Source organism: Deltaproteobacteria bacterium (assembly GCA_021737785.1).
Classification (GTDB): domain Bacteria; phylum Desulfobacterota; class DSM-4660; order Desulfatiglandales; family Desulfatiglandaceae; genus AUK324.
The window spans coordinates 1-111,004 of sequence record JAIPDI010000009.1 but is presented as its reverse complement, the minus strand read 5'-3'; the positions used below and the strand labels follow the sequence as shown (position 1 = coordinate 111,004).

At 52.8% G+C, this 111,004-nt stretch carries 99 protein-coding genes; 57 read left to right on the top strand and 42 right to left on the bottom strand.

What is annotated here, in order from left to right; translation table 11 throughout:
* Positions 1-335 precede the first annotated feature (335 nt).
* The 7 genes from K9N21_06900 (at position 336) to K9N21_06870 (ending at position 4,407) form a co-directional block, all read left to right on the top strand.
* Positions 336-692 carry a response regulator gene (locus K9N21_06900; GenBank protein MCF8143633.1) on the top strand — a complete coding sequence of 119 codons (357 nt, stop codon included), beginning with the start codon at positions 336-338 and terminating at the stop codon, positions 690-692.
* A 79-nt stretch (positions 693-771) separates the two neighbouring features.
* A complete protein-coding gene (locus tag K9N21_06895) occupies positions 772-1,200 on the top strand; it encodes a response regulator (GenBank protein MCF8143632.1) in 429 nt (142 codons plus the stop codon).
* Positions 1,201-1,202: 2 nt separating this feature from the next.
* Entirely contained in the window at positions 1,203-1,727 is a 525-nt protein-coding gene (locus tag K9N21_06890) for a response regulator (GenBank protein MCF8143631.1), read from the top strand.
* Positions 1,687-1,950, top strand: coding sequence for a hypothetical protein (locus K9N21_06885; protein ID MCF8143630.1), 264 nt, complete (start codon positions 1,687-1,689; stop codon positions 1,948-1,950). Before K9N21_06890 ends, K9N21_06885 begins: the two co-directional genes overlap by 41 nt.
* A 223-nt stretch (positions 1,951-2,173) precedes the next feature.
* Entirely contained in the window at positions 2,174-2,431 is a 258-nt protein-coding gene (locus K9N21_06880; protein MCF8143629.1) for a hypothetical protein, read from the top strand.
* Between the two features lie 92 nt (positions 2,432-2,523).
* Positions 2,524-2,946, top strand: a complete 423-nt coding sequence (locus tag K9N21_06875; protein ID MCF8143628.1) for a response regulator — start codon at positions 2,524-2,526, stop codon at positions 2,944-2,946.
* A gap of 378 nt (positions 2,947-3,324) precedes the next feature.
* Positions 3,325-4,407, top strand: a complete 1,083-nt coding sequence (locus K9N21_06870) for a response regulator (GenBank protein ID MCF8143627.1) — start codon at positions 3,325-3,327, stop codon at positions 4,405-4,407.
* A gap of 307 nt (positions 4,408-4,714) precedes the next feature.
* Here K9N21_06870 and K9N21_06865 read toward each other — a convergent pair whose 3' ends face one another.
* On the bottom strand, positions 4,715-5,374 hold the full coding sequence (locus tag K9N21_06865) for a response regulator transcription factor (GenBank protein MCF8143626.1): 660 nt from the start codon (positions 5,372-5,374) through the stop codon (positions 4,715-4,717).
* Positions 5,375-5,610: 236 nt separating this feature from the next.
* On the opposite strand from K9N21_06865, the gene K9N21_06860 reads away from it, so the two are divergent.
* Positions 5,611-5,985 (top strand): response regulator transcription factor, encoded by a 375-nt coding sequence (locus tag K9N21_06860; protein MCF8143625.1) that lies wholly within the window; start codon positions 5,611-5,613, stop codon positions 5,983-5,985.
* A gap of 107 nt (positions 5,986-6,092) precedes the next feature.
* Here K9N21_06860 and K9N21_06855 read toward each other — a convergent pair whose 3' ends face one another.
* The 4 genes from K9N21_06855 to K9N21_06840 form a co-directional block, all read right to left on the bottom strand.
* Positions 6,093-8,528: a glycoside hydrolase family 65 protein gene (locus tag K9N21_06855; GenBank protein MCF8143624.1), complete on the bottom strand. Its 2,436-nt coding sequence runs from the start codon at positions 8,526-8,528 to the stop codon at positions 6,093-6,095.
* Between the two features lie 273 nt (positions 8,529-8,801).
* On the bottom strand, positions 8,802-10,397 hold the full coding sequence (otsB, locus tag K9N21_06850) for a trehalose-phosphatase (protein ID MCF8143623.1): 1,596 nt from the start codon (positions 10,395-10,397) through the stop codon (positions 8,802-8,804).
* An 876-nt stretch (positions 10,398-11,273) separates the two neighbouring features.
* Positions 11,274-11,633 (bottom strand): MarR family transcriptional regulator, encoded by a 360-nt coding sequence (locus tag K9N21_06845; GenBank protein ID MCF8143622.1) that lies wholly within the window; start codon positions 11,631-11,633, stop codon positions 11,274-11,276.
* The gene (locus tag K9N21_06840) at positions 11,630-11,923 is read right to left on the bottom strand and encodes a DUF6516 family protein (protein MCF8143621.1); all 294 of its coding nucleotides are present in this window, start codon (positions 11,921-11,923) and stop codon (positions 11,630-11,632) included. The genes K9N21_06845 and K9N21_06840 overlap by 4 nt, the downstream gene beginning before the upstream one ends.
* A 240-nt stretch (positions 11,924-12,163) precedes the next feature.
* On the opposite strand from K9N21_06840, the gene K9N21_06835 reads away from it, so the two are divergent.
* From K9N21_06835 to K9N21_06825, 3 genes are all read left to right on the top strand, one after another.
* Positions 12,164-12,898, top strand: coding sequence for a DUF72 domain-containing protein (locus tag K9N21_06835; GenBank protein MCF8143620.1), 735 nt, complete (start codon positions 12,164-12,166; stop codon positions 12,896-12,898).
* Positions 12,899-12,974: 76 nt separating this feature from the next.
* Positions 12,975-15,026 (top strand): NAD-dependent DNA ligase LigA, encoded by a 2,052-nt coding sequence (gene ligA / locus K9N21_06830; GenBank protein MCF8143619.1) that lies wholly within the window; start codon positions 12,975-12,977, stop codon positions 15,024-15,026.
* 122 nt (positions 15,027-15,148) lie between these two features.
* Positions 15,149-15,427 carry a hypothetical protein gene (locus tag K9N21_06825; protein ID MCF8143618.1) on the top strand — a complete coding sequence of 93 codons (279 nt, stop codon included), beginning with the start codon at positions 15,149-15,151 and terminating at the stop codon, positions 15,425-15,427.
* Positions 15,428-15,587: 160 nt separating this feature from the next.
* Here K9N21_06825 and K9N21_06820 read toward each other — a convergent pair whose 3' ends face one another.
* Complete coding sequence (locus tag K9N21_06820) at positions 15,588-16,334, bottom strand: PRC-barrel domain-containing protein (protein ID MCF8143617.1); 747 nt, start codon at positions 16,332-16,334, stop codon at positions 15,588-15,590.
* 407 nt (positions 16,335-16,741) lie between these two features.
* Between K9N21_06820 and K9N21_06815 the strand changes: the two genes are divergently transcribed.
* Positions 16,742-16,996: a hypothetical protein gene (locus K9N21_06815; protein MCF8143616.1), complete on the top strand. Its 255-nt coding sequence runs from the start codon at positions 16,742-16,744 to the stop codon at positions 16,994-16,996.
* Between the two features lie 116 nt (positions 16,997-17,112).
* Complete coding sequence (gene polX, locus K9N21_06810) at positions 17,113-18,834, top strand: DNA polymerase/3'-5' exonuclease PolX (protein ID MCF8143615.1); 1,722 nt, start codon at positions 17,113-17,115, stop codon at positions 18,832-18,834.
* A 92-nt stretch (positions 18,835-18,926) separates the two neighbouring features.
* Here polX and K9N21_06805 read toward each other — a convergent pair whose 3' ends face one another.
* The 24 genes from K9N21_06805 to K9N21_06690 all read right to left on the bottom strand — a co-directional run bounded on the left by K9N21_06805 (position 18,927) and on the right by K9N21_06690 (position 51,524).
* The gene (locus K9N21_06805; GenBank protein ID MCF8143614.1) at positions 18,927-20,222 is read right to left on the bottom strand and encodes a cation diffusion facilitator family transporter; all 1,296 of its coding nucleotides are present in this window, start codon (positions 20,220-20,222) and stop codon (positions 18,927-18,929) included.
* On the bottom strand, positions 20,219-20,944 hold the full coding sequence (locus K9N21_06800; protein ID MCF8143613.1) for a ZIP family metal transporter: 726 nt from the start codon (positions 20,942-20,944) through the stop codon (positions 20,219-20,221). The genes K9N21_06805 and K9N21_06800 overlap by 4 nt, the downstream gene beginning before the upstream one ends.
* A gap of 212 nt (positions 20,945-21,156) precedes the next feature.
* Entirely contained in the window at positions 21,157-22,110 is a 954-nt protein-coding gene (locus K9N21_06795) for a universal stress protein (GenBank protein ID MCF8143612.1), read from the bottom strand.
* Between the two features lie 327 nt (positions 22,111-22,437).
* Positions 22,438-23,163, bottom strand: coding sequence for a HAMP domain-containing histidine kinase (locus K9N21_06790; GenBank protein ID MCF8143611.1), 726 nt, complete (start codon positions 23,161-23,163; stop codon positions 22,438-22,440).
* Between the two features lie 99 nt (positions 23,164-23,262).
* The gene (locus K9N21_06785; protein MCF8143610.1) at positions 23,263-23,550 is read right to left on the bottom strand and encodes a coiled coil domain-containing protein; all 288 of its coding nucleotides are present in this window, start codon (positions 23,548-23,550) and stop codon (positions 23,263-23,265) included.
* Positions 23,551-23,715: 165 nt separating this feature from the next.
* Entirely contained in the window at positions 23,716-24,846 is a 1,131-nt protein-coding gene (locus K9N21_06780) for a site-2 protease family protein (GenBank protein ID MCF8143609.1), read from the bottom strand.
* A gap of 494 nt (positions 24,847-25,340) precedes the next feature.
* Positions 25,341-27,587, bottom strand: coding sequence for an amino acid permease (locus K9N21_06775; GenBank protein MCF8143608.1), 2,247 nt, complete (start codon positions 27,585-27,587; stop codon positions 25,341-25,343).
* A gap of 218 nt (positions 27,588-27,805) precedes the next feature.
* Positions 27,806-28,474 carry a TrkA family potassium uptake protein gene (locus K9N21_06770; GenBank protein MCF8143607.1) on the bottom strand — a complete coding sequence of 223 codons (669 nt, stop codon included), beginning with the start codon at positions 28,472-28,474 and terminating at the stop codon, positions 27,806-27,808.
* Positions 28,475-28,477: 3 nt separating this feature from the next.
* Entirely contained in the window at positions 28,478-29,938 is a 1,461-nt protein-coding gene (locus tag K9N21_06765; GenBank protein ID MCF8143606.1) for a TrkH family potassium uptake protein, read from the bottom strand.
* Between the two features lie 339 nt (positions 29,939-30,277).
* Complete coding sequence (gene treZ, locus K9N21_06760) at positions 30,278-32,014, bottom strand: malto-oligosyltrehalose trehalohydrolase (GenBank protein MCF8143605.1); 1,737 nt, start codon at positions 32,012-32,014, stop codon at positions 30,278-30,280.
* Positions 32,015-32,201: 187 nt separating this feature from the next.
* Entirely contained in the window at positions 32,202-34,856 is a 2,655-nt protein-coding gene (gene treY / locus K9N21_06755) for a malto-oligosyltrehalose synthase (protein MCF8143604.1), read from the bottom strand.
* Positions 34,857-34,892: 36 nt separating this feature from the next.
* On the bottom strand, positions 34,893-37,067 hold the full coding sequence (gene glgX, locus K9N21_06750; protein ID MCF8143603.1) for a glycogen debranching protein GlgX: 2,175 nt from the start codon (positions 37,065-37,067) through the stop codon (positions 34,893-34,895).
* A gap of 50 nt (positions 37,068-37,117) precedes the next feature.
* Positions 37,118-37,570 carry a YbhB/YbcL family Raf kinase inhibitor-like protein gene (locus K9N21_06745; GenBank protein ID MCF8143602.1) on the bottom strand — a complete coding sequence of 151 codons (453 nt, stop codon included), beginning with the start codon at positions 37,568-37,570 and terminating at the stop codon, positions 37,118-37,120.
* Between the two features lie 581 nt (positions 37,571-38,151).
* Positions 38,152-38,736 carry an HPF/RaiA family ribosome-associated protein gene (locus K9N21_06740; protein ID MCF8143601.1) on the bottom strand — a complete coding sequence of 195 codons (585 nt, stop codon included), beginning with the start codon at positions 38,734-38,736 and terminating at the stop codon, positions 38,152-38,154.
* Between the two features lie 105 nt (positions 38,737-38,841).
* Complete coding sequence (locus K9N21_06735; GenBank protein MCF8143600.1) at positions 38,842-39,606, bottom strand: PRC-barrel domain containing protein; 765 nt, start codon at positions 39,604-39,606, stop codon at positions 38,842-38,844.
* 361 nt (positions 39,607-39,967) lie between these two features.
* Positions 39,968-40,396 (bottom strand): CBS domain-containing protein, encoded by a 429-nt coding sequence (locus K9N21_06730; protein ID MCF8143599.1) that lies wholly within the window; start codon positions 40,394-40,396, stop codon positions 39,968-39,970.
* Between the two features lie 268 nt (positions 40,397-40,664).
* Positions 40,665-41,309 (bottom strand): transglycosylase SLT domain-containing protein, encoded by a 645-nt coding sequence (locus K9N21_06725; protein ID MCF8143598.1) that lies wholly within the window; start codon positions 41,307-41,309, stop codon positions 40,665-40,667.
* Between the two features lie 277 nt (positions 41,310-41,586).
* Positions 41,587-41,889 (bottom strand): hypothetical protein, encoded by a 303-nt coding sequence (locus K9N21_06720; protein ID MCF8143597.1) that lies wholly within the window; start codon positions 41,887-41,889, stop codon positions 41,587-41,589.
* Between the two features lie 373 nt (positions 41,890-42,262).
* Entirely contained in the window at positions 42,263-43,240 is a 978-nt protein-coding gene (locus K9N21_06715) for a xanthine dehydrogenase family protein subunit M (GenBank protein MCF8143596.1), read from the bottom strand.
* 1 nt (position 43,241) lies between these two features.
* Positions 43,242-45,569 carry a xanthine dehydrogenase family protein molybdopterin-binding subunit gene (locus K9N21_06710; GenBank protein MCF8143595.1) on the bottom strand — a complete coding sequence of 776 codons (2,328 nt, stop codon included), beginning with the start codon at positions 45,567-45,569 and terminating at the stop codon, positions 43,242-43,244.
* On the bottom strand, positions 45,566-46,186 hold the full coding sequence (locus K9N21_06705; protein ID MCF8143594.1) for a (2Fe-2S)-binding protein: 621 nt from the start codon (positions 46,184-46,186) through the stop codon (positions 45,566-45,568). The genes K9N21_06710 and K9N21_06705 overlap by 4 nt, the downstream gene beginning before the upstream one ends.
* 830 nt (positions 46,187-47,016) lie before the next feature.
* Positions 47,017-48,177: a hypothetical protein gene (locus tag K9N21_06700; protein MCF8143593.1), complete on the bottom strand. Its 1,161-nt coding sequence runs from the start codon at positions 48,175-48,177 to the stop codon at positions 47,017-47,019.
* A gap of 436 nt (positions 48,178-48,613) precedes the next feature.
* Positions 48,614-49,825 (bottom strand): cation:proton antiporter, encoded by a 1,212-nt coding sequence (locus tag K9N21_06695; protein MCF8143592.1) that lies wholly within the window; start codon positions 49,823-49,825, stop codon positions 48,614-48,616.
* Positions 49,826-50,108: 283 nt separating this feature from the next.
* On the bottom strand, positions 50,109-51,524 hold the full coding sequence (locus K9N21_06690) for an NAD-binding protein (protein ID MCF8143591.1): 1,416 nt from the start codon (positions 51,522-51,524) through the stop codon (positions 50,109-50,111).
* A 244-nt stretch (positions 51,525-51,768) separates the two neighbouring features.
* Here K9N21_06690 and K9N21_06685 point away from each other — a divergent pair, with 244 nt between their 5' ends.
* From K9N21_06685 to K9N21_06655, 7 genes are all read left to right on the top strand, one after another.
* Positions 51,769-52,299: a MarR family transcriptional regulator gene (locus K9N21_06685; protein ID MCF8143590.1), complete on the top strand. Its 531-nt coding sequence runs from the start codon at positions 51,769-51,771 to the stop codon at positions 52,297-52,299.
* Between the two features lie 259 nt (positions 52,300-52,558).
* Positions 52,559-52,987, top strand: coding sequence for an NUDIX domain-containing protein (locus tag K9N21_06680; protein MCF8143589.1), 429 nt, complete (start codon positions 52,559-52,561; stop codon positions 52,985-52,987).
* Between the two features lie 776 nt (positions 52,988-53,763).
* Entirely contained in the window at positions 53,764-54,036 is a 273-nt protein-coding gene (locus K9N21_06675) for a hypothetical protein (GenBank protein MCF8143588.1), read from the top strand.
* 149 nt (positions 54,037-54,185) lie between these two features.
* The gene (locus tag K9N21_06670; protein MCF8143587.1) at positions 54,186-56,885 is read left to right on the top strand and encodes an AMP-binding protein; all 2,700 of its coding nucleotides are present in this window, start codon (positions 54,186-54,188) and stop codon (positions 56,883-56,885) included.
* A 445-nt stretch (positions 56,886-57,330) separates the two neighbouring features.
* Entirely contained in the window at positions 57,331-58,323 is a 993-nt protein-coding gene (gene gap, locus K9N21_06665) for a type I glyceraldehyde-3-phosphate dehydrogenase (GenBank protein MCF8143586.1), read from the top strand.
* 159 nt (positions 58,324-58,482) lie between these two features.
* Positions 58,483-58,686 carry a hypothetical protein gene (locus tag K9N21_06660; protein ID MCF8143585.1) on the top strand — a complete coding sequence of 68 codons (204 nt, stop codon included), beginning with the start codon at positions 58,483-58,485 and terminating at the stop codon, positions 58,684-58,686.
* Between the two features lie 205 nt (positions 58,687-58,891).
* Entirely contained in the window at positions 58,892-59,005 is a 114-nt protein-coding gene (locus tag K9N21_06655) for an Hsp20 family protein (GenBank protein ID MCF8143584.1), read from the top strand.
* A 126-nt stretch (positions 59,006-59,131) separates the two neighbouring features.
* Here K9N21_06655 and K9N21_06650 read toward each other — a convergent pair whose 3' ends face one another.
* Positions 59,132-59,950 carry a PRC-barrel domain-containing protein gene (locus K9N21_06650; protein ID MCF8143583.1) on the bottom strand — a complete coding sequence of 273 codons (819 nt, stop codon included), beginning with the start codon at positions 59,948-59,950 and terminating at the stop codon, positions 59,132-59,134.
* Positions 59,951-60,202: 252 nt separating this feature from the next.
* Here K9N21_06650 and K9N21_06645 point away from each other — a divergent pair, with 252 nt between their 5' ends.
* Both K9N21_06645 and K9N21_06640 read left to right on the top strand, forming a co-directional pair.
* The gene (locus tag K9N21_06645; GenBank protein MCF8143582.1) at positions 60,203-60,589 is read left to right on the top strand and encodes a hypothetical protein; all 387 of its coding nucleotides are present in this window, start codon (positions 60,203-60,205) and stop codon (positions 60,587-60,589) included.
* 47 nt (positions 60,590-60,636) lie between these two features.
* Positions 60,637-61,065 (top strand): hypothetical protein, encoded by a 429-nt coding sequence (locus K9N21_06640; protein MCF8143581.1) that lies wholly within the window; start codon positions 60,637-60,639, stop codon positions 61,063-61,065.
* A 30-nt stretch (positions 61,066-61,095) separates the two neighbouring features.
* Here the strand turns inward: K9N21_06640 and K9N21_06635 are convergent, their stop codons facing one another.
* A complete protein-coding gene (locus K9N21_06635; protein ID MCF8143580.1) occupies positions 61,096-61,734 on the bottom strand; it encodes a protein-L-isoaspartate(D-aspartate) O-methyltransferase in 639 nt (212 codons plus the stop codon).
* Positions 61,735-62,196: 462 nt separating this feature from the next.
* Between K9N21_06635 and K9N21_06630 the strand changes: the two genes are divergently transcribed.
* The 4 genes from K9N21_06630 to mutM all read left to right on the top strand — a co-directional run bounded on the left by K9N21_06630 (position 62,197) and on the right by mutM (position 67,213).
* A complete protein-coding gene (locus K9N21_06630) occupies positions 62,197-62,424 on the top strand; it encodes a hypothetical protein (GenBank protein ID MCF8143579.1) in 228 nt (75 codons plus the stop codon).
* A gap of 16 nt (positions 62,425-62,440) precedes the next feature.
* The gene (locus tag K9N21_06625; protein MCF8143578.1) at positions 62,441-64,696 is read left to right on the top strand and encodes a hypothetical protein; all 2,256 of its coding nucleotides are present in this window, start codon (positions 62,441-62,443) and stop codon (positions 64,694-64,696) included.
* Between the two features lie 80 nt (positions 64,697-64,776).
* The gene (locus K9N21_06620) at positions 64,777-66,066 is read left to right on the top strand and encodes a glycosyltransferase (GenBank protein ID MCF8143577.1); all 1,290 of its coding nucleotides are present in this window, start codon (positions 64,777-64,779) and stop codon (positions 66,064-66,066) included.
* 352 nt (positions 66,067-66,418) lie between these two features.
* The gene (mutM, locus tag K9N21_06615) at positions 66,419-67,213 is read left to right on the top strand and encodes a DNA-formamidopyrimidine glycosylase (GenBank protein MCF8143576.1); all 795 of its coding nucleotides are present in this window, start codon (positions 66,419-66,421) and stop codon (positions 67,211-67,213) included.
* Between the two features lie 19 nt (positions 67,214-67,232).
* Here mutM and K9N21_06610 read toward each other — a convergent pair whose 3' ends face one another.
* Positions 67,233-69,008, bottom strand: a complete 1,776-nt coding sequence (locus K9N21_06610; protein ID MCF8143575.1) for an adenosylcobalamin-dependent ribonucleoside-diphosphate reductase — start codon at positions 69,006-69,008, stop codon at positions 67,233-67,235.
* A 698-nt stretch (positions 69,009-69,706) separates the two neighbouring features.
* Between K9N21_06610 and K9N21_06605 the strand changes: the two genes are divergently transcribed.
* Positions 69,707-70,207, top strand: coding sequence for a uracil-DNA glycosylase (locus K9N21_06605; protein MCF8143574.1), 501 nt, complete (start codon positions 69,707-69,709; stop codon positions 70,205-70,207).
* 57 nt (positions 70,208-70,264) lie between these two features.
* On the opposite strand, the gene K9N21_06600 is transcribed toward K9N21_06605, so the two are convergent.
* Positions 70,265-70,969 (bottom strand): phosphoribosyltransferase, encoded by a 705-nt coding sequence (locus K9N21_06600; protein ID MCF8143573.1) that lies wholly within the window; start codon positions 70,967-70,969, stop codon positions 70,265-70,267.
* Between the two features lie 556 nt (positions 70,970-71,525).
* On the opposite strand from K9N21_06600, the gene K9N21_06595 reads away from it, so the two are divergent.
* Entirely contained in the window at positions 71,526-73,643 is a 2,118-nt protein-coding gene (locus K9N21_06595; GenBank protein MCF8143572.1) for a VTT domain-containing protein, read from the top strand.
* A 182-nt stretch (positions 73,644-73,825) separates the two neighbouring features.
* On the opposite strand, the gene K9N21_06590 is transcribed toward K9N21_06595, so the two are convergent.
* The gene (locus K9N21_06590) at positions 73,826-74,992 is read right to left on the bottom strand and encodes a PAS domain-containing protein (protein ID MCF8143571.1); all 1,167 of its coding nucleotides are present in this window, start codon (positions 74,990-74,992) and stop codon (positions 73,826-73,828) included.
* A gap of 307 nt (positions 74,993-75,299) precedes the next feature.
* On the opposite strand from K9N21_06590, the gene K9N21_06585 reads away from it, so the two are divergent.
* From K9N21_06585 to K9N21_06555, 7 genes are all read left to right on the top strand, one after another.
* Positions 75,300-75,725 (top strand): carboxypeptidase regulatory-like domain-containing protein, encoded by a 426-nt coding sequence (locus K9N21_06585; GenBank protein MCF8143570.1) that lies wholly within the window; start codon positions 75,300-75,302, stop codon positions 75,723-75,725.
* 121 nt (positions 75,726-75,846) lie between these two features.
* Positions 75,847-76,164, top strand: coding sequence for a hypothetical protein (locus K9N21_06580; protein ID MCF8143569.1), 318 nt, complete (start codon positions 75,847-75,849; stop codon positions 76,162-76,164).
* Between the two features lie 214 nt (positions 76,165-76,378).
* Positions 76,379-76,585, top strand: coding sequence for a hypothetical protein (locus tag K9N21_06575; GenBank protein MCF8143568.1), 207 nt, complete (start codon positions 76,379-76,381; stop codon positions 76,583-76,585).
* Between the two features lie 232 nt (positions 76,586-76,817).
* Positions 76,818-78,659: a transketolase gene (locus tag K9N21_06570; protein MCF8143567.1), complete on the top strand. Its 1,842-nt coding sequence runs from the start codon at positions 76,818-76,820 to the stop codon at positions 78,657-78,659.
* Entirely contained in the window at positions 78,644-79,339 is a 696-nt protein-coding gene (locus K9N21_06565) for an SDR family oxidoreductase (GenBank protein ID MCF8143566.1), read from the top strand. Before K9N21_06570 ends, K9N21_06565 begins: the two co-directional genes overlap by 16 nt.
* A 199-nt stretch (positions 79,340-79,538) precedes the next feature.
* Positions 79,539-80,486, top strand: a complete 948-nt coding sequence (locus K9N21_06560; GenBank protein ID MCF8143565.1) for an L-lactate dehydrogenase — start codon at positions 79,539-79,541, stop codon at positions 80,484-80,486.
* A gap of 127 nt (positions 80,487-80,613) precedes the next feature.
* Complete coding sequence (locus K9N21_06555; protein ID MCF8143564.1) at positions 80,614-80,829, top strand: hypothetical protein; 216 nt, start codon at positions 80,614-80,616, stop codon at positions 80,827-80,829.
* 35 nt (positions 80,830-80,864) lie between these two features.
* Here the strand turns inward: K9N21_06555 and K9N21_06550 are convergent, their stop codons facing one another.
* On the bottom strand, positions 80,865-82,505 hold the full coding sequence (locus K9N21_06550) for an FAD-dependent oxidoreductase (protein ID MCF8143563.1): 1,641 nt from the start codon (positions 82,503-82,505) through the stop codon (positions 80,865-80,867).
* A 317-nt stretch (positions 82,506-82,822) separates the two neighbouring features.
* Between K9N21_06550 and K9N21_06545 the strand changes: the two genes are divergently transcribed.
* The 10 genes from K9N21_06545 to K9N21_06500 all read left to right on the top strand — a co-directional run bounded on the left by K9N21_06545 (position 82,823) and on the right by K9N21_06500 (position 91,091).
* Positions 82,823-83,197 (top strand): hypothetical protein, encoded by a 375-nt coding sequence (locus tag K9N21_06545; GenBank protein MCF8143562.1) that lies wholly within the window; start codon positions 82,823-82,825, stop codon positions 83,195-83,197.
* A gap of 98 nt (positions 83,198-83,295) precedes the next feature.
* Positions 83,296-83,835: a hypothetical protein gene (locus tag K9N21_06540; GenBank protein MCF8143561.1), complete on the top strand. Its 540-nt coding sequence runs from the start codon at positions 83,296-83,298 to the stop codon at positions 83,833-83,835.
* Between the two features lie 205 nt (positions 83,836-84,040).
* Positions 84,041-84,487 carry an Hsp20/alpha crystallin family protein gene (locus K9N21_06535; GenBank protein MCF8143560.1) on the top strand — a complete coding sequence of 149 codons (447 nt, stop codon included), beginning with the start codon at positions 84,041-84,043 and terminating at the stop codon, positions 84,485-84,487.
* A gap of 17 nt (positions 84,488-84,504) precedes the next feature.
* Positions 84,505-84,900 carry a class II SORL domain-containing protein gene (locus K9N21_06530; protein MCF8143559.1) on the top strand — a complete coding sequence of 132 codons (396 nt, stop codon included), beginning with the start codon at positions 84,505-84,507 and terminating at the stop codon, positions 84,898-84,900.
* An 89-nt stretch (positions 84,901-84,989) separates the two neighbouring features.
* Complete coding sequence (locus tag K9N21_06525) at positions 84,990-85,853, top strand: transaldolase (protein ID MCF8143558.1); 864 nt, start codon at positions 84,990-84,992, stop codon at positions 85,851-85,853.
* A gap of 19 nt (positions 85,854-85,872) precedes the next feature.
* Positions 85,873-86,790 (top strand): NAD(P)/FAD-dependent oxidoreductase, encoded by a 918-nt coding sequence (locus K9N21_06520; protein MCF8143557.1) that lies wholly within the window; start codon positions 85,873-85,875, stop codon positions 86,788-86,790.
* 253 nt (positions 86,791-87,043) lie between these two features.
* Positions 87,044-87,331 (top strand): hypothetical protein, encoded by a 288-nt coding sequence (locus K9N21_06515; protein ID MCF8143556.1) that lies wholly within the window; start codon positions 87,044-87,046, stop codon positions 87,329-87,331.
* Between the two features lie 43 nt (positions 87,332-87,374).
* A complete protein-coding gene (gene cadA / locus K9N21_06510) occupies positions 87,375-89,501 on the top strand; it encodes a cadmium-translocating P-type ATPase (protein ID MCF8143555.1) in 2,127 nt (708 codons plus the stop codon).
* A 219-nt stretch (positions 89,502-89,720) separates the two neighbouring features.
* Positions 89,721-89,957: an SHOCT domain-containing protein gene (locus tag K9N21_06505; GenBank protein ID MCF8143554.1), complete on the top strand. Its 237-nt coding sequence runs from the start codon at positions 89,721-89,723 to the stop codon at positions 89,955-89,957.
* Positions 89,958-90,227: 270 nt separating this feature from the next.
* The gene (locus tag K9N21_06500; GenBank protein ID MCF8143553.1) at positions 90,228-91,091 is read left to right on the top strand and encodes a thioredoxin domain-containing protein; all 864 of its coding nucleotides are present in this window, start codon (positions 90,228-90,230) and stop codon (positions 91,089-91,091) included.
* 105 nt (positions 91,092-91,196) lie between these two features.
* Here K9N21_06500 and K9N21_06495 read toward each other — a convergent pair whose 3' ends face one another.
* Positions 91,197-91,646, bottom strand: a complete 450-nt coding sequence (locus tag K9N21_06495; GenBank protein MCF8143552.1) for a universal stress protein — start codon at positions 91,644-91,646, stop codon at positions 91,197-91,199.
* A gap of 798 nt (positions 91,647-92,444) precedes the next feature.
* Between K9N21_06495 and K9N21_06490 the strand changes: the two genes are divergently transcribed.
* The 6 genes from K9N21_06490 (at position 92,445) to K9N21_06465 (ending at position 97,985) form a co-directional block, all read left to right on the top strand.
* Positions 92,445-93,227, top strand: coding sequence for a periplasmic heavy metal sensor (locus K9N21_06490; GenBank protein ID MCF8143551.1), 783 nt, complete (start codon positions 92,445-92,447; stop codon positions 93,225-93,227).
* A gap of 150 nt (positions 93,228-93,377) precedes the next feature.
* Positions 93,378-93,869, top strand: coding sequence for a ferritin family protein (locus K9N21_06485; protein ID MCF8143550.1), 492 nt, complete (start codon positions 93,378-93,380; stop codon positions 93,867-93,869).
* A gap of 23 nt (positions 93,870-93,892) precedes the next feature.
* Positions 93,893-94,960, top strand: a complete 1,068-nt coding sequence (locus K9N21_06480; GenBank protein ID MCF8143549.1) for a 4Fe-4S dicluster domain-containing protein — start codon at positions 93,893-93,895, stop codon at positions 94,958-94,960.
* Positions 94,953-95,825 (top strand): FAD/NAD(P)-binding protein, encoded by an 873-nt coding sequence (locus K9N21_06475; protein ID MCF8143548.1) that lies wholly within the window; start codon positions 94,953-94,955, stop codon positions 95,823-95,825. Before K9N21_06480 ends, K9N21_06475 begins: the two co-directional genes overlap by 8 nt.
* 67 nt (positions 95,826-95,892) lie before the next feature.
* On the top strand, positions 95,893-96,702 hold the full coding sequence (locus K9N21_06470) for a hypothetical protein (GenBank protein ID MCF8143547.1): 810 nt from the start codon (positions 95,893-95,895) through the stop codon (positions 96,700-96,702).
* Positions 96,699-97,985 (top strand): Ni/Fe hydrogenase subunit alpha, encoded by a 1,287-nt coding sequence (locus tag K9N21_06465; protein MCF8143546.1) that lies wholly within the window; start codon positions 96,699-96,701, stop codon positions 97,983-97,985. Before K9N21_06470 ends, K9N21_06465 begins: the two co-directional genes overlap by 4 nt.
* A 143-nt stretch (positions 97,986-98,128) precedes the next feature.
* Here the strand turns inward: K9N21_06465 and K9N21_06460 are convergent, their stop codons facing one another.
* The 5 genes from K9N21_06460 to K9N21_06440 form a co-directional block, all read right to left on the bottom strand.
* Positions 98,129-100,450, bottom strand: a complete 2,322-nt coding sequence (locus K9N21_06460) for a hypothetical protein (protein ID MCF8143545.1) — start codon at positions 100,448-100,450, stop codon at positions 98,129-98,131.
* 15 nt (positions 100,451-100,465) lie between these two features.
* Positions 100,466-101,278 carry a CbbQ/NirQ/NorQ/GpvN family protein gene (locus K9N21_06455; protein ID MCF8143544.1) on the bottom strand — a complete coding sequence of 271 codons (813 nt, stop codon included), beginning with the start codon at positions 101,276-101,278 and terminating at the stop codon, positions 100,466-100,468.
* Between the two features lie 339 nt (positions 101,279-101,617).
* Positions 101,618-103,603, bottom strand: a complete 1,986-nt coding sequence (locus tag K9N21_06450) for a PAS domain-containing protein (protein ID MCF8143543.1) — start codon at positions 103,601-103,603, stop codon at positions 101,618-101,620.
* Positions 103,604-103,818: 215 nt separating this feature from the next.
* Positions 103,819-104,250, bottom strand: coding sequence for a response regulator (locus tag K9N21_06445; GenBank protein ID MCF8143542.1), 432 nt, complete (start codon positions 104,248-104,250; stop codon positions 103,819-103,821).
* A gap of 508 nt (positions 104,251-104,758) precedes the next feature.
* Positions 104,759-104,956: a ferredoxin gene (locus tag K9N21_06440; GenBank protein MCF8143541.1), complete on the bottom strand. Its 198-nt coding sequence runs from the start codon at positions 104,954-104,956 to the stop codon at positions 104,759-104,761.
* A gap of 647 nt (positions 104,957-105,603) precedes the next feature.
* Between K9N21_06440 and K9N21_06435 the strand changes: the two genes are divergently transcribed.
* The 6 genes from K9N21_06435 to K9N21_06410 all read left to right on the top strand — a co-directional run bounded on the left by K9N21_06435 (position 105,604) and on the right by K9N21_06410 (position 110,715).
* Positions 105,604-105,867 carry a hypothetical protein gene (locus K9N21_06435; protein ID MCF8143540.1) on the top strand — a complete coding sequence of 88 codons (264 nt, stop codon included), beginning with the start codon at positions 105,604-105,606 and terminating at the stop codon, positions 105,865-105,867.
* Positions 105,868-106,768: 901 nt separating this feature from the next.
* The gene (locus K9N21_06430) at positions 106,769-108,451 is read left to right on the top strand and encodes a 2-oxoacid:acceptor oxidoreductase subunit alpha (GenBank protein MCF8143539.1); all 1,683 of its coding nucleotides are present in this window, start codon (positions 106,769-106,771) and stop codon (positions 108,449-108,451) included.
* A complete protein-coding gene (locus K9N21_06425; protein ID MCF8143538.1) occupies positions 108,429-109,292 on the top strand; it encodes a 2-oxoacid ferredoxin oxidoreductase in 864 nt (287 codons plus the stop codon). The genes K9N21_06430 and K9N21_06425 overlap by 23 nt, the downstream gene beginning before the upstream one ends.
* 87 nt (positions 109,293-109,379) lie before the next feature.
* Positions 109,380-110,042, top strand: a complete 663-nt coding sequence (locus K9N21_06420) for a molybdopterin-dependent oxidoreductase (protein ID MCF8143537.1) — start codon at positions 109,380-109,382, stop codon at positions 110,040-110,042.
* A gap of 121 nt (positions 110,043-110,163) precedes the next feature.
* Complete coding sequence (locus K9N21_06415; protein MCF8143536.1) at positions 110,164-110,358, top strand: ferredoxin; 195 nt, start codon at positions 110,164-110,166, stop codon at positions 110,356-110,358.
* Between the two features lie 60 nt (positions 110,359-110,418).
* Positions 110,419-110,715 carry a hypothetical protein gene (locus K9N21_06410; protein ID MCF8143535.1) on the top strand — a complete coding sequence of 99 codons (297 nt, stop codon included), beginning with the start codon at positions 110,419-110,421 and terminating at the stop codon, positions 110,713-110,715.
* The last annotated feature ends 289 nt before the right edge of the window (positions 110,716-111,004 follow it).

Below are 111,004 nucleotides of genomic sequence, written 5' to 3'. Positions count from 1 at the left end.
CTCAATCAAGCACCATATGCCAATAGCCGAGGCTAAGAGCCCTTGGGTGTGACGACCTAACCGCTGGAATCGCCCAGTCAGAAAAATGAGCCCAGCGTCAGCACCAAATTAGGGCTCTAAGCCCGACAGGCTGCTAGAGAATTTTCAGAAATAGATTATATGAAATCAGCGTTCTCCCGATGGACAGGGCAGAACCAACCGTTTATGTTGCCATCATGGAGGAAGCGAGACGGGGTACTGAAATCTGTTTGGCAGAGTCCGTCACGCATTGACCCCGGATGCCGGGAATCGGATTTTAATACGAATCTTTTAATACAAATCAGAGGAGGAAGAACGTGGCTGACATTCTGATTATTGACGACCAGCCTTTTGTGGAGGAACTGCTCTCCGAGGAATTGGCGGCCGAGGGCCACCATATCAGGTATGTCGAGGATGCCGATTACGTCATGAGCTTTGTCGAAGAGTCAAGACCCGATATCATCCTCCTCGATCTGTACCTGCAAGGATTTGAAGGATGGGACCTGCTGAAGAAGATAAAGGCCCATGATGCGTCTCTGCCGGTCCTCATTGTGAGTGCCTATGACAATTTTATATCAGACCCCCGTCTTGCCGATGCGGACGGCTATGTCATCAAAGACCTGAACACCGACAAACTCAAAGAGAAAATTTACGAAAAATTGACAATATGCTGATCATGTGGAAACACCGGACAAGGTAAATGATGTCTTGCAGGCGTAAGCGGGGTCGAAAGCCGGGAAAAAGAGGTGAGCCATGATAAAGATTCTGGTCGCGGATCGGGAAGAAGCCTTCTGCTTAATGTATCAGGATGAACTGACCGAAGAAGGGTATGAGGTGGTGAGCGTAACCCGGCCCGAGGCCTTCCTGAAGGCGGTCGAAAAAGAAAACCCGGACCTGGTCTTGATGGACAGCGAAATGGACGATCCGGATGTGCAGCGCTTCCTCAAAGGGGTGATGACGTCCGGGTATCGAGTGCCCGGCATTCTGTGCACCACCTATTCCGACTCAAAGGAGTTTTGCCGGTCGTTTGCCGATGATATCGTCATGAAGAGTGCGAGTCTGGATGAGCTGAAAGGGAAGGTCAGGGGAATATTAGAGAATAGAGGGGAACTGATATCCCCGGACATTTCGCGTGTCCCGGTTTCGGACGAGGCGTTTCTTTCCGCTCGGAGGGGGGTGTAGAAGTGACCGGCCTGTCACCTGCCAGAGACCGCATACTGATCGTGGATGATGAACAATCGATACAATATGTGATCTCAGAATTGATTGCACACATGGGACACGAGGCTGTTGTGGCCGGCAACGGCAAGGAAGCCATGAAGACCTTTGGCCGGGGTGCGTTCGATCTTGTGATCACGGACCTGGACATGCCCGAGGCGAATGGTTTGGCCCTCGCCGCTTTCATCAAGGAGAGGTCTCCTCATACGCCTGTTGTGTTGATAACCGGCAGTGGATTGGAAGCCGTGGAGGAAGGCGCCGTAGATGTTGTCGTACGCAAGCCGTTCACCCGGGCCGAACTGGAAAATACGGTCCAAACGCTCTTGCACAGGGAAGACCGGCAATGGGTCCGGACCCATCCCAGGGTCGGTCAGCGCATCGATCCATTTGAGACAAGGCCGCGCAACCTCAACGGTCATGGAACCAGAGAGACGCAAAGGAGTACGGATCATGGCGTACAATTTCAGGATTCTCACTCACCAAAACAGTGAAAACGTTCATCTCAAGTTGATGGGTGATTTTGACGGCAGTTCAGCCTGCGAACTGCTCAATGCCTTAAAGACGTATTCAAACAGGGCCAACAGGGTCTTTATCCACACCGACGGACTCAAAGATGTGGACGTGTTCGGGAAATTGGTATTCCAGAGTGATTTCAGTGAAATATCTCAACAGCCGGGCGGGTTTGTCTTTACAGGGGAAAAACTGGCGCCATGAAAACGGCAAAAATGCACCAGGGTTTGCCACGCTGTCTGCCCGACGACGGACGAGACGACCGCCTGCTGATCGCCGGATATAGGGTCCCGGGGAGTAACTTCCACACAAGAAGGGACCATGGTTTGTTGAGGGAACGCAATTGATTCATTTGAGCTGGAGGTTGGTTTCGGCGTCAGAGGCGGCCGATTCGGCTGCGGCAGTTAGGCCGCCTTGGGGGTCATAAATGGAAGAAATTGTCGACCGTCTGTTCTATACGCTTTTCTGCAAGGGATATACCCCGGAGGAGACCCTCAGGCTCGTTGAAGATGTGGTGCACATTGTTGTTAAGGACCGCGGGGAATTTACAGCCGATAAGGTGAACCAAAAATTAGAACGGCTGGGCTGGCACAAGGCAAACGTTGACCCATTTACCTTTGAACTCATCATCTCACTCCTGAAAAATGATGGCGGGCAGGACATCGTGAACCCTACCATCCACTGACCAACAAACACCCGGTTCACAATGATGGTGGACCGGGCAGTTAAGAAAGGGGTGAACGTCCGATGGAACTTTGCGAAAACAGCCCGGTGTTAATGGTTGATGACGATCCCGACGATTTTTTTCTTGCCAGGCATGCCTTTAAACAGAGCGGTTTGCAAAAGGATTTTCAAATGGTGCCGGATGGCCAGGAATTGATGGACTATCTTTACCGCCGCGGAAAATTCGCAAATCTCGAAAAAACCCCCTGGCCGTGTCTTATCCTCCTGGACCTCAATATGCCCCGAAAGGATGGACGAGAGGTGCTCAGGGAGATGAAGGAAGATCCTGATTTCCGTCGAATTCCGGTCGTGGTATTCACCACGTCCTGCGACGAGAGCGATATCGCTTCCTGCTATGAACTCGGCGCAAACTCGTATATTACCAAACCTGCTGAATTCGACAGTCTGGTTGAGGTGATGACGAGCTTGGAGCAATACTGGTTAAAGGTTGTGCGGCTCTCCGATCGTCAGAGTTAGATAACACCGACCCGCGGATGTCATAAGAAGATGTTTTTCCCGGCGTGCTGCCTCGAAAACCTCTCCTGCCGGCATTTTTTGCCTTACGTGTCTGTAAAAGCGACCCTCCGGTTCGCCTCGGCGACATATTGATCTTGTCGTATCACCAAAAATCTGTTAACTAGTGTCTGAACAAAAACCTGGAAATCCAAAAAGGGTGGAATCGAAAGCTTGGTTTTATTAATTTCAACTCTATTCCATCAATTCGGAATTCGCAATTCCTCAATTCGTAATTGTGTCTGAATCACGCCAAGGCGTGATTTTCGTTCAGGCACTGCTATGCATTTGGAGGGGGTATCAGGTAACGATGAACCATGCGGACCATAGAAGCCTATGGAAATGAAGCAGGAAAACCAGTCGCTCAGGATACTGCTCGTGGAAGACGACGAGGATGATTATGTGATCATCCGGCACATTTTATCAAAGATTGAAGGACAGACCTTTCAACTGGACTGGGTGACCAGCTGCCAGGAGGCCATAGAGAAAGCCGTCTTGAATCAGCATGATATATGCCTGGTGGACTATCTGCTGGGCGTGGGAAACGGAATCCAACTCACCCGGGATTTCCTGCGGCACGGGTTCCGGGCCCCCGTTATTCTTCTCACGGGCCGGGGGAGCCATGACGTGGACATGCAGGCGATGAAGGAAGGCGCGGCAGACTACCTGGAAAAGATTGAACTCAGCCCTACGCTTCTGGAACGCACCATCCGGTATGCTATTGAGCGCTCCAAGACACTGGCGGCATTGCGGGAATCGGAACAACAGTTGCGTATTCTATCGTCTAAGTTACTGGAAACGCAGGAAAATGAGAGAAGGGTCATCGCCCAGGAACTCCACGACAGCATCGGTGCGAGTCTGACCGCCATACGTTACGGCCTCGAGGAAAAACTCCATCGCATGGGTAAAGACACCTCCCCCTCCGGGGGGATATCCCTGGAACAGATCATCACCATTGTGCGGGATACCACCGAGGAGGTCCACAGGATTTCCTCAAATCTGCGACCTTCAGTGCTGGATGATATGGGGCTCCTTGCAGCGATCGGTTCTGTTTGCCGGGAACTTCAAGAGATCTACACAGGGATCCGGATAGAGACCCGGATCGACGCCCGGGAAGATGACGTCCGGGAGTCCTTGGGCATTGTCATCTATCGGATCCTGCAGGAGGCCCTGAACAATGCATTTAAACACAGCGGCGCAGATACCGTCTTTGTGAGTTTGAAAAAAGCAGAGCGTTTGCTGGAGCTGGCCATACGGGATAACGGCCGGGGGTTTGATCCGGAACGGCGGTTGAAGCCGGGAGGCCGGATGGAAGGGATGGGGCTCATCGGCATGAAGGAACGGACGGAGTTGTCCAACGGGACGTTTGAAATACACTCGGAAAAGGGACGGGGAACCATCATTCGGGCCGCCTGGCCGGATTAAATAGTGTCTGAACGAAACAGGAAATCCAAAAAGGGCGGAATCGAAAACTTGGTTTTATTAATTTCAACTGTGATGCATTCGTAAAAAGTCGTCACCCCGTTGAAAAACGGGGTCCAGAGGTTTTGTAACTGATTGAATCCCGCTGCTGCGGGACTGGATTCCGGCTTTCGCCGGAATGACGAAAAATGACATTTCCTGACTTTTTACGAGACATCTTAACTCTATTCCATCAATTCGGAATTCGCAATTTCTCAATTCGCAATAGTGCCTGAATCACGCCAAGGCGTGATTTTTGTTCAGGCACTATCTATTCTTTCATGACAAGTCCCTTGTTAATGGCGTATGCGGTGAGTGCGGAGGCGGAGTGAAGGTCCAGCTTCTGCATGATATTCCCTCTGTGCTTTTCCACGGTCTTTGGGCTGATGCAGAGATAATCGGCGATCTCTTTGTTCTGATACCCTTCTCCCACCAGTTTCAGCACCTCCTTTTCACGCTGGGTGAGTGACTCGAAGGTCGTTTTATTTTTGACGGTTTTTCGGCTCTCAAGATATCCCTCCAATACCAGGTCTGAGATTTCCGGGCTGACATACTGTTTGCCCGAAAGAACGGACTTGAGGGCCATCATCAGGTCTTCGTGGCCGGATGATTTGAGGCAGTATCCATCTCCTCCGGATTTGAAGACCTCGAGGATGTACTCCTCTGATCTGTACATGGTAAGGGCGAGTATCTTCGTGTCCGCACAGTATTGTTTAATCTCCTTGATCACCGCGATGCCGTTCATTTTGGGCATATTGAGGTCCAGAAGGACCAGGTCGGGCTCGAGTTCCTTGATGATCCGGATGGCGTTCATTCCGTCGCCCGCCTCTCCCACCACTTCCAGTTCATTGCTCGAACTGAGGAGAGAGCAGAGCCCCTGTCTGAGAATTTTGTGATCTTCAACGATAACGATTCGCTTTTTTTCGGGCATGGCAGGCGCTCCCTTGGTGTGTGACGATGTTGTGAAGGATCCGTTCATAAATGGTGAATAATTTCCACCTTTATACATGATCGAACCCATATACCATACTCAAAAAAAGAAGTAAAGTAACAAAGGATATGGTGATCGCAATCATACCCTGGCTGTGGTGGAGCTCTCCGGCCATTATATTCAACCCACCGCCGTTGGGACATGGCCGCAACCCGATCGCTTCAACTCAGGAGAGGATGATGCCTGACATCTTGATTGTGGATGATAGCGAAGCATTCCGGGAAATGTTGAAAAGCATATTGATCTCAGGATTTCCCGCTATGCGGGTCAGGGAGGCACAGGATGGAAACAGGGCCGTCCAGGCAGTGGAAACAAAGGTCCCTGAACTTATTTTTCTGGATGTGCGATTGCCGGACGAAAACGGCTTTGAGTTGACCAGAAGATTGAAGGTGGCACATGCCGATGTGATTATCATTATGATGACCAGCTACGATTCGCCCGAGTACAAAAAGGCTGCCTTTGACGCGGGGACGGATTTCTTTATGTCCAAAAAGACATCAACCCCCGAGGACATCCTCCAAAGGATAGCATCCATATTCCCTTCCGGTTGATCGTGTTTCCGATATCCATGATCAGCCGCTGTGCGCCACAATCCAGTTACACCACCGGTATCCACCCGCAGCCGCGCCCTGTTTGCAACCTCCGATTTCAGCCGCCGTTATTCCGTAACCTCCTTCACCTCATGATCCAGCCATTGGATCGCTTTGGTTTCATTTTCCCGGAGGGTAAATACCTGATCCTTGACGCCGATCTGTATGGGGGCTTCCGCACACTTGCAGGCCGTAATGATGAGTTTGTCGGAAAATATGTCTATGGCGAGGGTTTGTCCCCGATAACGAATCTGCATGCGCAACCGTTCCAGTTGTTCGGGGAGGCAGGGGTTGAACCACAGCACGTCGCCCCGGATTTCCAGGCCTGTGTACCCCATCTGGATCATGTTGATGCACCCGGCCATGGCGCCTAAATGAATGCCTTCGGGGGTGGTTCCTCCCTGAATGTCGGAAATATCGCTCTCCAGGGCCTCGGTAAAAAGATTCCATGACCGGGGCCTGTCTCTCCTGGCAAGGACCCAGGAGTGAACCACCCGGCTAAGGGTCGATCCGTGGCTGGTTCGCTCTATGTAATAATCGATGTTTTTGGGTATGGTCTCGTACTCGAAAGGATACCCCAGCCGGTCAAAGAGATTATTCAGCTCCTCAGATGAAAAGAGGTAAAACAACATGAGCACATCGGCCTGCTTGGAAGCCTTATAGTTGTTCGGAGAATCGCCTTCGGCTTCAAGGATCCTGTCCAGTCTTTGAATATCCCCATACTTTTCCCTGTATCCGTCCCAATCAAATTCTTTGAGTTTGTCATAGCCCTCGAACTGGCTGATAATTCCGTCGCCGTGGAAGACTATGCGCATCCTGCGGCTGATATCCTCCCAGAGTGCCAGCTCTTCGTCTTCCAGGGCCAGGACCTCGCAAAGCTCATTCTTCCGGTCTTCCGGGAGACGCTCCAGCACTTTCAGGGCCTCGGTCAAGACCCACACCGCCATGATATTGGTGTAGGCATTGTTGTTCACTCCGGGTTTGTCGGAATCCGGATAAGCCTCATGATACTCATCCGGACCCATGACGCCGAGGATTTCGTAGCGGTCCAGATCAGGGTTGTAGCTCGAAATGCTGGACCAGAACCGGGCGATCTCCAAAATCATCTCTGCGCCGTAAAAAGACAGGAACTCCATGTCCTGAGTGGCCTGGTAGTATTGGCAGATGTTATGTGCAATGGCCGTGTTCACATGGCGCTGGTGCCGGGAATGATCCGGAATCCACCGACCGGATTTGGGGTTCAGATGGATCCGCTGGGTTTCTTCCCGCCCATTGCTTCCGCTCTGCCACGGGTACATGGCGCCCCGGTAACCTTCCTGCCGGGCCGCGGCGCGGGCCTCGTGGATACGGCGGTATCGATACATGAGAAGGGAGCGGGTAATTTCAGGGACCCGAAGGTCGAGGAACGGAAAAATAAAGAGTTCATCCCAGAAGATATGCCCCCGATAGGCTTCTCCATGCCATCCCCTCGAGGGAACGCCCACGTCCAGGTCCATGGTGTGCGTGGAGGTGCTCTGGAGGAGATGAAAGGTATAGAGATGCAGAATCATCCCTGTGCGATCGTCCACAGGGGGCGCTTTTTCCTGGTACTCGATATCAAAACGGCGCCACAGGTGCTTCCAAGCCAGGGCGGTCGTTTTAAGCAACGCATCAAAGCCCCCGGCCCGTTTAACGAATTTCAGCGCCTCGAGGCCGCACTCGGCTGAGGCGTAATCTCTTGAGGTGAAAAGGGCCATGACCTTTTCCACGCAAAGGTCCGTTCCTTTTTCCACCTGGAGGGTGAAGTGATGGGCCGTGTAACCGGGCTCTGCAACGGCGCCCCTTTCAACGTCCAGGACATCGCCGTTTCTTGAGACGCGGGTCCTTGCCGCCTGCGCGATCTTAAGTCCGGACTGCCTGGTCCGGACTTTGAGAAAGAGGGTTTCTTCATCCACGGCCCTGGCTTCCAGAGTCTCCAGGTGGTTGCTGTTGAGCCCCCGGTAGCGAGGGACCCCGTCATTGGTCACCCTTCCATCCAGGGCCGATCGAAACTCCACCTCTCCGGACCAGTTTTCAGGGGTAAAGACAATCTCCAGGGCCGCCAGGTGGGGCTCGGCCATGTGCACCAGCCGGCGTTCTTTCAGGATGGTGCGCCTCCCCTCCAGGTCTTTGAAAAGGACGGTGCGTAAGAGAAGGCCTCTCTTCATGTCCAATTCCTGACGATACTCAAGGATGTCCACCCGGGTCAGATCGAACCATTCTCCACCGGGGTAACGGAAGCCCAGAGTGAGCCAGTTGGGCAGATTGACCAGGTCCTCGTTCTCAATCACCTTACCCTTGATTTCCGTCTTGAGGCGGTTGTATCCCCCTGCCAGATAGGTTCCAGGGTAGTGGATGTCATCGGCTTCTGATTCGGGGGATGCCCCGCGTGTGGCAAAATAGCCGTTTCCGAGAGTGCAAAGCGCTTCCCGAAGCTTTTCCTGATCCGGATTGAAATCTTCGTAGACCAAGGACCAGACCGTCATTACTATGCTCCTTTCCCGGTGATGGTTGATGGTGGGATGTCCAGTACCCGTGATCGTCCCAAACGCGGAACTCGGAACTCGGAACGTGGAAGATGGAATACCACCTAACGCTGATACCCGCAACCAAAACGGCTGGTGCTGTCCCGTCATTCCGGCATGCCCTCAGCCGGAATGACGGAAGGCTAAACGTGCAGTGGAAGGATGGCCATATTTTCTTGTTTTTCATGACAGAAGACCAGGGAATAAGGGCCTAATACCCGACACCCACAACCACTACCCAATTCCCACTACCCAATGCAGGAACCGATAGACCTCATCCGTATCGTTCAGCCGGTACTGCGCTGCGGAGGGGCGGGGCGCTTCCTGTACCACGATGCCGATCCCCCGATCTGCCAGGACCTTGAACGCATCCTCATCGGTGACATCATCCCCGATATACATGGGGATAACGTCGGGTTGATCGAGCCCCAGCTTTTCCAGCAGCCACAAGAGCGCCTTTCCCTTATCCCAGTCTATCCCGGGCTGCAATTCGAATACCTTCTTCCCCTCGGATTTGCGCAGTTCCGGGTAGTCGGCATGGACCCTGTTTACAATATTTGATACGTCGGAAGCTCTTTCTGCTTTAACATTGCGGTAATGGACGGCAATGGAGAACTTCTTACGTTCCACCATCGCACCAGGGATGTTGGATAATTCCTTGTTCAGGTCTTGCTGGGCCTTGTCCAGGGTGGGAAGAAAGGACGTGCCCTGCTGGGATGTTATGTGCCGGTCTTGGGGGCCTGCAATGTCGAAGCCGTGGCTTCCGGCATAAACAAGGTTCTCGATCCCCACCTTTTCTTTGACATCGGGAAGATCTCTTCCGCTGAGAACAGACACGGTACAGCGTTCTGCCAATTCCCTGAGTACATGCCGCATGGCATCGGAGAGAACGGCGTCTTCAGGCCGCGATACGATAGGGGTCAAGGTCCCGTCATAATCCAGAAATACGGCCGTGCGGCCCTTCGAAAGCCGGCGGGCAATCTCCCCCTGTGCCTCAAGCGCGGAGGGAAGATCGTGGGTTTGGGCAATCCCAAGCTGAGAAAGATCGGTTACCACCATGTCCGCCTGGTTTTCGTACGAGGTCTGATTATGTCCCTTCCGGTTTACCCAAATCACACAGCCAAAGCCCCCTTTTTTCCCTGCCTGCACACCAACGATGGCATCCTCCACAACGACGGACCGTCCAGGATCCACGCCAAGCTCCGCAGCGGCCTCCAGGAAAATATCCGGTGCGGGCTTGCCTGGCAGCCCCCGTTCTTCCGAGTCTACGCCGTCAATTTTGACATCAAACAAATCCGCAATCCCCGAAGCCTTCAGCACCGGGACGCAATTCTTACTGGAAGAGACGACCGCCGTCCGTATGCCGGCATCCCTCAACTGACGGATAAGATCCGTGGCGGCATGGTAAACCTCTACGCCATCTCTCTTCAGATACTTTTGAAAGTATTCATTTTTCCGGTTGCCAAGTCCGCAAATGGTTTCCATGTCGGATGAATCGTCCGGCGAACCGTACGGAAGGTCGATATCGCGTGAGACTAAAAAACTCTGAACCCCGTCATACCGCGGCTTGCCGTCCACATACCGCCGGTAATCAGCATCGGGGTCAAACGGTCGGTACCCTTTCCCTTTCCGCTTCTCGAGGTATTCGTCAAAAAGCGCCTTCCATGCCGCGGCATGGACCTTCGCCGTCTGGGTCACCACCCCGTCCAAATCGAATATCACCGCGTCGTATTCTGCTGTATCAATGGTAAACACCCGCAGCTCCTTTCGCGATGTGCGATATGCGTTTGCCCCCAATACCCAATACTCAATACCTAACACCCAGCCCATCGTGAATAGGGTCCATCACGTATAAGCCTCCTCCTACCGCTGTATTGCCCCTCTCCCCTTGTCTACTAAAGCTCTTGTCAGTCCGGTAATTCCGGGCCATAGATTGCCCTTAAGATCACTAACGCGGATACCCGCAAGCAAAACGGCTGGCGCTGTCCCGTCATTCCGGCACGTTTCCAGCCGGAATCCAGAAATACGGCGGACTGGATTCCGGCTAAGGGCATGCCGGAATGACGGAAGGCTAAGCGTGCAGTGGAAGGATGGCCATATTTTCTTGTTTTTCATGACAGAAGACCGGGGAATAAGGGCCTAACGTGGATACCCGTAACCAATCCCGCCAGGCGGGACTCACACCCCAGTACCATTTTCCGAAGCTACCCTGTGTAAATACGCTGCGCTGTCCTTCGGAATTGAACAGGGCAGGCGGGGTAAACAAAGACACAAAGCACACAAAGGATTTTTTTTGAAAATAAACGGGAACATGCCCTTTTCTCTGTTGTTTCACTCGGGGTGGCCCCGCCTGCCCTGTGAAACCATTTCTTGCTCTTGTTTCACCGGGGTGTGAGTCTATATAGTTTTTCAGAAATTAAATTTCACAAATTTTTCACTGAGGTTGCCAGCGTAGGTTGGGTAGAGCGTAGCGAAACCCAACGAGCGGGCGGTGACCATCACCCGCCACCAAATAGTTGGGTTACGCTTAACATGCTGGATTCAAATACATTCCAGCCATCAATGTCCGATTGACGAAGGCATGTTTGCAACCTTTCCCGACGCTAACCCAACCTACGCGGTGAAGACCCTGCAACTGACATCTCCGGATTAAGGTTTCAACCTCAACCCGGAAATTATTTATCTGAAAAACTATAGAATGCGGCATTAAGCCGCCAGTTTGAGTCGGGCTTCCACGATATCCCAGGGCACCTCGATCTGGTTGTCTTTGGTCCGGGCAATCAGACCTGTCATTTCTAATCGATGGACATCTGTATGCACGTTCTTGTAATCGCGCTCCAATCCTTTTGCCAGAGTGCGGACGCTCATTGGACCGCTTGTGCGCAGTTTTCTCAGTAAGATCCACCTGCCGGGGGAGAGTGTCTTGAGGAGGGTCTCCAAGTTTTCGAAATACAGCCGCTGATCAACCTGCAACTCTTCCCCGCGTTCGGCTCGCTTCCAGGCCTCAACAAAATCCGCGGCCGTGCTTTCAGCGTCACCCACCCCGATTGTGATTTGCTTTTTCATCTGTATTCCTTTCTAACCTTCTCGATTTCTTGAAGGAAATCCGCCACCAGTGTTTCAACGTTCTCAAAGCGAAAAGGTTCTTCGCGGCCATGAACGTGTTTGTGATCACCCTTGCCTGATTCATTGTCATAGCGAATCAGGCAGGTTCCGTCATGAAGCCCGTAATAAAGGCGGTACTTCAATCCATGAGGCCTATCCTTGCTCTTTTCAGGAAGCTGCCAAAGAACCATTTCGCGAATGGCGCTGTCAGCATAAATGAATTTCTCACGATATATGAGCCTGGCCTTCATGTGGTCCATTATACCATATGGTAAAAGGAATGCAAAGGATACTTGCTGTCTGAATAGGATTCTGATTTAGCCGGGCGTGTCCGTCATGCTGCATATATACGCTACTCACCCTATTGTGAAATACCTACATCTGCTGTAAAATTCCATAGTTGCTATCAAAACGGCTTCACAGCCGGGCTGGTCAAGGTGGGCAGAGAATACCTGAAGGGGAAATGACCGTTGCCTAAACAAGGAGATTTTATGGCAGGGCTGGAAAACGTACATGTGGGCACTTCGGGCTGGCATTATAAGCACTGGGAAGGAGCTTTTTATCCCGACGACATACGGAACAAAGACTATCTTGCATATTATGCTCAGCATTTCCATACGGTGGAAATAAACAATTCCTTTTACCGGCTTCCCACAGCGGAGACCCTGAAGGCATGGCGCAAGACCGTCCCGGAAGGATTCAAATTTGCCGTAAAAGCCAGCCGCTATATCACCCACATGAAAAAGCTGAAAGATCCCAAAGAGCCCTTGAACACCTTTCTGAACAGGGTGGATGTCCTGGGAGACAAACTCGGTCCGATCCTCTTTCAACTACCTCCCCGATGGCGCTTTAATCCGGACCGATTCTATGATTTTCTGGAGGTATTGCCCGGGGATCACCGGTATGCCTTTGAGTTTCGAGACACGTCCTGGATGAACCCTGCGGTCTACGAGGCCATGGATATGTTCGGGACGGCTTTCTGCATCTACGATCTGGCCGGATACCTCTCTCCCAAAGAGGTTACCGCGGACCTCATCTACGTTCGACTCCACGGGCCCGAAGGGGCCTACAAGGGGAAATACACGATTTCGGCGCTTTCCGGATGGGCGGGCGCCTTTTCCACCTGGACGGACATGGGGAGAGAGGTGTTCTGTTATTTTGACAATGACGAGGCGGCATATGCCGCTCAAAATGCATTGAAGCTGCAGGAAATGATAATGAAGTAGGTACTGGGGATATGTATTTCCGAATGGAAACCCGGTGCCTGGTGTCTAACGCCTTGGGCCTTCTTTGGATAACGCTATGGACTTCAAGAAAAATCCTGACATTGATTTTAAAGATGTGGATAAGCTGAGCCGGGAAGAGGCCCGCAAAGAGGTGGAGGCCTTGAGAGAGGGGATCGAATATCACGACTATCTCTACTATGTCAAGAACCAGCCCCGGATCTCGGATGCTGTCTATGACAAACTCTTCCAGCGTCTGGAAAAACTGGAGGAGGCATTCCCGGATCTTCTTTCCGACACCTCTCCTACGCAGCGGGTGGGGGCCGAACCTGTGGACGAGTTGAAGAAGGTGGCGCACGCCGAGCTTATGCTCAGCCTGAATTCAGCCCTGGAAGAGAAAGATGTCCGCAACTTCCATGATTTCATGCGCCGCAACACCAAAGGGAAAACGGTCGAATATGTACTGGAGCCCAAGTTCGATGGACTCTCCATAGAAGTGGTCTACGAGAAAGGACGCTTCCAGTATGGCGCCACGCGCGGAAACGGAGAGGTAGGCGAAGATATCTCGGAAAATGTCAAGACCATCCGGGTGATTCCCATGCATCTGCAGGATGGAACGGGTTTGCCCGATTTTCTCTCGGTCCGGGGAGAGGTCTTTATGACCAAACAGGGATTTCAGCAGTTGAACCGCGAGCGCATCGAAAAGGGACAGGATCCATTCGCCAATCCTCGGAATGCAGCTGCAGGCACCATGCGGCAGCTGGACCCAAAAAATGTGGCAGGGAGGCCGCTGGATATCTTTTTCTATGAAATACTCAATATCGAAGGGGATGGCCTTGCTTCCCACTGGGAGGCATTGAAGCAGTTCGACCGGTGGGGACTCAAGACAAACCCTCACCGTGAAAAGGCCTCCGGTTTTGAGGCCATTGCGTCGTATCATGAAAAGATGTCAAGACGGCGAGACGATCTGGAATACGAGATAGACGGGATTGTCATCAAGGTGGACAGTTATGAGCAAAGGGCGAAACTCGGGGTGCGGCAGCGGAGCCCCCGATGGGCTTATGCCTGGAAGTTCTCGCCCAAGAGGGAAGTGACTATCCTGGAGGAGATTGTAGTTCAGGTAGGAAGAACGGGTGTGCTGACGCCGGTAGCCCTTCTCCAGCCTGTGGACGTGGGGGGTGTTACGGTCAGCCGGGCCACCCTGCACAATGAAGACGAGGTCAAGAAAAAGGATGTGCGACCCGGCGACAAGGTGCGTATCGTACGGGCGGGGGACGTCATACCCGAGGTTATGGAACGCGTCAAGGCACCTGGCAAAAAGCGACAGAAACCATTCTCCATGCCCACTAAATGTCCGGCCTGTGGGGCCAAGATCTTCAGGGAGGGTGCGTATTATTTTTGTCCTGCCGGCCTTTCCTGCCCCCCTCAGGTTGTCGGCAGGATCGTTCACTACGCTTCGAGAGATGCGCTGGATATCAGCGGGCTGGGAGAGAAGACAGCTCAGGATATGGTCCAAAAGGGTCTTGTGAATGATGTTGCGGATCTTTACACCCTCTCGGCGAAAGATCTGCTCAAACTGGACGGTTTTGCACAGAAATCCGCTACACAGCTTCACGATGCCATACAGGAGACGAAGCATCTCCCGCTGGACAGATTCCTGTACGCCCTGGGCATTCGCCACGTGGGTCGTCGAATGGCGAGGGTACTGGGGGAACGCTTTCAAAACCTGGAGGCCCTCAAAGAAGCGACTAAGAATGACCTGGAAAACACTGAGGAGATAGGGCCTGAAATCGCGCGGGCGGTGACCCAGTTTTTTGCAGAAGACATAAATAAACAAGTTTTGGCACGCCTCGAGAAAGAAGGCGTAGAGCCAAATGAGATGAGCGGTAAGCAAAAGGCACTGCCGCTTCAAGGCAAGGTCTTTGTTTTTACAGGAAAACTGAAAAATTATACGCGAAATGAGGCCCAAAGACGTGTGGAAGATCTGGGGGGCCGTGCCACTTCAAGCGTCAGCGGGGAAACAGACTATGTGGTTGCAGGGGCAGATCCTGGAAGCAAACTGGACGATGCCAAAAATCAGGGAGTTCGGATCATTGATGAAGAGGACTTCAAAAAAATGATACAGGGATAGCACAATGGTACTTTTTTCATCGGACATATATACGGGCTTGACCCCATGGCCATCTGTTTTTTTTGGGGTTATAAGCCGTTAACGAACAGGCTTTTGACAGCATTCTCAGGAAGGAGACAGCGATGAACGAAAAAGAAAAATACCGTACACAAATGGATATCCGGCTGGCGGAACTGGGTGAAACGTTGAACGAGATAAAGACCAAAATGGAACGGAGGAAGGAAAACACCCCGGATATTCAGATAGAGACGACTCTCCGAAAACATGAAGACGCCAAGGCCAGGCTGAAAGTGTTGGAGCAATCTGATGAAAACAGCTGGCAAACATACAAGACGGAACTGGACAATCTGGTAAATGACATTGATGACGATATGAGGCAGGCCCTGGTCTACTTTGGATAACCGGTTCGGTCATTTTCAATTAAATAAAGAAGACCAAGAATTGTGCCAATGAGAAGCATTTCTTGTTTTTCATGACAGAACCCATCCAGACTTCTTTGCGTCCTTTGCGCGGTTCACCAAAACTTCTCCGCACGTTGCGTAGAAGTTACAGTCAAAGAGTCTATTTCCAATAGGTCGGTCTGCCGTAAAAATCATAGAGCCGCAGTTCGTATTCCCTGTTGACCGGTTCGGCAGGATCGTATTCAGGGCTTTGTTTGATCTCTTCGGTACTCAGATCAACCGATACCGTGTTCTCCCCCCAAGCTATTGTCTCAATCCATTCCGGCGAGACCAGAACCTTTCGTCCCGGCAGCCATTTCCGGGTATCTACCACCATATATCGGATGGTCCATGTCTCATCATCGACGATAAAGTCTTCTACGTGACCGACTCTACCGTCCGTTGGCTGGATATCATAACCGGTCACCTCTTTGACGGATCTGAGGTGGCTTTTCTCCGGATCTTTCTCTTCCTCCTCCAGCTCTTCGGGATACTCAACCGGCACTGCGGGGGGATATGGCGCTGCACCCCAGATATCTCCACCGGTCCAGTAATAGGGCCAGTAATAATACCCGAAATACCTTTTTTCATAACGTCGCGATACCGGCGCATGTTCATCAAGCGGCGGGCTGTTTTCGATCTGTTCCTTGGTCAGATTTACTGAAAACCGCCGCTGAAGCCAATCGGGTTCCCCGAGGGAAATAGGCGATATCAGAACCTTTCTGCCGGGCAGCCATTTTCCCGTGTCAGCCACCATATAGCGAATTGTCCAGAATTCATCGTCAAAGAGAAAATCCTTGCAGCGACCGATATCGCCGTCTTTGGCGGAAAGAACATAATTCTCCGTTGCACTTAGACTTCGCAGCATGCCGTCTCCTTTCATTCATCTGATGTCCTGGATTTTTCTGCACCGTTGACATCATCGCTTAATGTTGTCTTTTGTCTAAAATACGTGATCGTTCCTGTTGAAAGGAATGGGGGGAATGCCTTATTTGCATTTCCCTGGACAAGTATAAGGTATGAACAGCGGTTTGAACCGGGTAGGGGGATACGGTGTCCCTAAGGGAAAGATAATGAATGCACCCTATTTATATCCCTGTCGAATGGGTTAATCTTTAGCAACGGGTCACGGGTGAAGAGAGATGGTATCCGCCCGGGATTTGGTGATGGGTCTCCGGCAGCGGTGGGGGTTACCCGGCGCCGGGCGTAAGTCGTTGCACTCACATTAAGATACTGCCTGATAAGTCGTCAAAACCGTAACCGAGGAGGGGAAAAATGACCGCAACAGAACATCGCACGCTTTACCGTCAAGAACCGGAGATATGCAAGGAAGAGGATTCTTCGCCATTTAAGAATCCGTTTTGCCCTTATTATGGAGAATGCCTGGAGAGGGCGGTCCGGGCCAGATGGCCCCAATTCACTTGTACTCATTGTAATTGCCGGGATCTCAATCTGGACATGATACCGGAGGCGATCGACATGGAGGGACATTACCGCCTCCTGGCAAAGATCTTTCCAGCCGGGCGGTAAGGACCCCCCGGATAAACGAGGGAGAATATCCAATCCCGCTGAAGACCGGCTTTTGCTTCGCACCAGCGAGTATCCGGTTTTCAATCCGGGATTCAGTATCCTACAGGGAATCGCTAATGCCCGTTCAAAATTCCGATGTCTCCGATATATTCAATAAGGTCGCGGATCTCCTGGAAATTGAAGACGAAAGTCCATTCCGAATCCGTGCATATCGAAATGCGGCCAGGATAATCGCCAATCTGCCCCAGAATGTGTCGGACAGGATCGAATCAGAAAGCGATCTCACAGAATTGAGGGGGATCGGTAAAGATCTGGCAGGAAAGATCAAGGAGATTGTGGAAACCGGTTCTCTTGCCCAGCTTGAAGAACTTGAAGGCAAGACCCCGTCGGGGCTGAGTCAGCTGATGAAGCTGGAGGGAATAGGTCCCAAACGGGTAAAGGCGCTGAACCGGGATCTGGGGGTGACCAGTCTCAAAGACCTTGAAGAAGCGGCCCGCCAGGGCAAAGTTAAAGAAGTGAAAGGGTTCGGGGAAAAGACCCAGCAAAAAATTCTGGAGGAACTGGAGGCTTTTGAAGAGCAAGAAGCGCGGATCAAGTTGATAGAGGCTGAGCAGAGAGCCAAATCACTGGTGGACTATCTCAAGGAAGGGAAAGGAATTAAGGAAATTACGGTAGCGGGGAGTTATAGACGTCGAAAAGAAACCGTGGGGGACTTGGATATCCTGGTCACATGCCGGAAAGGTGCCAGTGTAATGGACCGTTTTGTGCACTATGAGGATGTCAAAAAAGTTGTTTCCAAAGGGACCACGCGGGCCACTGTGGTCCTGCGCTCAGGGCTTCATGTGGATCTCAGAGTTGTCCCCCAGGTCAGCTATGGGGCGGCCCTCCACTACTTCACAGGGTCGAAGGCCCACAACATCGCGGTGCGCAAGCTGGGCGTTAAAAAAAATCTCAAAATCAATGAGTACGGTGTGTTCAAGGGAGATGAGCGCATTGCCGGCAAAACCGAAAAAGAGGTCTACGACCAGGTGGATCTACCCTACATCGAACCCGAGCTGCGAGAGAACCGGGGTGAATTGGAAGCGGCCGGGAAAGGGCGGCTGCCCCGTCTGATCGGGCTCGATGACCTTCGAGGCGACCTGCATGCCCACACCACGGAAACAGACGGGCATGCCACCCTTGAAGAGATGGCCAATGCTGCCAAGGATTACGGCCATGATTACCTCGCCATTACCAATCACTCCAAGAAGGTAACCATGGCCCACGGTCTGGATGCCGGTCGTCTTGCAGAAGAAATCGAAGAGATCGATCAGTTGAACGGGAAACTTGCAGACATTGTTCTCCTGAAGGGGATAGAGGTGGACATTCTGGAGGACGGATCTCTTGACCTGCCGGACGACATCCTGAAAGAACTGGACGTTGTCGTCTGCTCTGTCCATTACCAGCGCCGGCTTTCCAGGGAAAAAATGACCGAACGTGTTCTCCGCGCCATGGACAACCCCTACACCAATATCTTCGCCCATCCCACCGGACGGTTGATCAATGCGCGCGATCCCTATGAGATTGACCTGGAACGAATCATAAGGGGGGCCAAGGAAAGAGGCTGTTTCCTCGAAATCAATGCCCACCCGGATCGGCTCGACCTTTCGGATGTTCACTGCAAAATGGCAAAGGATATGGGGCTCAAGCTGGCGATTTCAACGGATGCCCATAGTATCGCCGACCTCAACCTGATGCAATACGGCATAGATCAGGCCCGCCGGGGATGGGTGGAGCCGGATGATGTCATCAATACCAGAGACCTGAAGCAACTCAGGAAGCTGCTGAAAAGAACGTAGTCCCTTCCTCAACCAAAATTTCTCGCTGAAAAACTCAGGCGCGTTTTCTTGTTTTACAAGTGATTAACGGGGCCCTGACTTCCAGCCTGCCCCTATTCGTCATCCAACGTCTGAGGCGGCGCTTGCGACGCTGTTGTGAGATGGTCTTGTTCGAAAACAGAAGTGATCGCTTTTTTCAGGTCTGTTGCTGGGACCACAAGAATGTTCACCCCGGCATCCGAAAAAACATAGGCAGGACCCTTGTTCTTCATTTCTTCTGCAAGAACTATCCAGTCCACGTTCTTTGCGACCAGCCACTCGGCCACCCGGATCCCCTTCCCCTTTATCAAGTCAATGTAAGGATTTTCGACGATGTCCTGTTCCTCAATTTGATGGTCGTTCAGGCGCAGCCGTGCAATGGCAAAGTAGGGGGATTCGCCGAGATGCCGGCTCATTTTTCCGTCTGGATTCGACAGGGGGACTGCAATTCGCACGTATTCACGAGCTTGGGGCGCATAATGAATAAAGACGCGTTCCACATGGGGAACACGATTTCGAATTTTTGATGTGATCTTTTCGCTGATTCCGTGGGCTTTTTGAAGGTCGTCCGTCCTCATACTTACGGCGGCCTGGATAAAGCGAAATCTGCCGGCGTTACGACCGACAAGAGACCGTACTTCCGCAACCATGGGTTCCGATTCGATAATTTTTTGAATCTCGGCCAATGTTTCGTGATCAATCGAGGCATCCAGCAAGACACGCATCCCATCGGAAAGAAGCTCCCATCCGGTGCGGGCAATAAACAGCAGCACCAGGATTGCCGTGATCTGGTCCACAGTGATGCCGTATAGATTGAATTCCAGACTGAAGTAGTTTAACGAAATGGAGACCACTACGACCAAAGAAGCCAGGACATCCGCCTGGCGGTGCCGGCCCTCGGCAATGAGGGTCGGCGACCCGGTTCGCCGGCCTGCGGCAATGGCATATTGACCGAAGATAAACGTTGCAATCGTTCCTGCTGAAACAAGGAGGATCGTCGCCAGGGATATTTCAGGAGGCATTCTTGCGGGTGAGAATGCATGCCGCGCAATTTCATATCCGGCAAAAAATATGAAGAATGCCATAACCACTGAGAGAAGATTCTCAATTTTATAAAGGCCGAAGGGAAATGTAGCGGTTTTTTGATTGGACAGCTTCAGTCCGATATAAAGCACCAGCGAAGCAACAGAATCTGTTGCGGAATCGATGGCGCTTGCAGTGATGGCGAGACTGCCGGAAAAAATAGCCAGCGTGGCCTTCATGGCTGTCAGGCCGAGGTTCAGCAGAAATCCGTAAGAGGCAATCCGTTGTATCTGCCTGGTTTCTTCACCCGCTGTCTCCCTGGTATGGGCGCCATTTGTGTCCATCATATCGAACCCAGGAATATGACAAATAAAATGCCCAATATCAGAGAGAAGATGGTCTGATGATTGGACCCTGCACACCCATTGGGGATAAGCTCATCCGCTGTAATATAGATCATCAGACCGGCTGTCGCACCAATGATAAATCCGATGATTTGGGGGGAGATCGTTTGAAATACGTATCGTGCCAGGACATAGCCGGCCAGAATCGGAATGGCCGTCGACGAAGAGAGGAGAAAGGACTTTAATCTGGCCCCGGTGGTATGAAAATAAGGGGCTGAGGTGCAGATCCCCTCAGGAATGTTATGGATGGCGATGGCCAGGGCAATGGCGAAAGAAACGTTCACTTCGGTGACGGCGCCTATGGCCACGGCCATGCCTTCGGGAAAGTTATGAAGAAATATCCCCAGAATAAGATAAACGGACGTACGCTCCAGATTGCAGCCCTGCTCCTGGGAACAGAGCTGGGGGTGTATATGGGGGATCAGCCGGTCCAGACCGTACATCACCAGGGAACCGAAGGCCAGCCCGCTGACGCAGATGAGGATGGACGAGATTTCAATGCTGCTGGGGATAAGCTCCAGAAAGGAAATCGCCAGCATCACGCCGGCGGCAAAACAGAGCATATTGCAGATGTAGCCGAAAGAAGGTTTTTTGAGTACGCCGATAAGGGATCCGATGACGGGTCCCATCACCATAATCAGGACTATCCACACAATGGGATCCATGGTCACCTCTCCAGCGATTGATCGGCCGCCTCAATACCCCCACAGTACCTATGTTACTCTTCCCGGCCGTCCCTGCAGGCCCGCTTAAACTCGGACTCGGCCTTGGTGAGTACGATGATCCAGAGCAGAAGATGCGAACAGCAACGCCGGCTCGCTTTCTTAGGGCGTTTTCTATGATGCCGACCCGTTTTAGGATACATTCTTTCGGGTTTTCAATTCACCAGGCAGGTCATGAATGCCCCGGCGGCACAGAGGAGCTTATAGGCCTTGCTGCCGAGGCCGAATTCTTTGATCTCCTTGGATCCCTTTCGACCCGTCACCAGTATCCCGTTATTGCCGCTTTCCAGTTCGGCCAGAATATCTCTGGCAATTCCCTGATCCTGCGCTTTTATTTTCAAATCGATATTCCGCTCAGGGATACCGGCTGCTATGAGCTTGCTTTTGCCTTCTTCCATAGCCTTTTCGGTGCGTTTCAGGGGTACGTTGATATCCTCCATAAGCCGATCCCTTTCCACTTCAGAAGAAGAGTGAGACAGAAACTTTGTGATATCATCCGCCTGTATGCTGAACGGAGGAATTACGTGAAACAGGGTGAATCGGCTTTCATTTAAATGGGTAAAGTGGTTTACAACATGATCGATTATCCGCTGTCCGACCGGTACTCCCACCATGCATATCAGAAGATTTCGGGAATGAACGCGATGGTCCACAATCCAGACCGGAACTTTCTCTGAGGAACAGGCCACCCGATAAGAAATGGATCCCATTACATGACGACCGGCGGTGCTTGCACCAAAACGCCCCAGGCCGACAGCGTCGAACCCTTCCGATGCTGCAAAATCGATCATCGATCCTGCCGGATCGCTGCAATTCTCTTCAAGAACAGTGGAAATCCGTTCCCCTTCGATCCCTGCCTCGATTAATGTGGATTTGGCCCTATCCAGGCAGTGTTTCGATTCTAAATTCAGCCGTCTGACATGTCCTTCCACATCCTCGCGATCGAGGTGGGCGAATTTAGAGAAAATGACGCGCGGATCGGGTGCGCCATGAAAGATCCCGATGCGGCCCCCCCGGTTCCCGGCGATCAACTTGCCCACGGCGATGAGAGAAGTTCTTGAAAAGTCGGAGTCATCGACTCCAAAAAGCACTCTGGTGGCTTCGGTCATTTTTTCGCTCCATTTTCGTGTTTTTGGTCGATTTTTGCGTTTTCAGCAGGCACCCCTGTCTTGTCCCTCTTGCAGAGAAGTTACAACCAAAGATTCTAAGTTTCTAAATTATTTTGTCCTGAATCATTTTGCAACCTCTCCCAAGGCGGCCTGACGGCCGCAACCAAAGAGGCATGGTGCAAATCCCGGCAATCTTTGAGCGCTGACCGATGAGGCGCCAACTTCTCCGCATGGTGTCCCGCAAGGCGGGATTATAACCAAAGATTCTAAGTTTCAAATTATTTTGTCCTAAATCATTTTGCAATCTCCCAGGGCGGCCTGACGGGTCTATTCATCCGCGTCTTGCTCATCATATTTGGGAATTCGAAGGATGAATTCACTCCCTTTACCCGGGGTACTGTCTGCTTGGAGCATTCCCCCGTTTAATTCCGCGTACCGCTTCACATTTGAGAGCCCCAGGCCGAAACCGCGAAGCTTCCTGTCCCGAACCTCCATCACCTCTTCAAAAGGCTTAAGGACCAGGTCAAGTTTTTCTTTTTCCATGCCTTTACCGTTGTCCGCGACCTTGATATCCACAAAATCATTCTGCATTGATATGGCCACCTGAACCCGGCCTGCCTCCTCGGTATACCGGATGGCGTTATCTACCAGATTAAAAATGGCCTTGTTTATGATGAACGGGTCGGCTTCAACCGATATTGCCTGGCCGGGCGCCTGAAGGTTCAGAGAGACATCTTTTTCCTCTGCCTCAGGTTTGAGGGTTTCACAAACCCTTTCGACAATCTTTACGACGTCGAAAACCTGCGGCGACAATTCCTCGACAAGATCCGCCTTCATGTGCTGGAGCACCATTTTCAAGTCATGTTCGAGCCTCTCGCAATTTTTTAATATGATATTGAGACCCTCTTTTTGTTCGGGAGTTACCGCTCCCATCTTTCCCTCAAGGAGGCGCCTGGCGAAACCGCCCATGGCAACCACCGGCGCCTTCAGGTCGTGGATGAGATGGGCCAGAAAATCTTCAGGCACACAAGTCTCTTTTTCATTGGAACCCATTCCTCCCTCCATGACATCCAAAGAGATCAAGAAAGCCAACCCCTGATATTGTACAAACCACAATTTTTTGCCGGCCGCAATAATCTTTTGAACGAGGTTTTACTTGAATCTTGAACTGGCTGATTTTACAGCCTCCCCAAGCGACCCCCACGCAAGCTCAACGCCCGCTTTAAGATCTTCCCATGCGTCTTCACCAGCTTCCTTGAGTTCTTCAAGCTTTTCCTGGGCTGATTCCTGTTTTGACCGCAACTCCTCGATTCGCTTGTAATACTCAAGCTGTGCATCGGCATCTGCCTTGTCGGCTTTTGCCTTCATCTTATCGATGTCGGCTTTCCATTCGTCCAGCTGTGCCTCTAATTTTTGTTGATACGCTTCTTTCATACCCATGGTTTTATCCTTTCTGATTTAAGGGTTAAGGTGTTTTGGAACCTGTGACAAAAAAAGGTTCTATCCAATATTTAGCCGAGTCTTATGCCAGTGTAAATAGGTGCAATCCACTATTTGAATTATAAAAAAGAGGCAGACGACCCTTGGACAGGGCATCATGAAACATCATATATCCAGTTCGATTCGCAGAGACAGGAATTTCAGCATGTCTTTGAGCGTCACAACACCGACGAGCCGACCGTTCTCCGTGACCATGAGACGGCTTGCACCGGTCCGGTTCATTAATGAAAGGGCCTCGACCGCATCCATATCCGGCGAGATGGTGTTTTCCCTGGAGCAGGGATTTTTCAGGTCCCCTATCCGCTTTTGATCCCATTCCTCCCGGGGCACCTCCTTGATCTGTTGGGTGGTGATACACCCGTCAAGCCTGCCGGAGCCATCCACAACCGGATACAACTTGTGATGGAAAGCATACACATAGTCTTCCACGAGCTGTTTTATGGTCATGCCGGGGGATACGGTGATGGGATCGCTCTTCATGAAACGGCGCACGGACTCGCCCTCCAGGGCCCTTCGAGTGAGCAACTGCTGGTAGGACATTTTGGCTGCGCTGTAGAGGAACATGCCGATAAGAAACCACCACATCCCTCCGATGAAATTCCCGGCAAAGACGTTGAAAATACCGAGGCCAATCAAAAGAATGCCGAAACCGGAACCGATCCGGGCGGAGACGCGGGTTGCCCAGCGAAGATCCCCCTTGACTCCCCAGAGAACGGATCGGAGCATCCTTCCCCCATCCAGCGGAAATGCGGGGACGACATTAAAGGCGGCCAGGAGCGCATTTATAAAAGCAAGATACTGGACCACACCGTTCACGGGATTGGGCTGGCCTTCAGTGGCGCCGGCGATATAGATGACATAGAAAACGCCGGCAAGGAGGATGCTGGTGACGGGACCCACAACGGCCATCATAAACTCGGCCTTGGGGCTCGGGGGCTCGTCCGACATCTCGGCCATTCCACCGAAGATAAAGAGGGTGATCCCTTTCATTTGCATGCCATATCTTCTCGCCACCAGAGAATGGGAAAACTCATGGATGATAATAGAGAGAAACAATCCCAGCGAACCGATGATTCCCATGATCCAATAGGTTCGGGTTGACAGCCCTTGGTATTGGAACGGAAACAGCCCGGTTGACAGAGACCAGGCGATAAGAACGGCGATGAAGACCCAACTGAAGTCGATTTTTACCTGGAAACCAAATAACTTAAATAGATTGAGCTGTTTTCCAAACATACGTTTCTCCTTTTGTTGGAAAAGCATCATGCCGCGGCCGACCAAGCTGGCCAACGACAGATCCATTCCTCGCAGTCCATACCCAATGTCATTAACTTAAGGCTCGGTTGGCCGCCTCTGTTGTTTGGTGTATCCCTGTAAGTGCGGCTGAAGCCGCACCTGCCTGCACCCGTTGGGGCTTAAGCTAATGATACGGCGTATATAGCTTAATTCTGCTGTTGTAAATACCACAGGTGTTAGGGACCTGAGAATCACCTCCAAAGATTTTTTTGTGTGGCGAATAATTAGTACCCGAACGGAAACCCCGAAAATCAAGAAACAGTGAAATATGAGAAGAGGTTCTGTTATTGTAAAATTTGTTCCATCAATTTTCAATTTTCAATTCTTGAATATTCAATAGTGCCTGAACGGGGTTTTCGTTCAGGCACTAATTATGCAATTCAGAGCCGAAATGCTCCGCAAGTTTAATGACCCGGTCCAACCTTTCCTCTACTCTATGCCAATGCATTCTCCCAGCCGGAATCCATAGCAAAAAGGCAAGGGCTTCGGGCCAGCTGAATTCTTTTGCGTAATTCCCTGAAATCCACCTCATCGGTTATGCTGAAAATGGTTATGGCGGAATCGCCCGAATCAATTCGCAGTTCCTCTTCGGAATTCGCCAGTCTGAACTTGACGTTCGGGACCCTTGCCAGCTCCACTACCGCCTCCATGAATTCCGAAGCTTGTTGATCTTCCCCTGCTTTTGACAGAAAGGCGGTGAGAACCATGCCTGTCTTCCAGTTTCGTTTCAGTTTGTAAGCCAAAAGAAAGGCCAGATCCGTTTTTCCCAAGTCTACACCGATCCGCCAACCGTTATCCGGACGGTCCATGATTAAATGAACACCCCCACCTGCTGATCGACCAAACTCTTCACCGGAAACAAGCAAGGCGCCCAGCTTGTTTTTCCGGGCATCTTGAATGATTCGGTGGATTTTTTCTTCTCGCTCGCCGTTCTCGGGAAAAGGAAGGAAAATCATGCTTGAGCGGAAAAAAGCCCCGCCAAGGGCTTCAAGTCCGGCCGCGAGGTTTTCACTGAATGTTGCGGCGTCGACTACCGTCCAGGTCGAAAAAATCTGATTTTCTTCAAATTTTTGTGTCAGGGCAGGAAGGTTTTTCGTCATTTCATGATAATTTCGATCCCCGGTCAGGCCGAGCAAGCGAACAAAGCCATTGGGTCGAGCGATGTCCCGCAGCAGAGGGATGACGTTTGTAATTTCTTGCGAGTCCTCAACGGGAACCAGGAGATTTGCCTTCCACGTCTTCTCGCGAGGACCGGCCAGGCTTGCGACTTTTCCGGCGGCCCATTCGGCCAAGGCGGTGAACAGGCCGCTGCGTACATCGCCAAAAGGCGCCTTGATACGCTTATGAACCAGATATGTATGCAGAGCGATCACCACAGCAATGGCGATGCCCCCAAAGGCCGCATTGACTATAAACATGGCAAAAAGACATCCCGCTGTTCCTATCATTGGCACCAATCGGGGAATACGCAAAAGAGGCCGAAAGCTGACCAGCTTGAGGCTTTGCTCGATGAGCACCACAACGTTGATCGTGGCATACGTGGTCAAAAAGAACATGGTGATAAGGGGCGCAATGGCATTGAGGTTTCTCAACATGAGGGCAAGCAGCACGATTGCACCGGTCAGAAGCAAGGCGTTTCGGGGCTCTCCCTTGGATGTGCGAACAGTAAACCAGTCACTGGCGGGAAGGATCTTGTGTTCGCCCAGGGCTTGCAGGATGCGCGGAGAGCCCACCAGCGAGGAAAGGGCCGAAGAAAAAGTCGCTCCCAGCAGACCCGCTAAAACAGCAGGCCCCCAAACGGCACGATCAATCATCACATTGTAGTTGTTGAGCAGTTCTTTGGTGGGTACGGCTGCTGCCAGCCATACCGCCAGCAAGATATAAACGACGAAACATATGCCAATGGCGGCAAGTGTTCCCACGGGAATACTTTTGCGCGGATTCTTCAAATCTCCGGACATGTTGGCTCCCGCCATGATACCTGTCGCGGCAGGGAAAAAGACCGCAAAAACCACCCAAAAGTCAACGCCTTGGAACGCTGTTTCCGGAGAACCGGGAAAAGTACCCCACCATTGCACATTCTGACCCCAGGATGTGGTAAAAACCGAGGCACCAACAGAAATCAACGAAACGATTATCGTGACCAGGATCACATACTGGATTTTAAAAGCCAAACTGGTGCTGATGAAGGCAATGGTAAATAATACAACGAATGTCCCAAGATCGACCAGCACGGGCGAATGATCAGGAAAAATCCACAGCCAACCTGCCCGAAAACCGAATATATACATGGACACGGCCAAAGCCTGCGCAAGGTAGAGGGGGATGCCGACACTGCCGCCTACTTCCAGGCCCAACGATTGTGAGATTACGGAAAATGCGCCCCCTGCACCTATTCTTATATTGGTGGTGATGCTGGACAAGGAAAGGCCCGTGCAGAAAGTGATGGCAAATGCAAGAGAAATAATGAGCAATGCCCCCAGAAGTCCGGCGTTGCCGACCACCCAGCCCACCCGCAGATACATGATCACGCCTAAAATGGTCAAAAGCGTCGGTGTGAAGACCCCGCTGAACGTTCCAAAAAGCTTCCTGGAAGGTTTGCCGGTGATCTTTTCCTCGACTTCCTTTTGCACCGCCCGATCGGCGCTCGCAGGCCTTTCCAGTTCGGCATCTTTAGACATATCGGTTTTCGCGACCTCCGTTTGTTTTACTTACTCCTAAATTTCTGTCACTCAGTTCAGGGCCCCTCTTATCCCTATAACGGATACTCCGGGTCAACACAAAGCCATCATAAAAACCGCCGGACACAGAAACAGACCCGAGCGTCGCCTCGCGCCGTATCCATCACCTGATTGTTCCGACACCAATGCGCTTCCCCGGGAATACCACGGGTTGTGTATTAGGATTCCTCATTGTTTCCCTCTTTCAGCCTCCACCGCTCTGTCAAATCAGGGATGGATTCGCTATGGGTCAGAATGACCATCTCGTCGCCTTTTCGAAGACTGGTTTCCTCATCTGCAAGAGAGAACCGGCCTTCTCGATAATAACAAACGACCCGGGCATTGCCGGGAAGGTCGAGTTCGGCGATCCGCTTTCCCTTCTCTTTATCTACGGTGAAGGTAAAGAATCTCGCCTCTCCTTTAATCACCGTGGAGAGCTCCAGAATATCCACACCTTCCACCATGTCGGCCAGATAGCGGCTGATGGTCCGGGAGGGCACAATGGCGTCTTTGAGATCCAGCTCCCGGCAGATTCCCTCGAATTCAGGGTCTTGAAGACTCGGGATGACCCGTTTGAAGCCCAAAGATCGTCCGACCAGGCTCGATATCAAATTTGCCTGATCGCTGTCGCTCAGGCAGAAGAGCACATCGGTCTGATCCGGACCCACCTCGCGCAGAATCGCCGGTTTGCTTCCGTCTCCATTAAGAAAACTGCAGTCCAGAATATCCGAAAGTTCCTCGATCTTTTCCGGGTTATTTTCGATAATGATCACCTCGTGGCCTCGTTCGATCAGCAACTCAGCGGTCCTTACGGTGATTTCACCGGCACCTACAAAAGCAATTCTCATCGCCTATGACAACCTCCTTCCGATCCAGGTCCCGGGATAGACCATCACCAGCCAGGCCAGTATTTCCAGTCTTCCCAGGAGCATGTCAACACAAAGAATCCCTTTGAGCAACATCGGCATCTCAGCACCGACCACCCCTGCCGAAAGTCCGACCGTCCCTGTGGCGGAAACCACTTCGAAAAGGGAATCCATGGGGTCATATCCCACATACAAGAAAGGCAGCCATGAAATGAGAATGACCGCCGCAAACAGCAGAACAATGAGTAAGGCTTCCTGAATCCCCGTCTCTTCCATGCGCCGGCCGGCGATCCGCGGTTCAACCACCGCATGCGTGCTGGCGCAGGCCCGCCTGAGGAACACGCGCAAAAGGCTTATGATCATCAAAAGGCGCAGGATCTTAAATCCGCCGGCTGTCGAACCGACGCCGCCGCCGACAGCCATGATCATAATCAGCACGAGCTTGGCGGCGGCGTGGAGCTGCGACAGATCCATGCTTGAGAAGCCCGCCGTCGTCTGGGCGGAAAAAACGACAATCGGGGCATGATGAAGCGCCTGCATCCATCCGGTGTCTTGTGTCACGACCAGGCAAACGCCAAGCAACAGGCTCGCCACCCCGCCCATGATCAGAAGCCCGCGCAATTGCAGTGCGTCGATGGCCGGTCGAGGGCCTTTTTTATACAGCCTGGAATAGAAACTCAGAGGGAGCGCACCCGCCAGGCAAACCAGGATAACGGAAAAGTGAACAACCGGACCGTCCAGTGCAGCCAGGCTGGTCTCATGAGGTGCAAACCCCCCAGTGGAGACCGACGCCATCGTATAGAGCAGCGCGTCGAATAATCCGACCCCCTGGACCCATAAAAGCAGGATGCCGCCCCCGGTCAGAATGGCATACACGACCAGCACCCGGTGCGCATGGGCTTTTGTACCGCCCACCAGATCGTCTTCCATGTCTTCGGTGAAAGCGATTCTCTTGGCTGTCGCCCCCGGCCGGAAGAGGAGGGCGAGGGAGAAAACCACGATTCCGAGGCCGCCGTACCACTGCATCCAGGTGCGCGCGAAAAGAAACGTCTGCGGCATCCCCTCCGGTCGTTTCACCGTGCTGAGACCGGTGGTGGTGGCTGCGGAGATGGCCTCAAAGAGGGCATTTGGAAAAGACAGTCCGGAACCCATCATGGGGAAAGACATCACCAGCGGCGTTACGAGGAACATGAACGCCACAAGGACCATGGCTTCGTTGACCTGAACCTCCCGGGGCGCGGGCATCCTCCCAAGGATTCCGCCGGTCCCTGCCAACACGACAATGACTATCGCATATCTGAAAGCAATCGGCGTCTCACCATGGATCAGCGATACGGCCAGCGGCACAACCGTCAGCGCAGCGACCACCAGGCAGAGCTGCCCGAAATACTTTGCCAGGACCGGGAAACGGACCGCATAGCTGAGACCGGTTGCTTGTTTTGACACTTATCCCCTCATCTATCTTGCCTGGGACCGTTAGCCGTCATTCGGCATCTGCCTTGTCGGCTTCTGCCTTCATCTTATCGATGTCGGCTTTCCATTCGTCCAGCTGTGCCTCCAATTTTGTTGATACGCTTCTTTCATACCCATGGTTTTATCCTCTCTGATTTAAGAGTTAGGGTGCTTTCGAATCTGTGCGGGTTTAAAAAAAGGGTGCCTATTGGATCACCTCCCTCCATGATCCGCCTCCCAAACATATCTTTTTTCCTTTCGGTAAACAGATGACAACGCCTTTAATCGAACCATCCATCCCGAAATGATCGTCATTTCCGCAAACAGCGGGCTTTAACCGTCCACCCAGATGGTAACGGAATGTCCCGGCTGAAGAATCCCATCCTGTTCCGCTGAAACCCCGTGTCCGGAAGACAGAACCATCTCCTTTGGACCAGGCTTGAAATCGGGAACATGTTGGTTTGTCTCCGAAAAATTGCAAACCACGCTCACAGATCCGCGGGTCATGACCAGCCAGCGTGCGGCCTCGTCAGAGTGCACGGACGTATTCTCCATCCGCCCGTCGGTCAATGCGGGCAGCCGACGACGCAGACGGATGAGAGACCGATGCCAGTCAAGAAGCGCATGGTGCGGGGTTCGTTTCAATTCGTCCCAGTCGAGCTTGGATTTGATAAAGGTTTCCTCGGCCTGAGGATCCGGGATATCGTCAGGGTTCCAGCCGAAGGCTGCAAATTCCTCCCGCCGTCCGCGTTTCACGGCCTCACCCAGTTCTGTCTCGGCATGTTCGGTGAAATAGAGAAAGGGGGTTGAGGCACCCCATTCCTCGCCTTGAAAGAGCATCGGCACAAAGGGACCGGCCAAGACCAGGGCTGCCCCGATCTTGAGCTGTTCCGGTGAGAGCAAATGGCTTGTTCGCTCACCTAACGCACGGTTGCCTACCTGATCGTGGTTCTGAAGGCAGCCGATGAACCGGTGTCCTGAAATCCCCGCGGCGGTCCGCCCATGACGACGATGACGATATCGGGAGTAGCGGCCGTCATAAACAAACCCCTGGGTCAGGACCTTGGCCAGATCGGCCAGACGCCCGAAATCCTGATAATAGCCGCTCTGTTCTCTGGTGAGGGCGGCGTGAAGGGCGTGATGGAAGTCCTCATTCCATTGGGCATCGAGGCCGTACCCCCCTATCTCCCGGGGCCGCACCCCCCGGGGATCGTTAAGGTCGCTTTCGGCGATCAGTATCAGATGGCGACCCAGTTCAGCCTCGAGAGTCTCCACCTCATCGGCGAGCTGTTCCAGGAAATGGACGGCGGAGGTATCCAGAATGGCATGGATAGCATCGATACGAAGACCATCCATATGGTAATCGCGTAGCCACATTAAGGCATTGTCAATAAAAAAGCGCCGCACCTCATCGCTGTCAGGGCCATCCAGGTTGACCGCCTCCCCCCAGGGTGTTGCATAGTGGTGGGTGAAGTAGGGCCCAAATCGGCCCAAATAGTTGCCTGCCGGACCCAGGTGGTTGTAAACCACATCCAGGATGACGGAAAGGCCACTTTCGTGACTCGCATTCACCAAACGCTTAAGTCCCTCCGGGCCTCCATACTCATGATGGGGCGCATAGAGATCGACCCCGTCGTATCCCCATCCGCGGTTCCCGGAGAATTCCCCCACGGGCATGAGCTCCACGTGAGTGACACCGAGGTCGACAAGATAATCCAAACGGTCAATGGCCGAATCAAACGTACCCCTCCGGGTAAATGTGCCCACGTGCAATTCATAGATGACGGCCGACCCGAGCGGGGGGTGCTGCCAGCCCTTATCCGACCAGACAAACCGGGTATGATCGACCCATCTCGACGGACCGTGAACACCCTGCGGTTGCCAGGGAGACCGTGGATCGGGAAACGGACCCTCATTTTCCACATAAAACGCGTAATCCACGCCGTGTTGAATGGACGGGGCGTCCACGGTCCACCAACCGGCCCCATTCCGGGTCATGTCTATTCGCCCCCCCTGGCTCTCCAATTCCATCGAGCGGGCCCTGGGCGCCCATATTGATATCTCAGTCATTTTGAATATCCGATATTAAGCTGGAAAGCTCAAAGCTTAAAAGCCGAAAGCTCAAAGCTGAAAGGTCAAAGCACCCCATCCTCATGTTCCCCAACATCCCGCGATGGGTGATATGGAGTCTACGATTCCAGGCTTATTTGTTCTCACGTCTCATCTCCCGATCCCAGATCCTCCCGGTACTCAATATCTAGGAAACGTCATTTCGAACCAAAAGGCCGACAGGGAAGCGGGCCAGAATGTCCCTGACCAGCAGCGGCCCGCCGGGCCATTCGTCATGGGTCAAAATGTTGTGCCAGTGCCCGGCCGGCAGTTCCAGCACCGTATCCGCCCAACCCCCCTGCAATCCGATGACAAGCCGCGGTGCCACGGAGACAGCGGCTTCCCCCCGAAGGAACGCGACCACATTTTGGGCCTTTGTGCCGTGTGCATACAGGGGCCGGTAGGCGCCCTTTGGGCCGAAAATTTCAGGTCTTCCGCGTCGCAGATGGAGGGCCTGCCGAATCACCCAGAGCTTGGGCAGCCCTTCATCCATCCGCGCCAGAATGGCTTCCGCAGAAAGGCGGGCGGCGTCTTCCAGCAGACGCCGGCGCAGGGCAAAATCCACCGGCCGTCGATTGTCCGGATCCACCAGGCTCAAGTCCCACAATTCTGTTCCCTGGTATATGTCGGGGACCCCCGGTGAGGTGAGTTTGATGAGCGTCTGTGCGAGACTGTTGATCCTTCCGGGGAGTATGAGATCGGCCACCAGACCCTCCAGATCGGCGCGAAAGGATTCATCTTCCATTACCGCAATGGCGAACTCACGCACAGTGCGCTCGTAGACCTCGTCCGGCCGGGTCCAGGAAGTGTATATCTTGGCTTCCCGGACGGCCTTCTCCAGATATGCCGTGATGCGTGCCACATCGATGGGCCAGGCCCCGACCACTGTCTGGTAAAAAAGATATTCAATATTGCGATCCGGCAGGTCCCCCCTCCGATGCCGCTCATTGTGGTCGGCCCATCTATGCACCGCATGGGTCCAGCGCTCAGGAATTTCGGAGAGCACTGCCAGCCTGGCGCGGACATCCTCGCTCCGTTTAGTGTCGTGGGTAGTGGAGGCGAGCATCCCCAGTGGATGCTCTCTTTGCGCAATGGTGCAGGCGTCATGGAACTGGTCGAGAGAAACTCCGAAGCCGCTCGGATCTCCCCCCACTTCGTTGAGGGCGACCAGACGATGCCAGCGGTAGAGGGCGGTATCCTCGACACCCTTGGCCATGGCCGGACCGGTCAATTGCTGAAACCGCATGGCGAGTTCGTTTTCCAGAGGACCGCCGACACGGAGAAGAAGCAGATCTTGAAGGAAGGAAAAGAGGTCGGCGTCAAGATCGGGCCGCTCTCTTGTGGCGCCCTCGATGGCCTGAATGACGGAAATTTCGTCTTCCCGGGTGACGGTTTTTCTGGATGCGGATACGTAGGACCGATACACCGGAAAATGGACCGCGGTCTCGCGCAATGCCCAATGCAGTGCGTGGCGTGTATAGTCCCGATGCCGGCGATGCCCTTCGCAGATATCCAGGAAAAGGCTGGTGAGACGATTGAGCTCACTTTCAAGAAGGTCCGTGAGCACCAGACGCTTGCTCTCATGCACCAGGTCGGTAAAATGGATCTCCTGTTCTGTAAAATTCTCATAAACTTCCGTCAGACCTTTTTCGCCTGCCGGATCGATAAAGAGCCCGTTCATCAGGTTTAGGAAATCATAACCGGTAGTCCCGGCAATCGGCCACTCCGAAGGAAGTTTTTCGCCCTGTGCAAGAATTTTTTCAGCAACAATCCAGGCATTCGGGCAGGCCTCCCGCAATCGATGGAAATACTCGGTCGGATCGCGCAGTCCGTCAGGATGGTCGATGCGAAGTCCCTGGACCCATCCCTCCTGTACCCAGGTGATAAGGAGTTCGTGCGTGGCGTGAAAAACCTCCGCATCCTCTATTCTCAAGCCGACCAGATCTTTGATGTCGAAAAATCTCCGGTATCCCAGCTCCCGGCTTGCCGTACGCCAGAACGCCAGCCGATAATTCTGTTGATCGATGAACACATCCAACGCATCCGGGTTATGGTTCAGGCACGCAACTTCGGCGGTTATCGCTTTCCCGGTTTCCGGTGCCTCATGGCAGAGTCTGGTCAGCAGGTTCAACAGTACCGCCTTATCCCGGTGGCGGCGTTCCACCGCCTGCCTGGCGGTGACGGTGGGACGCGGCAGGCGGCTGTGGCTCTCCGCAAGAAAGGCAAGGAGTTCGGATCCGCACGATCCCGCCGCTTTTCTGAGTAGCTCTGCCAGGCTGGAAGGATCCGTCGGGAATACATGGTCCTGATAACGAAGAGTGAAAGATCCGTTTCGGTGCGACAGCCGAAGCTGACCATCCTCCAGGATGCGGCCATAATGGTCGCCCAGGACCGGCAGGAGCACCTTGTTGGGCCAGCGGTCATCAGAGGACTCCCAGTCCACGTCAAAGTAGGTCGCGTACCGGCTTGAAGGGCCGTTCTCCAGCACGTCCCACCACCAGGGATTCTGCCGGCCCGCAATGGCCATATGGTTGGGGACCACATCACTTATCTGTCCCAGACCTGAGGATTGAAGCGCCTGGCAGAGACGGGCATGGGCTTCGGCGCCCCCGAGTTCCTCATTCACCCGGGTCGGATCGACAACGTCGTACCCATGGGTACTGCCGGCGGCAGCCTGCAGGTAGGGGGAGGTGTATAAATGGCTGACGCCGAGATCGCTTATATAAGAGATGATATCCGCAGCCTGTTGGAAGCCGAAGTCCTTAAAGAGTTGAACGCGGTATGTCGCTGCGGGGTTGTCCATGGTCCTGTCCTGTTTTGTCCAGGATGGAAATCGATTTCAAAGACCCTGGACAGGTGAATATACGGGTTCGGGCACCCCCGTTATCTTTCTCTGCTCACGATCTTCATTGTCAATGGCGCGTAGAACACACAATGCCCGCTGGTCCAGTTCCATCTCCGCATCCGCTTCAACCGTGATTTCTTCTTGAGCCCTCCATCCGGAGATCGTGTCAAAAACAATCTCCCAATGCCGCCCCCATGTTGAACCGGGAAGCTTGAAGCGGAGCGGTTCAAAGTGGGCGTTGATGATGATGTAAAAGTTTTCGTCCGTGGTGGGATCGCCCCATGGATTCGGGTTGGGAATGGTTTGTCCATTGAGAAAAATTCCCAATGAATTGGCAATCCCCTGTCCCCAGTCCTCCTCGGCCATCTGCTCGCCTTCCAGGGTAAACCAGGCAATATCCTTGACTTCACCCCCGTGAATGGGTTTTCCCTGAAACCAGCCTCGCCGGGTAAAGACGGGGTGGTCTTTGCGGTAACGGATGAGCTCCCTGCAAAAGGCAAGAAGACCCTGGTCGATGGTCTCCCAGTCGTACCATGAGATCTCGTTGTCCTGGCAGTAGGCATTATTGTTTCCCTGCTGCGTGCGCCCGATTTCATCTCCGCCCAGGAGCATGGGCACGCCCTGGGAAAGGATCAGCGTCGCAAGTAAGTTGCGCTTCTGGCGATCTCGCAGGCGGTTTACGTCGGGGTCGTCCGTATGACCTTCCACACCGCAGTTCCACGAGCGATTGTGATTCTCCCCGTCACGGTTCTCCTCGCCGTTGGCCTCGTTATGTTTTTCGTTGTAGGAGACCAGGTCGTTGAGAGTGAATCCGTCGTGGGCCGTGATGAAATTAATGCTGGCGTTCGGCTTTCTGGAGGTGCTTTCGTAAAGATCGGAACTGCCGGTGAACCGAAAGGCGAATTCACCCAGGGTCTGGGGTTGGCCACGCCAGAAATCACGGACGCAATCGCGATACTTTCCGTTCCACTCCGACCAGAGCGGAGGGAAATTGCCCACCTGATAGCCCCCTTCTCCCACGTCCCAGGGTTCCGCAATGAGCTTTACCTGGCTGACGGTCGGGTCCTGCTGGACCAAATCGAAAAAGGCGGAGAGTTTGTCCACTTCGTGGAGTTCCCTCGCCAGGGTGGAGGCGAGATCAAACCGGAAACCGTCCACATGCATCTCCGTCACCCAGTACCGGAGGGAATCCATGATGAGCTGGAGCACGTGGGGATGCCTCATGTTGAGGCTGTTTCCGGTGCCGGTATAATCCATGTAATACCGAAGATCGTCTTCCATGAGCCTGTAATAGGCGCCATTATCGATCCCCTTTAAAGAGAGCATGGGCCCCAGATGATTTCCCTCCGACGTGTGGTTGTACACCACGTCCAGGATCACTTCCAGGCCGGCCTCATGGAGGGTTTTTACCATCTGTTTGAATTCCTGGACCTGCTGCCCGAGCTGGCCTCTGCTGGAGTAGTCGTTGTGGGGCGCCAGATAGCCGATGGAATTGTACCCCCAGTAGTTGCTGAGACCCCGCTCCATCAGGTGCGCATCGTGAATGAACTGGTGGACCGGTAGGAGTTCTATGGCCGTTATTCCCAGGTCAACGAGATAGGCGATGGCTGCGGGATGAGAAAGCCCGGCATATGTCCCGCGGATTTCAGCCGGGATTCCGGGGTGACGTGCGGTAAATCCCTTTACATGGACCTCGTAGATGATGGTTTGGTGCAGCGGTATTCCCAGCGGCTGGTCGGTTCCCCAGTCAAAGAAGGGATTGATCACAACGGATTTGGGAACGAAAGGGGCGCTGTCATCCTCGTTGACGGATCCTTCAGGATCTTTGAATCGATAGGGAAAGACCGCCTCATTCCAATCGACCGCTCCCTCCATGGCCTTGGCATAGGGATCGGCCAGGAGCTTATTCGGGTTGCACCTGAGACCCTCCTCGGGCGCCCATGGACCATACACACGAAACCCATAGCGCTGCCCCGGCTCTATTGCCGGGAGATATCCATGCCAGCAGAAACCAAGGATTTCGGGGAGATCCACACGGGTCTCGGCCCCGGCTTCGTCGAAAAGACACAGCTCCACCTTTTCAGCGGCTTCGGAAAAGATGGAAAAATTGGTCCCCACGCCATCGTAGGTGGCGCCCAGGGGATACGGCTTACCCGGCCATATTTTCATGTTGAGCGACCTCGAAACGGATACATTGTTGAAAATTTATGTGAGGGGTATCAGGGCCTCTCATACCTGCCCATCAACTCGGCATGTTCAAGGATATGGCCTGCCATGGCATTTTGTACATCGGCCTTGGTGGGTTTATCCGCGAGTTGCAGCGTTGTGTCCAGGGCATACAGTTTGAAGAAATATCGGTGCTCTCTGTCCGGGGGGCACGGCCCGGAATACCCCTTCTTGCCGTTGGTGCCGATTCCTCCGATGCCCCGGGGGTCATTCCCTTCCACGATTTCACGAAGGTCGGGGGGCATATTGAAAACCACCCAGTGGTCCCACATGCCGTCTTCCTTCAGGTCCTTGGGTACGTCCGGGTCTTCCATGAGCAGGACCAGACTTCGGGCGTTCCCGGGAACCTCCAGGATGCTCAACGGCGGGTTCACATTTTCTCCGTCACAGGTATATTTGGCCGGGATTTTTCCTTCGTGCCCGAAGACCGAACTGGTCAGTTTCATCGCTTTCCTCCTTTACTGTTACTGGTGTTTTTGGTGATATATCGTCTCACTTATTTGGTTTGACTGGTCTGATCCGCGTACGGTCAAGACTCGCGTGTAAGGCCGGAAACCTCAGACATTCTATTCGAGACAACAGATTCAGTATCACTCCGGAGCATATCCTCAGCAAGGTGTTCCGGATTGTTTCGGTTTGCCTTGGTGAACGGCAGGGGCGTTTCGTTGGGGAGATAATCGAGGTTTGCATCGGTTCTTTTCCGGGGGTTGTTCTGTTATGGTGAACAGATCACGCCTAACGCGGTGCAACCACAACCAAAAAATATCTCACACAGAGACACGGAGACACAAAGATTTTTTTGTCCAAAGGCTATTACCGAATAACGGACTACCGCCCGGCAGGGCTGGGTTTGTTCTGATCCTGAATCTTTCTTCCAGGATCGGAACAGACCCATCAAGACTTCTTCGCGTCCTTCGCGCCTTGGCGGTTCACCAAAACTTCTCCGCAAATTGCGTAGAAGTTGCAAACAAAGATTCTAAAGCGCAAAGAACGGAAAAAATCAAGGGCTAAACGCATCTCTAAAAACCTATTCCTCCTCTTTTATGGTAGCTCCCGGCTTATCCACGATCTGGACGGTACTGGCCTGCGGACCTTTTTCTCCCGGTTCTTCCACGTACCGGACCCCGGTGCCCGGCTCAAGCCTCTCAAATCCGTCGCTGAGCACGCTGTTCTTATGAAAATATATTTCCCGCCCATCCAGGTCTTGTAGAAAACCGTATCCCTCGTCTCGAAAAAGTTTGGATACAAAGGCCCCGGTTGACTGCTGGGCGTGTTGTTTTGTTTCTCCCCTCTGCTTTTCAACAATGGTCTTCAGTTGTCTTCCGGCCGCCTCAAAAGCATCCTTTAAGACCGCCTGCAACCGGTCGTGAATATCTCCTTCACTCGAATCTTTGGACACCACGATCTCATGACCCGGAGGAATCTTTATATTGATACGGATGCGGAACGGGTGCCCTGAGCGCTGATGTTGATGGCGCCGTTCTACGGCGATGCGACAACTGGTGATATGATCATGCAAGCGCTCGATCTTTTTCACCTGGTCTTGGATAAGGGTATCCATTGCCTCTGTTTTCCGGATGCCTCTGAAGGAAATCTCAAGCGGTATAATCATCTGTTCCTCTATGGTTTTTTTGGTCGACTCGTGATGGGGGCTCTCAGCTCTCGGACAGGGATCCAAAAGACCCGCTCAAAACAGGATTGCCGGTCTGGGGGCCCTTTACCGATGACCATTTTCCCAATACCTTGGCCAGCCATAATAGTCGTGTAATACCATCTCAAAGTTTCTTTCCAGCGGTGTTTCCTGATTGTACTCCGGGCAGTCCTTGACATCCTCTTCGCCGATGCTGGTATCAATCGTTTTTTTGCTCCAGTCAATATCGGTTACGCACTCCGGTATAATCAGAATTCTGCGGCCTTTGATCTGATACCATTTCGAGATGTCCACGACCAAATAGCGCACGACCCAGGCGGGTGTACTTACCATACACTCATGGAGGTGGCCTATCTCTTGACCTCGGGCCAATATCGCATAATCGGCTAATTCCTTGATCGACCTCAGGAGGCGCTCTTCCGGCTCTTTTTCTGTTTTGTCATGGATCTCCTGCTTCATTTCGAATGCCAGATGTGGATAAGGCACCGCCCCCCAGGGTTCCATGCCGATCCAATACGGGGGCCAGCCAAAATTCTTGAAATATTCCCTCTCATATTTGCGGGATACCGGCGCATCCGTATCCAGCGGCGGACTGGACGCTATTTGATCCCGGGTCATTTTAACCGGAATATTTAACAATGCCGGTTCGGGCTCTCCCAATGCAATGGGAGAGATGAGCACCTTACGGCCCGGGAGCCATTTATGGGTGTTGGCAACCATATACCGAATACACCAGTGCCTGTCGTCAACCAGCAAATCCTTGCATCGGCCGACTTCTCCGTCTTCGGCCTGGATGACGACTTCCATGAGATTGCGGGTACTCCAGAACATGAAGGCCCTCCTTTTTTGGCGTCGATACCTTCCAAATCGGATCGTTTGCGGGCGTGACGGATCGACCGTTTTCCAACCCGAGAAAGCCTGAAATCTCAAACAGTGAGGTGGCAGGAAAACATATCCAAAATCAGCGCCACATAAAACGGATGCAAGGACGAGACATGACGGTTTTTTAGGGTCCCGAATCCTGTTTAATTTAAAGACCTATCCCTCTCCTTGTCCTATTTATTTCGGGCGGATTATTATTGTTGCCGGTCCGTCCCAAGATTGTGTAAGACAAGCATCGGGACCTGAAGGATTCGGCATGCATTCGCACCAATCCGGATTTAATACCTCCGGCCTCAGGCCAGTTTATCCCTTAGCGAGCCGGCCTGGAGGGTTCTGATATTTTTTCCAAAACCTCCCCCGCCAGTTCCTTTTGCAGGTGTACTGCCAGATCACCGAGAGAAACTATCCCGGTCACCTTACCGTCCTTGTCTTTGACAATCACCCGACGTATCTGATTTTTTTCCATTAAGTCGACGATCGTATTTATGTCGTCCTCTTCATCTGCACTGACGGGATGTTCCGTTACCGCCTCCATGACCTTATGTTTTTCCGGGTCAAGGCCCCGGGCGGTACTGCGAATAACGATGTCACGATCGGTTATAATACCGACAGCCTCGTCTTCGGCACCAACAGGCATGGCGCCGACGTTGAGGGCCTTCATTTTTTCGGCCGCTTTCTTGATGGTGTCATTGGCAGAAACAAACTCGATATTGGGGGTCATGATTTCTTTTACTTTCATCCTTTTCTCTCCTTTCCTGTTTTTGGTTTTGAGTCTACCCCACTGCTCCGTTGAGCGCATTGGGGATCATCAGATATTGATTCTGTAAGTAAAACGGAGAGATAGACTTTGAGACGACAAACAGGGGCCGATTTTTTTTGCTCCTCATGCTCCTGTAAAATTCATAATTGCTGTCACCCTGGATAAAGAAAAAACAGGCCTTTTGGTTGTTCCAAGAGAAGGCCGGGGATATCCCGCCCACTGTGTGTTTCCGGTAAAGTCCTATAGTCTACTCTCGATGCCCCATATCTGCAGTATTCTCAACTCCTGTAATTTCGGGGGTGCTGTGCAATCTCTTTTTAATTTTGTGGATTCTGTCAACATAAATGACAGTCTCTCGACTTCCATCTCCATTGACCGCGGGCAGGGTTGTGGCAATGGACGGCCATGTATAGGGATTCAAGCCCTTTTTTATGGCGATTTTTTGTGCCTGGAGTATGGTATGCTTCCCCGCATTATATGATGCAAACATGAAGTTGAGCCTGTCTTTAAAGTCGCGATCCGCTGACCACAATTCCCATAATATCTTATCATAATATATCCCTGCCTCAATATTCGAACGCGGATCGGTGATTTTACCCTGAATCCTGGCGTTTTTTTGAATAACCTCGGTAAACGTATTTGGCAGGAGTTGCATCAGCCCGAGCGCGCCATTCGGCGATCTCGCCTGGGGGTGAAGCCTCGATTCTGCAATGGCTTGGGCCTTGAAATAGCGCCAGTCAAAATGCGTTCCGAAGTATTTTCTGGAATATTTCCGAAAATATTCGTCAAAATGATTCTTATGTAAAGATTGTTCGAATGCTTCCGCAAATGAACACGTCAATAAAAATAATAACAAAATCGGCGGAATTATCCCTAGTAATCGTCGCAGCATTTTATTCGCTCGATATCAGGCGGTATTGATCGCTCGTGCCAGTATCGGAATCGGGTGGGTATTACACCGGATTGCTGTGCCTTTGGTATACCTCACAACCACCGGTGAGATCAGATGATCATACCCACGCGTAACCCGACCCCCGCGATGCACCAAGTCTCTTTCCGTTTCCCAGGTGGAAGTGCTATCCTGGTGTTCACTCCCAGATGGATTTGGTAACTCCCTCCTTTGGCGACTCCCCAACCGTCCTCTCTGAAAATAAACCACCCGGGCAGCGTCATGCTGCCGTGGCTTTGTATTTGGCATAGAGATCGTGGAGGCGCTTTCTAAGTGCTTTTAACCTCTTGCTGTCTTCTTCGGAGGTCCCTTTGGGCTCGCTGATGGAGAAGAGGAAATTGCCCAGGTCATCTATTACATGCTCTGTTGCTTCACACCATTCAGAGGTGCAGATCTCCCTCATCTGCGCTGCTTCGTCGAGCTGCGCTTCAACCAGATCAAGCGATTTTTCCAGGTTGCCTATGAACTCTCGGTAATTCTGGATCAGGCTTTCCCCCATCGGGCTGTCTTTGGGCATGGACATGATATTCTCCTTTCTCTTTTCTATTAGTGACGGGTAAATTCAGCGCACTCGCTATGATTGTGCACTATGGGGCTGTTTGACAGCATTGTCTTTATGTTAGGAAATTTATATGCCTGACGCCCGGATGTGAATGGGGTGTATCCCGTAAACGGGGGGGGAATCATACTTAGTGCCTGAACGAAAATCACGCCTTGGCGTGATTCAGGCACAATTGCGAATTGAGGAATTGCGAATTCCGAATTGATGGAATAGAGTTGAGATTAATAAAACCAAGTTTTCGATTCCACCCTTTTTGGATTTCCGGGTTTTCGTTCAGACACTACGTATGTTCATTTCTTCGGCGAGCCCCCCGGTTCTCGCAGGAATGGGTCGATTATGCACCGGCAGCGGCCAGGAGTTCTTCCTCTATTACCCCGCGCAGCAAGGGGATCTTATAACCGTTTTTTTCCATGGGAGAGGCGTTTTTGACGGCCGCTTCAGCGGCCTTTGCCGCCACCTCCGCATTCAAGGGATTTCCGGTAATGATTTCCTCCACTTCCATGGAGCGCCAGGGTACCGGCGCAACCCCGCTCAACACCACCTTGGCCGAGTCTACGATGTCGCCATTGAACACGATTGCCAGGGCCACGCCGGCCAAGGCAAAGTCCCAGGAGCGACGGGCCCTCACCTTGCGGTAGGAACTTCGAAGGCCCGAAGGGGCCGGAGGCACCGCAATTTCCGTGACGATTTCGTCCGGATCAAGCACCGTATCCCTGAGAACGTCCCGGCCGGGGGGAACATGGAAATCGGCCATCGGCACCGTCCGGGTCCCCCGCTGGCCGACGATCCGCACTGTGGCATCGAGCGCCACCAGTGCGGGGGCCGTATCAGAGGGATGGACGATATAGCATGAATCGCCGCCGAATATGCAGTGAAACTGATTTTCGCCGCCCACTGCAAAACATCGATCACCGCCTTTGCGCAGGCAATCAAATTCACCGCGATAGTACCAGCACCGGGGTTTCTGACAGATATTGCCGCCCAGGGTTCCCTGGTTCCGAAGCTGGGGGCTCGCCACTTCAGAGGCCCCCCGGGCCAAGGCCTTGAACCGGCGGTTGAGAATGGAATTCTCCGCCACCTCGGTAATGGTGGTGAGGGCCCCGATGCGGACACCGCCTTGAGCGGTTTCCCTAATGCCTTTCAACGCATTGAGCCTGCTGATGCTTACCACCTTGTCGGCGTGAAATACATGGTCTCGAAGACATCCGAGAAGATCGGTTCCGCCTGCGTGGAGCCTGGCGTTGTCCCATGCCAGGTGCTTCACCGCCTCTCTTACGGAATGTGCGCGAACATAGGCAAAATTTGACAGCATGCTATTTCTCCTCTAAACGGTCGGCAAAAATCATGCTGAGCCGGACGGGATTAAGGGGGGTTTCCGTGATGCGAACGCCGGTGGCATGATAGATTGCATTGGCTATGGCGGCGGCTGTGGGGATGGTTACCGGCTCGCCCAGTCCCTTTGCCCCGGTGATGTTCGCCTCGGGATCAGCCAAATCAATAGGCAGGGATTCCATATGGGGGGCGACATCCAGTGCAGTGGGCAATTTGTAATCGTGCCAGTTTCTGTTCACCATTTTGCCGGTTCCACGGGCATCGAGAATGCGCATCTCGGTCATGGCAAATCCGATGCCCATGGTGATCCCGCCGTAAACCTGATTGTCGTATGTCAGACGGTCCATCACCCGGCCACTCTCATTAACGCCGAGAAAGTCCATAATCCTGACCTCTCCCGTTCTGGTGTCCACTTCAACTTCGCAGAACTGTGCGGCAAAAGGGTTGACCACTTTGCCTTCAGGATTGGGGCCCCGGTATCCTATCCCGACCACCACTCCCCGTTTTTTCAGGGTGGAAATGTCCTGAATTTTGATTTTTTGAGAAGCATCTTTTTCTGCGACGATCATATCTTTCTGGAAACGAAGATCGGAAACGTCCATTTTCAAGTCTTCTGCAGCCATCCGGAGCAGCTGCTGTTTCACGTCGATTGCGGCAGCTCGCACTGCAGGGGCTTCGGTGGGGACGGTCTTGCTCCCGCCGCTGGGGGTCGCGTACTGCGTGGTCCCTGTGTCTGCGTGCTCAATCTGAATCATATCGGTCTCCACATTCAATTCTTCCGCCACCACCATGGCCATTATGGTCTTGGTCCCTGTTCCGATGTCGCTGGCTCCCATATTCAGGTTTACGCTTCCGTCTGCAAAAAGCTTTATGATCACCGTGGAGGGCGGTCCCCCCCCGCCTGCAACCCATAAACAGGCAGCCATGCCCACGCCTTTTTTCAGAAAATCTCCGGGTGCCGCATTCTTAACCTGGTCTTTTCTCTCTTTCCAGTGAAAGGCGAGGGCGCCTTGTTCCAGGCATTCCTTCAATCCGGTGGTGGTATAGGGGGCGTTGGACCGGGCCTGACTGCGGGAAGGAATGTTCTTGAGCCGCAACTCCACCGGATCCATTTCAATAGCCTCTGCCAGGGCATCCAGCATTTGTTCCAATGCCCAGGACCCCTGGGGATGTCCGGGGGCGCGAAAAGGGCGCGCCGGTCCCGCATTGATATATACGTCGGTGGCTTCGGTGCGAACATTGGGACAGGTATAAAGATCTCTGATGAGCCAGTCCACCAATGTGGTTCCGCCTGCCGGATAGGCCCCGCCGGTCCCGGTTACGGAAAATTCCAGCGCCGTAAGGGTTCCGTCCTTTTTTACCCCTGCCTTGAGTTTCATGTTTGCCGGAGGCCTGTTGCCCGTGCAAAGAAAGGTTTCTTCTCTGGAGAGAAAAAGTTTGACCGGTCTGCCGGTCTTTCTGGCGAGGAGGGCGGCGATCACCGTGTACTTGCCCGGCTGGAGCTTGCTGCCGAATCCCCCGCCCATATAGCGGCCGATGACCCGGACCTTGGAGAGCGGAAGCCCGATGACCTGGGCCACTTTACTCTGCACGGCATAGACTCCCTGGGTGGATTCATTAATTATGAGAAGTCCACCGTCCCAATACGCCACGCAGCCGTGAAGTTCCATCGGGGTTTGCACCTCGCATTCCGTCCGGTAGGATTCCTCCAGCACCACATCCGCCTGGGCAAACCCTTTTTCTACATCTCCTCTGGCGTAGGACTCTTTTGGACCGACTTGATTGCCGTTTTTGTGCACCCCCGGGGCATCGGGTTCCAGGGCCTTTTGCTCATCTGAAATAAAGGGAAGAATGTCATAATCCACACGGATGCACTGCACGGCATCCCATGCCTGATAAGGAGTTTCAGCTGCCACAGCCGCGATGGTTTCCCCTTCGAACCGACAATGGGGATCAAACAGTTTTGTCTTCATATCTTTGGTGTAAGGCCAATCCACATCGGCCTCCGGCGTGTGGGCGCTGATGATTGCCCGGACACCGGGCATGCGTTCCGCCCTGCTTGTGTTCACGTGTTTGACCCTGGCATGAGGATAAGGACACCGAAGAACGGCGCCGTACAACAGGTGTGGCGGAGAAAAATCAGAGGGATAGACCGCCGAACCGCTGACCCGTTCGTAGCCGTCCGTGCGGGGTCGTGATTTACCGATCAGCCTGGTTCGTCCCCATGGCTTGGGATCTTCTCCGGGCTCCGGGGTTTCCGGGATATGAAGGCCCTCAGTATAGTATGTCTCCTTTTCTTGCCCTTTCATGATTCGCCTCGCTTAAGTTCTGCCGCCTTCTTAACGGCATGAAATATATGGGTGTACGCACCGCAACGGCAAAGATTGCCGCTCCCGGCCTGGCGGATGTCGGAATCGGATGGATCCGGATTTCGCCGCAGAAGGCCCTCGGCAGCCATGATCTGGCCGGGGGTGCAATAACCGCATTGAAAGGCATCGTGCTCCAGAAAGGCCTGTTGAACATGCCCGAGTTCTTCGCCCTGCATAAGCCCTTCTACAGTGAGTATTTCAGTGGCTTCGGCTTCCATTGCGAGAACCATGCAGGCGTATCGCGGCAGGTTGTCGATGAGCACCGTACAGGCCCCGCATTCCCCTCTTTCACACCCTATTTTGGTGCCGGTCAATCCCAGGCGCTCGCGCAGCACAAATAACAGCGACCATCGAGGTTCCACCAGTAACCGATGACTCCTTCCGTTGATATGCAGTTGAATCCTGGTCATTTCTTTGGGATCCATAGATTTTTCCTTTTCAGAGGTTATGGCCGCAAAGCTGCCCGTCGTAACCATCGCAGCCGCGCCTACGCCCATGGTGGTAAGAAAGCCGCGACGGGTGATGGCCGGAGATTGCCGTTTTTTATTTCCTTTCATCTTCGATCCTCCATGATAGGATGCTGCATATTGGGGATGCCCCTTCCCAACATATATTCAGTACCCGAACGAAAATCACGCCTTGGCGTGATTCAGACACAATTGCGAATTGAGGAATTGCGAATTCCGAATTGATGGGATAGAGTTGAAATTAATAAAACCAAGTTTTCGATTCCACCCTTTTTGATTTTCCGGGTTTCCGTTCCACATAGTAGTTATTCGTACCTTATTGCCTGGTCTTCTGTCATGAAAAACAAGAAGATATGGCCGTCCTTCCTTTGCACGCTTAGCCTTCCGTCATTCCGGGCATGATTCCAGCCGGAATCCAGAAATACGGGGGACTGGATTCCGGCCAAGGGCATGCCGGAATGACGGGACAGCACACAGCCGTTTTGGTTGCGGTTATCCGCTTTAGTGGCTTATCGCCAGATTTTCTGTCACAAAAAACAAGAAGATGATTGTCAGAGGGTGACGTCTTTAGTTTGGAATAATGGAAGTTTGGAATAATAGAATAATGGGTTTAAGGAAAAAAACCTTTCCTGGGTGATCCAGGTTCCTTTCCCAACCTTCCATTATTCCAGTATTCCAACATTCCAGATGTCTGGCAACATCGAACCCCCTTGATAATAAAAAGTCATTCGAAAGCCACTTTGGTTGCGGTTAACCGTTTTGGATATATTCAATCGTTTTTGTAGGGCTGCAAATGGGGTCTACAGGGTATTGATGAATTTCAAAGAGGGTATGCGGTATTCCGGGGAATCATAAGGAAGCAGAGAGGTTTGTGAATCCCCCTCCTTTCAGCTCAGCTTCGGCATCTGGCGCAAGACGGTTTAATATGTCAAATAGCCGTCCGGGGCGAGGCTGGTGGCCAGCATGACCCGGTTTATATCCAGATGCCCGGTCCAGGTTTGAGACTCCCTGCAGCGAGGATCGAGCCAGAAGGTTTCTATGGTTTGACCTAAAGGGAGATACTGATACAGACGGTTGATCTGTCCATGTGCCGGATGATTTTTGGGAAAAACATCCGGACGGTCTTCAGTGATGCGCTTCATCCTTTCCACTGCATGCAATCCTATGGACATCCCCAATTCCCTGAACGCCAGCCGGTAATCCGCGGAAAGCCTCAATAAAGGGCCTTGGGTGAACGCATCTAAACCCGCCAGGGAAGATTCCAGCAACTCATTGAACAACGTGGTCCGGGTAAACTCCGTCTCCATATCCAATTGCAGAACTCTGTATGCATCCGAGAGAATGCCGCCGATCCCCAGGGGATCCGCCGTTGTCCAGTTATGCCCCTGGCAGAGCGATTCCATGTCGGCGATTTCCGAATCGAGTCGGGCCTCCGGGAAGGGGGAAAGTTCCTGTGCGGTTGCCTGGAGCTGTCTGTAAGTGATCAAGCCGTCCAAAGGATCATGCTGTCCCATGGAGGCGACCAGTGGAAAGGAAAGATCGATGCTCATCTTCCAGTACATCCGTTTATAACCGGAGGGCAACGTGTAGACAAACGCTGCATGAGCGGTTCTGGCCAGTTCTATGGCCCATAAATTGAAGGTCGACTCTCCTGTGGACCGGCTCATCCGGTTGAGCGCATGCATCCATTTTGTCAAATAATGGTAGTATTGCCCGTCTCGGTCCCATTCCTCCCTCTCATTATACGGATCGGCAGGCTTACGTTCATTCATCGATTTGCCGATTCGTAAACCGCCGAGGGTAGGGTGCCGGGCGCCTTCGGACTCACTGAGATTGCTGATCCATCCGGGCCTCGGGTCGTCTTGACGGTGATGCCCCAACATGGTGTGGACCTGATTCATCAGACTCAGGGCCGATCGCCGCCAGTGTTCATCCCCTGTCTGTCGATAAAGCTCCAGAAAATTGCATATCCCGAACGCATCCGTCCACAAGTATCGCCGTGGCGGGTTTTCCGGGTTGGAAAGGCCGGTGGACTCGGCAAATTCGGTCATGATATCTTTTACAACGGATAATGGGTCCATTACAGGGGCTTTCTCCCGATTCATGGGTCGTCCTCAATTTTTTGTATATTGCCGATCAGAGGGAATTTCCATTAAGTCCTCTCTAGAGGTTGATTCTGCTTTTTTCATGTACGCATACAATGTGCTTTCCGGCCTTTCAATACGCGCAATCCTGTATTTTCGAAAATTCAGAGGGAGGGAATTTCCACCTGCTTTACGCATTTGTGCCGGTGCGGTTCTCCTCCTTGCGACACGGGGATATGCATTGTAACCTGGAGGCCGGTCACCCGTATGGACCGGCCCCGGAAGGTACGACTTCTGAAGGCGGAAATACGGGATATCCCCCATTTGATGGGCATCCAGAATACCCTGATGGATATATCCGGGCCGGAAGACCTCTCCCAATGGGAGGATGTGGAATGATAAATGTGTTTATGCCTGGATAGGGCGTCCGGCGCTATTGCCTCATCCACCCGGCGTTCAATTTTCCTTTATCGATGCCGGGTCCTTTGTCTTTTGATTGATTATCGGGCCGATGCAATACCTTGAACAGGCTGGGTCCCAGGAGACAGGTAATCACCGCCAGCAGGATGATGGCATCCTTGAAGGCCTCGGTAATAAATCCAAATTCAAGCCCGATGGTGGCCGCCACGATGATCAGGCTCAGACGGGAGGTCATCAGCACCCCTACGGTCAGCGATTTGAACACAGACAATCCACTGAAAACAAAAAGGAGGCTCGGCAGTAACTTTACCAGGGCAGCGAACCCCAACAGTTTGGCGGTAAACAGAAGCTGTTGGACAGAAAGCACGTTGGCTATATCGAACTGCATGCCGACATGAATGAAAAAGAGCGGCACCAAGAAACCGTATCCAAAACCCGACAGTTTGAGTTCCAATTGTGTTTTTTCTCTGAATACGATCGACAGCATAGTGCCGCCCAGAAACGCACCCAGGACCGGTTCCAGACGGGCCAGTTCGGAAAGCGCTACAAACAAGAACAACAGGGCCAGCGAGAAGCGCACACCCAGCTCCTGTGAATCCCGATCTGCGAGCAGGCGACCTGCCTTTTCGGGATACCACCACACCAGGAATTGAATCAGCTTGAGCATGACGCCGAATCCGATAAACAGCGGCAGCGGTCTTAAAAATTCCCAGCTAAACCCCTTCTCGTGCCATAAGATATAAAAGGTGATGGCGAAAAGGGTCAAGAAGTCAGCCAGCGTGGCGGCGATCAATGTGTTTTGACCCAGTGGGGATTGGGTAGCATCCGTATCCCTCAGGGTGGGAACCACAAGGCCCAAAGAGGTAGTGGATAACACCAACCCCAGATATATCCCCTGACCCATTAGGAAAGCGGCCCCCATTGAAAGGATGATGGTGGCAGCAAATATGGTGATCTGAATGCCGAACATTTTGACACTCAGTTTCCTGAGCATCTGGAAGTTGATTTCCATGCCGGCGTGGAACATCAGAAGCAAAAACCCGAGATGGGCCAGGAAGGGAAGCCAGTCTCCCCCGAATTGAAAGTTGAGAAAGCTCTTGCCGATTATTACGCCGAAGAGAATTTCCATCACTATCGAAGGCATCCGGGTCCATCGACTCATGCTCGGCAAAAAAGCAGCCCCCAACGACACCAGGACAAGCGCCCACGCGGAATAAATGACCATAACGTGTGTACCTCGTATGAAATTATGCTCCGGCTGCCCGATTCTTGTTCATGGTTGTTGGTTGATTTGTTACGACTTTAGGACGTTAGCGTATCTTCTCAATAAAACGGGGTGAATACTTTCTCCACAGACTTCCTGGATTCCGGCTTTCGCCGGAATGACGGGGGGTTGGGTTGTTTTGTCATTCCTACGAAGGCGGGAATCCAGACGGGTTACCCCCAGTTATTGAGATGTTACACTTTAGCGAATTTGAGACACTTGCATGAATTTCTGCATGATTTTACTATGCCAGCAGTACCGAACATGGGGCCTTGTCAGCCAATATGTCCGTCACATCAATGGAAAACAAACCGGTTTCCTTTTCACCGCTGCCGATCACCAGAAGCTGATAGTCGCAGGCAATGGCCAGGATCTCTTTGACCGGGTTGCCGTGGCGCACATGCTCCTCCACCCTGGTGTTATGGACCCGCGACAGCTCACGCACCTGGTTTAATATATAACGTTCCCACTCACCATCCGACGATGATCTACCATGCAGATAAGGGGGTTCGACAACTGTGACGACTGAAATTATTGAATGAAGTTGCCGGGACAGATCCATGCCGATTTCGAGGGCGCGCCGGCTGGACTGTGAACCATCAAATGGAATCAGCAATCGCTCGTAAGGATTTGTGAATTTGGCCATCAAAACCGGACAGGGCAATTTTTGGCGCATTTTGACAAGTCGATTTCCGAAAATGGATTGAAGGAACGATCCGCCGGCGTACTGCAGGACGACGATACCCGCATCTGTTCCATGAGCGATCGATATCACACTTTTGTTCAGGCCATCTTCAGCTTCCAAAACCTCGATCCGCAGGCTTTCCGACCAACGGGAAAGGGCCTCCCGAATATCAGAGGCTGATTTTTCATGGACCGCCTTGATCTGCTCGATCTGCGTTCCCTGAGCGAGATAGAAGGCCTCGTTCAGCAGGCCTGTGGCATCACAGGACGTTCCATCGTTGACGGCCAGGATCATCTGCTGACCGTAGGTGCGCGGAAAGTGCGGGCGATCCTCTCCAAGGCGGTCGGAGAAAACAGCGTAGAGTCCGGATTTTCCGAGAACGAGCAACCGGTCGTCTTCTTCTATATCCGACGGGTGGTCGGGAAAGAGGAGGGTGTTGTTTCGCAGCACACCTGCCACACGCCATTCCGGATCCCGTTGAGAGGTCATGTCTTGTAGACGCGATAAATTCTGACTGCTCACCGTGAGTTCCATCAATTCCGCATCCCCTTCCCCTAGGGCGAGAATTCGAATACGCGGATCCTTGAGGAACTGGTAGATCTTGCGTGCCGTATCCGAGGCCAGGGAAAGGGTCCATATGTCCAATTTCTGAAACTCGGAGAGCATTTCGGGATCGCGTACCACGGCCAGAATGTTGTTGATATCCGCCTCCCTTGCAAATCGCGCAATTGCCAGGTTGACGGGATCGTCATCTGTCATTGCCAGTACGCAGTCCTGTTCGGCCAAACCGGCTTCCTGCAGCACTACCGGGCTGGAGGCGTCTTCGGCCATCAGCCGAACAACGCTGGGAAAACGGCCCGGAAACGGGTCCAGCTTGGCCGCCTCCTTTTCAATCAGCGTAATCTCCCAATTCTCGCCGATCCGCTTGAGCAGTTCATCGGTAATCCGGCCGGCACCGCAAATAATGATTTTCATTTCAATTCCTTGAACCTTTCCGACAATGAATAAATGCACATAAGGTGAATTGTCGCTGTTTTTCAAGAATATAGACTTTCTGAGAAAAGTCAATCAGGCTATTGGCAGCGGTTTCAGCGAATGGGGGCCTCTTTGCTTTAAGAGCAAACATATTTCTTGACATATTATTTTTACTATGATAGTTTGAGTTCAAAAGATTTTGTTTGGGAGATCATATTACCCTAAAACACAAGAAAGTAAGGTTATGAAACCAACCAGCAGTGAGGATATAACCAGAAAGATCGGTATCCTGATTCGCAGATATGCGCGATTGCGGGCACTGCATACCAAGGAATTGGCCAAAAACTATGATCTAAGTGTATCTCAACTGCTGTGCCTTCAATGCCTGCATGGAAACGGCAAGATGTCCATGACGGATATTGCGGATAATATCATGGTGAACGTGAGCACGGTTACGGGAATTGTAGACCGCTTGGAGCGAAAGGGCTTTATTGAAAGACTGAGGGAAGCAGGGGATCGAAGAATCATCACCATTGCCCTGACAGAGAAAGGGCGGTCCCTGGCCGCGAACAGTCCTCCTGCGGTTCACCACAAGATTGTTCAGGCGGTTAAAATGCTTACTGAAGCCGAGCGTGAAGAGATCTTTCAAGCCCTGGATTGTGTATCCAGGCTCATAGATTTTGGTAATGTTGACCAGAGGTCTTCCATGTCGCCGCCGCGAGCCCGGAAAATCCGGAACAATGTTGATGAGTTACAAAAATATCCAGGAAATTAGGTGACGTGAAAGGCATTTCCGATGATAAAGCGGATACCCGCGACCAGAACGCCTGTGTGCTGTCCCGTCATTCCGGCATGGCCTTAGCCGGAATCCACTCCGCCGTATTTCTGGATTCCGGCTGGAAACGTGCCGGAATGACGGAAGGCCAAGCGTGCAGTGGAAGGATGGCCATACTTTCTTGTTTCTTGTGACAGAAAACTGGGCGATAATGTACTAACATTATCCAACCTCGATATCAGTGGGGAGATCCGGACGCATGGTGCTTTCAGCAGGAATCATACCGGTGAGACTACAGGAAAAAACATGGAAATACCTGTTTCTCAGGGCTTTTCGAAACTGGGATTTTCCAAAAGGAGTGGTGGAGCCGGGCGAAGATCCTCTGGACGCGGCAAAAAGAGAGGTCCGGGAAGAGACCGGGATATCTGATCTGCGCTTCTGCTGGGGATATATTTATCGGGAAACCAGACCCTATTCCGGCGGAAAGAAGGTCGCCAGATATTATGTTGCTGAAACCCGCACCCTTCAGGTGGTCTTTTCCGTTAACCCGGAGATCGGAAGACCGGAGCACCATGAATATCGCTGGCTCACCTATGGTGAGTTAAAGGAACTGGCGCCTCAAAGACTGAGGGATATTATCACATGGGTCGGCACGGTGATAGATTCCCGCCCTCGGTTGCACAAATAAGATAGATTAGAGTATTTGTCTGTAACTTCTCTGCAACGTGCGAAGAAGTTTGCCCGTGGGGGTCTCTGCCTCCCGCCCAGGAGGCGGGACAAAAACCGAATACAGCTCCTGGGGACGGCAGCAGGGCTTTACAATACAGTCTGTTCCAGCCCCAAGTACAGCCTTTCATGAGACGGTATGTCCTTGCTGCCTTTCCGTAAACATTATTCGGAGCCCGGGGGCGGCCGCCGAACGATACGACCGCATTTTATTGCAGCTCTTGGGCAGAGACCCCCACGGGCGTCCAGAACGCTTCCGAGACTTAGGTGAAACCTTTTGGGTTGCGGTTGTTAGGCCGTCTTGGGGATTACCACTGCAACCCGCAGAATACTTCCCCCCCGATGTCTTTCTAAACGCCGCTACCGATCGCCTCATGAGAAATATTCAATAATCTTGAATTCATATCCCTTACCAACGCCTGGGTGTCCTGATTACGGAGCCTGTCCGATTCCGGCGCACAAGTGAGGGACAGCGGAAAATACCGCCGCTTCATTCTCGGTGCCCCATCAATAAGGGTTTGAATCAATACCCCTGATAAACCGGGCGTTTCAACCGGCGCCCCATGTACCACATGGGGTATCTTTCTGGCTGGATACAGTATGAACCCCATTTACACGAAAACCGCGATCGGTACACTGGATGGCAATTAAGAGAGTAATCCGAAAACAGCGTGAAACAGAAAAACCTCGGAAAACTCTATATTAACATGAGTCTACTATCTACCGGAGGATCAGCCCATGACTGAACCGGATCTTGAATTGGAATTCAACGGCGTTTCCATCCAGTCAACAGCAGACGGCAAGATGTCAGTGGTGGATGCCATTTGTGCTGTCACAGAATCGAATTATCCACAGAATCTGTGGAAAAAATTAGCTTCGGATCATCCCGAGGTATTGCGCTACTGTGAAGCCTATTCCTTTCAACAGGGAGAGAAAAAGTTGGTTGTGGGACCCCAGGGATGGGAAAAGATATTCATGCTGCTCCCGGAATATTTTCCCGACGGGTGTTAAGCCGTCCGGGCCAAGCTGCAAGATCCATAGCCTCTTTACACCTTGGTGTAAACAGTACCAAGCGATTACATCAGGATGATGGAGGTATCAGCCGGTGTCCGCAGTCAGGGAGGGGAGGGGGATCCCGGCTTGAGAGCCGGAGGGGCCGGATGGAAACTCTGCAAGACCTTCTCGAACGTCTTCCGGATGACCTCCGGAAACCGTTCCTGAGAGTACTGCGCAAAAAAGGTCATCACACCTATTCCTATGCGGATCTGTCCCGGATCTCCCGGCAGGCGGCGTGGGGTCTGATTCAAGAGGGCATACGTCCCGGTGATGTGGTGGGACTTTTCGCCCCTCTGGATTTTGCCTGGATCGCGGTGTGTGTGGGCGCCTTACAGGCAGGGGCTGTGGTGATGCCGCTGGATCTTCAGCTTGAAACGGAGACCCTGGCCGGCATTCTCAAGAACAGTGAACCCTGGTGCATTTTTACGGCCCCCGACCGGCTGAAACAGCTTGGGCAGGCTGCCCCTGCAGGGCTCTCCACATATGTCTTGGGAAGCTCAGGCCGAGATGGCGCCGCAAATTGGAAAAAACTCCTTATAAACACCCGGCAGACCCTCCCCGTCCTGTCAGCCGATCACGCTGCCGCCCTGTTTTACACCTCCGGCACCACCGGTCCTCCCAAGGGCGTGTCTTTAAGCCACCGCAATCTTCTGTTCCAGATTCAAACCGTGCAGAGGACCGGCTTGGTGGATGCCGGGGACCGGGTGCTTCTTCCGCTGCCGCCGCACCATGTGTATCCGTTTGTTATCGGGATGCTGGTCCCCCTCTTCCTGGGAGGCACCATCGTCCTCCCCTATTCTCTAACCGGGCCTCAGATGATGCGTGCCCTTCGGGAGGGTGATGCCACCCTGTTGATCGGGGTTCCCCGTCTTTACCATGCATTGTTTGCCGGTATCACCTCTCGTTCCGCCTCAGATATCTTCAGACGATTATTTGAAAAAGGACTGGACTTGGACACACTGTTTCGGAAAACCATCGGCGTGTCCCCGGGCAGATGGCTGTATTTTCCTTTACGCCGACGATTGGCGCCTCATCTGAAAATTCTGGCCTCAGGCGGCGCACCCTTGGAACCCGGTCTGGCCTCCAAACTGGAAGCCCTGGGATGGCAGGTGGCCATCGGATACGGACTTACAGAAACGGCGCCGCTCCTGACGCTCAAACTTCCAGGGGACCCGCACAATGAAACCGTGGGACGTCCGGTAGGCGGGGTACACATCCGTATCGATCCCGGGGCCCTGCCTGAACCCTCTTTGCCTGACCGCGCCTATACCGAGGGGGAAATCCTGGCTAAAGGCCCCAATGTTTTTTCCGGCTATTATAGGTTGCCGGAGAAAACCGATGCGTCCTTTACCCGGGACGGCTGGTTTCGTACCGGTGATCTCGGGTACGTGGATACAGAAGGATACCTTCACGTGACCGGCCGTGTTTCCTCCCTTATCATTACAGAGGGGGGAGAGAAGATCCAGCCCGATGAAATAGAAGCGCATTTGTCAGCCCACGCACTGATCCGGGAAGCCGGCGTTTTACAATTGGAAAACGGGTTGCTTGCAGCGGTGATTGTGCCGGAGATAAAAGAGATTGTCGCCCAGGCCATAAAGGCGCCCGAAAGGGGGCTTCAGCGGGCCATTGCCGAGCAATCCAAGTTGCTTCCATCGTTTAAACGCATCAATGATTTCGCAGTGACCCGCGTTCCTCTCCCTCGTACCCGCCTGGGAAAACTCCGCCGGCACCTTTTGCCGGATATCTTCCGAGAGGCAAAAAAAGAAGAGGATTCTCCCGGTCGGCCCGAATCCAAACCGATGTCCATATCGGCCATGTCTTCTCAGGACCGGGACCTTTTGGAAAACAGGGCGGCAAGAATTGTCTGGGACTGGATGGCCGAGAAACACCCGCATCAGCATATTACGCCGGACACCAGTCCGGAGCTGGACCTGGGGATCGATTCCATGGAATGGCTGAACATCACCCTCGAGATCCGCCGGCAGGCCGGCGTTGAACTGGAGGAAGGGGAGATCAGCGAAATCGCCACAGTGCGGGATCTGCTGCAGAGAGTCGCGGAAAAGGCCGTCTCAGGTGAAGACGTGTCACCCGAGTCGCCCCTTGAGGAACCGGAGAAGTCCCTGTCCGGATCTCAGATGCGCTGGCTCAAACCATTGCGTCCTCCCGAAGCATTCCTGGCGCGAGGATTGTTCAGCGTAGACGTTTTCATCTTCAGGCGATTTTTCCATCTGAAGGTCCAAGGTGTTGAAAACCTTCCGGCCGAAGGTCCGTTTATCATCACCCCCAATCATGCGAGCTATGTGGACCCGTTTGCCATCGCGGCCGCGCTGGGTTGGAAAAGACTTCGCCGGGTGTTCTGGGCGGGCTTCACCGGGATTGCTTTCAAAAACGCATTTTTCCGATTTTTCAGTCGCTTATCTCGAACAGTGCCGGTCGATCCCGACAAGGGGGTGATCTCGAGCCTGGCCTTTGCCGCGGCCATACTCAAGCGGGGCCAGGGGCTGGTCTGGTTTCCCGAAGGGATGCGTTCCTCGGATGGTCGGCTCCAACCCTTCAAAACAGGGGTGGGCGTGTTGCTGACGCATCATCCTGTCCCGGTCATCCCTTCATTTATCCGGGGAACCCGCAAGATTTTGCCCCCCGGGAGCGCTGTTCCCAGGAGGGGGAATATTACGGTGGTCTTCGGCCGCCCTCTGGATGCCGGATATCTGGCACGCCGGGAAATCGCCGGGAAAAAGGAACAGCGAATCGCACAGGCGCTCCATAACGAAGTGGGACGGCTTGGAAGAGATATCCGGCCATAATAACCCCAAAATTCCCGCCCTAAGACCTTTGACAACAGGAGGTCCTTGATGGTGCGGCCTTCTGTGGCCGGGCCGACAACTCTCTTCCCATAATCAGGGCTGGATGGGGAAAGGCTTGCACAGGGTCGGACGTTTGGAAAGAGGGGCGGCAAACGCCGCCCTCTTTCAAATACAGGATGGACCGTATTTACTCGGAAGAGATGGAAGCGTTAACTCGAAAGAGGCGATACGGTAATCCCCTGCAAAGGCGGCGCGACATCGGAAAGGACCGGATCGGTCATTTGCAGGGCCGCATTTTGCGGGCGGATCACCTCCATCATCCTGACTTTCCACAAATAAGGCAATTACCTGGATCAGAGCTTACGATGACGGCGGCAGGTCCTGAACCGCAGGAGCAAGAGGACGCCTGCGGATTGAAAAATAATGCAATCACAAGGAGGCGAAAATGGCAAAGGTTGTAATCAATGGAATGGGAAGGATCGGCCGGGCCGTACTCAAGATAGTACTGGATACCCCGGAATTGGAGCTCGCAGGAATGAACGATCTCCTGCCGGCTGACCATCTTGCCTATCTGCTAAAATATGATTCTGTTTACGGCCGGTACGAAAAGACCGTCACGGCCGGTGAAAAGAGCCTGTCCATAGAGGGAAAGGAATACCGCCTCTATAACGAAAAGGACCCTGCACAGCTTCCCTGGAAAGAACTCAATGTGGATCTCGTATTCGAGTGCACGGGTCTGTTCGTGAAAAAGGAAGATATGGAAAAACATCTTAAGGCGGGCGCACAGCGGGTAATCCTGTCGGCCCCTGAAGGGACCGGTCAGGTTGAAATGGTGGTCCATGGGGTCAACGCACCGGATGGTTCTCCGAAGCTGATTTCCTGCGCAAGCTGTACAACCAATTGTGTTTCACCGGTTGTTGAAATCATCGGAAGAAAAATCGGTATTAAAAAGGCGACCATGACCACCATCCATGCCTATACATCGAGCCAGTCCATCGTGGATGCACCTAAAAAGAAGTGGCGAAGGGGGAGGGCGGGAGCCATCAATCTTGTGCCGACCACCACCGGGGCCGCCAAAGCGGCCACCAAGGTGCTTCCGGAGATCAAGGGGAAATTCGACGGTGTTGCGATTCGCGGGCCGGTTCCGGTGGGTTCGATCGCCGACATTGTATTCGTGACAAAGCGGGATGTCACCGAACAAGAGGTCAACACCATATTTCGTGAGGAGGCCCAAACCGACCGGTATCGCGGGGTGCTGGGTGTGGCTGAGGATCCGATCGTCTCATCGGATATAATCAAGGACTCCCGGGCCTCCATCGTGGATCTGAGTATGACCCAGGTGGTGGACGGGGATCTGCTTAAGGTAATGAGCTGGTACGACAATGAGTGGGGCTACAGCGCACAGATGGTCAGGGAAGCCGTTCGAATGGTGATGTGATCGTCGCGGTCTGCCCGGCATCGTCATTCACCCGATACTTATCGCTGGCTATTTTTATGCCAATGTGTTAGAAAAACCCCGGATAGGTAGCGATGTGTAGAGGATGTCGTATTTCGAAACCCACAGGATATGAACAGGAGGTGCAAAATGCCACAAAACGTGTCCACACCGGCCCATTGCCCGGGATTTCAAGAACTGCGCAATCTGACGTCATTTAATTGCAAGTGCCCTGAATGCGGCAAAGAGAATGAGATTTTCTCCGATGAATTCAACAAGGCCCATAAATGTTCCGGCTGTGGCAAGCCTATCGACTTCACCAAGTGCAGCATTGAAGCTTCCGGGCGGGATGTCTCCCCACGCTGAGTAACGGTATTTCCGCCTCCTCAAAATGGAGGCGGAAACCCCATCCCCTGCCTTGACACAGCAAGCCATGATATGACAAACAGCCCGGAGCACCGGGGAGGCCTTCAGGTTAAGATCCGGGCTCAACAGACGAATAAGTCACCCTCTGCCTTCTGTTTTATGGTTCTTGGTAACCGCTGCTGTGATTCCTCCAAAACGATTGTAGATCCAGGCTGAGAGCGACGAGGTAAATGCCGAATTTAAAAACGGCGTTCTCAACATCACCATGCCGAAATCCGCTGAAAGTAAACAACGGAAAATCGAGATCAAAACAAGTTAAGCTGGCTTGGAGGGCATCCATCTCCTCATGTGTTCAAAACGTCATGGCTGTCGGTGCAGGATCCGGGACGGAAAACAAGGCATGGGCGGTTCAGCCGGCACTCTCGATAAACCGGCATGTCGTTTCCTAGCGTCCGATTGAAATCGGTTCATCCGTTTCCACAACCCCTGGCGGGGTGTAATATGGACCGAACGGACCGTCTTCCATCGGTTCCTCCATAACCGCCTCATAAGGATATTCAGAGAGGTTTTCCAATGCCTTTCGGGTAATGTCGTATATAAATCCGTCACGACCTATATCCAGGGGCTGATACGGTGCAGCAATATGGCCCTTTGGGACAAGTCCTCCTTGTGACAGAATCAGCGCTTCAACCTCGCCATTGGCAATCAACAGGTCCTCGACCTGTCCCAGGGACTGTCCGTCATGATTGTATGTGTTACGCCCCATGATTACAGAAGCGAGATACCGTGCCGGAGAATAAGTCCGGGATCCATCGATTTCTCCTGATTTGAGATAGGCGGAATAGGAGGTATGGAGACCGATTTCCTGATACCTGACTTCCGGACGTTTCTCCACCTCGCTTCGAGTAGCTGCCGCCTCAAGTTTATCCCCGCGCTTCTTCAGTTTTTCCAGTCCCATGGATACCTGTTTATCGCCAAATTCCAGAATTCCTTCCATTTCCACAATAACCGCTTTTACGTTCCCATTGCGTTCGATGATAATGTCGGCGATTTCGCCGATGACTTTTCCATCTTCAGTTATGACATCACGATCTATCATCCAGCCGGCCATGAAACGCACAGTCTTCTGCTCCTTCTCAGTAGCGCCGGACGAGAGACCGATCATGAACATGAACGGCCAGGCTGACAGCAACCCAAAAACGATCATTACATTCAACAACTTCTTGTCTATCCCTGATTTTCTGTGCGGAAAGCTGGTTTTCATAACGGATTACCTATATTTTATGCGGGTTTTTCATAAACGATATCGGACGTCAGGCCGAGTGAGAATAGGGTGAAGACCGTATATCATGGGAAAAGGAGTCGCAACGACGCCCTAAACCGCCGGATGGGCAGCGCCTCCGGGCTACTGATATCATGATCACAGGATAAGGGATGGACCCCATTTCCCTGAGCACTCTCGACGCTGTATCCTAGAAGCAGCGAACTCTAAAGAATCTAAAGAAGGAGGCATGCAATGCTGTTCGTACATTTGATTTTTGCCCTGTTTTTTGCAATTCTCCTGAGTGCTATTTTCGCCCTTGGCTTCAGCAGAAAGGGACCGGGAGAAAGCGTAGCACTATTTTTTCTTCTCTTGTTTCTCCTCTCCTGGGCGGGCGGCGCCTGGCTTGCGCCTTTCGGTCCTCAGCTCTGGGGCGGGTACTGGCTCCCTTTTCTGCTGGTCGGTGTAGTGATTGCGCTATTCCTGGCTGCGCTGGCCCCCACGCCACAGGAACCTGGAACGAACCTGGCTAAAGAAGGGGGAGAGGCGGTTGAACGTCAGGCAGCATTAAGCGGCCTGGGAATTTTCTTCTGGATATTGATGGCGACTCTGGTAGCGGCTATCGTCATCCGCTATATTTAAGCGTCTTACTCACAACTCCAACCCCATATTTTTTAAAGGAGGAAGAGATGTTTTATATCGGTCACTTTTCATTCAGAGAAAGCGGAAAGGAAATACGGCATGGGTATTTCACCGTGATCATGGAAGGGGATGGCGTTGATAGGACGCTGAGCGAATTCAGCAATCTTTTAATAAAACTGCAGGACAAGGAGAACCTCTTCCATGTGCCGGCAACCGTCTATCTGGATGCCGTAAGCAAGGTGAAGGCGATTCCCGAGGAAGGACTCATGGCCCATATGATAAGCAGAAAGGGAGAACTGAGTTCGTCCATCAGTATTTCGCTTCCCGATGTATCGGAAGAATACGCGGAATTTTATGGTATGGTGCCAGAGCCTCCCAACGGGACCGGCCGGAATATCGGAGAAGGATTTGCCGTTGCCTCTGAAATTCCTGAGCCGGATGAGATGGAGATCGAACCCTTTTTACAGTTCGAATAGCGTAACAATGCAGGCTTCTGAGGCGGAACCCTACCAGCCATATTCCCCCAGCAACGCCACAAAGCGGCATCCTCCCAGACTTTCACTCGATATTTCGCCGGCGTGTTTACGGATTTTTGTGAGTTCCTGAGAGACCCTGTCTCCTATCGGGATGACCATTCGTCCTCCCTCAGCCAGTTGATCGACAAGGGGCGTGGGGATCCGGGGGGCGCCCGCGGTGACGATGATGGCATCGTAGGGTTTTTGTTCCTCCCATCCCAAAGTCCCGTTGACCGTTTTGAAAAAGATGTTGGTGTACCCCAATGATTCCAGGATTTCACGGGCCTTAATCTGAAGTTCCGATATCCGCTCCACTGTATAGACCCGGGCGCAGAGTTCAGCCAGAATAGCGGTTTGATAACCGCTTCCCGTACCGATTTCCAGGGTCTTTTCGTCCCCTTTCAATTCCAGCGCTTCGGTCATGAGGGCAACCATGTAAGGCTGTGATATGGTCTGTCCCTCATCTATGGGAAGGGGACTGTCCATATAGGCCTGACTCACCCTTCCCCCCCCCACGAAGCGGTGTCTGGGGACCTGGGCCATGGCGTGCAGGACCCTTGGGTCTTTAATCCCGCGAGGAATAAGCTGTTCGGAGACCATCCGTTCTCTGGCCTTGTCATCTGTGAGCATGTCATGCACCTCCTGGCATAAAAAAAATCACCTGAATCTCAGGCAACATCACCCCGTACGTTATCTCATAATAGTTGGAAAGGCAGATGAAGGTGAATAGGGTAGAGCCTGTATATATGGGACCCGGAAGGTATTTTCAGGGCCGAAGCAGGACGTTGACATCTTTATGGTGATTTTTTCCCGAATAGGAAGGAACGAGAGATGGGCGTGTGGTGGGCCGGTCGAATAGGGGATTGACCCCATTACCCGGGAGGGATGCTTCTCTTAGAATATGTCAAAAGACTAGTTAGTGTCTGAACGAAAATCACGCCTTGGCGTGATTCAGCCACAATTGCGAATTGAGGAATTGCGAATTCCGAATTGGTGGAATAGAGTTGAAATTAATAAAACCAAGTTTTCAATTCCACCCTTTTTGGATTTCCGGGTTTCCGTTCAGACACTAATTACAAGGAGGATCGTTGAATGAAGATCGTCTGTATGTGGTGCCGCGAAGAGGTGTCTCTGGATCATGCAATTTTTCATAATTACGAAGGACCTGTGAAATGCTTTTTCTGCGGTGCTGTCATGGATGTCGGTGTTTCCGGGGGCGTGTTGGAATCGATGTCGCTGAATCAAAGGGCATTGCCTGCGCTCCAGGGTTACGCTTCCGGGTTGGGACAGGGTCCGGGCGCAGCCAAGATGGAAATGTAGCAGAGGAACTGAGACATTGCTGGCATCGTGGTTGCCTTGGAAATTCATTCTCAAACGTATTGCCCGTTCATACGGCTTCCTGGATCCTGTCACCTTCATGGCCAGGCTTCGCCGCCTTTCGCAACCCTCGGAAGTCCAGGAGCCTTTGGAGCTCATCAGGGCCGGCGTGGTGTTTCATGCCCGGGGATTGATAAATACAAAGGTGATCCAGAACAATCTGGATTGGGTATGGCCTTACTGGGTGGAGAAACAATTCAATCCCAATGACCCCTCTTTTCTACCCAGGGCCTACTCCCTTACCCACGTCAATCTGACGCAACGAAACTGGACGGCCGTGGGCAGACCCGATTTGCCCGTCTACCCCCTTGTGGATCCAAGAGGACTCGTCACGCCTTTTCATGATGGATGGTCCCTCGATTTCTGGATTTTGACGGATCAGGGGGAGATGCTTTTGCCATCCAAACTTCCTCATGTTCACCAGGTACTGGAGCCCGAACAGGGATTGGCCGTCAAAACCCTTTGCCGGAAACAGGGGATGGATCTGACCACACGGGTCCTCGTCAAACACGATACGTCACCGGAACTTGTAATGGAGGTGAAAGGGCGCTCCGCCTGCAAAGGCTGGCTGGCAATTTCCCTGAGACCTTATAATCCCGAAGGCATACAGTTCATGGAAAAAATTGCCTTCGATGCCGGGTCCAAGACCTGGGTTGTAGATTACGGCACCCATATCCGGCTGAGCGAGGCCCCCGATCGGATTCTCTTTTCGAATTATTATGATGGGGACGTGATCCATAAGTTAATGGCGCCGCAGTCGGAAAGCAGCGGGACCTGTCCGGTGGGTCTGGCCACGTCCGCGGCTCTTTTTCCTCTTGAGAATCATACGCCGAAGGCCGTGGACATTCGGATTTCGTTGAAACAGGAAGTCCCACGAGAATTCTTGAAGCGGGGCTCTTCCGGGGCGGACTGGGAGTCTGTCATATCGAAGACCGCCCGGCTTCAGGTCCCCGACAGCCGGTTTCAATATCTCTATGAGGCGGCCAAGAGGACGCTTGTGCTCCTATCCGCCACCGGCCCGTTTCCGGGACCCAATACGTATCGTCGATTCTGGTTCCGGGATGCCTGTCTTATGATCAACGCCCTCCTTTCTCTGGGACTTACGGATCGGTGTTCTCGTTTGCTGAACGCCTTCCCCTCGAGGCAGAAGTATTCCGGATATTTTGAATCTCAAGAAGGAGAATGGGACTCCAATGGGCAGGTGCTCTGGATATTGGACCGTTTCCAGCGACTGAGCGGTCTCCCACTTAACGACCATTGGGTTCGGTCAATCATCAAGGGGGCCGATTGGATCCGGCGCAAACGTACCCCCCGGGACGCAGGCCGTCATGGCGGGCTTCTGCCTGCAGGCTTCAGCGCCGAACACTTGGGACCGAATGATTTTTATTACTGGGATGATTTTTGGGGTCTGGCCGGACTCAGATCGGCCGCACGCCTCTGCGGGTTATTTCATCCAGAAAAGGAGGGGACCTTTCAAGCTGAGGCAGAAGATTTCGAGAAGAGCATCTTCGATACCATTGAAAAGAATACCAGACCGGAAACCCGGGGGGCCATACCGGCATCACCCTACCGGCGAATGGACTCCGGCGCCATAGGATCTCTGGTGGCGGACTATCCGCTTCAGATCACTTCTGAGAATGACGAGAGGGTCACGAATACGGCCGATTTTCTCATGAGGCATTGTCTTCATGAAAAGGGTTTTTTTCAGGACATGATACATTCCGGGATTAATGTTTACCTCACCCTGGGCCTTGCCCAGACCCTGCTCAGGAGAGGGGATCTCCGCTACCGTTACCTGATCCAAAAGGCGGCTGAACTGGCCTCTTCCACGGGGCAATGGCCAGAGGCCGTTCATCCCATCACAGGCGGAGGCTGCATGGGAGACGGCCAGCATGGATGGGCGGCCGCGGAATGGGTGCAAATGATCAGGAATTTGTTTATCCGAGAGGAGAAAGCAGAAATTATTCTCGGCTCCGGTCTCTATCCGGAATGGCTTCGATCCCCGGAAGACCTGTTCTTCGGACCGACGCCGACACCCTATGGGGATGTCAGCGTGCGCATCTCCAAAAAGAAACATGGTCTGGTGCTTCACGGGGAGGCGCAATGGCGGACGGCCGCCCCCCGCATGGAGATTCGTATTCCCGGCTACAGAGACAAGGTGTGGCATTCTGTTGACCAACCCTGTGAAATCGAGCCTGCTGCGGACGCCTCCTGAGCCTCCTCTCTCGGTTGTTGAACACTCTGTTTTGGTGATAAAGAGGGCCGTTATCCTGTGAGACTGCAAAGGGGGCTTCCATGAATATCTCTATGTTTACAAACACGTATCTCCCACATGTGGGGGGTGTCGCCCGCTCGGTGGATTTTTTCGCGGAGGATCTCCGTAATCTTGGGCACAGGGTGTTCGTGATTGCGCCTACATTCCCCGAGGCGCCGGAAGGAGAAGACCCGAAAAAGGTCCAGCGGGTGCCGGCCATCCAGAACTTCAATGGGAGCGATTTCTCCGTCCGGATCGCCGTTCCTTTTGTATTGGCCGAACGCATCAAGGCGTTTCAGCCGGAGGTGATTCACAGCCATCACCCTTACCTTCTTGGGGATACCGCCCTTCGAACGGCCCGCCGTCATAATCTTCCCCTGGTCTTCACCCACCACACGCTCTACGAGAAATACACCCATTACGTTCCCATGGACTCGCAGGCCATGAAGAGATTCGTGATCAACCTCTCGACTGAGTATGCCAATCTCTGCACCCGCGTCGTGGCGCCCAGCCACAGCATCGCCGAACTGTTGCGGAAGCGCGGGGTGACCACGCCCATCGAAGAGATCCCCACCGGTGTGGACCTCGACTTTTTCAGGAACGGAAGGAAAGAGAGGTTCCTGACGGACAATGCCATTGAAGTCGAGGAACCGGTCATAGGGCATGTGGGAAGGCTGGCTCCTGAAAAAAACCTGGGGTATCTGGCCAACGCAGTGGCTGACTACCTGGGTCGAAACAAAGGCACATTTCTGGTGATCGGGGCGGGGCCCAGTGAGAAAGATATCCGGCGGCCCTTTCGAGAGCAGGGCGTGGAGCATAAACTGGTGATGGCGGGTAAACAATCCGGCCAGGCGCTCAGTGATGCCTATAACGCCATGGACCTCTTTGTCTTTGCATCCAAAACCGAGACCCAGGGCATGGTATTGCTGGAAGCCATGGCCGCAGGCCGGCCGGTCATCGCCCTGGATGCCTCGGGGTCCCGGGAGGTGGTTGAGGACGGGCACAATGGACGTCTCCTGGCCGGAGATGCCCCGGAGGAGACCTTTTGCAAGGCTATTGAAGCATTTTTCGAGCATCCTGGAACAGCCCGTCGCTGGAAAGAAGGCGCCCTTAGGACGGCGTCGGACTGCTCACGGGAGGTCATGGCGAAACGAATGCTCACATTATACCAAGCCACTCTGGAGACGCAACCGAAACCCGATCCCGCACCCAATGACCTCATCCCGTGGGATCGGGTGCTAAGGGGCTTGGAGGTCGAGTGGGACCTTATCGCCGAGAAGGCTGCCGCCTCCATTCAGGCGTTCACAGGCAAGGACCCTGTTTCCTCATAAATGATAGGTCGGTCGGCCGGAGAGAAGATCATCTTTGTCATGATTTTCATGAGGTTCATCGCAGGTCTCAGGTCCGCGAGCCGATTACCGTCGTTAACAGAGGGAATAGGGCTTTCACCCCATATGAATAGCTATCTCACCGTAATATGGTCAACACAGATGGTCCGCATTTTATTGCAGCTCTTGGGCAGAGACCCCCAGGGCGTCCAGAACGCTTCCGGGACTTAGGTAAAACCTGTTTGGTTGCGGCTGTCAGGCCGCCTTGGGAGGAGATGTCCATCCCAATAATCGATCGCGCGTGAATCTTGAAAGCCTGAACTGTATTGGATTGAGAATCAGGGGAGAACGCATCATGCCTGAACTTCCGGATGTGGAGATTTTCAAGCAGTATCTATCATCCACTGCACTTCACAAAAAGATCCGATCCGTCGATATACACAGCGCGGAGCTGTTGAAGGGGATAACCGCTCAGAAGTTGAAAAAAACCCTGAAAGGCGAGCGCTTCATATCGACCCGACGACACGGCAAGTATCTTTTCGTGGAAATGGCGGAGAGCAAAAAATGGCTGGTCCTCCATTTCGGCATGACAGGCTTTCTCAAGTATTTCAAGAACACCGCCCGGGAACCGGCGCACGAAAGGCTCCTCATCCATTTTTCCAACGGCTATCGGCTGGCGTATGACTGTCAGAGAAAACTGGGAGAGATTGCGCTTACTGATGCCCCGGAAGTGTTTATCCAAGAAAAGGAATTAGGGCCGGATGCCCTTGAACCGGGCTTCAATGTGGATCGGTTTAAAGAGACCTTGAAAAAGACCCGTGCAATGATAAAATCCGCCCTGATGAACCAGAAATTCATCGCCGGGATCGGCAATGTGTATTCTGATGAGATTCTTTTCCAGGCAGGCATACATCCCGAGACCCGGAGCAGTGAACTGGATGAAGATGATCTTACGACGTTGTACTCGCAGATGAAACGTGTCCTCAGGACTGCCATAGACGCCCGGGCAGATCCCGATCACCTCCCCTCCACCTTCATCATACCCCATCGATACGGCGACGGCACCTGCCCGAAATGCGATGGTAAAATCGAAAACAGCAAAATTGGCGGGCGGACCGCTTACTATTGTCCACGCTGCCAGAAGGGCTGATTCACTACCATCTCTTCCTTTAAATCCGGCATTCCTCCGGATCGCACTTGGAACCATGAGCATAGGTGTAGGTCCGTTCCTTCGCCCCCAACTGGAGGACCTGCTCCGATCGGCTGCCGTAACGATAAATAGCTATGCCTTTCAACCCCAACATCCAGGCCCTGCGGTACGCATTGGAGACGTCCGACGGCGTCGCATCCTCGGGTATATTGACGGTTTTGGAGACGGAGTTGTCCACATGGCGTTGAAAGGCGGCCTGTATTGCCAGATGTCGTTCAATTGGAATTTCCAGGGCCGTCATGAAAATGTGTTTCATGTCTTCCGGGACACCTTTCACTTCCTTAAGCGTTCCCTTTTCCATAATCTGTTCCACCAGGTGCTCCGTATTCAGATGGTTTTTGTCGGCATACTTCCTGAACAGGGGGTTGACTTCTTGGAGATCATCATTTTCCAGAACATTCACGCGCCGGTAGGCAAGGGCAAAAAGAGGCTCGATGCTAGGCGTGGTATCGGCAATAATTCCGATGGTGCCGGTGGGGGCGATGGCGGTACGAGTTGCATTGCGGACGGAAATCCCCTTTTCGTCATGAACACTCCCTTTCCAGTTGGGATAATGCCCCCTCTCGGCTGCAAGTTCTTTTGAGGTCCGCAACGCTTCTTTATTGACATGTTGCATAATATATGATGCAGTCTCTTCGGCCTCCTCTGAGGCATAAGAAATCCCCATGCGGATGAGCATTTCGCTGAAACCCATGACGCCCAATCCTATTTTTCGGTTTCCCTTTGTGGCGGTTTCGATTTCCCGAACAGGATAGCGATTAACGGAAATGACATTATCCAAAAAACGGACTCCTTGGCGGACCGTAGAAAGGAGTTTGTCCATATTAATTCTTTTGCCGTTGTCTTTTAGCATGTGGGAGAGATTAATAGATCCCAGGTTACATGATTCATAACCCAGGAGCGGTATTTCGCCACAGGGATTGGTGGCCTCGATGTACCCGACATGGGGTGTCGGATTGGCCTGATTGACCGTGTCCATAAACAGGAGACCTGGGTCCCCTGTTTGCCAGGCCGCCTGAACGATCTCTTGAAACACATCGGCAGCCTTTATCCGTGCCGTCACATGTCCGTCGGCTGGATGTACCAGATCATACGAATCGTCTTCCATGACGGCATTCATAAACGAATGGGTCACTGCCACGGATAGATTGAAATTCCGCAAAATCTGGCCATCCTCTTTGGCCCGGATGAAATCCAGGATATCCGGATGATCCACACGCAACACACCCATATTGGCGCCCCGACGTTTCCCGCCCTGCTTAATATAGGTGGTCGTACAGTCGAATATCTTCATGAAAGAAACAGGGCCAGAGGCCTCTCCCCCTGTTGAAACGATGGGATCGGAGGCGGGCCGCAGTTTTGAAAACGAGAAGCCGGCTCCCCCACCGCTGCGCTGAACCAGGGCCATCTGTTTCAGGGCATTGAATATTCCTTCCATGGTGTCCTCCACCGGAATGACGAAACAGGCACTTAGCTGCCCCATGGACGTGCCCGCGTTCATCAGGGTGGGGCTGTTGGGCAGGAAATCCAGTGAGGTCAGCATCTGGAGAAAGATCTCCTGCCATCGCTCGGCGTCAGCGGAGGTTCCGATGATAAGTTCGGCCTGGGCAATATGGCGGGCAACTCGACGGAAAAGCTCGGCAGGGGTTTCGACGATGTTCAAGTTCCGATCCCGCATGAGATATCTTGCTCTCAACACAGCCTGGGCGTTATCTGACAGTTCAAGATGTGTCATCTTTCGGACCCTCTCCTCAGTACCGTTGTAAGCATCAATACGGACGGGAGTCAGAGGTGAGATGTCAGCATGCGACCTGCTGTGTATTCTGTGAACACCATCTCACATTTCCCCTTTCAGCATATTCATGACTCGGTAACTGTTGCATTCATGTCTTTCCCTCCCGAGGTCATAGGTGTTACCGGGGAACATTAGCAAGACCAGTTTCATTCTATACAATAGGCTGACTCACTAAGAGAATAGGGCCTTGAAGGTATTTTTTCAAGGGAGCATCACCTCATTTTATATTTGGGCCTGCATATACCGAACGATCGGAATACAAATACAACGTTGACCCCATGGATAATTCCGGGATGGTTTTTCTATAATATAGAGATACGCTGCAAATCAATGGATGGATTATAGGCTTGAAGTCGCCTTGGGAGGACATGTTCATCCCAATAATCGATCGAGCGTGAATCTTGAAACCCGGAACTGTATTGGATTGAGAATCAGGGGAGAACGCATCATGCCTGAACTTCCGGATGTGGAGATTTTCAAGCAGTATCTATCATCCATTGCACTTCACAAAAAGATCCGATCCGTCGATATACACAGCGCGGAGATGTTGAAGGGGGTAACCGCTCAGAAGTTGAAAAGGATAATTCGCTTGTTTTGGTATAGCAATGAAGAGGGCATCATCTGCCGGAGAATGAGATATGGGAGTTTCGAAACATGCCTTGAATGGATCCCGATTCGCTGAAGGACCGAAAAATGCCAGGGTCATGCTGGTGGGACAGAATCCGGGGAGAGAAGAGGTAAAGCAGGGTCGACCCTTTGTGGGAATGGCGGGCAAATACCTTAATCGCGTGCTCAAGGAAAAGGGAATTGATCGGAAGCAACTATACCTGACGTGCGTTGTCAAGGAACCCACACCGAAAAACAGAAAGCCTGCTTCAGATGAAATCAATCGCTGGATGCCCGATCTGGTGCGGGAAATCAAGGAAATCGATCCATGGATTATGGTCCTCATGGGGAGAGTGGCCTGGAACACCCCACGGTCGGAAAAGATCGAATACGTGGAAACTTACCATCCTGCCGCAGCCATGCGGTTTCCAAAGGTGAGACAGAAGTTCGAGAAGGATATCGAAACCCTCAGCCGAATCATGCAGCGGAGGGGTCTATCGGTTATGGAACAGATACCTCATGTTCCCGGTTAAGCGCCAAGGGGTATCCTCCATCGGGATAGGGATAATCGATCCGGGTCTCTTGGCATGTCAAGACGGGTCTCTTGGGGACCCGCGATCAACCAGCATGTCCAGGACCTCTTGTTCGCTCAGATCATACCAATCTTGATAGGCCTCGGCCACGGCAAAGGTGGCCGTGGTTCTGATATTGGCACAGTAGATCTTATTCACTTCCGGTCGGATGCGATCTACGGTACGTTGGGGGGCCGTGGGCACCGCCACAATCGTTTCACGCGGGTTTGCTTTTTTTGCCATTGCGATGGAGGCCAGCATGGTAAATCCGGAGGCCAGCCCGTCATCTACCAGGATGACCCTTTTCCCTGAAAGATCGGGAAAGGGACGTCCTTTTCGGAACAGGAGGTTTCGCTTTTCGAGCTCTGCGCCCACCCGTTCTTTTTCAGCGTCAATCTGCCCCGGGCGTAATCGGAGTTCCGACAGAAGCCGTTCATTATAGAAGACCGTGCCATTCAGCATCATCGCACCGAAACCGGCCTCGGGATTGCCGGGAATCTGCAACTTCCGCACAATCATCAAATCAAAGGGGAGACCCAATATCTCCTTCACCCTTAGCCCCACCGGGACGCCTCCGGAAGGAATCGCCAGAACCATGCCTTCCTCGATATGCTCGTACTCCGGCTGCAGCATCAGGCCAAGGGTCCTCCCGGCCTCAGAACGATCCGCAAATATGAACGACTGGTTGCGAAACTGATCCAGTTGATGGATTTCTCCATTCATTTCCTTTCCTCCTTTGTCAGCCGAGTAATTTTCTAACGCGGATACCCGCAACCAATCCCGCCAGGCGGGACTCACACCCCGTACCATTTTCCGAAGCTACCCTGTGTAAATACGCTGCGCTGTCCTTCGGAATTGAACAGGGCAGGCGGGGTAAACAAAGACAAAACACATAAAGGGGTTTTTCCCGGGACCCTTCTTCCAGGATCAAAGCAAAACAATATCCTTTTCGTGTCTCGGTTCAACAAGATTTTTTCCATTCTATATTCATCGCTCCTGTTCAGAAATAGGGTGATAAAGGTATTTATGGGGAATCCCTCTTTCCTGTACAGGGCCGGTTGGAGTACTGCAGGTCTGAAATCCAAATACATCATCGACCCTATGGAACTCTTTGAGTTCTTTGCGGTACACAGGGAAGACACAGCCCAGTGTCTTTGTTGGAACGGCCGAAAGAGGACCGTCTCATGGCCCATTCACCATCCTTGCCTGTGAAAACGTCCTTGATCGTGTTGACTACAGTATCCCTATAATTTTCATCTGGATTTGGAATGGCCTCAACATGGGCAAGCCTATACTAGAAGAAGGAAAAAACTGCTGGCGTATACGGAATGCCGGACGGGCGGCCTTCCTTGTGGACGGGGCATCGTATTTCGAAGCCTTTGCATCCGCCCTGGATCAGGCCGAAAAAACGATCTACATTGCCGGGTGGGACATAGACAGCCGGATTCCTCTTTTGAGACGCGAGAACGCGCCTGACCGTCCACTCAGCCTGAAAGAGCATATCAAGAGAAAGGTCTCATCCACTCCTCATCTTCAGGCATACCTCCTCTACTGGGATTTTGCCATGATTTATGCCCTTGAACGGGAATGGCTGCCTGCGTTCAAACTGGGATGGAACACCGACCGACGTATCCACTTTTTCATGGACGACGAACATCCCACCGGGGCCTCCCAACATCAGAAGATCGTTGTCATCGACGATCAGGTGGCTTTTGCCGGGGGCATGGATCTAACCGGACACCGGTGGGATACCCCTGAACACCGCATAAAGGACCCTCGACGTACAAGCCCGTACAATAAGTCGTATGAGCCCTTTCATGACATACAGATGATCGTGGACGGGGATGCAGCCGCCACTCTGGGAGATCTGTTTCGGGATCGCTGGCAGCGTGCCACGGGAAAACGTCTTGCGCACGTTGAAGCTGAAGGCCCCATCCCCTGGCCCTCCGGGATCGAACCGGACATGACACATGTTTCGGTTGCCGTCGCCAGAACCATGCCCGGTTTTAAGGGGAGGCAGGAAGTCCGGGAGGTGGAGACATTATACAAAGACGCCATCGATTTCTCTGAAAACTATATATACATTGAAAATCAATATCTTACATCTTCTATTGTGGCGGAGGCCTTTGTGAGGAGCCTTGAGCAAGAGCAGGGGCCGGAGATCGTGCTCGTTCTCCCCAAGGAGAGCAGCGGATGGCTGGAGAAGAGCGCCATGGACGCCATTCGGGCCAGGATATTAAAACGATTGTCTGAGACGGACCACTTTGGAAGGATGAGGATCCTTTACCCTGTCCTGGAAGACGGGCGGACACCCCTGTTTGTTCATGCCAAGGTCATGATCTCGGATGATCGATTTGTGCGGGTCGGCTCTGCAAATCTGAGCAATCGATCCATGGGCCTCGATTCGGAATGCGATGTGGCCATTGAGGTCGCAAGCGGCGACAAGATAGAAAATGGACCCGTCCTGCTTCGAAACCGGCTGCTGGCCGAACACCTGGGAACAACCTCTGAAAAAGTGTCCGCAGCGATCAAAAAGGAGAGGTCCCTGATAAAGGCGATTGAATCGCTGGTGGGTGAGGGGCGTACGCTGAAACCGATGGATATGCACCAGGATATCCCGTTTGACGGGACCGCCCTGGTTCGGGATATATCCCTCATCGATCCGGAAAGACCTGCGCAGATGGATCAGATGATTGATCGATTCGTAGATGATGAAAAGTCCGAATCCCGAAAACGCCCCCTGTTAAAGGCGGCCGCCTCATTGGTGATCCTCCTGGGAATGGCCGCGGCCTGGCGCTGGACCCCGCTCTCTGAGTGGATCGATTTACAAAACATGGCGTCCTGGGCCCAATCCCTTAAAGGAAGTGCTTTTTTAGGTGTGGGTATCGTGGGTGCCTACATTGTGGGGGGCCTCGTGATGGTGCCTGTTACCCTTTTGGTCGGGGCAACCGCCATGATCTTTCCACCGCTGAAAGCAGGTCTTTACGCCCTCTCAGGCTGTCTTTGCAGCGCGGTGGTGACATATGCCATCGGCGCCCGCCTTGGAAAGCGACTCATTCACAGAATAGCGGGGCGAAGGATCAACCGGTTGGACAAGATATTGGGCAAGCAGGGTCTGCTTGCCGTGGCTATCGTGCGCAATCTGCCCGTGGCCCCATTTACCGTTGTAAACCTGGTCGCGGGCGCATCAGGGATCCGTTTTAGAGATTATGTGGCGGGCACCGCACTGGGCATGGCCCCCGGCATCCTCGCCATCTCCGTATTCGCCGATCGTTTGATCCATACGGTAAAAGACCCGGAATGGGGGAACATCGCCTTGACCGTCGGTCTGGCGATTATTCTGGGCATCGGAATCTGGTGGGCGAAGAAAAGGATCTCGCGGGAAAAAGGGAATTGATATTGTGTCGGAATACAGGGTTTCCTTCGCAGGAAGATCAGGAAGTATAAAAAGGGCGATACAATTCCTTTTTTTGATACAGCGAAAGGACAGAACACTTTTCCTGACCCTTAAGGTCTCCGAATAGGCCGCGTCACAGCGGTTTCAGAAAGTGGAATCCGTCACATTTCGGCGGAAGGCGGTTACTCTCTGTTTTGGCGGAAAGGCAGCCTGACGATAAAGGTGCTCCCCTTATCCGGTGTGCTTTCTGCGGTAATATTACCCCCGTGCCTGTCCACGATCTTACGGCATATGGCAAGCCCGATCCCCACGCCGTCGTAGGCGCTCCGGCCATGCAGGCGCTGAAAGGCGATAAAGATCCGGTCCAGGTGGGTTTCTCTGAAGCCGATGCCGTTGTCCTGCACCCTGATTTCGCACAGGGTATTGTGGGAGGGGGCTTTGGCATCATCAGCGCCTGATGTAAAAGGGGTCGGCGCCCATATCCTGATGACCGGGATGGTTTCTTTCTTCTGGAACTTGAGGCTGTTTGAAATGAGATTCTGCATGAGTTGGAGCATCTGGTGAGGATCGGCTTCAATGCCTGGCAGAGCATTTACCTCTATTCGGGCATTTTTCTGAGTGATGACGGCATCCAGATTGGAAAGGGCGTCTTTTGTGATTGCCGTCAGATCCACCCGTTGGAAAGGCCGCGCCTTTGTGGTGATTCGTGAATAGGTGAGCAGGGACTCGATGAGTGTCCTCATCCGTGTCGCTGCCCTCACCATCCGTTCGAGTGAGTCTTCGGCATCGGGAGGGAGGGCGTCAGTGAGCTGGCTCTTGAGAAGTTCGCCAAAGGTCTGGATTTTGCGAAGCGGCTCTTGAAGATCGTGAGAGGCGACATAGGCGAATTCTTCCAGTTCCCTATTGCTGCGCTCCAACTCTTTGATGTAGACGTTCATTCTCTCTTCAGCCTCTTTTCGTTCGGTCACATCCACCAGGGTGAGGATGAGGGATGTCACCGTATCCTGAGGTCCCTTTATGGGGAGGAGACTCCAATCCCAGTAGGTAACGCCTGGATCGGCCTGGTCACGGTATACAAAAGGTTTTGCAAAGGCATGGTAGGGTTTTCCCGTTTCCACCACCCTTTGAAAAATATCCTGTTTTTCCTTGTGGGGATAAAGTTGAAAGTGATTCTTGCCTATAAAGAATTCAGGGGATTTTCCCGACATATCTGCGTAGGCCTTGTTCACTTTCAGGAAATTAAGATCGCGGTCCAGATATGCTACCAGAAAATGAATATTAGTGAAAATAGCTTCAAGTATGTCATCATTGATACAGGGAAGTGCTTCTTTGGTCTGGAATTCTTTCATTCTGTGGTCCTCAGGGGAGCAGCCGGTTTCTGTGCCGTCCAGCGCCATCGGCGATTTCCAAATGGTACAGACTCGAGAGGAACGGCCGCCTGCGGTCGATCCGACAGAACTCTATCTCATGAATATAAAAAAATCAAGAGACCTTCCATATCTACAAAGTTGAAATCTTTCCCTCCATTTACATCAAAGATGAGTGCAAGTCGATTCAACAATAGGGGCTTCACCCCATTGATATGTTAACGCCATTGGGTATCATAAAAATGTATCTATATGATAATGATAACAAATTAGAAAAGCGGAGGTGTGTATGACCGAAAATAAAAAGTGTCGCTGGGTTGGAAGTGGGCTCTTGGTGATCGTATTGATCCTGAGCCTGTATTCGATGGCATCGGGTGCCTTGTTCATCGAACAGGGGGAGCGCAACGGCGTGGCCTATGCCACCGGGGGGATCGGTCTCGAAGAACGTGAGGCCATGGAAAAGATGGCGGGCAATTACAGCCTCAAGGTCGAGCTGGCAGCGACATCCGGGAGCTATCTTGCAGACATCAAGGTGTGCATCACGGATATGGGTGGGAAGAAAGTTTTTGAATACAGCACCTCCGATCCCTGGTTGTACGTGGACCTTGCCGCAGGCACTTACAAGATCACTGCATCCTTTAAGCAGGAATCCAGGATGCAGGAGGTGAAGGTGGATACCGGCCTGAAAACCGTCATGTTCCACTGGAAGCGGTAAGGAACTGAGATATAAGAGTTCACAGAGACTTATCGAATAAAGATCCTGCTAATAAAGACCGATGCATACATCCGGCGCCAGGAGGATGATTGCGCCGGACTGATACAAAGTGAGGTGTTTCATGTCAAAAAAAGATCAGAATTTGAAGATGATCAAGGAGTATTTGGACGATGAATTCCCCGGGCTGGAAATCGTCTCCATGGACATCAAAGGGTTGATGCCGGACCGCCCTAATCAATTTTTTTACGGATTTAAGGTGGGGAAAACGTACTTTCTGGCCGTGATACGGGCTATGGTGGAGGAGGAGACGGTCTATCCGGTCCTGGAGGGAAAGAATATTGCCGAACAGATGAGAAACCATCCCCTGGCGTATGTGGTGATGGAAAAGGGCTCCTTCGGTAAAGGGGTCGAGGTGAATATAAAGGCGGTCGCGACCTGAGGAGAGCGCCTCTGCATATCCGGTGCCCAAATGCGAGGGGAGGAAGATGCGGAAGTTTTTCATCACCAATAGGGTCTGGACCTCATTGTAAAGGCTTTGAGCATATGGTCTAATTAAATTCCGGAAATCACAATGAAGCCCCGGAAGACTGTTGTTTCGGATCCGGGCATTACAACGGCGAAAGCCCCAAATCACAAATGAAAGGAGAATTATTATGGCAGGCGAAACCGATCCGTTGGTATGGGTAAAGGACAATGCAGGCAACCGATTTTTCTGCAGCCTGGGAGCGCTTCGAGATGCGAATTCGGTGAGTGAAGAGGAAAAGGCCAGATGCGTAGACGATGCATCGCGGCTGATGAATCCCAAAAGTGTTCCGGGGGAAGGGAAAATCAAATTCTCCAGATCGGAAAGTACGGCGTAGTCCGGTTTTTCCGTTTTCCGCGCAAAAAAAGCCCGACACCGGATACCTGTGCCGGGCTTTCCTTTTGCAGCTGTTAAGAATATGAAACGGACGCAGCGCGCGTAAGGTTTCGGATGAGTCTTAATCATCCGGCGTGCGAATCCCGGATTATGGACCGGAATATCGAAAGGACGAGAGAGATGCTCGACCGCCCCATGTTTTCAACACAGGAAAGGTTAAAGGAGTCCAGTCCATGAGATTGCATGAGGTCCTGGAAAAAATTGCCCGTAGCGTGAGATACCATATCCTTGTCTCCACGAGCCGCGCCGGTTCCGGTCATCCGACGTCAAGCCTCTCTGCTGCCGACCTTATGGTCGGCCTCATGTTCGGAGGGAATTTCCGGTACGACATCGGCAGACCCGATCATCCGAATAATGACCGGCTGGTGTTCTCCAAGGGACATGCTTCTCCTCTTCTCTACGCCCTGTGGGTGGTCGCAGGGGCGCGGCCCCAAGAGGAGTTGCTCACCTACCGGGCGTTCGGAAGTCTCCTGGAGGGGCATCCCACTCCCCGTTTTCCCCATGTGGATGCGGCCACCGGTTCCCTGGGCCAGGGTCTGTCCATAGGATTGGGGATGGCCTTGAACGCCAGGTTCCTGGATCGGCTCCCCTACCGGACATTCGTTCTCATCGGCGACAGCGAGATGGCCGAAGGCTCCCAGTGGGAAGCCCTGCAGATTGCCGCCCACTACGGACTGGACAACCTCATCGGCATCCTGGATGTGAACAGGCTGGGACAGCGGGGCGAGACCCTGTACGGTCATGACATGGCGGCCTACACAGAGAGGATCTCCGCGTTCGGCTGGGAGACCATTGCCATCGACGGACACTCATTTTCCGAAATCGTGGAGGGGTATCAGGCGTCTTTGGCGGTCTCGGGCAAACCGGTGATGCTCATCGCCAGGACCCTTAAGGGAAAAGGCGTCTCCTTCCTTGAAGACAAAGAAGGGTGGCACGGGAAGGCCCTCGAAAAGAAGGATCTGGACCTGGCATTGAAGGAGTTGGGAGACGTTGATACATCTGTTCGCGGTGAGCTCATCCCGCCCGAAGACCTCGTGCCCGACATTCCGGCGACCGGGGAGATCGAGGTATTGGAGTACCCTGTGGATGTGCCCGTCGCCACCAGGGCGGCTTATGGGAATGCCCTGGCACGGGTGTACCCGCGGTATCCGGAAATCGTATGCCTGGACGGAGAGGTGAGCAATTCCACCATGTCGGCCACCTTCAAGGAACACTATTCAAAGCGATTTTTCGAGATGTACGTGGCGGAACAGAATATGGTGGGCGCGGCCCTCGGACTGGCCGTAAGGGGAAGGATGCCCTTTGTATCCACGTTCGCCGCCTTTTTCACCCGGGCATTCGATCAGATCCGCATGAGCCGGTATTCCGACGCCCATATCATTTTCGTGGGTTCCCACGCCGGGGTGTCCATCGGACCGGATGGCCCCTCCCAGATGGGTCTTGAAGATCTGGCCATGTTCCGGACGCTTCCGGACGCAGCTGTTTTATATCCGTCTGATGCGGTTTCCACCGAACGACTGGTGGAAGCGGCCGCACAATACAAGGGAATCGCCTATCTCCGGACCACCCGGAGCAAGACCCCGATCCTTTATAATTCGGAAGACACCTTCCCCATCGGCGGCAGCAAGGTCCTCCGTCGGACCGGGCGGGATGCGGTAACGGTGGCGGCCGCCGGGATTACGCTCCACGAGGCACTGGCCGCAGCCGATCATCTTGTGAAGGAAGGGATCGCCGTCCGGGTGATCGATCTGTACAGCGTTCACCCCCTGGACAGGGAGACCTTGTTGAGGGCGCAAAAGGAGACGGCCGCCATCGTGACCGTGGAGGATCATTATGCCGCAGGGGGACTGGGCGAGGCGGTGGCAGCGGTCCTTCCCAATGCCACGGTCCACATCATGGCGGTGCGCAAGAAACCGCGGAGCGGCACCCCCGAGGAACTCCTCGACGACCAGGGAATTTCCCGGAAGTCGATTGCAGCCGAAATAAGGGAGATTATGTCATGCCAAGCATCCTGATCACCGGAAGCAACCGGGGCCTGGGCCTGGAATGGGCCCGTCAGTACGCACGGGAAGGCTGGCGCGTGTTCGCCACCTGCCGGCATCCCAGCGAGGCAAAGTCCCTCGGCGAACTGGCGGAAACATATGCCGGCCTCAGCATTCACCGTCTGGATGTCACGGTGGTGGAAGACATCCGGGGGCTTTTCTGGGAACTGGAGAAAGAACCGGTGGACATCCTGCTGGGAAATGCAGGCGTCTACCTGGATAAAAATATCGCTGAATTCGGATCGCTCTGCTATCACGACTGGATACGCACCCTGGAAATCAATACCATGGGGACCATCCGGGTGGCTGAGCTTTTCATAGAAAACATCGCCCGAAGCCAGAGACGCCTCATTGTGGCCGTGAGCAGTCATATGGGGAGCATCGCCGATATCCAGGATCCGGGGAGCTACTACTACCGCTCCAGCAAAGCGGCGCTCAACGCTGCCATGCAGGGGCTCGCCGTCAAATTGAAACCCCGGGGCATCGGCGTGCTCCTGCTCCATCCCGGCGGGGTAAAGACCCGGATGGGTCCTCCCTTCGGTATATCGGCCGAAGAAAGCGTAACCGGGATGCGCCGCATTGTAGAGGGATTCCGTTTGGAAGAGGGCACCGGCCGGTTTGTCAAGTATGACCTGACCCCCATGCCCTGGTGATGGGTCCGACATATCAGAATCTTTGATGGTGACTTCTCTGCATCCTGCGGAGAGGTTGGCGCCATATCGGTAAGCGCTCAAAAATTGCCATGGTTTTCACCAATACCTTTTGGGTTGCGGCTGTCAGGCCGCCTCGGGAGAGATAACCGATGCGTCTGTCTGCCCAGGACGGTGCTTTGGCTGAGGAAAGGAGGACCTGATGAAGATCGGCATCGTGGGAAGTGGATTTGTGGGATCGACCGCGGCATATGCCTTGATTGTTGCAGGCATTGGAAGGGAGATTGTCCTGGTGGACAAGGACCCCAAGCGGGCCCATGCAGAGGCCAATGACCTTCGTCATGCCGTGCCCTTTGCTCACCCCTTGACGGTGCACGACGGAGGGTACGAGGATCTTCAGGACAGCCGGGTGGTCATTGTGGCGGCCGGTGTTTCCCAAAAGCCTGGAGAGAGTCGTCTCGACCTTCTCAAAAGAAATGCGGAGGTGTTCCGGCAGGTGATTCCTGCAGTGGTGACAAACGCACCCGAGGCAATCATCGTTGTTGCCACCAATCCGCTGGACATTATGACCTATTTGGCCGCTTACTTCGCCTCTGAAAATGGCGTGCCGGCCAGCCGGGTACTCGGTTCGGGGACGATGTTGGATACGGCCCGGTTCCGGTCCCTCCTTGGGAGACATGTAGGGGTGGATGCCCATCACATCCACGGCTATGTCATCGGCGAGCACGGAGATTCTGAGGTGCTTACCTGGTCCCTGGTGACGGTGGGTTCCATGCATCTGGATGAGTTCTGCCGGCAGCAAGGCCTGCGAGTCGACGACGAAATAAGGGGAAGAATCACTGATGATGTGCGAAACGCCGCCTACACCATCATCGAGGGGAAAGGCGCGACCTACTATGGTGTGGGAAGCGCCCTGGCAAAAATTGCAGACGTGATCCTTCACGATCAGCGATCCCTATTGACCGTCTCCACGCCCTGCGCCGGATCAGAAGGAATTTCCGATGTCTCCATCTCTCTCCCTCGGGTGGTAGGCGGCCAAGGCGTCCTGTATACGCTGAATCCTCCACTGGACAATCGGGAAACCGATGCGCTCAGGCACAGCACCGGGATTATTCGGGAGGCGATCGCATCACTTCAGGACTTCCTGTAACAGCTCCCGCTTTCATCCGGCAAGCAGCAGGTCCGGCATTTCCATTTTTGCAGTCGGCCTGTTTTCTTGCATGATTTCTGCCGGGACAGGCACTTTATTTCTCTGAAACATGAGCAGGAGAAACCGCATGAAGGAAAAGGAAGAGATTTTGAAGACATTGGCCGATGCCATCGGCGAAGAAGGATGTGGGATATCTTGCGAAGAGGCCGATATCTTCAGGGATGAAGATGGATGGAAGATTTTTCTGGAGGGGTTTATGGAACCCTGGCCCCTCGGCAAGACAGTTGAGGAAGCCAAAGTACGGATACGGGAATATGCTTCCCAGGGCTTCGGACTGGCCTAGCCTGTTTCAAGAAGATCCTTGGGATCGGGAGAACGCTATCCATCCACTGCGGCCTTTCGCTTCCAGTAGGGATTCGTCAGGTCTTCAAAAATGGCGATGGCCGCCTCTGATCCCTGTCCGGCCGCAGTGACGATCTGTTTGTAACCGCCTTCAACATCGCCGGCCGCGTAAATGCCGGGGATACTGGTGCGGTGTCTCTCATCATGTTTGATATAGCCCTCGGGCGTCAGCTCAACGCCGATTTTTTTTGCGAGTTCCACGGCTGGTTCGTACCCGATAGCAACAAAGACCCCATCCACGGGCATGATCTCCGTCTTCCGGGTAAGGGTATTGAAGAGTACCACCTCCCGAACCTTGGCCTTTCCCCGGATCTCCTTCACTTCAGTATCGAAAATTACCGGGATGTTATCCGCATAGAGACTCTTGACGAGGTGTTCTTGCGCCCGCAAGGTGCCTCGTCGATGAATCAATGTCACATCTACACCGATGTGATGGAGGTTCAACGCCTCGGTTACCGCGCTATTGCCCCCGCCGAGGATGATCGCCTTCTTTCCTTTAAATAGAGGGCCGTCGCAGGTACTGCAATAGCTTACCCCCCGTCCGGAGAGCCTTGACTCTCCGGTCACGTTCAGGTGGCGGTGGACGGCGCCGGTGGCAAGCAGCAGGGCCTTGGCGGTAAAGCGCCTTCGGGTGGTGAGGACCTCCATCGGATCTCCGGGACGGATATCCACCACCTCTTCGTTAGGAAAGATATTCACATACTCGAGGGCGTGGTTGACCATGATATCCACCAGTGTTTTCCCGCCCACCTGGTTGAATCCCGGATAATTCTCGATTATCGGCGTGGTGGCCACCTGACCGCCCAGGGCTTCCCGCTCGATAATCACTGATTGAAGACCGCTTCGGGCCGTATAGATTCCTGCGGTTAACCCTGCCGGACCGCCGCCCACAATCACGACTTCAGTTTGAACCTCTTCGGCATCGCTCTCTGGAATGAAAACAGTCTGTTGCTCCAACCTTTGGAGCGACAGCATAAAGAGCTCTTCGGGCTGCGTCCCCGGGGCGATCAAGATGTCGTTTGCGAAAACCTGCGGTACACTGAATGCCGCATACTGATCCGCCAATTCCGGGTTTACCTGGATGTCGATAATTTCAAGAGAGATCAGGCCGGGCTTCTCAATTGCCGCTTTTAAACCATTGACCGCCTGCTGGGGGCAGTAAGGGCAGGAAGAACTCACAAAAATCTTCATATCCCTGGGCGTATCAATCTTTTCCAGCACCTGCCGGGAGTCCTCTGTAAGCATGGTATCCCGATAGCCCATCATGATGAGGGCCTCTATGAAGGTCCTCGCCTCCTCACCAACAGGCGCCCCCAGCCATCGCACCCGATAATGCTCCGGATCAAAGAGAAGGGTCGGAGCATGTGTGATAGCGTACTTTTTGGCCAGCTTATGTTTCAGGTCGAATTCCAGCAGGCTGATCTTGGGGGTAATTTCCCGGATCGAGCGGATCAGGTGTCTTACCGCGTCACCGAAAATGTCGTTACGAGATCTCTGTGTAAACAGGACCAAGGGCACTTCGTGCGGCATTTTTCTGAAAACCTCGATGAGTTGGGTATGGGCCTGTTCCTCTAGGACATTCTGCGTGTCTTTTTCTGTCTGTGTCTGTTTTGTCATAGCGTTCCCCCTTTGATCTGCGCCCGCGGGTTTCCGTTCACTGTGTCTAAAATATAGACGCCACCGCGGTTCGGGTCAATAGATGAGGTCTCCTCAGCCGATGAATACAGGATCGGCCCTATTCCTTTGAAGGGGCTATCTCCCTATTTTATAAGAAAGAAAATTAAAAGGAACACTCCAATCAGCCCGCGGTTGCAGCCTCCGGAGGAGGCGCAATCGTCTATTTTCAATTATCATATCGGGCCAGATACGCGGATTACGGCGCAGCCATCAAACAGGATCAATCTTTTTGACATCTTTAAAAGGGAGGTAATCAAATGAGAACCAAAAGTATGGTCGCACTCCTTATATTAGGAGGGATACTGGGAATCGTTGCAGCATTGTGGAGCAATACCGGATCTGGACTGGGAGCGGTCCGGATGGGGGAAGAGGGCATGTCCCCGGGCACACGAGAGACCATCATGATCCTGGGGTTGATCGGAGGGATCGGAGCCCTTCTTGCCGGATTCACCGTAAAAATCCTCCCCCGGAAGATATTGGGCGTGGCGTCGCTGGTGTTCGGGGCCTTGTTGGTGCCCTCCCTTTTTCAGGGAAACGTCCTGTCTATTGCGTCTATCCTTCTCCTTGTGGTCGTGGGGATCACCCTCCTGGCCAGGCCGATTCAGGAAACCCAAAGCCACACCGCGGGTTAATGACCTGAAGGGAGGCACCGGCCTACGGTCAAGACCCGTCACGCAGGTCCCAGGCTGCGGAAGAACAAGACAAGCGCGAACTGAGAAGGAGGATATGTATGAAGACCGGCGGCGTTGTTCAAGAGATTGCAGGACTGTACCGGATTATGGCCATGAATGTGCTCCGTCGGACCCCGGGGGTTTTCTTTGATACGGTGCCGCTGGATCTGATCCCTCGGATTGATGCAGTGGACCGGGTTATCCATGACAAAGGCGCGCGATCCCCTGGTCCGGTGGATCAAGAGGCCGCCCCCTGGTATATGCATCCCCAGCAAGACGACAACCTGGTCGTGCTTCATGGAACACGGCAAGTGGAACTTTACACCCCTGATTACGGCAAGGTCGAGGTGTTCAGCCTGGAGGCGAACCGGATCCAGCAAGGGGGAAACGTCTTGTTTGAGGGACCGGTTATGCTTGGCTGGCCTCGCCGGGTTTTCCATCGCATCAAAAGCGACGAACAGGCCGGGTCGGCTTCCATCAATTTCGCGGTCCATTACGACGGTTTCGACGTTCGAACAAACTTCAATATCTATGCCCTGAATACGGAAACCGGCTCTGCCCGGGTTATCCGTCAAGGACATCTGGACCAACCGGCGTGATGAGGACGACTCTTGGGAATCCTCGAATGATGAGCTAAGGGGGTCTGAATTGAAAAATATTTCCATCCGGGTTTTCGGCTACAGGACATGGGCTTCAACATACGGCGTAGACCCCATTTACGACGATGCATCACCGGATTATGGTCTTTGCAGATAGGGCCGGTACGGCGATACACATGAAAATTCAAAAAAGGAGGAGAAGACCATGGAACGATCACTGAGCAGTTCAAGGAGACCCTGGTGGATGACGAGCTATGGCAGGGAGCCGATGGGAGACATATGGTCCGACCGGTTATGGCCGGAAGTGCCCAGACAATGGGGCGAAGAATATCACCCCAGCATGGATTTGTATGAAAAAGATGGCAAATACCATTTAACGGCGGAATTGCCGGGAGTCCAAAAAGACGATATCTCCGTCACGGTTGAAGGCGATGTGGTGACCCTCAGCGGCAAGAAGGTGTCTGAGAAGGAAGAGAAGGGCGCCAACTACTATTTCAGCGAATCAAGACAAGGTTCATTTTCCAGATCTTTTCGACTGCCGGAAAAGGTGGATGAAGCCAAGGTCGATGCGCGATTTAAAGATGGGGTCCTGAAACTGGAGCTGCCCACCAAGCAGACGGAGAAGAGTCGTAAAATCGAAATTAAGGTATAGCGATAAGGAGTATTCAAATGAAAAGGATAGAGGAATTGTATCAGAGTGATGATTGGAAAACCGAAAAACATGTCCCGGTGATCGAATGTCCGGATAGTGTCCGGGGGGACGAGATGTTTGAAGTCAAAGTTACACTGGGCAAGGAGGTTGCCCATCCCAATACCACGGAACATCATATCCGCTGGATACAGCTTTATTTTCACGGCGATGGGGATAAGGCTCCGTATCAGGTAGGGAACTTTGAGTTTACCGCCCATGGGGAATCGGTGGAGGGGCCGGATAAAGGTCCTGTCTATACCCATCATTCGGTGACATCGGCCTTGAAGATAAAGAAACCTGGAACGCTTATTGCCACCTCTCTGTGCAATATCCATGGGCTCTGGGAAAACGTAAAGGAAGTCAAGTTGATGTAAGCGGTATTCGGTGCAGGGGCCTTCCTGCACCGGATGACAGTCATTCCTCTCAATTTTCAGAAACCCCGAACCATGAAAAGGAGGTGCAGGTGCGTCCCGGCAATCTTAAGACGAGGATATTTCTTGATGGCGGTGACCCGGAAGAAAGCGAGAGGTTGATACGTCTGATGGGTTTCTTGGATGGACAGACTACCAATCCTACACTGATCTCAAAGAACCCCGATGCCAGGCTGCGGATGGACCGGGGGAAGGGATTTGCAGAAGAAGAGCTTCTTGATTTCTATTGTCAAGTGGTTCAAGACATCGCCCGGAGGATGCCCGAAGGCTCCATATCGGTGGAAGTGTATGCAAGACCCGATACGCCCGCAGACCGCATGCTGGATCAGGCAAGGAAGATGTTTTCCTGGATTCCCAACGCACAGATCAAGTTTCCCTGCTCTCACGAGGGTCTCAAGGCAGCCCAACAGGCCGTGGCTCAGGGTATCCGGGTGAACATGACCCTCTGCTTCAGCCAGGAACAGGCCGCAGCAGTGTATGCGGCGACGCGGGGCGCAAATAGAGGCGATGTGTACGTTTCCCCGTTTGTGGGACGTCTGGATGATCGAGACCAAAACGGTATGGCCCTGGTGGAAAATATCCTTCGGATGTATCGAAACGGGGATGGACATGTGGAAGTGCTGGGTGCCAGCGTCCGGTCCCTGGACCACCTCCTTTACGGAATTCATCTGGGGTGTGACATTATCACGGCCCCTTACAAGATACTGAATGAATGGGGAAAAAACGGTCTGACCCTGCCAGGTCCGGACTACCGATATGCTCCGGCTGGATTGGGGCCTATTCCATATGAACAAATTGATCTGGGTCAGGCCTGGCACCTCTATGAGATCGATCACGAGCTCACCACCAAAGGGATGGAGATGTTCTCAGAGGATTGGGACCAACTGATTATCTGAGCAGAAAGAAAAGATTTTCATGGAAGATTCCGACTTCGACGTCATCATATTGGGTTCGGGCCCGGCAGGACTTCAAGCGGCCATCCACGCGGCCCGCAGAAAAGCATCGGTATTGGTTCTGGGTCGTGTCCACAAGAGCAGCGCTTTCACCGCCCATATTGAGAATTACATCTGCATAGGAGGAGAAGCCGGAGGAGACCTGTTGAAACAGGCCAGTACCAAAGCCGCGGAATCCGGTGCCGCTCTTCTGGAGGAGGATGTGATGGAACTGGCCCGGTCGGACGGAGAGTTCTCAGTGCGGGTGGAAAGCGGCAGAACCTTCAGAGCCAGGGCCCTCATCCTTGCCATGGGCGTTTCCCGGAACAAGCTGGGTGTAAGAGGGGAAAAGGAGTTGCTGGGAAAGGGGGTCAGCTATTGCGTAGATTGCGATGCGGGATTCTACAGGGAAGCGGATGTTGCGGTGGTGGGCTGCGGGAGTGCAGCGGTGAGCGGGGCCCTGACCCTTATTTTCTATGCCCGTGAGGTGCACCTGGTATGCGATGAACTGGATGTGGCCGACTATCTGAATGAAAGATTGAAGGAAAGCACCATTACCATCCATGAAAATGTAAAAGTAGTGGAGATCGAGGGCAATGACACGGTAAGCGCAATCTTATTTGATGACGGGACCAAGCTCAATGTGAGCGGCGTGTTCATAGAACAGGGGGCCAAAGGGGCGACGACACTCCTGGCAAATTTGGGCGTGTCGCTGGACACTGAAACCCTGCGGTATATTACCACCAATAAGAAGCAGGAGACGAATATCCCCGGAATATATGCGGCCGGCGATATTTGCGGTCCGCCGTGGCAGGTGGCCAAGGCGGTGGGTGAAGGCTGTGTGGCCGGACTGGAAGCAGCGCCCTATGCCAGGAAGCTTGCGAGCGGAAAAACCGGATAACCCTCTTTCAAGCGGCCTTTCGCTTCCCTCTGCAGCCATGGTTTTGCCCTGCTGCCCGGTAACCCCCTTAATGATATCCCACAAATCAGTGCTTCTTCGGGCCGTCTCTCACGTTCCAATTATTAACCGTCTCATATTTGTCTTTACACCGTCATTCCGGCATGACGAAGACGTGGGTACTATTTCGAGGCAGTTAATAAGCCCAGATCAACCATAATTTTAGGGGAAAAACGCCAAAGAAAGGAGTCATCAGATGACCGCTTATCTGCAAATCACCCTCAACATTCGGTCCAAGAATCGTTCCGCGGCCGCGGAGATCTATGGCAAATACAGAGAGCCTTTCCTGACCCGGATTAAAGGGGCCCGGACAAAGCATCTCCTTGTCAGGGACGAAGACGTTCAGGTTCTGCACGGGTTTGAGAAGACAGAGGATGCACAGGCCTATCTGGAGAGCGATCTCTTTACCGAGGATGTGGTGGAAGCATTAAAGCCCTTACTGGAGGCAGAACCGGATATCAGGATTTATTATGTGGCCGGTTAGCGGAAAGGGGCGCACGACTGCCATCTAAACAAAGGGCGGAATCATGACAGAACATCAACAGACCGATAAACACGGAAAACAAGGTTCGTCCCGTGGGCCTGCACAATCTGAAAACCATAAAATGCACAAGCGCCATAACGGGACTCCCCACAATGACGGGAAATCGAGTACTGGTCATGACGGCCATAAGGACGGCGATCACCATGCCCACATGGTAGCCGAGTTCAGAAGACGGTTCTGGATTTCTCTGGGGGTTTCCCTCCCCATTTTGGTGTTGTCGCCCATGATTCAGTCCTTTTTGGGTTTCAAAGAGGCGGTTGGATTTCCGGGTGACGTCTATGTATTGTGGGGTCTTTCCTCGTTTGTCTTTTTTTACGGCGGCTGGCCGTTTCTCAAAGGCCTCTTTGATGAACTGGGAAAAAATCAGCCCGGAATGATGACCCTCATCGCCGTTGCCATTGCCGTTGCTTACGGCTACAGCAGCGTGGTGGTATTCGGCTTGAGGGGAAAGGTCTTTTTCTGGGAACTGGCCACCCTGATCGACATCATGCTTTTGGGCCACTGGATCGAGATGAGATCCGTCATGGGGGCTTCCCGCGCCCTGGAGGAACTCGCCAATCTCATGCCCTCCGACGCCCACAAGGTCATGCCGGATGGAAACATTGAGGATGTTCCCATCCGGGAACTGGAGCCCGGAAATAAGGTGCTCATAAAACCGGGAGAAAAGGTGCCGGTAGACGGGGAAGTGGTAGAGGGTGAAAGCTCGGTCAATGAGGCCATGCTTACCGGGGAATCCAAACCGGTGGAAAAGGGCGTGGGTGCCCGGCTCATTGGAGGGTCCATCAACGGGGAAGGCTCTCTGACTGCGGAAGTCAGGAAAACGGGGAAGGATTCATTTCTTTCCCAGATGATCGACCTGGTGGAGCAGGCGCAACAGAGTAAGTCCAGGAGCCAGAATCTGGCCGATCGCGCTGCCCTGTGGTTGACCATCATCGCATTGAGCAGTGGCGCCATCACCCTGATAATATGGCTGGCCGTGGTTCATCGGGATTTTGCCTTCTCCCTGGAGCGCACCGTTACCGTGATGGTCATCACCTGCCCCCATGCATTGGGACTGGCAGTTCCCCTGGTAGTGGCCGTTTCCACGGCCTTGTCGGCCAAAAACGGTCTTCTGATACGGAACCGGGCCGCATTTGAACGGGGGAGAAACATCCAGGCCATTATATTTGACAAGACCGGAACCCTGACCAAAGGGGAATTCGGGGTAACCGATACGGTCTCCTTCCCGGAAGACATGGATGAAGAGGCGCTGCTTCAATATGCCGCCGCCGTTGAGAGACACTCGGAACATCCCATTGCCAAAGGAATCGCAGCTTCGGTGGAGCAGGCTCAGAAGGTGGAAGACTTCACGTCCATTCCGGGAAGAGGTGCCCAGGGCAAGGTGGACGGAAAGGAGGTAAAGGTTGTCAGCCCCGGATATTTGGAAGAGAACGACATTAAAATGGAAGACGAAAGGATAAAGAAATTCCACTCCCAGGGAAAGACAGTGGTTTTTGTAATTATAGACGGGGATCTCAGAGGGGCCGTTGCGCTTGCGGATATCATCCGCGAGGAATCCAAGAAGGCCATCTCCAGGCTCAAGGAGATGGACATTCGATGTATGATGCTCACCGGAGATAATGAACTGGTGGCCAAGTGGGTCGCGGATCAAATCGGCCTGGATGAATATTTTGCTGAAGTTCTGCCCAAGGATAAAGCAGATAAGGTCAAGGAGATCCAGTCCAGGGGCCTGGTGGTGGCCATGACCGGCGACGGCGTCAACGATGCCCCGGCCTTGGCCCAGGCGGATGTGGGCATCGCCATCGGCGCCGGTACGGACGTGGCCGTTCAGACCGCGGATGTTATTCTGGTGAGGAGCAATCCCCTGGATGCGGTGGCCATCTTGGATCTCTCCCGGGCGACCTATCGGAAGATGATCCAGAACCTGGCCTGGGCCACCGGGTACAATGCCATTGCCATCCCTCTTGCAGCAGGGGTGCTGTATTCCTACGGGGTTCTCCTGTCCCCGGCCGTGGGGGCCGTTCTGATGTCGCTCAGCACGGTGATTGTGGCCATTAATGCCAAATTCTTGAAAATTCCCGAACAGACATCGCTGAAGGCCGAGACATAGTGCTTGGTGACCGAAATGCCTGTGAATAAGCAGACCGGATGGACAGGATCCATTGGACACAAGCGCCCGCCATCGGTGTTCTATTGCGGGATGAGGAGGCAAGTCATGGGTTTGAAGAAGCTGCCCTTAATCGCTTCGGCAGTGATGTGGGGCATGATTTTCCGGGGACCTTCTCTTGCACAAGTCAGAGGATCTGACGACTGGCACATCGGCTCCAGGATGATGGGGGGCTGGGGCATGGGTTGGTTCGGAGGCATTTTTATGGTGATACTTTCCGCTCTGATTATCATAGGAGTGGTGTATCTCATCAAGTGGCTGGTGGATAGCTCAAGAACCGCATCAAAAGATACGGCCGGAAACGCCTCCCGCGCACTGGATATTCTCAAGGAACGGTATGCCCGAGGAGAAATAGACAGGAAGGAATTTGAAGAAAAGAAAAAAGACCTGCTGACCTGAGATAGTCGCCACCGGACATTGCCCACGCACCAGTTCGTATTTTTCATGCCAGCCCGCCTTGGGGTTTTTCAGCGCTTTGAATGAGACCCCCTGCCGAACCCCACGTCCGATGGTCGCTTTATTGCAGAGGTAACTGGGGAGACCCCGATTGAGTGAAGCTCTATGCTTTATCACAAATAAAGTGATACGAAACATCCTTGCCTTTGTGTATTTGTGTGAGATACTCTTGGCTCCAGTTATGCCGCATTAGGGACGAAGGGAGGAGTTTGAATGAAAGTGAAGCATGCTGTTTTCTTATACCTATCCTTATTAGGATTGGGGGTGTTCATCCCATGTCCAAGCCATGGCGCAGTGGAAGTGACCATCCACAGCACCTTGAACCTGGAAGAGACGCCGCTGGACATTGTAATATCAACCCACGGCAAATATATCTTTGTTCTCACAGACAAGGGAAACGTGCTGGTCTACGGCCCGGACGGAAAATTGAGTGACGTCATACCGGTTGACAAATCCGTAGACGCCATCAAGGCCGGTCCCAGGGAAGAAATCCTTGTTCTTGTGAACAGCAAGGAGAAAACCGTTCAAGTTGTGATTCTCGACTTTGTGCAGGAAATCGATGTGACCGGTTCGCCTTTCAAAGGGGCAGCGGATGCACCGGTAACCATCGCCCTTTTCACCGACTTCCAATGCGCCTACTGCGCGAAGATTTCACCTCTGCTCGATCACGTGGTGGGAAAAAACAAGGACCGGGTCAAACTGGTCTTCAAGAATTTCCCCCTGAGATCGCATCAGTTCGCCCGAGAAGCGGCTGCTGCAGCGCTCGCGGCCGGCAAGCAGGGAAAATTCTGGGAGTATCACGACCGTCTCTTTCAGAACTACGACCGGCTGAATCATCAGGTCATTCAGGAACAGGCCCAACAACTCGGGCTCGATATGCCGAAGTTTGAGAAAGACATGAATGACCCGCAAATCCTGCAGATGATCAACCGGGATATGCAGGATGGCGCAAAGGCCGGGGTGAGAGGGACTCCGACGATGTTCGTGAACGGGCTCCTCCTGCGGAATACCAGCCTGGAGGGATTTCAGACGGCCATAGACAAGGCACTGGAGAAAAGGGGCAAGGAAAACGACTAATAGAACGCCCTGAAAAGAATATGGAATCCTGATCTCTTAGCAGACTTTAACCCCAAGCCCCGGGCAATTGGCGGCTCGGGGGTATACGTTAATCGCAATAAGGGATTATGCGCTTTCTTCTGTCGGAACAACGCTTACGGGTACGGGTGCATTTTTTACCACCTTCTCTGTGACACTTCCAAAGGCAAACGTCCCTTTCCGCCCCCGTTTTGCCATCACCACCATATCGATGCCCTCTTCCCGGATCAACTTCAATATCTCATCGGCCGGATCCCCAATGGCGATGTGTTTGATATAGAGTGGGCAACTTTCAAGGTACTCGTTGCAGATCCAGTTTAATCTTTCTTCAGCCTTTTGCCGTTCCCACTCGTGGATCTTTTCGATATGAGACGCGTCAAACACCCCGTACCAGGGTTCATGAATAGCGAGTTCTTCAATGACATAGAGGAGATGAACCTCGCTTTGAAATTGCTGGCTCAGGCCGGTCACCAGGGGCAATGCTTTCTCGGCATTTCCGGATAAATCGGTAGGCCACAGGATCTTCTGTACTTTCATCAGTTTTCCTCCTTAAAAATATGAGTGTATTTGCCAAGAAGGTGGAATGTCACATGCTATATAGTGCCTGAACGAAAACCCCGTTCAGGCACTATTGAAAATTCAAGAATTGATGCATTCGTAAAAAGTCGTCACCCCGTTGAAAAACGGGGTCCAGAGGTTTTGTAACTGATTGAATATACTGGATTCCGGCTTTCGCCGGAATGACGAAAAATGACATTTCCTGACTTTTTACGAGACCATCAAGAATTGAAAAGTGAAAATTGGTGGAGCAAATTTTACATTAACAGAACCTCTTCTCATATTTCACTGTTCCTTGATTTTCCAGGATTCCGTTCGGGTACCATATACATTGTTTTCATTCATCGCGGGTTTATCTATAGTAAAAATGTAAAGATCATGGGAATAGGGTCCAACATGTATTGTGCCTGCATCCGGACAGTATGAAAGCATAAACCGGATGCATCCGCCGCTGTGCTCCGGGACTCGCAGGGAGCGCTTTGTCTGCTGATCGCCCCCTGGATGCCGGGCCTGCCGGATCCCCGCCCATGTTTCCAGTCGGGCGATATGGTCACCTTTCAAGGTTTCCTTATTTTCCGGACTTTTGAACAGGAGACACCTGCAAAATCGCGGGCATACTGTTTTTGTGATGACAGAATACAAGGGATACGGTATTTCATTTTCATGAATTGTCTGTCAAATAGAAGAGAACCAAATCATGCCATTGAAACAGTCATTGGAATGTAAACCAGGGGAGAACCCATACATCGGATTAAGACGATAGGATGGAGGATAGGTATGAAAAGAAGAGGTCTTACAGGCATTATCTCGATGATTGTTACCATCATATGGGCGTCCACAGTCTGGTGTGCTGAACCGCGGGATTCCGACCACGCCTCTTCATCCACTGCTTCTGATACTGAGGCCCGGGAGAGTGAGGGCATGATGTCGTCGATGAAGGGTGACAAAATGAAGATGCATCAGATGATGGGCGACATGATCGACAAGCGGTTGGAAAAAAGGATGGACGGCATAATGGCGGAAATGCTGCAGAAAAAAATGTCCGAAAAGGATGGAAGGCTCATGCACGGCGGGAAAAGGGGTATCGGTGAGCATGCGCTCATGGAGCCCTTTCATCGGTGGATGGGATGTCTGATGTCCAGGTGGGAGGTGTTGGATCTGTCACCCGAACAGAAGGGGGCTATGGATGATGCCCTTACCCGCCATCTTATGGCTGCCATCCGGTTCCGGGCCGAAGCGCGGGCCCTTGGGATAAGCCTGAAGCACGCTTTAAGAAAAGACCCCCTGGATCTCCAATCCATTGAGAATCTGGTGCGGAAGTTGACCGATCAGGAATTCGCGCTTCTGATGGAGGGAATCAGGCTCTATGAGGAGGTGCTCGGCATTTTGACCAGTGCCCAGCGGGAAAAGATCGAAGAGATCATCGGCAGTCCTTTTCCGCCTCCCTGGAAAGACATGACCCCGGGACCACGCTTCAAAGATCCCGGAACCGGATCTCCAATACCGGACGCGAAAATGAAGAAGCCGGAAAAGGGAGGTTCCCAGGCCCACCGTCAGTAAGCCGGATCCCTGGGATCAAGCTTCACCTGGCAATCCACCTCCTGACGGACAGCGGACCCGGAGCAGTTACAGGGGATATAAGGAATCATCAGTGAATACCGCGGGGGCGGTCGGCATACGAGATGCCGGAAAACGATCTGAGAGGAACTTATGACCAAGGATGCCCTGTTTAGGGCCAGCGAAATGCTGGACATGGCCGTTCGAATCGAGCACCAGGGATTGAAGTTCTACGAGGCGTGCCAGGCTTCCCAGGCAGACCCCGAGGTGAAGGAGGTATTCAAATATCTAATGGATCAGGAAAAAGCGCACGCCCGAGTGTTCTCCCATATGAGGGAGGAACTTCGGGAGGACTATACACTGCCTGAGAGTTACCCCGGGGAGATGCGAAATTATCTGGATGCCTTTGTCAAGGGGGAGGTGTTCGAAGACCCTGGCCAGGCCGGTGAAAAGGGGAGCGAAATGAAAGATCCCGTGGAGGCCGTTGATTTCGGGCTGGAAATCGAAAAGGCGTCCATTTTGTTCTATTCGGGGATGAAACAGTATGTGAGGGCCTCTGAGGTCCGGAATGTGGATAGAATAATCGCCGAAGAGCAGCAGCATGTCAAACGGCTGTTGTCCCTTCGAAAAAAGATGGAAGCCTGAGCAGAGGACATGAGTTTGCTCTGATGGAAACCGGAACAAAAAAACCGTACCAGGTGATTTCAAGGAAGGCCTTTCTGGACCTCATGGGGCGTCTTATGAAAGAAAAGCGCGTAATGGGTCCACGGGGCCGACCGGATCAGCCGGGGTTTCATTATTTCGATTGGGTGGACGATCCCGAAGCGCTGACCATGGACTACACCACCACGACCCTTCCCCCCAAAAAGGCCTTTTTCCCGCCCACCGAGACCCTCTTGACGTTCACCCTTGGAAATCCTCCCAAGGTGTCGGAAAGCTGGCTGGAAGACCCTTTTGTGCTGGTGGGCGTACACCCCTGTGACCTGTCTGCAATCGAGGCATTGGATCGGGCCTATGCATATCCCCCGCCGGACCGGCGGTGGCAGCACAATCGCAAACGCGCTACCATCATAGGGGTAGACTGTTTGCCGGATTCGTATTGTTTTTGCGAATCCTTGGGAATTTCCCAAGCCCGAAGGCCCTGCGATCTTTTTCTGACCCCCATTCGCAGAGGGTATTTTGTGGAAATTTATTCTCCTTCGGGAGAACAGATGCTGAATCAGGGGGAATGCTCCGAGGCCGGGCCAAGGGACTTCCGGGATGTTCTCGACTGGCACCAGAAAAAAAGGGGACGGTTCACGACCCGTCTGGACGCAAATGCGGACGAGTTGGCGAACATCCTGGAGATGGGTGATTTTTCAGAGATCTGGGAGGATATTGCCTCACGCTGTTATAGCTGCGGGTCGTGCAACACCACCTGTCCCGCATGTTTTTGCTTCAACATGGAGGACGATTTTGATTGGACCCTGAACAGCGGTGTGAGACGACGGACCTGGGATTCCTGCCAGTTGGTGGATTTCGCAATAGTGGCAGGGGAGCATAATTTCCGGGGGGAACGGCGGGACCGGGTCAGGCACCGATGGCATCGAAAGTTCCTTTACCTCTATAGAAAGTTCGGTCGATCCTATTGTACCGGGTGTGGCCGGTGCAGCCGGGCCTGTACGGCCGATATCAATATCGCCGATGAGACTAACCGTATAATCTCGGCCTTCAGGAAAGGGACCGGAAATGCCTGAAATTAAATCAGCGGAACAAAAACCCCCGTATTATCCCTCCTATTTTCCGGATTTGGCGAGAATCGTCCGGATCAAACAGGAGGTCATGGATGCGGTGATCGAACTGGAGATGGCCGGGGGCAGGCCCCTGGGGCACATGCCGGGCCAATTCGTCCAGGTATCCATGTTCGGATACGGCGAGATCCCCATCTCGGTCTGCTCCCCGCCCGGTCGGGCAGAAAGATTCAAGCTGTGTGTCCGTCCCGTGGGCCGCGTGAGCAAGGCCCTTCATGAAGCCGCCGAAGGGGATTGGGTGGGGATCCGGGGGCCTTTCGGCCGCGGATTTCCCGTCGAGATCATGGAAGGGAGGGACATCCTCCTTGCAGCCGGGGGGATCGGATTGGCCCCTCTGCGATCACTGGTCCAGTATCTTAGGGATCATCGGGAGGCGTACGGACGGATCATTCTGGTGTATGGCGCCAGAAATCCCTCTCTGATTCTGTTCAAGGAGGATGTGGATACCTGGTGCCGGGACCCAAGCATGGAGATGTATGTGACCGTGGATGAGGCGGATGAATCCTGGACCGGCCGGACCGGGGTTCTCACCGGACCCATCAAGGAGGAAATCGAGATCAGCCCTGTTCAAACCATGGCCGCGGTAGTGGGACCGCCGGTGATGTACCGGTTTGTGGCCGCGGAACTCCTGGCAAAGGGGATGAGTAAACGGAAGATCTACTTTTCCCTGGAGCGGCATTTCAAGTGCGGGATCGGAAAGTGCGGCCATTGTCAACTGAATGGGATTTACGTGTGCCAGGACGGACCTGTTTTCCGGTATTCCGATCTGGTGGGTCTGTCAGAAGCCGTGGAAGCATGGGCACCGGAATAAGGTTCCACGGGTCAGGAACCTGGAACCAGGTGAACGGCCCTATGAAATTCTGTACCAGGGAAGACTCATGACGAATAAGCATCAAAAACCGCGCGTCGCCTTTTTTGATTTTGCCTGTTGCGAAGGCTGTCAGCTGACCGTGCTGCAACTGGAAGATAAGCTGCTGGAGTTATTGCGCCACGTGGAAGTGGTTGAATGGCGGGAAGCCATGAGTGGACAGGCGGATTCGTATGACATTGCCTTTTGTGAGGGGAGCATCACCCGGGAGGAGGATGTGGATCGGGTCAAGAAGATCCGGGAGACCGCGGGAACCCTGGTAGCGCTTGGAAGTTGTGCCGCCATCGGGTGTCACAATGCCCTCAAAAACCGTTGGTCCATGGAAGAAGTGCGAAATGTGGTTTACGGGAACGGGTCCGTCCATTTCAACACCATTCCCGCCCGTCCCATTGCCTCAGTGGTAAAGACGGACTATCAAATCCTGGGATGCCCTGCGAGCCTTCCTGAAATCGATCGGGTTATCAAGTGCATCCTGACCGGGCAGAAATATCCCCTTCCCAATCAGCCTGTCTGCGTGGAGTGCAAACTGAACGATACTCTGTGTGTATTTGAGAAGGGGGAGGTATGTCTCGGCCCGGTCACCCGGTGTGGCTGCAACGCCATTTGCACGGCTTACGGGGACGCCTGCCATGGGTGCCGGGGGCTCATGGATGGGGCGAACCTGATGGCGGCGGTCAAGGTCCTCACTGCTGAACAGCGCCATCCCATCATGGATGCAGTCGCCCGCCGGTATGGAGCGAGCCGGGAGGAAATCCGTTCCTGGTTCACCCTGTACAACGGTCCGGAATTACGTATGGAAAAGGAGCCTGAAGCCAAATGACCGATACCTGCATCCACATTCACCATCTCACCCGCGTGGAGGGTCACGGGGATATCACTGTCAGGATTCGGAACGGCTCCCTGGAGGAAGTACGATTCTCTGTGGTGGAAGCCCCCCGGTTCTTCGAGGCCTTTCTTCGAGATAGAGATTACAATGAAGTGACCCATCTGGCTTCCCGGATTTGCGGCATATGCGCGGTAAGCCATAGAGGTGCAGCACTCAAGGCCACTGAATCGGCCTTTGACTCGGAGATTTCGGATCAGTCCCTCCTCCTCAGGCGATTGGCCTTTCATGGAGAAATTTTGAGCAGTCATGTGCTCCATATTTATTTTCTGGCCGCCCCGGATTACCTCGGGGTCCCCAGTCTCTTGCACTGGGCAAAGAGGGATCGGGATACGGTACTTCGGGCCATGCGGTTGAAACAGACGGCCTACGATCTCTGCAAATGGGTGATCGGCCGGCACACCCATCCCGTGGCCATGAACGTGGGAGGCTTTCCTTTTGTCCACAATACCAGACAGCTGGCCCCCCTAAGGGAGGCGCTGGTTGCCAGTATGGCGGATATCCGGGATACGGTTTCCCTGTTCAACTCCTTTTCCATCCCGACCTTTGAACGGGATACAGAATACATTTCGCTGAGCCACCCGGACCAATACGCCATTTATGACGGGGATATCGTCTCCAGCGAGGGCACCAAGATTCCGCCCCGGCAATATAGGGACATTATCCATGAATACATTGTTCCGTACTCTACGGCCAAGTACGCCCGCGCTAATCGCCCCGAGTACATGGTGGGGGCCCTGGCCCGAGTCAATAACAACTTCGGACAGCTGAGCCCGTTCGCCAGGGAGATCGCTGATCTGGCAGGGCTGACAGTTCCGTGTTTCAATCCATTCATGAATACCACGGCCCAGATTGTGGAATGTGCCCACTGTCTGGAAGACAGCGTTCAGATCATCGACCGGCTGCTTGAGACCGGCATTTGCGTTGAAGATGAGCAGACGGAAATACGGCCCTGCGCCGGAGGGGGAGTGGGCGCTGTAGAAGCGCCTCGCGGCATCCTGTTTCATGAATATGAATATGATGAAAAAGGCAAATGCCTCTCTGCAAACCTGGTGATTCCCACTGCCCAGAATCTGGGGAACCTGGAAGCGGACATGCGGGCCTTCACCCCCGGAGTCCTCCACCAAGAGGAGGGCGCCATTGCCCATGCGCTCGAGATGCTGGTCCGTGCGTATGATCCCTGTATTTCCTGTTCCACCCATGTGGTGAGGCTGGAGTGATGGATCCCGCTCCTTCACAATAAAGGCACCCTGAACCATGCATGGATCAAGTCGTTGGCGGGTGAAATATCCATCGTCAAGCTCGGGTAGGGTTATGAGGGGAGTGGCGCCAATATTTTTTCGGTTGCGGCTGGCAGGCCGCCTTAGGTCGTGAGTTTTCGATATATTTCAGGGACCTTCAGGGGTAATTTGGCCAGATTGTCAATAAATACATAGCCTGTATGCCCGTACATGTGTGCAAGATAGCTGTGCTCTGCCTTGTCGATGGTGATGCAAAAAGGATGAATTCCCTGTTTCCTGGTCTCCGCCAAGGCTTGCCGGGTATCTTCAATGCCGTAATCGCCGCTGTAGGCGTCGTAATCGTCGGGTTTGCCGTCACTCAGTGTAAGGAGCAACTTCGACCGGGCATCCACCTCCCCTAGAATTTCCGTAAGGCGGCGGATCGGGGGACCCATCCTGGTGTATTCACGTGCCCGGATGCTGGCGATTCTCTTCTTGATCCGGTCCCCATAGGGTTCTTCAAATCCCTTGATCCGAAACAGCTCACAGCGTTTTCGTGTCTGTCCTGAAAAGCCATAAATGGAAAACCGATCCTCAATCTGATCCATGGCCTCGCACAGAATCAGGAGGGCCATACGCTCCGTCTCGTTAATCCACCCGCTGGTTGAACCGCTCAGGTCGATGAGAAAGGCGGTGGCGATATCCCGATGTTGGCGGTTCAGCCGAACAAAAACCCGCTCCGAAGGGGTCTGTCCTGCCTTCATATCTGAAAGTGCTTCCACCGCGGCATCCAGGTCCACCTCGTCTCCCTCTTTTTGTCTTCGAAGCAAGGTCTGATCCTGCCGAATACATTCAAAACGCCGTTTAATCTGTTGGGCCATGGCCCCATACCGGTCCATGGTCTCTTCAATGAAGGCCAGGTCACCCTCTTCCGCGTCGCTTTCCCGCAGCAAGGCCCATCGTTTCCGATATCCCTGCCGTCGATAGTCCCATTCGTCCAGCACATGAATTCCTTCTGCAGTTTCGGAGAAAAAATATCCTGTTCCTTCGGGTGCTTGACAGCGAGAGTGAAAATAATGTCCCGTCATATCGTCGGCCACAGTAAGATAAGCACTGGGTATGGAACCGAGGTCTTCGTAGATTTCCCGTATAATCTTGTGCATGGCGTCAGGAACAGGGACCATGCCGTCATTGATGATCAGGTGATCGGGGACCTCCTGCCTCTGAGGGCGACCTCCGGAGGCTGCCATTTCTTTGGGCGCCTCCGGGAGTTCTAGTCGAATATCTTCAGGATCCGGCAGCTCCTCCACAAGTTTGGCCAATTCCTTTTGAAAATTCAATCGCCGGGACTCGCGACGACGCCGAAGTCCGGTCTCGGCCTCTTCGGGCTTGAGCACGCCCACATAAGGCACCGGCGTCACCGGCCCATAGGGTTCTGATCCAAGAGGCATGCATGCGTAGGCCGCCCGGGTAATTTCGGCCATTGCCTGGGAATTGAGTGTCATATCCCGGGCCGCTGCGAGGACCTTCCTGAGTTCTCGGTCGCCCCTGAGGTCAGGGCATCCGGAAAGATACCATTTTATCAGGGCTTCCATCCTCCCTGTTTTTGTACGGATATCCGCGCAGTCCGCCCTCATGACCGATAGCGCCTTTTTAATGGAAACCATTCTCCGGAAAAGTCCGGGGAGATGATGGCGAATCCAGGATTCGGCCCGCAGGGTATCGGCCAATAAAAAGAGGTCCCTTGCCAGGTGAGGCTCGGTAAACCGCTGGAAGAAAAAAGAAAGCCTTGACCTGAAGCCCGCGGGGGGTTCCTGCGGGGCCATTGGTGGGGTGTGGAGAGAAAACAGCGCTTCATCATCGAAGCGATACGTCCCCAATTCGAGTTGAGCCATTTTGTGAGCGATGGACAACTTATACAGGAGAAAATTTTGTTTGGTGTCTGAAAACAAGGAAACGGTTTCAGGCACAAAGATAGTCTCACTGTCCGTATAGGATTCGGCGCTTGTCTGAAGACAGATCTCGCTGCCGCCCAGACTGTGAAGGAAATTCTGCAGGATACCCGACACCTTTTCAAAGGACACGCTGTTTCGGTGAAACTGAAACGCCGGATGGTCTTTGTGCTCGACAATGAACTCCCTTGCGGGGATAAGGCCTTCGGCATCATAGATCTCCAGACATGTCCGGGTCCATCCCCTGAGTTCCTCCGGATCAATCGAGTTAAGAAGTTCGGGGGCCTGGAGCAGAAAATGGAACGCCAATTCCGGCTTGATGGAGGCCAGCATCTCAGCGCTCTTAAAAATCATCTGCCCTGTTTCAAAAGAGGCCTGCTCCAAGGCACGGGTCAGACCGGCATCTTTCAGATCTTCCTCGAAGTAGATTCCCCGGCCCGTGTAAAACGGAATCGGAAAGAGAGAGAGCACCTCGGCTTCCAAAGGGGGCTTCTTTTCGTTTTCGGGTGTCACCTCTATTCTCCCCCTTTAGAAAACGGCCTGGACGATCTCTTCGATCGACCGTTGCATCTCTGCTTCATCGCTCAATGTATTCACAATGGCGACTTCGCATGCCTTTTCCGCATCAATTCCGGATCTAATAAGCCGGGCCGCATGAATCAAAATCCGTGTGCTGGCACCTTCATCGAGACCTCTTTCTTCCAAATTACGGGTCATGTGCCCGATCTTCACCAGACGGGAGGCGAGCTCCTTATCCACCTTTGCTTCTCCGGCGATAATATCGGCCTCTTTCTCTTGGTCCGGATAGTTAAAATCAATGGCCACAAACCGTTGTCTTGTGCTTGGTTTGAGGTCTTTCAAGACGCTCTGATATCCAGGGTTATAGGAGATTACCAGCATGAATTCAGGAGGGGCTGACAAGACCTCGCCGAGCTTTTCAATGGGTAGAATCCGACGATCATCGGCCAGGGGATGGATGACAACGGTGGTATCCTTTCTGGCTTCCACAATCTCATCCAGGTAACAGATCCCTCCTGCCTTTACTGCTCTTGCGAGGGCGCCATCCACCCAGATCGTTTCTCCGCCCTTAATCAGATAGCGGCCCACCAAGTCGCCCGACGTCAAGTCATCATGACACGCCACCGTGATCAGAGGAAGGCCCAGACGCCAGGCCATGTGTTCCATGAAGCGCGTCTTGCCGCAGCCCGTGGGCCCCTTGAGGAGGACCGGGAGTTGATTCCGATGGGCCTCCGTAAAGATCTCTATTTCGTCTGAGGTGGCCATATAATAGGGCGCTTCATCCAAGGGGATAGCCTCAATGGGGTTTGAGTAAATCGACATTTTTTGGTCCGCCTGTTTGATAATGGGTTTCTCGCCCATAAATGGGGATGAACTCACAGCCAGAGGGGCGAGTGGTATGTTCACTTTCAGTACAATATTAATAAAATAAGCTGCGAAAGGGCTTTTTCAAGGATATGCTTGCGGGAGGCTTTTGAAATAAAGGGTTGGATGAAGAATGTTGGGTGTCTGGTACCCACCGCCCTTTCTCACCATTCTTGGTTACAAACGCATGATTGAAAGTATGTGGGCTGGCTGTTTAAGACGCAAAAGCCTGGAGGTGGAACCTGTGACCCCTCACTATATTCCTGGGCCGTATGAGACTTTGAACAGCGACGGCCGCTATTGTCCTTTCGTGGGAAAATGACCGCCTTTCTTTTGGACAAAGGGCAAGCGAACCATGAAGGTGGCGCCTTGACCGGGAGTACTGCGAGCGGTGATGTCTCCGCCATGGCGCTCCACAATTTTTCTGCAAATCGAAAGACCCATGCCCGTTCCTTCGTACGCTTGCCGTGTATGGAGCCGCTTGAAGGGCTTAAAGATCTGCTCCAGGTATTTTTCGTCAAATCCGATTCCGTTGTCCTGAACGCGTATTTCTAAATATCCGGAGGAGGCGTCATCGATTGCCTGTTCAGATATACTGTAAATATGCAGGTTTGGAGGGTGATCATCGCGGTGAAAACTCAAGGCATTACTGATTAGATTTTGGAAAAGCTGTATCATCTGAATCGGGTCGGCGTCGATTGTTGGAAGGGCTCCGATGGTGATGGAAGCCCCTGTCTCCTCAATTTTCAGTTCCAGGTTATCCCGGGCCTTTTGAACAATCTCCAGCAAATCCGTGGGCACATAAGGTTGGGCGTTTGACGATAGACGGGAATAGGCGAGGAGGTTCTGAACAAGCGTCTGCATATGGTAGGCGGCCCTGTTCATTCGATGCAGGTAATCCCTGGATTTCGTGGACAGGTTTTCCGAGGCTTCACGTTCCAACATTTCACCAAAGGTTTGGATTTTTCGCAAGGGTTCCTGTAAATCATGGGAGGCAACATATGCAAACTCCCTCAATTCCCGGTTCCTCCAGCGCAGAACAGCGGTGCGGTCTCGAACGCGCTGTTGCAGTTCGTCCCGTGCCTGTTTGAGTTTGCGTTCGGCCTCTTTCCACTCAGTAATGTCCAGAAATGATCCGATAAACTGACGGGCGGAATGGTCCTTTGTGCGCTTGAAGACCGTATCCCGCGAAATGCACCATATCCAACGACCCGTTGCGGTTTTGAACCGGTACTCAATTTCATGAATTTCCCCGTCTTCGGCCTTCCTCATTATATCCCAATGTGCGGCAATCCCGGCCCGGTCTTTCGGGTGAAAAAGATTGAAAAAGTTTAATTCTCCCATTTGGGAAATATCATCGAGGGTATATCCGGTCAGTCTTGTGTACTGGGGGTTAATAAAGGTATTCATCTTTGCCTTGATATCGTAGATGTACAGACCGCTCAGTGACGACATGACCACGCTGTTTAAAAAGGCCTCATTTTGCTGGAGATCTCTGAACAAGACCGCATGCGGTTTTTTAATGCCGGTGACGATGACGGCCCTGTAAATGAGGTAAAATGAGACAATCTTAAGAAAATGGCCGACCAGGTTAAAGAGCCCATAGACATCGGTATACAGCGTAAAGGAGAGTTCGACACCTATGCTGACCAGCGCGGATGCCATAAGAAGATGGCGTACGTTCCGGTCAAAGGCGTTGCCTGTGAAAAACAGGAGACCACCGGCAATCAGGAAAATGACACAGATCGTGTATTCGCTGATTTTTTTAAACGCGGTCAACCCTTTTTGTTCCATAAAACAATCCGGGAAGATATTCCATCGGAAAACGGCCAGCAGCAGGACAACCATGACTGCGGCATAGGCTGTGAATGCCACGGCCGTTCTCAGGCGTCGGTGAATGAATAGAAGGGCAATAAGGAGAGAGAGACTTTCGATGAACCTCGCACCCACCCAAAGTTGCGTGGGTAAGTTGGCGTCATGGCCTGGGAAGACCTGCATCCCCTGATATGCCAAGGTATGAAGAAAATCCAACCCCCCAACGAACAAGTAGGCAATCCCGACAAAAAGCAGATAATTATTTTGGAGCATCGACCGTGCATTCCAGGCGATAACAAAAATGGCACAGGCGATGACGATGCTGAAACCTTCCGCCAGGCTATGAAAGAGGAGATAATTATAGCGGCTGATTATAAACAGTCCCCCGAGGATCACCAGGCTCAACAAAAACATCCGATGCCAGGACCGGATCTCTACGCCGATGTTTGGGGTTATGGTGGGAGCCATTTGACAGGTCTACGATGCGCTGTGATGAATTTTTGAAGACAATTCAAAGAAGCGGTATCTTAATAGGACCGGCGATACCTTTGCTCTCGATGATGTTCCTGCTGTCGGGATCCCTTGAGATGTTTGATAATTCATGCACCGGGCCCGGACTTCAAGCACCCTGTGGGGTATCCTTCCCGAAATCCAGCGGCCGTGGTTCGGGGGTGAATACATGGTTATGCTGTTCCACAAATCTGGTTGACATCCTTTGCGAATCGTATAAATTCATCTAAATTATTAGGCTTTGTGACATAATCCGATATGCCGAGCCTGGAACAATACTTAAAATCCCGCTCTGCACTGGAGGTGGTAAGGACCACCACAGGCAAGTGGCGCAAGGCCGGGTCGTTCCGGATTTCCCAAAGCGCCCTGCGGCCGTCCTTTTTGGGCATGTTAAGATCGAGGATGAGGATATGTGGGGGTAATTTCTTACCGGAACTCCTATCTTTCTTCAGATAGTCCATCAGCTCTTCGCCATCGCTTACGAAATGCAGGGGGTTTGAGAGGCCCCCCGCATCAAAAGCCGTCTGGATGATCAGACGGTCATCGGGGTCATCCTCGGCGATGAGGATCGTACACTCGCCGGTTTGTCTCAAGTTGGATGCCATGCCAATCCCCTGAGGGTAAGCGATGGAAGGGGACCTAACCTCTTTCCCCAAGTTCGACCTTCGGCCTCCTGAAAGGGATCGGCCCGGAAACCCAATAATTCAGTACAAAATCAAATCAATATAAGCGACAGGGGGCGTATATGCAAGAATAATTGACCCATCGGGGCAATTCTTATGCGGATTCCATGGTGATGGTAAATGGGTGGTAATTCCGCAGGAGGGAATAGGCCGGAAAATTTGGGTGCCGGCAGAATAGGTTTTGCAGGTAAATTCCAGAGCGATGCTGGCATGTTGAATCAAGCCAAGACAAAGGAATCCAGTGCCCGGAACGAATGCCTGCGGCCCTCAGTCTCCCAAGTGGTCGAGGGTTTCCGGGGTTTCAATGGCGGGTTTCGGGACAACGGATCCGCACCCATCTACCGGTGCGGTCTCAATTCAAACACCACCCCACTCTCCAAAAAAATTAGCTTCTCTCAAGTATTCCAGGATGCCGGAAGTCTTGACGATTCTAAGAGCTTTCCCAATGAATGCATTCTACCGGGCATGTGGAAATGGCCTCTTCAATGCATTCTTCATCGCCGCCCTCCGGGAGCTTGACGCGGGCTTTCTCAGCGGCTTCATCAAATTCGAACACCTCCGGGCAGAGCTCTACACAACTTTCACATCCGATACACTCTTCAGTATCAATCACAACCACTTTTCCCATGATAAACCCTCCCTATTTTCCGGAAATAACCACACCGTATAGATTTGATAAAGTATGTCCATATGCTATGAGATAGTGCTTTAAATCGTGGGCATATGGTAATGGGGTCTAGCCGGTATTTCCGAGACAGGGGGGTCATTCCGGGAAAAAATACCGGGGGCTGTTTTATTTTCAGGAGTAATCTTCTTTAGAGAAAGCGCAAAGTATTAACCGTCTCATAATTGTCTTTACACCGTCATTCCGGCGAAGGCCGGAAGCCATTTCCCGTACTTGCGGGGATCGAGTCCGGCATGACAAAGATGTCGGTACTATTTCGAGACGGTTAATAAGAACCATGCAGCCGCTTTTTTTTTGGGTGGAGCCCAGAGGTATCGACCGGGGGAAACAGCGGGGATGCAAGTAAAAGGACACCAGCATTAAGGTGGGTTAACACATTTTCCACCAAGTAAAAAAAGTGAAATGAGGGTTTCGGTTTTGTTGCACATTTCTATTCAGCTGTGATACTATATCAACTGTTCTGAAATTAAAAAGCCTCTGAAGGAAGCCTGTATTTCACCATCGCGAGTGCAGGCGGAACTTCCCTTGAACGGGGTAGCTTTACAAACCGCGGACAAACAGGAAACAGGACCAGAAATAAGGAGGATCAGATGGCCTATTCACCAAATGAATTGAGAGACAAACTTTTGGAAATGTACCCCGAGATCGACCGGTACGGGCTTTCCATGAGCCTCATCTTTGACAATCAAAAAGATGCGTGGGTGGTTACCTTTAAAAAAGGGGAACACCAACGCCATGCCTTTCTGGACCAGAAGGATGCCGATGCATGTATGACCGGAAACGCATGCATCTACCTGGGAGTTCTAATTTCCCAATATATAAAGGATCTTGAGAGAGAGATGCAGGTGGGATAAGCCGCCTCTCGCCATATCCTGGTCTGCGGCCGGGCGGCCTTAAGGGGCATCGTTATTATTAAAAATGGGGCGAATACGGCCTACCGGTGTTAGCGTTGCCGCCTGTACAAGGCAAGGAGCACATTTCGGAGAGGGTGTTGGGCTTTGCGAGCCGCCCTCTTGAATGCCGCGGCCTCCGCGAAAAGTCCCGAGGCCCCTTCTTTTGGGATCGGGAAGGCCTAAACACGACCGGATCTGCGGGTTTCGCATAAAAATGATTTCCCGTTTTTGCATCTCTTCGATTCCTGGCGGAAAGCGGATCAACCGCAGCCGGCGAATTTGATCCCAATTTGAGCATCCATTGGACCATACTATTTTTGCCCAAGGTCTGGGGCATAATCCTTCTATTTTGTGAATCGCCCCCTATCAGGGCATCCGACGAAACCTCCGTTAATATCCTTTTTTTCTCTCTCGTCATCTCTGTTCTTTCTGTGCACAAAGAGATCCCTTACCCCAAAGGTCTCCAGGGTTGTCCGGCAGGCGTCCCTTCATCGATTCACCTCATTAACGCTCTGTCATTTCAGTGTCCGCAACGGCGAAATCGTAAATGCGGAGAGTTGTTTTTGAGATGCCGGCGTCTCCGGGAGAGATTCCTCCAATCGTAAACTCTTATTACGCCTACCGCTGTTTTGATTTGGAAATACATGATTCACTCCATTTATTTTTAAAAGGGCATTGGAATATGCTTATCCTAAGTACCATGTTATTGGGGTGTTCCCGGGCAGGCTCTCCTTGTCGACAGGGATGAACACCGGCCTTTATGCCCTGGACAATATATCAGGCTGTTGCATGGAGATATCTCAATTCCCTGCAGCCAACCAGCCAATACAGCGGAAACACGATTTAGGACGGGGTTATATCAATGAAAGATTTGAATGTGGTAATCGCAGGATCCGCCGGCGAAGGGATTCAAACGATCGGAGAAATCCTTTCTCATACCCTTTGCCGACAGGGGTATTCGGTATTCGCATGGCAAGAGTATGAATCACGGATTCGGGGAGGGCAGAATAGCTACTCGATTCGGGTGGGGGAAGAACCCAACAATGCGCCGTTGCTCTCTGCAGACATTCTTCTGGCATTGAATGAAGGCGCTGCAAAGAAGTACGAGGGTCTTCTCAAGGAAGAAGGTGTCCTGATTTCACAAAACAAGGGCACCGACGGCATGATTGCCATCCCTTTTGACGAAATCGCAAAAGAGGAAGTCGGGGGGGGGATCTATGCCAATACAGTGGCTGTCGGGGCCTTGATAAATGTTTTGGGGGTGGATCTTGAAACCCTGAACGCGGTGCTGGAACGTACGTTTTCAGAAAAAGGCGAAGAGGTCCTGAAAGCCAACTACAAGGCGGCAGAAAAAGGCTTTGAACGCGCAGAACGAGACTGCGGGGACAGGTGCCCCTGGACATTGCCGCCCAGGGATACCCGACATGCCTTTATCTCGGGTAATGAGGCGATCCCCATCGCCGCAGCCTACGCCGGATGCCGCTTTATTTCCGCCTATCCGATGACGCCGTCGACTGGGATCATTACCGCCCTGGCGAAAGCGCAGGAGAGGTTTGGGGTGTTTGCCGAACAGGCGGAGGATGAGATTGCTGCGATCAATATGGCCCTGGGTGCCGGTTATGGGGGGGCGAGGGCGATGACCGCCACCTCCGGAGGGGGATTTGCCCTGATGGTGGAAGGGATCAGCCTGGCAGGCATGACCGAAACGCCATTGGTGATCGTCCTTGGCCAACGGCCGGGACCGGCTACCGGGCTTCCCACCAGAACCGCCCAGGGGGACCTCCTTTTCGCCATTAATGCCGGACATGGGGAATTCCCCAAAATGGTATTGGCCGCCTCTGATCCGAAGGACGCCTTTCAAAAGACGGTGCGTGCCTTTAATATGGCCGATAAATACCAGATTCCGGTGATTCTGCTTACAGATCAACTCCTGGCGGATGCCCATTATTCCTTTCGTGATTTTGAAAATTTCGATAATCCCGTCTATCACTTGGCTGATCCCTCGCAAATAGAGGAATACAAGCGCTATCAGCTCAGTCCCGATGGCATATCCCCCAGACTTTATCCGGGGCAGAGCGGCCATCTGGTTTGCGTGGACAGTGATGAACACGATGAGGAGGGCCACATTACCGAAGATCTTTCCGGAATTGTGCAGGCTATGGTTGAAAAGCGACTCGCGAAATTCCAAAAACTCAGAAGCGAGGTGAACCCCCCGGAGGAGGTCTACTCAGAAGATGTTGAGTTCATCCTGGTGGGGTGGGGCTCCTCCAGGCCGGCCATTCTGGAAGGCATCGAATTGTTGAAGCAGGAAGACATTCGGGCAGGGATGATCCATTTTACGGAGCTGTGGCCTCTGCCTGAATACCATTTTCCAGAAGGAGTTGCCTTGTGGACTGTTGAAAACAATGCCACCGGCCAGTTGGCCCGGCTGTTGCGCTCGGAATTCGGACTCTCTTTTGAGGGCACCCTCCATCGTTATGACGGTCTACCTTTAACCGGCGAATACATAAGGAGTCAGATTCATGCCCAGCATAGAAACGTATAACAGCAACGCGGAAAACCAGTGGTGTCCGGGATGCCCGAATTTCGGCATCCTCCAGGCGGTTAAGAAGGCTTTCGTGGATTTGGACAAAAAGCCGGATCAGATATGCCTGGTTTCCGGGATCGGCCAGGCGGCGAAACTCCCTCATTATCTCAGATGCAATCTGTTTAACGGTCTTCACGGCCGCGCCATCCCGGTGGCATCGGGAATTCAGGTCGCCAACCCGAATCTGACCACCCTCGTGGTTACCGGGGACGGGGATTGCTATGGGGAAGGGGGGAATCATTTCATCCACGCTATTCGGAGAAACCCCAATATAACGGTGATGGTTCACAACAATGAAATTTATGCCCTGACCAAAGGGCAGGCCTCACCCACGACGCCTCTTGGAGAAAAGCGTTCCCTCCAAGTCAAGGGGGTGGATATTGAACCGCTCAACATGCCGATGATTGCCATCACAAATAACTGTACATTCGTCGCCCGGGGATTTGCCCGCAAAATCGATCACCTGAAAACGATTCTGGTGGAAGCGGTCAAACATCCGGGGCTTTCCTATGTGGATGTGATCCAGCCATGCATCACTTGGGGGACGCGGCCGGTCGCGTGGTATGAGGAACGCGTGCAGGAACTGGGAGAGGATCATGATTCAGGGGACAAGAAGGCGGCATTGGAAAAGGCGCTGATAACCGATGATACCATACCCATCGGCATCCTTTACCGAACCGAGCCGAGATCCGCCTTTGCCCATCGGTATCGGTCGGAGGTCACGGAGGGTCCGTTGGCGGAGATGCCGGCTATGGAAGCGGATCAACTGAAGGACATCCTTTCCAGGTATATTCCGTGATCCTTCAGGATATGATGTCCGATTAACGACCCGGTGGAGTAGGGGTAATCCTCAATCGCAGGTGATCGGTCCGGGAGGCGGAACCGTATGAAAAACCGGAGAGAAGCCTTGAAAATAGGGGTAGGCTGGATGGCAACAGGCATCGGTCTTTTCTTTACCCCGCTCTTTACAGCTGTTCGGTGGGCTTCGGCCGAAGCCAAAAGGGTCCTCCTTCCCAAGGGCACGCCGCTGAAAAGCCTGATAAACAAGAATCCGGCGAATCTGGATGCAAGACACCTGGAGGTCACTCCGTTGGAGGACTTCGGCACTATGGGGTTGTCGGATTATAAGGAAGATATGGCCAGGTGGCATTTGGAAGTGATCGGAGAGGTCAAGAAGCCCTTTCAACTTTCCTACCAAAAAATGCGAGCCCTTCCGACTGTGGAGAGAGAAGTCCTTTTGATTTGTCCCGGTTTTTTCGCCAACCATGGCCGTTGGAAGGGTATCTCCATGCCGGATCTGCTCAAGAGGGCGAATGTGGAGAACGATGTCACGCATGTTCGGTTTTCAGGACCGGCAGGGCCGTATGAAAAAGTAGAACAATTTCCTATCAAAGATGTGCTCTCAAACAAGGTCTTTCTGGCTTACAGTGTAAACGGCAAAGAACTTCCGGTAAAAAACGGGTTTCCGCTTCGTATTGTTGCCCAAGACTATTATGGATACAACTGGGTCAAGTATGTGTCCAAAGTGCAGTTGATAAAGACGGGATAGCCGGTTTTTGGAATAGCGGTTATTCCCTGCGACAGGGGGATTGATGCATTTTCACTTCAATCGCAAGCCCCAGTGTTTTCGCTGAATTTCCAAAAACATATTTACTTTGGTGGAGGTGGAGATGAAGGCTACGGTGGATGAGATGAAGTGCCGGACAGTGGGTCTGTGTGTTAAAGAATGCCCGGACGTATTTCGCTTCCAAGAGGGGAGCAAGAGGGCTGCTGTCAGAATTGACCCGATTCCATTGTCCCTCCAGGCATGTTGTCGAAGGGCTGCAACGCTTTGCCCGAATGGCGCCATAATTGTTGAAGAATGAGATGTCTGACCGAATCCGCAAGGTATGGGGGCCTCCCCACAAGAAAATGGAGAAGATGATATGACCAGGAAAATCGTACTGTCTGTGAACAACACCCCGGTTGAAATCGACTATTTTGTCCAGAACTTTCTTGACCATACCGTCTCGGGTATGGTCTCTTCTCTCGAAGGGGTAATGGAGATCAGGGAAATTGATGTCACCATGGAAGGAGATCGGATAACCGTTGTCTTGAACGGCGATCCCCTCCCGATTAATGATTTCGTCAACGATCTTTTTCGAAATACCCTTTTGGGAGTGTTATCGACGCTGAAAGGCGTCTCCGACATTCACCAGTTGACGCTCGGCATCCAGCGTTAACCTGATTCAGGGAAGGGCTTCCTTCCGGGCATCAGGGGGGAGAGAGGTCTCCTGTTTCTCCAGCTTGTCCAATCCCTGTTCAATTTTTTCCCGCTGTTTTGAAAGGTACTCTTTTTCATGGAAGACAGATGGGCATGTCGGATAACACCCCCCTAAGGCGGCCTAACAGCCGCAACCAAAAGGTTTCACCCAAGTCCCGGAAGCGTTCTGGACGCCCGTGGGGGTCTCTGTTCAAGAGCTGCAATAAAATGCGGTCGTATCGTTCGGCGGCCGCCCCCGGGCTCCGAAT

Coding starts and splice junctions, on each gene's coding strand:
- K9N21_06840 (MCF8143621.1), bottom strand. CDS start 11,923: ATGAAGGCCAGGCTCATATATCGTGAGAAATTCATTTATGCTGACAGC.
- K9N21_06430 (MCF8143539.1), top strand. CDS start 106,769: ATGAAAGATTTGAATGTGGTAATCGCAGGATCCGCCGGCGAAGGGATT.
- K9N21_06585 (MCF8143570.1), top strand. CDS start 75,300: ATGACCGAAAATAAAAAGTGTCGCTGGGTTGGAAGTGGGCTCTTGGTG.
- K9N21_06785 (MCF8143610.1), bottom strand. CDS start 23,550: ATGGGTATGAAAGAAGCGTATCAACAAAAATTAGAGGCACAGCTGGAC.
- ligA (MCF8143619.1), top strand. CDS start 12,975: ATGGACTTCAAGAAAAATCCTGACATTGATTTTAAAGATGTGGATAAG.
- K9N21_06745 (MCF8143602.1), bottom strand. CDS start 37,570: ATGAAACTGACCAGTTCGGTCTTCGGGCACGAAGGAAAAATCCCGGCC.
- cadA (MCF8143555.1), top strand. CDS start 87,375: ATGACAGAACATCAACAGACCGATAAACACGGAAAACAAGGTTCGTCC.
- K9N21_06570 (MCF8143567.1), top strand. CDS start 76,818: ATGAGATTGCATGAGGTCCTGGAAAAAATTGCCCGTAGCGTGAGATAC.
- mutM (MCF8143576.1), top strand. CDS start 66,419: ATGCCTGAACTTCCGGATGTGGAGATTTTCAAGCAGTATCTATCATCC.
- K9N21_06710 (MCF8143595.1), bottom strand. CDS start 45,569: ATGAAAGGGCAAGAAAAGGAGACATACTATACTGAGGGCCTTCATATC.
- K9N21_06670 (MCF8143587.1), top strand. CDS start 54,186: ATGGAAACTCTGCAAGACCTTCTCGAACGTCTTCCGGATGACCTCCGG.
- K9N21_06435 (MCF8143540.1), top strand. CDS start 105,604: ATGGCCTATTCACCAAATGAATTGAGAGACAAACTTTTGGAAATGTAC.
- K9N21_06640 (MCF8143581.1), top strand. CDS start 60,637: ATGTTTTATATCGGTCACTTTTCATTCAGAGAAAGCGGAAAGGAAATA.
- K9N21_06695 (MCF8143592.1), bottom strand. CDS start 49,825: ATGGTCATTTATTCCGCGTGGGCGCTTGTCCTGGTGTCGTTGGGGGCT.
- K9N21_06515 (MCF8143556.1), top strand. CDS start 87,044: ATGACCGCTTATCTGCAAATCACCCTCAACATTCGGTCCAAGAATCGT.
- K9N21_06535 (MCF8143560.1), top strand. CDS start 84,041: ATGGAACGATCACTGAGCAGTTCAAGGAGACCCTGGTGGATGACGAGC.
- K9N21_06445 (MCF8143542.1), bottom strand. CDS start 104,250: ATGGCATCCAACTTGAGACAAACCGGCGAGTGTACGATCCTCATCGCC.
- K9N21_06845 (MCF8143622.1), bottom strand. CDS start 11,633: ATGAAAAAGCAAATCACAATCGGGGTGGGTGACGCTGAAAGCACGGCC.
- K9N21_06565 (MCF8143566.1), top strand. CDS start 78,644: ATGCCAAGCATCCTGATCACCGGAAGCAACCGGGGCCTGGGCCTGGAA.
- K9N21_06680 (MCF8143589.1), top strand. CDS start 52,559: ATGGTGCTTTCAGCAGGAATCATACCGGTGAGACTACAGGAAAAAACA.
- K9N21_06795 (MCF8143612.1), bottom strand. CDS start 22,110: ATGACCGAAGCCACCAGAGTGCTTTTTGGAGTCGATGACTCCGACTTT.
- K9N21_06895 (MCF8143632.1), top strand. CDS start 772: ATGATAAAGATTCTGGTCGCGGATCGGGAAGAAGCCTTCTGCTTAATG.
- K9N21_06440 (MCF8143541.1), bottom strand. CDS start 104,956: ATGGGAAAAGTGGTTGTGATTGATACTGAAGAGTGTATCGGATGTGAA.
- K9N21_06790 (MCF8143611.1), bottom strand. CDS start 23,163: ATGGGTTCCAATGAAAAAGAGACTTGTGTGCCTGAAGATTTTCTGGCC.
- K9N21_06495 (MCF8143552.1), bottom strand. CDS start 91,646: ATGAAAGTACAGAAGATCCTGTGGCCTACCGATTTATCCGGAAATGCC.
- K9N21_06475 (MCF8143548.1), top strand. CDS start 94,953: ATGCCTGAAATTAAATCAGCGGAACAAAAACCCCCGTATTATCCCTCC.
- K9N21_06880 (MCF8143629.1), top strand. CDS start 2,174: ATGGAAGAAATTGTCGACCGTCTGTTCTATACGCTTTTCTGCAAGGGA.
- K9N21_06545 (MCF8143562.1), top strand. CDS start 82,823: ATGAGAACCAAAAGTATGGTCGCACTCCTTATATTAGGAGGGATACTG.
- K9N21_06705 (MCF8143594.1), bottom strand. CDS start 46,186: ATGAAAGGAAATAAAAAACGGCAATCTCCGGCCATCACCCGTCGCGGC.
- polX (MCF8143615.1), top strand. CDS start 17,113: ATGCCCGTTCAAAATTCCGATGTCTCCGATATATTCAATAAGGTCGCG.
- K9N21_06450 (MCF8143543.1), bottom strand. CDS start 103,603: ATGGCTCCCACCATAACCCCAAACATCGGCGTAGAGATCCGGTCCTGG.
- K9N21_06650 (MCF8143583.1), bottom strand. CDS start 59,950: ATGAAAACCAGCTTTCCGCACAGAAAATCAGGGATAGACAAGAAGTTG.
- K9N21_06560 (MCF8143565.1), top strand. CDS start 79,539: ATGAAGATCGGCATCGTGGGAAGTGGATTTGTGGGATCGACCGCGGCA.
- K9N21_06485 (MCF8143550.1), top strand. CDS start 93,378: ATGACCAAGGATGCCCTGTTTAGGGCCAGCGAAATGCTGGACATGGCC.
- K9N21_06885 (MCF8143630.1), top strand. CDS start 1,687: ATGGCGTACAATTTCAGGATTCTCACTCACCAAAACAGTGAAAACGTT.
- otsB (MCF8143623.1), bottom strand. CDS start 10,397: ATGGGCTGGGTGTTAGGTATTGAGTATTGGGTATTGGGGGCAAACGCA.
- K9N21_06825 (MCF8143618.1), top strand. CDS start 15,149: ATGAACGAAAAAGAAAAATACCGTACACAAATGGATATCCGGCTGGCG.
- K9N21_06530 (MCF8143559.1), top strand. CDS start 84,505: ATGAAAAGGATAGAGGAATTGTATCAGAGTGATGATTGGAAAACCGAA.
- K9N21_06870 (MCF8143627.1), top strand. CDS start 3,325: ATGAAGCAGGAAAACCAGTCGCTCAGGATACTGCTCGTGGAAGACGAC.
- K9N21_06725 (MCF8143598.1), bottom strand. CDS start 41,309: ATGCTGCGACGATTACTAGGGATAATTCCGCCGATTTTGTTATTATTT.
- K9N21_06580 (MCF8143569.1), top strand. CDS start 75,847: ATGTCAAAAAAAGATCAGAATTTGAAGATGATCAAGGAGTATTTGGAC.
- K9N21_06865 (MCF8143626.1), bottom strand. CDS start 5,374: ATGCCCGAAAAAAAGCGAATCGTTATCGTTGAAGATCACAAAATTCTC.
- K9N21_06550 (MCF8143563.1), bottom strand. CDS start 82,505: ATGACAAAACAGACACAGACAGAAAAAGACACGCAGAATGTCCTAGAG.
- K9N21_06860 (MCF8143625.1), top strand. CDS start 5,611: ATGATGCCTGACATCTTGATTGTGGATGATAGCGAAGCATTCCGGGAA.
- K9N21_06715 (MCF8143596.1), bottom strand. CDS start 43,240: ATGCTGTCAAATTTTGCCTATGTTCGCGCACATTCCGTAAGAGAGGCG.
- K9N21_06775 (MCF8143608.1), bottom strand. CDS start 27,587: ATGTCTAAAGATGCCGAACTGGAAAGGCCTGCGAGCGCCGATCGGGCG.
- glgX (MCF8143603.1), bottom strand. CDS start 37,067: ATGAAAATATGGCCGGGTAAGCCGTATCCCCTGGGCGCCACCTACGAT.
- K9N21_06425 (MCF8143538.1), top strand. CDS start 108,429: ATGCCCAGCATAGAAACGTATAACAGCAACGCGGAAAACCAGTGGTGT.
- K9N21_06685 (MCF8143590.1), top strand. CDS start 51,769: ATGAAACCAACCAGCAGTGAGGATATAACCAGAAAGATCGGTATCCTG.
- K9N21_06620 (MCF8143577.1), top strand. CDS start 64,777: ATGAATATCTCTATGTTTACAAACACGTATCTCCCACATGTGGGGGGT.
- K9N21_06630 (MCF8143579.1), top strand. CDS start 62,197: ATGAAGATCGTCTGTATGTGGTGCCGCGAAGAGGTGTCTCTGGATCAT.
- K9N21_06555 (MCF8143564.1), top strand. CDS start 80,614: ATGAAGGAAAAGGAAGAGATTTTGAAGACATTGGCCGATGCCATCGGC.
- K9N21_06540 (MCF8143561.1), top strand. CDS start 83,296: ATGAAGACCGGCGGCGTTGTTCAAGAGATTGCAGGACTGTACCGGATT.
- K9N21_06610 (MCF8143575.1), bottom strand. CDS start 69,008: ATGACACATCTTGAACTGTCAGATAACGCCCAGGCTGTGTTGAGAGCA.
- K9N21_06820 (MCF8143617.1), bottom strand. CDS start 16,334: ATGCTGCGAAGTCTAAGTGCAACGGAGAATTATGTTCTTTCCGCCAAA.
- K9N21_06595 (MCF8143572.1), top strand. CDS start 71,526: ATGGGCAAGCCTATACTAGAAGAAGGAAAAAACTGCTGGCGTATACGG.
- K9N21_06645 (MCF8143582.1), top strand. CDS start 60,203: ATGCTGTTCGTACATTTGATTTTTGCCCTGTTTTTTGCAATTCTCCTG.
- K9N21_06500 (MCF8143553.1), top strand. CDS start 90,228: ATGAAAGTGAAGCATGCTGTTTTCTTATACCTATCCTTATTAGGATTG.
- K9N21_06805 (MCF8143614.1), bottom strand. CDS start 20,222: ATGATGGACACAAATGGCGCCCATACCAGGGAGACAGCGGGTGAAGAA.
- K9N21_06520 (MCF8143557.1), top strand. CDS start 85,873: ATGGAAGATTCCGACTTCGACGTCATCATATTGGGTTCGGGCCCGGCA.
- K9N21_06700 (MCF8143593.1), bottom strand. CDS start 48,177: ATGGACCCATTATCCGTTGTAAAAGATATCATGACCGAATTTGCCGAG.
- gap (MCF8143586.1), top strand. CDS start 57,331: ATGGCAAAGGTTGTAATCAATGGAATGGGAAGGATCGGCCGGGCCGTA.
- K9N21_06635 (MCF8143580.1), bottom strand. CDS start 61,734: ATGCTCACAGATGACAAGGCCAGAGAACGGATGGTCTCCGAACAGCTT.
- K9N21_06815 (MCF8143616.1), top strand. CDS start 16,742: ATGACCGCAACAGAACATCGCACGCTTTACCGTCAAGAACCGGAGATA.
- K9N21_06735 (MCF8143600.1), bottom strand. CDS start 39,606: ATGTTCTGGAGTACCCGCAATCTCATGGAAGTCGTCATCCAGGCCGAA.
- K9N21_06465 (MCF8143546.1), top strand. CDS start 96,699: ATGACCGATACCTGCATCCACATTCACCATCTCACCCGCGTGGAGGGT.
- K9N21_06740 (MCF8143601.1), bottom strand. CDS start 38,736: ATGATTATACCGCTTGAGATTTCCTTCAGAGGCATCCGGAAAACAGAG.
- K9N21_06770 (MCF8143607.1), bottom strand. CDS start 28,474: ATGAGAATTGCTTTTGTAGGTGCCGGTGAAATCACCGTAAGGACCGCT.
- K9N21_06675 (MCF8143588.1), top strand. CDS start 53,764: ATGACTGAACCGGATCTTGAATTGGAATTCAACGGCGTTTCCATCCAG.
- K9N21_06480 (MCF8143549.1), top strand. CDS start 93,893: ATGGAAACCGGAACAAAAAAACCGTACCAGGTGATTTCAAGGAAGGCC.
- K9N21_06455 (MCF8143544.1), bottom strand. CDS start 101,278: ATGTCGATTTACTCAAACCCCATTGAGGCTATCCCCTTGGATGAAGCG.
- K9N21_06875 (MCF8143628.1), top strand. CDS start 2,524: ATGGTTGATGACGATCCCGACGATTTTTTTCTTGCCAGGCATGCCTTT.
- K9N21_06505 (MCF8143554.1), top strand. CDS start 89,721: ATGATGGGGGGCTGGGGCATGGGTTGGTTCGGAGGCATTTTTATGGTG.
- K9N21_06690 (MCF8143591.1), bottom strand. CDS start 51,524: ATGAAAATCATTATTTGCGGTGCCGGCCGGATTACCGATGAACTGCTC.
- K9N21_06410 (MCF8143535.1), top strand. CDS start 110,419: ATGACCAGGAAAATCGTACTGTCTGTGAACAACACCCCGGTTGAAATC.
- K9N21_06470 (MCF8143547.1), top strand. CDS start 95,893: ATGACGAATAAGCATCAAAAACCGCGCGTCGCCTTTTTTGATTTTGCC.
- K9N21_06605 (MCF8143574.1), top strand. CDS start 69,707: ATGGGAGTTTCGAAACATGCCTTGAATGGATCCCGATTCGCTGAAGGA.
- treY (MCF8143604.1), bottom strand. CDS start 34,856: ATGGACAACCCCGCAGCGACATACCGCGTTCAACTCTTTAAGGACTTC.
- K9N21_06835 (MCF8143620.1), top strand. CDS start 12,164: ATGGCAGGGCTGGAAAACGTACATGTGGGCACTTCGGGCTGGCATTAT.
- K9N21_06600 (MCF8143573.1), bottom strand. CDS start 70,969: ATGAATGGAGAAATCCATCAACTGGATCAGTTTCGCAACCAGTCGTTC.
- K9N21_06490 (MCF8143551.1), top strand. CDS start 92,445: ATGAAAAGAAGAGGTCTTACAGGCATTATCTCGATGATTGTTACCATC.
- K9N21_06415 (MCF8143536.1), top strand. CDS start 110,164: ATGAAGGCTACGGTGGATGAGATGAAGTGCCGGACAGTGGGTCTGTGT.
- K9N21_06730 (MCF8143599.1), bottom strand. CDS start 40,396: ATGAAAGTAAAAGAAATCATGACCCCCAATATCGAGTTTGTTTCTGCC.
- K9N21_06575 (MCF8143568.1), top strand. CDS start 76,379: ATGGCAGGCGAAACCGATCCGTTGGTATGGGTAAAGGACAATGCAGGC.
- K9N21_06800 (MCF8143613.1), bottom strand. CDS start 20,944: ATGGATCCCATTGTGTGGATAGTCCTGATTATGGTGATGGGACCCGTC.
- K9N21_06420 (MCF8143537.1), top strand. CDS start 109,380: ATGAAAAACCGGAGAGAAGCCTTGAAAATAGGGGTAGGCTGGATGGCA.
- K9N21_06855 (MCF8143624.1), bottom strand. CDS start 8,528: ATGACGGTCTGGTCCTTGGTCTACGAAGATTTCAATCCGGATCAGGAA.
- treZ (MCF8143605.1), bottom strand. CDS start 32,014: ATGACTGAGATATCAATATGGGCGCCCAGGGCCCGCTCGATGGAATTG.
- K9N21_06590 (MCF8143571.1), bottom strand. CDS start 74,992: ATGAAAGAATTCCAGACCAAAGAAGCACTTCCCTGTATCAATGATGAC.
- K9N21_06720 (MCF8143597.1), bottom strand. CDS start 41,889: ATGTCCATGCCCAAAGACAGCCCGATGGGGGAAAGCCTGATCCAGAAT.
- K9N21_06780 (MCF8143609.1), bottom strand. CDS start 24,846: ATGTTTGGAAAACAGCTCAATCTATTTAAGTTATTTGGTTTCCAGGTA.